Here is a 115,343-nt window from a genome sequence, read left to right as displayed (position 1 = left end):
TGGCTGAACTCCGGTTTCGGACCGCCTTCTTCCCGATCCCACTGCCAGAGTTCCGTGTAGGGGGACTGGGCCTGGAAACCGAAGATGACCGGTCCGTCCTCGCCTGCCCGTTCGAGCACGTCGGGCTTCACCACGCGGGCCATCTCGTATTCGCACTTCGTCCAGCGCCGGCGCCAGGGACTCAACACTGCGTAGCGCGGCTGGTCGGTCTGGTTCTTCGTCGTGCCGTGCCAGGTATTCACATCGAAGAGTACCAGCGATCCTTCCGGCGCGACGGCGGTCCGGGCGTTGTCGTAGGCCGATTCGGGCACGTTCAGGTACTCGTACCGGTGGCTGCCGGGGACGAACTCGGTGGCGCCGTTGGTCTCGGTGAAGGGACTCAGGCAGAAGATCACGTTCAGCGCGATCGAATGGCTGGTGATCCGCCGGCCTTCGTCGGCGTCGGGCATGGACGCCTCGCGGTTGTGTCCGGTTATGCCGCTGTCGGAATGCAGGCCGTGACCGCCTTCGCCGGGCACAACCACCGACCCGTACACGGCGCTCAGGAGCGCGTCGGAACCCAAGAAGTGGCGCACCAGTTGCAACAGGTCGGACAACTGGTAGAACCGTTCGAAGACCCGCGCCTTGTTGAACAGCCACTCGAAACTGCCCCGTTCCCGGTCGGGATAACGGGTTTCCAGTTCCTTTCGCGCCTCGGCGCACTCGGCCGGCGTCAGCTGGTCCGCCAGGATGGTATACCCCTCGACTTTGAGGTCCAGTACGTGGCTTTCGAATTCCGCCTCTGTCATGCCGTGGTCCCTCTTACCATGTAAATGTCAGCGTCTAACGTCCGGCCAGGTCGTCGCCCAGGTCGGTCGCGTCCACTCTGCCCTTTTCCAGGCTCACGCCGACGACGAATAGTTCGAGGTCCTCGTCCGAGTGGTTGAAGATGCCGTGGGCGCTCCCGATCAGGTTGGGAACGGCATCCCCACGAACCACCTCCTCGGTCTCGTCATTCACGGTGATCAGGCCGCGGCCGTTCATGATCATGTAGGCTTCTTCCACGAGATCGTGCCGGTGGTACCCTACCGAAGTACCGGGTGGCAGCAGGACGTGGCAGAGATACTCGAAATTTGTCTGGAAATCCCGGCTTCCCCAGATCTGGCGGTACAGCACTTCGCCCCGGCCCCCGTGGTGCTTCCGAGGCCTGAGCAAGGAACGGTCGAAACGGCCGATGGGCAGGCGGTCCGTAGACTCCAACTCGACCTCTCTGCGCGGGTCGTCGAAGTCCTCGTGCTTCGGTTCGCGGACCGTATCGACGCAATGGAAATTGAAGAACCAGGTATCCCGGTCCGTGTGGTTGTAGATGGCGTGGGACTCGCCCGACCGCAGGGGCACCGCGGCGCCGCCGACGACTTCGGCCGTGCGGCCGTTGTGGGTGAACTGCATGGCGTTGTCGATGGTGACGAAGATCTCTTCCGCGTAGGTGTGGCTGTGTTCGCCGATGCCGCTGCCGGGCGGGAAGATCACGGAGTGGATGAATCCCCAGGGAGACTCGAATGCCGTCCCATCGAACCCGGGGTTGAAATAGCTCGCCGCGGCACCGCCGTGGCTCACGCCGAGGTGCATCTCTTCCCGTCTGGTGTGGGTGATCAGCATGCGGATTGCTCCGGCCTGCCACATATTGGCGTCAGATGCCGCACATTGGCGTCATACAGCACGTGCCTCAGTACGTGTCCGTCAAATTACTGCAGGACCACTTCTTCTACGGGCTGCGTGCCGGTCTCGTAGGCGGGCCGCCACCGGTCGTGGGCCATGGACTCTTCCTCGCTCAGCCCACACAGCCAGTTCCAGGTGTGGATGCGGCGCCTCAGGTCCCGGTAGGATTCCACCCCGCTCGTGTAGGGCGCGGCAGGGCGATCCCGGTACGCGGGGATTTCTTCCGAATCGATCAGCCAGTCACGCCGTCGCGGATCCGCATTGCGGAAGTAGGAGAACTTGATCATGCTGCGGGGCTTGTGATTGAGCTTGGGGCCGGCCCGGTGCCAGATGCCGTACCGGGTAATGGCCACGGTGCCGGCCTTCACGACGAGCGAAAGCTGGCCGGCAAGATCGCCGTAGTGGGCCAGGGCGTCGCGGTTGACCGCCCGGCAGTGGGAACCGGGCAGGATCATGGTCGGACCGTCTTCGATGTTCACGTCCTGCGGATAGTAGTAGCACTGGAGTTCGTTGATCTCGTATCCAAGGCCGGATATGCCGTCCGAATGCCAGTCCTGTCCCGAGACCGGCTGGTCTATGAGATGGTGATGTCCCCCCGTCGGCATGAGGAAGTTGGGACCGAGGAGCGAACGAATTACGCCGGCCAACCGGGGATGGAGCAGCACTTCGCGGATGAAATCGGGTGAACCGACCGTTTCCTTCGCGGGGCCTTGTTGCAAGTTGCGGCACCGCTCGTTGAAATCGGCATCCACCATCTCGTCGAGCACGACGTATCCATTGGCCACGAAATCCATCACGTCGTCATCGGTCATCGTCGGTCTGATCTCCGCCATGGCAACGCCTCCTCAGTTTCACTTCTCGAGTATGAAATCGAAACCCACGTAGTCGTTTTCGAGGTCCTTGTATTCGTAGAGCTTATTGATGGGGTACTGCACCACGCGCCACCCGTCGGCAACCGCATCCAGTACGGATTCGTAAGGCGGCTCGTCACTCGGCAACTTGAGCTCCGGTCCCTCGCCCGGGACGAATACCGCCCAGCCGACGATCCCGGACCGCATGTTGATCGAACGGGCCGTCAGGTACATGATCCTGGGCGGCCGTGGGTTTTCTATAAGCGCTTCCAGTTGATCCAGGTCCCCGTTATCCAGCCCTTTCCCCTCCAGTTTCTGCCTGCTCTCGGCGAGCCATAGCCTGATTTCAGATTGCATTACGCAAGGTCCCTCTTGCCGCGTCGTCGGCGCGGATAATCCAGATGATTCCAGGTGAGAAGTATGGTGATTATTGACTGAAGCCGGATTGGCTCGACGGCCGGATTCCCCCTCGGCTCTCTGCAATGGTATACGGGTTGCGTGTTTCGTGTCAAGCAGGAACGAACCGTCCATTATCAAAGTGGCGCAAGCCTGAAGTCCGCGGGTCTTGACAGCGTCCGGCGCGCCGCTTAAGTTCACGCCTATGTCCAACGCACATCTCCTGAACGCCCAGCAGATCGCCTACTTCAAGCTGAACGGCTACCTGGTGCTGAAGAACGTGTTCGACGAGGCGACCCTGGAGGCCTGGCGGCGGCAGATCTGGCGGGCACTCGGTGGCTGCCTGGAGGATCCCGCGACCTGGCCCAGGGAGACGAGCGGTCTCGACGGTTACGAATACGATCCGCCCGAATCGGCCCTCGTACACCACCCCCGCATGATGTCGATCATCGACCAGCTCAGCGGGGGACACTTCGTCGCGGGCGACGGCATACCGATCATTCGCTGGCCCGAACCGGAGCGGACGTTCGAGATGCCCCAAACGGGACATATCGATGCCTACGGCGGACGCTGGCTGCCCTTCATGATCGGCGCGACGACTTATCTGTACGACGTGGAACCCGGCGGCGGCGCCCTCATCTACTGGCCGGGAAGCCATCACGCCGCCCACCGGTATTTCCAGGAACATCCTTCACATGTGGATGGCAGTTTCCTGGAGATCGAGGGATTCTCCTGGGATGTGTTCTGCGACAATCCGGCCACCGGCGGCCGGGAATTCACCGCGAAGGCCGGCGATGTGGTGCTGTGGCATTCCTACCTGACCCACAACGGGTCGGAGAACACCAGCCATTCGCCGCGTTTCGCCCTGTTCGCCCGATGGAACCATGAGAAACACCTGGAGCAGGCCTTCCGGTACGAGATTCCCGAAGACCTGTGGAAGTACTGGGCCGTGTGAGCCAGCGGTTCCCTGAGGGCAGTGGTTCCCTGAGGCCGATGGTTCCCTGAGGCCGATGGTTCCCTGGCGCAGGTTTATATCGCGGTCTAATCAACAGTGAAGGACTTGCCCCGTTCAGGATCTCCATGACCCCATCCCCCCGCTACCTCTCTGAAGAGCAACTGGCTCAGTTCTGGTCCGAAGGCTACCTCGTCCTGAAGGGCACGCTGGATGATGAGGTCGTCAATAACGCCCGTGGCTTTCTGCTGGACCTGATCCCGCGCGACCTGGTCATTCCGGACCACTATCACGCGAACCACGCCCGGTTCAAGCCCCATAATCCGGACGGAAACGGCAGTTTTTTCGAGCCTGCCATGCTGCCCCTGCTGCAGAACGAGGGGCTGTATGGCGCAGCCGTGGATATCCTGGAGACCGAATACATCCAGGTCTGGGACGGCTCGGCGGGGATCACCTTGAGGAACCGTGCCATGGAGGGGCGGCTCCAGAACCTCCACCTGGACGCCGTACCCAAGGGTCCGGAGGAGCTGAACGAGGGCTTCTTGCGTACGGGAATCGGCATCGGCGGATGCTATTACCTCAACAAGGTGGAAGACAACGGCGGCGGCATCCACGTAGTGCCCGGCGCGCCGAACCGCGTTCGGGAGATCATGTTGAGCGAGCCGGACGGGCTCAAGCGCAACGACGGCTGGGGTAAAATCGTCGATTTCAAGTCGTCCATGGAGGTCACGGGGGACGCCGGCGATTACGTGCTCATGCACCACCTGATGCCCCACTCGGCGAGCGCCAATCACAATGCCTCGCCGAGAATCGCCCAGTTCACCCGTCTTCAACCCCTGTCGGAAGAAGAGGCCCGGCAGGCACCCGGTCCTGATCGGCCGTTGAGTGCGGACGCCCTGGCCGCGCTGACTCCGCTGGGGCGCAAAATGTTCCGGCTGGATCCCTGGATTGGGTAACCTAAAGTGCCGCAACGGGATCGGATGAACGCCATGTCCTCTGAACCACCCCGGTCAAGGGGCACTGCGGCCATTACCCTGCGGGCCGGGGTCATCGGTCTCGCGCTCTCCGCCGTGGTCGCCTTCTGGGGACAGTTCTCCGCCGATCACGCCGGATACAACTTTTCCACCTACGCCCATCTCCCCGCGGCGCTGCTGATCCCCTTCCTGATCCTGATCCTGGGTCCCCACGTCCTGCTCAAGCGACTGGCACCCCGGTACGCCCTGACGACGTCCGAACTGATCGTGGTTTTTGTCATGGGCATGATCGGTTCGATGGTGCCCGATTGGGGCATGACGAGGTACCTGGTCTCCCTCATCACCGGGCCCTTCTACCATGCGAGCCCCGAGAACCGCTGGGCGGAAACGTTCTTCGACACGCTGCCCGCGTGGCTCGTGATCAGCGACAAGACCGACGCGGTCAGGGTTTTCTACGAAGGCGCCGCGCCGGGTTACCGGATCCCCTGGATGGCGTGGATCTCACCCCTGCTGTGGTGGATGTCCTGTTTCGGCGCCCTGATGTGGACGGGCGCGTGCATCGTGGTCATCCTGAGGAAGCAGTGGGTCAGTCACGAGCGGCTGCGCTTTCCCCTGGGGGAGGTGGCACTCAACCTGATGGGTGTGGGGAAAGACCGGGACGAACCGCCCATGGTCCGCACGACCGCCTTCCGGATCGGCGCCGGCCTGTCGTTTGCCGTCGTGTGCTGGAACATCGCCTCCTACTGGGACATCGTTTCCCCTGTCCCCATCATGGGACCGGACCTGCTGCAACTGCAGGTCCATCCGTCGATCCCGGAACTTCCCATCCGGCTGAATGTATTCGTATTCTGCTTCGCCTTCTTCATCAATGCCGAGATCCTCTTCAGTCTGTGTTTCTTCCTGCTGTTCACCACGCTGCAGCGGGGCGTGCTGAACATGCTCGGGGTCACGGCGGCCACGACCATGTCGCCGACCGGCCTCGTGGGCACCCAGTCCATCGGCGCCCTGATCGCCCTGGTGGTGTGGGGACTGTGGATGGCGCGCCGGCACCTGGCTTCGGTGGCCCGGCGGGCCTTCGGCAGGGATCCGTCGGTGGATGACAGCGGGGAATTCTTCTCGTACCGGGTGGCGGTCTTCGGTTTGATCTTCGGCGTGCTCTACCTGCTGGCCTGGCTGTACAGCATCGGCATGTCCCTGCCGGTCAGCCTGATCCTCCTGGCGGTCCTCTTCACCATCTACCTCGGCATGGCCCGGATCGTCGCGGAGGCCGGACTGGTCGCCATGGACCTGCCGGTGAACGCCAACAACTTCACCGCGGGCATCATCGGCGCCGACAACCTGGACTCCTCCACGATCACCGCCCTGGGCATGACGAACGCCTTCGCCCGGAACTGGCGGACCTTCACGATGATCGGGCTGTCCCATGCCGCCTACCTGCAGCGATGGATGGCGCCGGCCACCCGGCACCTCTTCCTCTGGATCTGCCTGGCCTTCGCCGTCAGCGTGGTGACTTCCCTCTACTATTACATCAGCGCGGGATACGCCGTCGGTGCCGACAACCTCTTGTCGAAGCCCGGCGACCTCGTGCCATTTTTCTACAACACAATCATGACGTGGAACAGCAGCGTGAGCAGCGTTTCCGACCTGGAACTGATCTTCTTCGGGAACGGCATCGTCCTGTACATGCTGATGATCCTCGGACGGTTCCTGTTCCTCTGGTGGCCGCTTCATCCTATCGGGCTGGTCGCCGTGGCTGCGGATACCGTGCGGTTCATGTTCCTGCCCTTCTTCCTGGCCTGGCTTATCCAGGTGATTCTGCTGCGTTTGGGTGGAGGAGCGCTTTACCGCAGGGCCCAGCCTCTCTTTCTCGGCATCCTGGTGGGGTATGTCCTCGGTATGGCCCTCTCATTCCTCGTGGACAGCCTGTGGTTTCCGGCGGCGCCGCACCAGTTCGAGTCGTTCATCAATTAGTTTGAATTCAAGGACACAGACATGGCCGAATCCAGACGCCCCAACCTGCTCTTCATCATGGACGACCAGCATCGCCACGACTACCTGTCGGCCGCGGGCGCGTCCTTCCTGAACACGCCGAACCTGGACCGCCTGGCGAGACGCGGGATCCGGTTCACGCAATGCATCACCAATGCCCCGGTCTGCGCCCCCGCGCGCATCGGCCTGGCCAGCGGATACCAGCCCGCGCGGCTGGGATGTTTCGACAACAACTGCTACCTGCCGCGGCATATCACGCCCTATTACGCCCGGCTGCGGGACGCGGGGTACCGGGTCGGTTGCGTAGGCAAGCTGGACCTGGCCAAGCCGGACCCCTACAACGGCCGCCGCGGCGACCGGCCCCGGGTCTTCGGCTGGGGATTCACCCATCCCGTGGAGTGCGAGGGAAAGATGCACGCGGGCATGGCGGATGAACCACGGGGACCCTACGGCTTCTGGCTGGAGGAGCAGGGGCTGTTCGACGCGTTCCGGGCGGATTACGCGGCCCGCCAGGCGCGGGGTTGGATCGGAGGCACATCCCACGACTCGGTGCTGCCTACCGAGGCCTTCGAGGACGTCTACATCGGCCGGCGCGCCGCCGAATGGATCGACGAAGTGCCCGACGATTACCCGTGGCACCTCTTCGTGAGCTTCGTGGGTCCCCACGACCCCTTCGATCCGCCTGCCGAATACGCCGAACGTTACCGGGACGCCGATGTGCCGCCCGCCGTGCAAAGCGGGCACGAGGGTAGCGGGCGCGAGGGTGGCGGATGCGATGGAAAACCGGACTGGGTCAACGCGCGGCGGCGCGATCTTTCAGATGAAGAAGTCGCCATCACCCGCCGACAGTACTGTGCGGCCATCGAACTGATCGACGACCAGGTGGGCCGGATCATCGAAGCGGTTGAACGGCGGGGCATGGGGGAGGACACCGTGGTCGTCTTCGCCAGTGACCACGGCGAGATGCTGGGCGATCACGGGCTGTACACCAAGTCCGTGCCCTACGAGGCGGCCCTGCGCGTGCCCCTGATCGCCGCCGGACCGGGCATACCGGGCGGACGGACGTCCGACGCCCTCGTGGAACTGATCGATGTCAATCCCACGTTGTGCGCGCTGGCGGACCTGCCCGCCCAGGAAAGGCTCGACGCGCAAGACCTGGGCCCCGTGCTCGCGGGGGAACGGACGACGCACCGGGAGGAGGCGGCCAGTGCGCTGCGGGAGTTCAGGCTGGTGCGGACCGCGGAACGCAAGCTGGTGGCGCACCACACCGGCGAGGTCGAACTGTATGACCTGGAAAGCGATCCGGATGAGTTGGAGAACGTGGCGGACGACCGGCCCGAAGAGGTCGCGGCGCTGCGGAGGCGGTTGCGCCGGCGGTTTCACTTCCCGCCCTGATCCGGGCCGCCTGCGCCGACCGGACCGCCTGGCGCATTGATCCAGCCGTCTGGTTCCGGCCGGACCGCCCGCGCCGACCGGACCGCCTGGCGCCGTGACCCTCCCGCCTAGTCCAGGCCGGGCCCGCCGTAGGGCGCGCCATCGGGCGAGGCCTTTTGCGGTGAGACGATTTGCCGCTGTTCCGTGGTAAGGCGTTCCAGCAGTTCGGGAGACGGCTGGTAACCGTGGCGGAAGTTGCCCCAAGACGGTCCGTACCGGTAGACCACGATACGACGGGTGTCCGCGTTCCGCCGCATGGCCGAACCATGGGAGATACCGTCCACGAAGAGCAACGCGTCGCCGGCTTCCATGAACAGTTCCACCGAAGCGGCGATGCCTTCTACGGAGGCGCCCTTCGGCTTCATGGCGTGGCGGGCGAAATCGGGGTGGGTGAAGTTGGACTTGTGGCTGCCGGGGATGACCATGGTGGCGCCGTCGCCGGGTCCTATATCGGTCAGCGCGATCAGCACGTTGATCTGGCCGCACATGAACCGGCCGCCGTGGTAGCGGAATCCGTTGCGCATGATGGGCGGGTATCCCCCGGAGTGCAGTCCGATCGCCTCGCCCGGTTCCCGGAAATTCGCGAAATTCTCGTCGATGAACAGGGGGCCGTGGGCGTAGTCGAAGGTACCCTCTCCGCCCACGAAGTGCTTGACCCTGTCGATCCAGGACGGATGGTCGATCAGCGCTTCGAACGGGGCGCCCGCCTCGTATATCTGCTGCAGGTTCAGGCCGTCCACGGTGCCGTAGGTGTGGGCGTGGACGTAGCCGTGCCACTCACCGGGAGACAGGGGCGGGATCGCGTCCAGGCAGGCGTTCAGTTCCGCCACCTCGGCCTTCGTCAGCGCCTGCTCCAGGTGGAGGAAGCCCTGCAGGTCGAACAGGTAGATGTCCAGGTCGTCCGGTCTGGTCATAGGGTGGCGACGCCTCCAGGGGAATCGGGTTGATTTACGCGTGTTTATTCGTTATTCTCTTGACCGGAAATATAGTGGCCCCTCCGTCACGGCACAACCTTATTGACCCGGTGAAACCGGCGCCGCCACCCGGGTTTTTCGTCGTTTTTTTATCTTCAGAAGACCGGACGAGGCAATTTGAATGAAGGCTTCATCACCGCCCAATGTGCTGATCGTCCTGAGTGATCAACTGCGGCGGCAGGCCCTGTCCACCTACGGGGACCCGAACATCGTCACACCCCACGTCGACGCCCTGGCCGGCCGGGGCGTGCGCTTCGAGCACGCCAGCTCGACCTGCCCCATCTGCGTCCCCTTCCGCTTTACTCTCATGACGGGCCTGTACGCCCACGACCGGAAGGTCCCCGCGATCGAATACAGGATGTCTCCGGCGGAACGGACCCTGGCCGACGAGTTCAACGAAGCGGGGTACGAAACGATCTATACGGGGAAATGGCATCTCGACGGCGGCCACGGACGCATGGGATCCGCTGTCCAGTGCGGCAGGACGGCCGTAAAGAAGGCATACCGGGGCCGGTGGCGGAAATGGATGGGCTTCGAGCTCAGGAACGGCCCCTTCGACACTTATTACTTCGAGGACGATGACCCGGTGCCCAGGCCGGTCGAAGGATACCAGACCGACGGACTCTTCGACCTCGCCATGGACTACCTCGAGCACCGGGACCCGTCCCGTCCTTTCTGCATGGTGATCTCCGTCGAACCGCCGCATGATCCCTTTGAGGCGCCGGAGGCCCTGATGCGCAGCTGGGAGGCAATGGACATCGTGCTGCCGCCCAACGTGGAGGCGACCGACGCCGAGGCCACGGAACGGTTCATGCTCAACCGGAAGCGGTACTACGCCATGGTCGAGAACCTGGACTGGAACATGGGCCGCCTGGGCGCCTTCCTTCTGCGTACCGGGCTGCACGGCGAGACCGTTGTGCTGTTTATGGCGGACCACGGAGAGCTCGGCGGCGCCCATGGTCTTCGGGGGAAGCAGTGGCCCTACGAAGAGTCCACGGGGATTCCCCTCATCGTGGCGGACCCCCGTCACCCGGACCGGGCCGGTGCCGTGGTCGAGGACCCGGTCTCCACCGAGGATCTGTTCCCCACCATCCTGGGCCTCGCCGGGCTGAAGCCTAGAGACACCCTGCCCGGCGAGAACCTGGCCCCGCTGATTAACGGCAGTGTCAGCGGCCTGGACCGGGAAGGCGTCCTGCTGGAATTCGTGGCGGAACAGCGGATGGGCGTCGCCTTCCACGACTGGGTGTGGCGCGGGTTCCGTACCGCCCGGTATAAATACACCGTACGCGGCGACAACCACGGAGGCAGGCCCTGGCAGTTCTTCGATCTTGCAGCGGACCCATGGGAGCAGCGGAATCTCGTGGAGGATCCGGCGTACCGGGCGGAGATCATGCGGCACCACGACCTGCTACGACAGCGGATGAAGGAAACCGATGATCACTTCGTTCTTCTTCCGGCATTCGGAAGAGAAGGACTGAACACCTGGGATTGAACCGCGCTGCCCCGGTGCCTCCGGGGTCCGGATCTGCCGGCGGCGACCGCGGTCGACCTGCCGGCGTTGACGGAACCGGCCCCGGCGGCAGTGCCTGAACAACAAGGGAATTCGAAGCTTCCATGTCTCAGACCAGCGAGACCACCCCGCGGACCGGCGAATCCGGAAGCAGGGGCCTGGCAGCCACATTGACGACCGGACTCACCCGCAGGGCGCTGCTGATCGGCGTCTTCCTGTCCATTCTGCTGAACATCTGGACGATCCACGCGGGCTATATCTCCCAGTCGTCTTTCATCAGTCTGACCCACCTGCCCGTTTCCGCGCTGTTCCCCTTCCTGCTGGTTGTGCTGGGACTCAATCCCCTGCTGAAACGCTTCTGGCCGTCCAGGGTGCTAAACCGGAACGAACTGATCATCGTCTTCTTCCTGGTTTTCACCGCTTCGACCATTCCTGCCTGGCCATTCAGTTCCTACTGGATCGGCGGTATTACGGGACCGTACTACAACGCCACCACGGAGAACCAGTGGGCGGAACTGTTCTTCCAGTACCTGCCCTCCTGGCTCATCGTCCAGGACGAACAGCAAGCCCTCACATGGTTTTTCGAGGGCATCCCGGACAGCCGCCCCCCGGTACTCGGTATGATCCGCGCTGCCTGGACGGTTCCGATGGTCTGGTGGATCACCTTCTTCCTCGCCATCTTCGTGGTCGGCGCATCGGCCATGGTCATGCTCCGCAAGCAGTGGGTGGAACACGAGCGGCTGACCTTCCCCCTCGCCCAGATCCCGCTGATCATGATCGAGGAGAAAAAGGGCCGGGCGCTGCCGGCCGTGATGCAGTCGAAGCTGTTCTGGTACGCCTTCGGCATTACGCTGTTCATCTTCCTCTGGAACATAGTCGGTTTCTTCAACTGGGTCAGTCCGATCCCCCTCGGCCCACTGCATTTTTTTAACCTTGTGCTGGCGCGGTCGTTTCCCGCCATTCCCGTGAAATTCAATTTCTTGGTCGCGGGTGTCGGGTACTTCACCAACCTGAACGTCCTGTTCAGCATCTGGGTGTTCTTCGTCATCATGACGATTCAGCAGGGCATCATGACGCGCCTCGGCGTTCCCGGGGCCTTCGCCGTCGTCAAATCGCAGCATTCCGGCGGTTTTCTCATGTTTACCCTTTTCGCGCTGTGGTCCGCAAGGCGCCACCTGAGGGACGTCGTGATGAAGGCGCTGGGCAAGGCGCCCCACGTGGACGACTCCAGGGAGTTCTTCTCATACCGAATGGCCGTGCTGGGCGTGCTGGGTGGCGTTACGTACATCGTCTGCTGGCTGTACGCGTCGGGCATGTCCCTCGGCATCATCGCCTTCATGATGGGCTCTCTCCTGATCATGTTCGTGGGCGTGACCCGCATCGTGGCGGAGACGGGTATCGTATTCCTGGACCTGCCCTTCGAGACCCACGACTTCACCGTGGCCGTCATCGGTTCCGGGAGTATCAGTACGCGAGACCTGACCAACCTGGCCATCGCCAATTCATACGCACGGAACTGGCGCACGCTCGGCATGTGCTCCATGGGGCATATCGCGAAGGTGGACGATGAGCTGGGCGGTACGGGAAAGGGGTCCTTCAGGACGATCACCGCCGTGCTCGCGATGAGCATCGTCGTGGCGCTGGTCTTCACGCTGTACCTGGGATACAACCACGGCGGGGCTTCGCAGTTTTTCGAGCCCGCTTTTACGAACGGCACGCAGCTGCCCTACAACAACCTGGTCAAATGGATCAACAACCGGGAGGCGATCACCGGCACCGAGTTCTGGTTCATGATGTTCGGCGGTCTGGTCACCGCCCTGTTGATCCAGGCCCATCACCGGTTCACGTGGTGGTCGCTGCATCCCATCGGGTTCACCGTGGTCCTGACGCCGGGCATGGCCAGCTCGGCCTTTTCCCTATTCGTGGTCTGGTGCGTGAAGGCCCTGCTGCTGAAGATCGGCGGCATCCAGCTCTACCGGAAGGCCATACCCGCGGTGATGGGCATGCTCGTGGCCTTCGTGCTGGGCGTGTTTCTGTCCTACGTGGCGGACGTCACGTGGTTTCCACGGGCTGGCCATCCCGTACAGAACTGGTAACCGGACGGTTGCCGGCCGGCGGACACAAGATGATGACCGGCGGACCGGAGATGCCGGCCGGCTTCGGTTGACGGAGGTGTGACGTGTCGGAAGAAAAGGATCCCCAGGAAGTACTCGACCTCATCCTGGAAAAGGATGGCCGATATCCCCGGCGGGCTTACCTCTTCGTCATGGAGGCGGTTTCCTTCACGGTGGAAAAACTGACCGTCCGCAGGCACATCACGGGGAAGGAGCTCTCCCTCGGCATACGGGACCTGGCCCTCGAGCGGTTCGGCATCGCGGCGAAGCTGGTCTTCGACGAGTGGAACATCTCCAAAACCCGTCACTTCGGCGATATCGTGTTCAATCTCGTCAACGAGGGACTACTGCGCAAGACCGAGGAAGACTCCATCGAAGACTTCGACGAGGTATTCGATTTCGGCACCGCTTTCGAGACAGAAATCCGGATCGACGTCGAATCGAAACGTAGCTGATCTTACGACCGGCGGACCGTACGACGCTGCCTCCTGCCGAACGTGGGCTTGGGGGGAGCGGTGTCCTGCGCGGTCTCGTCTGCGGCCTGCTGCGTCTCCGTGCGGGAATCCGAGGCTTTCGCGGCGTTTTCTGCCGGTTCCGTCACGGCATCCTTTCCGCCGCGGGCTGCCGGAGCGGCCTCCACCGGGACGGCCCCGGTGTCGGATTGCACCGGCGATGGGTCCTTTTGAGAGACCGGTTCGTCTTTCTTGGTGGATTCATCTTTCTTGGTGGATCTGCCCCGGGTCCGCCTGTGACCATTGCCTCGCGCGGCACCCCGGCCTGCCTGCCCGGAACGCTTTCCTCTGTTCGAATCCGACCGTTTATCTGTAGCCGCGTCCTGCTGGTCGTCCTTGGCCGCGACCTGCTGATCGTCCTTGGCCGCGTCCTGCTGGTCGTCCTTGGCCGCGACCTGCTGGTCGTCTTTCGCCGCGACCTGCTGGTCGTCCTTGTCGACGGACTTCCGGTCCTCCTGGACCACGACCTTCCCCTCGTCTTTGGCCGCGTCCTGCTGGTCGTCTTTGGCTGCGACCTGCTGGTCGTCTTTGGCTGCGACCTGCTGGTCGTTCTCGCCGCTGGCGGGAGCCGGCGCGCCGTTCGACTTCTGGCGCGTTCCGCGCCGGCCGCCGGATTGCCGGGACCTGCCAGATCCACGTTGCGAACGCCCCGAGCCGGATCTGCGGGATGAACGGGCTGCGGGTTGTTCCGTTTCGGCCGCCACGGTCTCGCCTCCGGCGTCGCCGTTGGCCGCGGGCGGCAGCACCCGGTAATTGAGCCGGCCGGATGCGGCGGGCACCGATTTGAGCTTGTTGATCAGGCGCTTGGGAAAGACCATGCGCGCGGTCGTCAATGGATTTCCCCACTGGCTGACGCGCAGGCTGCCGCCCAGGCTGACCAGCGCGTAGGCCGTATCGAAGTCGAGCCCCTTGTCCTGCGAGATCCATTTCACCATTTCCGTGATCGCCAGGCGCGCCGCCTGGTCTACCGTGGACGCGGACGTGATGGTGATCCATTCGCCCTTCGATTCGACCCGGGGCCAGGAGAACCGGCCGCCCGGCAGCGTGTCCACCCGCAGGGTGACTTCCGCTTCGACTTCCACGCCGGAACCGGCGATCTGTCCATCTCCCACACAGGCCTTCACATCGCCCAGCGACAACAGGGCGCCATTGACCTGCACGGGGAGGTAGACCCGGGACCCGGTCGTGATTTCCAGGGTGTCCATGTTCCCGCCGTGCCGGCCCGGGTAGACGGTATCGATCTCCCCGTGCTTGGCCGCCACGCCCATGCTACCGATCACCGGGTGAAGCGGCAGCTTGAGCCGGTCGTCCAGGTGAACCTGGTTTTCGTTGACTTCGAGGACGCGCACCTCCGATTTTTCGATATCCTGACCGGGAACGCCCGTTTCCGGCCGCACGGCGAACACGCCGGTACCGGCCGTCTCGATCTGCTTGACCTGGATCGACAGCACATCGCCGATGCTGGCTTCTTCCACGTAGATCGGACCGGTTACGGGTATACCCCCGGGCCGGTCGACGTCTCCATGGGTTTTGGGTTCTTTTGTAAGGAGACCCCTGTAGCAGTCCTGCGTTTCCACTACGACGGTTTCGCCGCGGCTCACCGTGATGGCCGGTGAGACATTCGGACCGAATACCTGGTGGACCCGGTCTCTGGTAACCCGTCTGGTCAGGACGGCCTGCTCCTTGCTGTCTGTCTTGGACGTTCGTGACGTCCTGGATGATCTGCGAAACAAAATAGATATAACCTCTCGTGAATGGGTTGGTGTATCCAACCGGAGCGGCTCAACCGAAGAGCTCGTCTCCGTAGGCGAATACGGCGGGCGTTCCTCCCGTGTGAAGGAATACGACGGAATCGTCCGTCTGGAACCGCCCCTCGCGGATGTGTATGGCCAGGCCGTCCATGGCCTTGGCCGTGTAAACCGGGTCGAGTACGATGCCCTCGGTCTGCGCCACAAGGCGCATGGTTTCGAGACTGGTTCGCGACGGTTCGCCGAAATCCGGTTTGGCGAACGCGCAGGAGACATCGAAATCGTCCGGTGTGAAAGTGTGTTTCAGTCCGATGACCGAGGCGCATTCGTTGGCCACGGGCGCGAGACGTTCCTGCATCTCCCGGTCGTCTCCCACCCAGTAGTTGAGCCCGACGGCCTTGAAGCTGGCGGAGACGGCGCGCAGTCCGACTACCAGCCCTACGATGGTATGGGTCATGGAACTCGTATAGATGGCCCTTGGCGTTATGCTCCGCTGCGCGAGTTGTTCGCACAGTTCGAGTACGGCATCGACGTAGGCCACGGCACGCAGGATCGCGCCGTCGCTGCTCGTGTCGTAAGCCTTCGATCCCTTGGATTCCAGCTCGTCGATCTGCTTTTTCAACTCGTCCTTCACGGTCAGGGGAAAGACGTACTTGATCTGGTCCGCCATGAGGTGGTTGAGCAGCAGGTTGCCGGAAACGGGATAGGATCGGTGGTCCCGCGGGATGACCACGATGGACTTCATGCCCAGCCGGGCGGCGGCCGCCGCGGTCTGCGCGGACTGGTTGGACTGGGAATCGGAGCCGTGGACCAGGTAGTCGCACCCGTTCTCGAGGGCGGGACCCAGCGAGTAGGTGAACTGGCGGGCCTTGTTTCCGCCCATGGCCAGTCCGGTCATGTCATCGCGTTTGATGAATATGCGGGGGCCCCCGAGGGCCTCCCCGAGGCGAGGACAGTCCTGTAGCGGAGTGGGCAGGTGGGCCACCGGCGCTCGGGTGAACCTGCCCAGAAGGTGACGCAGTTCCTGCGCGGCGTCACGGTCGTACAACTTCAATATGGCTGCTCCAGCAGGCGAGAGGCCGGGTTCCCCGCGGGAATCACCCCGGCGGGAATCATCCGGCGCGTTCGCCTAATGTCCGAATGCAGCGCCTTCGATCCTGGGGTCCGGGGCGCCCAGCCGATCGCCGGTTTCGGGGTCCACCATGATGCTGTGGCCGTCTCCCTGGCGGTATGAACCGCCCCCCCATCCGCGACTGCTGAGATTGTGCCCCTTCGTCTTCAGGGCGTCGACGACGTCGGTCCCCACTCCGCCTTCCACGCGTAGGAAGTCCGGGAACCACTGGTGGTGGATGCGCGGCGCGTCGACTGCTTCCTGGATGTTCATGCCGTGATCGACGACATTCAGGATCAGCTGCATGGTCGTATTGATGATCGTGCGTCCCCCGGGGCTGCCCACCACCAGGTACAGTTCGCCGTTGCGCGTAACGATGGTCGGCGACATCGAACTCAGCATCCGCTTGTTCGGTTCGATGAGGTTCGGCGGCGTGCCGATCTGTCCGGTGTTTCGGGTGACCCCCGGTTGGTAATTGAAATCGCCCATCTCGTTGTTCGTAATCATGCCCGTTCCCGCGATGACGATGTGGGAGCCGTACCCGCCTTCAAGCGTATAGGTGTTCGATACGCCGTTGCCCCACTGGTCGACGACGGAATAATGGGTTGTTTCCATGGGCTCCGTTGCCATGGTCAGTTCAGGTCCCAGTTCCTCGCTGGGCGTGGCGAAGAAGGGATCGATCGTGGTCCGAAGCTCCGCGGCGTACTCCTTCGTCGTGAGATGTCCCGGTATCTCGACGAAGTCCGCGTCTCCCAGGTGCCGGGCGCGTTCGGCGTAGGCCCGTCGCATGGCTTCGGTCATGATGTGAAGGGTGTTGGACGCGTTATGGCCCATCCGGCTCACGTCGTACCCTTCGAGTATATTGAGCATCAGCGACATGGTGATGCCGCCCGAACTAGGCGGGGGCATGGAGATGATCTCGTATTCCCCGCGGTAGGTGTTGCGTATGGGTTCCCTGACGATCGCCTGGTAGTTGGCCAGGTCGGTCCGGTCGATCATGCCGCCGCCGGCCTTCATGTCCTTCTCGATCAGCTCGGCGGTTCTTCCCTTGTAAAAGCCGTCGTGACCGTGTTGCGCGATGAGCTTCAGGGTTTCCGCCAGGTCTTTCTGGATCCAGCGGTCGCCTTCCTGCCAGGCCTCGCCGTCGCTGCGCAGCATGGCCGCCTTGCTCGCGGGGATCTGGTCGAAGATTACCTTGCGCCCGTTCAGTCCGCGGGCGATGCGTTCCGTCAGGATAAAACCGTTCTCGGCGAGATCGATGGCGGGCTGGATGACCTCCGCCATGGACATGGTGCCGTACTTCTCGAGGGCCAGGGCGAACCCCGCGACGGTGCCCGGCACGCCGATGGCCAGGTGGTGAATCCGGTTGGTGAAGGGATGATAGGAGGTGCCGTCGCCGCGGGTGAGGACGACGTTCTGGTTCACGGCCCGGTTACCGTCCGGGTCCAGGTACATCCGGTCATGGGCTTTACCGGGCGCCTTTTCCCGGTAGTCGACGGCCACGGCCGTACCGTCCGCCAGGCGAATGACCATGAAGCCCCCGCCGCCGATGTTGCCGGCGGAAGGATGGGTCACCGCCAGGGCCAGCCCCAGTCCCACGGCCGCGTCCACCGCGTTACCACCCTTCTTAAGGATGTCCGCGGCGATCTGCGTGGCCAGGGGTTCGACGGCCACCGCCATGCCCTTCTTGCCGACAACCGGCTTGCGCGAAGCCGCATTCGACTCCTGAACGGTGGTGGACAGAAGGATGAAGCCGCACAGAACGGCCAGGGTCTTGAATCGATGGTTCATTTACCGCAACCTCATGCTAATGGTGACGATTCTGCTATATTTACGGGTCGAATACAATTCGGGGACACCATCTTCCTTAGGTACAGTCAGAAGTTATAAACAGAAGTAATAAAGGCGGACATCCCGTCCGAGTCAAGGCCAATGTATATCCGGTAACCTGCGAAAATCCACGAAATACACTATTTTAAGATACGGCGGCCACCCCTTGCGCCTTCAGTTTTTCTCTGTTGATCCACCTGCCCCGTTGCCGTATATTCGAACGATATTTCGACCGCCAGGTAACGACACAGGAAACGACGACTGAACTCATTCGATTCTCCATTTCTACAGGTAACATCCATGCGCAAACACTACCGTCTTATGATCCCCGGTCCCATCGAAGTCAGCCCCGACGTGCTCGCCCACATGAGCGATCCCCTCACCGCCCATTACGGCGACCGCTGGGTGGAGATCTGGCGCAGGACCGTATCCAATCTCCAGCGCGTGATCGGGACGGAAGGAGACGTCTTCCCGCTCGTGGGATCGGGCCACACGGCCAATGACGTGGTCATGAACAGCCTGTTCAGTCCCGGAAACCGGATCCTGACGCTCGACAATGGCCTCTTCGGCAAGCGACTGGACGATCTCGCCAGGGCTTTCGGGCTGGATTCGGTGGTGGTGAAGAAACCCTGGGGCATCCCCTTCGAGGCTGCGGACATTCGCGAGGCGGCCGCGGCAAACCCAGGCCTGAAGGCGGTCTTCATGGTGCACGGGGAAACGTCGACGGGCGTGGCCAACCCGGTGCATGAACTGGCGGCCGCCGCCCGGGAACACGACATGCTCGTCCTGGTGGACACCATCGCTTCCGTGGGCGGCGAGCAGTACCTGATGGACGCCTGGGACATCGACGTCACGGTGTGCGCCTCCCAGAAAGCCCTGGGCGCGCCGCCGGGCCTGGCCCTCGTGGCCGTGAGCGACCGGGCCTGGGACGCCATGAAAGACCGGCGGGAGCCCCGCGGGTTCATGACCGACCTGCAGAACCTGCGCCACTTCGCCGAGACCCAGGCCGACGTCCATCCCCATCCCGGCACCATGCCCGTCAACAACTTCGTCGCTTTGATCAGAAGCACGGACGATATCCTGGAAGAGGGGCTCGAGGCCTGCTGGACCCGGCACCGCAAGGTCGCCCGCGTGGTGCGGGAAGGCGTACGCGCCATGGGCCTCAAGGTCATGGCCGAGGAACGGGCCGCCTGTGTCAACATGACGGTCATCCTGACGGAAGACCGGTTAAAGCCCGTCGCCTTTTCCGATTTCATGAAGGCCGAATACGGCATGCATGTCGGTCTGGGCCTGGGCGACTACGTGAACCGGACCATACGCGTGGGTCACATGGCGCACAACGCCAACCTGGAGGCCGTTACGCCCTTCCTCGTCGGACTGGAGCAGTACCTGCGCCGCCAGGGATTCGACGTGGAGCGCGGCGCGTGCCTCGCCGGCCTGGACTGAACCGCCAGCATGGACTGATCGGAGAAACCGAGATGATCTACGAAGAACGGATCTACAAAATCATGCCCGGCCGCGTGCCGGATATCCTGGACCGGTTCACGAACCACGCCGTACCCCTCTTCGAGAAACACGGCATGAAGCTCGTCGGTTTCTGGCAGACCGCGGTGGGCCCGAGCAACCACGAGCTTACCTACCTGCTGGCCTTTGATGACGCCAACCATCGCGACCGGGCCTGGGCGGCGTTCATGGCCGATCCCGCCTGGATCAAGGCCAAGGCCGACAGCGAAAAGAACGGCACGCTGGTCGCCGAGGTGGCCAACCGGATCCTGACGCCGGTTCCCTTCTCTCCTCTTCAGTAGAACACCCCTGCAGTAGAACGCCCCTGCAGTGGAACGCTCCTGCAGTAGATCGGCACCGAAATGGCGAAAACACAGCGCCTCAGGAAGGAACTGCGGTTCTTCGAAGTCTACGCCGTCGCGACGGGTACCACGTTGAGCGCGGGCTTCTTTCTCTTGCCGGGCCTTGCAGCGATGGAGGCCGGTCCTTCCCTCGTGCTGGCCTACCTGGTGGCGACCCTACCCCTCATCCCGGCCATGCTCTGCGTCGTGGAACTGGCCACCGCCATGCCCCGCGCGGGCGGCGTGTACTACTTCGTCGACCGGTCCCTGGGACCATACGCCGGACTGATCACGGGGATCGGGACCTGGCTGGCGCTCATTCTCAAGGTTACCTTCGCGCTGGTGGGCATGGGCGCATACATCGCCCTTTTCTTCCCGGGCCTGCCCCAGCTGCCCGTGGCCCTGGCGCTTGCAGCGGGCCTCGGCGCGGTGAACTACTTCGGCGCCGCGAAGAGCGGCCGCCTGCAGATCTACCTGGTGATGGCCCTGCTCCTGCTGCTGGCCGGTTTTGTCGGCGGCGGGGTCCCGGCGCTGGATGCCGTCGCGTTCGAGGGCCTCTTCGACGTCGAGATCACCACGCTCATGGGGACGGCGGGACTGGTCTACATCAGCTACGTAGGTGTGACCAAGGTCGCCAGTCTCGCGGAAGAAATCGAAAAACCGGAAAAGACCCTTCCCCGGGGCGTATTTCTGGCCCTGGCCACCGCCGTCGCAGTGTACGCCCTCGGCACGACGGTCATGGTGGGCGTCATTCCCATCGAACGCCTCGCGGGCGACCTTACGCCGGCGGCGACGGCGGCCGGCATACTGTACGGCTGGTGGGGTAGCCTGCTCCTCTCCGTGGCGGCCCTGCTCGCCTTCGTCTCCGTGGCGAACGCGGGCATACTGAGCGCTTCCCGCTATCCGCTGGCCATGAGCCGGGACCGCCTGCTGCCCGTCGGAATGAGCCAGGTAAATCCCCGGGGCGTGCCGGTCCGCTCGTTGATCGTAACGGTGGGAAGCATCCTCGTCATCCTGCTGATCCTCGACCCCGTGGGCATCGCCAAGCTGGCGAGCGCCTTTCAACTCGTCGTCTTCGCCGTCGTGTGCTTTGCGGTCGTCGTGATGCGGGAAAGCCGCATTGCCGAGTACGACCCGGGATACCGCTCGCCCTGGTACCCCTGGATGCACATCGCGGGCATGATTCTGCCCTTCCTGGTGATCTGGCAGATGGGTTGGCCGGCCATCCTTTTCATCGTCGGATTCATCGCCGCCGGGACCCTGTGGTATTTCTACTACGCGCGGTTCAGGGCGGACCGCAACGGCGCGATCTACCACATCTTCGAGCGGCTCGGCCGGTCGCGTTACCAGGGGCTGGACCGGGAACTGCGCGGGATCCTGAAGGAAAAGGGGCTCCGGGACGAAGACCCCTTCGAAGACATGATCACCCGGTGCCAGCCGGTCGATCTGGAAGAGAAAGTCGATTTCGATCGGGTTATCGCCGTCGCGGCGGAAAAGTTGTCGCCCAGGGTCGGGCTTTCAATCGATGAAATCAACGACCGATTCATGCAGGAGACCGGTGCGGGCGGAACGCCGGTCGCCGAAGGCGTGATGATGCGCCATTTTCGCATGCCGGATATCGCCCTGCCGGAACTGGTACTCGTCCGCGCATTCGAGGGCGTACGGATAGAATATGAAAACCCTGTGACCGGCACACTGAGTTCCGACGAAATCCACGCGTTTTTCTTCCTGGTCAGCCCCGCGGAGCACACCTCACTGCATCTGCGCATGCTTGCCCGGATCGCTGAACGGGCTGACGACGTAAACTTCGGCCTGGTGTGGATCGCCGCGGTCGACGAACACGCCCTTCGCGACATTTTCCTGCGGAGCGACCGTTACCTGACCGTCCCGGTCCTTCCCCAGTCGCCCGCGAGCGGCCTGATTGGCATGCCAATATCGGATATGGAAATCCCGGGAGGATGCCGGATCGTGTGGATACGCCAATTCGACGAGGTGATCGTCCCCGAGGGCGACACCGTGATCAAGTCCGGCGATCTGTTGACCGTTATCGGAGATCCCGGGGACTTGAACGCCTTCCGGCGGATGTACCACGACTAGGGCACGTCTAACCAACGACTAGGGCACGTAGGGCGTCCCCGTTCGCCGTAGTTCCTTCGTAACCGCCATCTGGCAGGTCACATAGGCCTGGGCGTCCGTGTTGCCGCGGCGGTTCAGCAGGCCGGCGGCGTAGCCCGGACGGGCGTCGGCGATGGTGCCGACGATGAGGTTGGCGTATTCCACGGTGGTGTCGTACCGGTCCGCGATCAGGGCGTTCATCTCGCTCCAGGCGATCTTGACGGCCTCTTCCCAGTTGTAGCCCTGCCCGCTGGTCAGGTATTCTTCCTGCGACTCCACGATCCGGGTCTTCTCCACCACCGGGGCGCTGCACGGAAACCCGGGCGAGCGGCCCACGCGCATCGTGATCGTCGAATCGATCTCCACGCCCGTGCCCGTCAGCTCGCCGTCCCCCATCCGGGCGTGCACGTCGCCCAGGGACAACAGTCCACCCGGCTTCTGCGCGCGGATGTGCACCGTGCTGCCCGGTTGAATCGCGTTGAAATCCATGTTGCCGCCCGTGTCGATCTGGTGTAGTGCCACCGATTCCAGCATGACGACGCCGATCATGGGCCGTACCGGCACCACGAAGTCGGGCGGGAAATGGACCAGGCCGTCCCGCACCGGCGCGATCAGGCGCACGCTGCCCCAGTGGGGGCCGCCGTTGCGGTAGAAGCCGTAGGGACCGACCTCCATGTCGAGGATCTCCACGGACACCCAGTCCCCGGCCTCGATCCCCTCGATGTGGAAGGGTCCACACGGCCGTGAGTACCGGTAGGGATCCACGTCCATGACCGCCCCGGCCCGCAGGTCCTTTTTGGCGAGATAGTCCTGATCGTGGCCGCCGTAGGTCTCGACCTGGACCGTCTCCCCGGGTTCGAGCACGCCGCGGATCTCCTTGAATGCCGGATCGTCCGGTCCGGATAGATAGGGGGTGCGGGTAAACCGGCGCATGGGACGCTCCTTTTCAAGTATTTTTAACACCTTGCGTAACGGGTACACTATATTCAGGATTGCATTCATCCCATTTGTGATTGTATTCGTTCCACCGGTGCCCTACAAGCCCTAATACCTGCCCATCCAGCGGACCGACCGATCCAGTGGCCCGGCGCGGAGAACAAACCATGCGACTGACGAAAGAGCGACTTGCGTTCATGGACACCTTCGGCTATCTCGGTTTTCCCGGGTTGTTGAAGGATCGGATCGACGAGATCGTCGAGGCCTTCGAGGCCGTATGGACCGAACGCGGCGGCGGTCATGACGGCAAGCCCCACGACGGGACGGCCAGATCCTGCATCGTGCCCTTCATCGATCAGCATACCGTACTTTCCTCGCTCATCGACGACCCCCGCGTCAACGGCATCTTCGGCAGCCTCCTGGGCGATGACTTCGTGTACCTGGGCAGCGATGGCAATTTCTACGTCAGCGATACTAACTGGCATTCCGACACGGACTGGTCGGGCAAGAAGCGTGGCGCCCCGCCCCGCGTTTATTACAAAATGGCCCTTTACCTCGACCCACTGACGCGGGAAACGGGCGCACTGCGGGTCATCCCCGGCAGTCACCGTTGGGGCGACGCATACGCCGATTCGCTCGAATCCCAGATCAGGAAATCGGATGAAAACTGGGGCATCGAAGGCTGGGAGGTGCCGGCCGTGGCGCTGGAGACGCAACCGGGGGACATCGTCGTGTTCAACCAGAACACCAAGCACAGCGCCTGGGGCGGGAGCGACCGGCGCAGAATGTTCACGATCAACTGCACGGCCCGGTTCGACGATAAGGATATACCGTTACTGAAGAACGAGATCGCCGCCGCCGCGCGTTTCTGGCTCGATAGCGTCTACGGCGATGCCATGCTGGAGACGGCCGGTCCGGCGCGCATGAAACACCTGGAACAGCCCCTGGCCCACCAGGACCACTTGGTGGAGGAGGTCCGCAAGGCAAGGCTGAGGATGGAGGAGCCGTTGCGGGGATAAGGCGCCGTCATCTGGCGATGACTGTCAGCGACCGCACGGGGGCAGACGCGCCGATTTACCGCCAGTCCTGCTGGCCGCGGACCTGCCGCAGGAACCGTCGGGCGTTACCGGAAAAATGGTCCTCGATTTCCTGCGAGGTCAGCCCCAGCATGTCCGCCACCTGTTTCTCCTGCCGCAACTGCTCGTAGATGACCAGCGTCGCCCGGGAATCGCAGTGGGGCGTCGTTTCCGTCGTGCCCTCGTAGTAGGTCCACGCCCGCCCGTAGGTCACGTACTTGCCACGGGCGCATCCCGCCACCACGTTGTCCGATCCGAACATGACGCGCGAGCGGTCCTCGTGCTTCATCAGCAGGTACTGGGAGTAGAGGTCGTTCACGGCCGACGTGTCGTACCAGATATTGGGCAGGTCCGTGAGAAAGTGGATGGCGCGCTCCATCATGAAGCAGTTGAAGGCCCGGGCGCAGTGGGCGAGGATCCACTGGGCGCGGGGATAGCGCTTCGTGTAGTCGGCCAGGTCCCGCTGGTTGTCCGCGTCCGCCGGCCCTTCGGGCTTGGACATGTGCATGGTGATGGCCAGTCCCAGGTCGTGGGCCACCTCGATGAAGGACTCGGGCAGGAAGTCCCGGATGCGGCAGTGGGTGGGGTCCGGCGCGAAGGTCCGGTAGGGTTTGAGGCCCAGGAAGCCGTGTCGCTTTACCTGCGCGGCCACGTATTCCGGTGTCATGTCGGGCGTGACCATCATGTTGATCGCCGATTCGGGGTCCTGCTTCATCTCCTCGGCCGTCCAGTCGTTGTGGCCTTCCGTGTCGATCCCGCCGGGGATCGGCGTGCCCAGAACCAGGTAATGTATTCTGCGGCCCGGATACAGCTTCTCCGCCCAGGCCAGGTGGTCCTGGTAGTCGATCTCCACCCGAAGCCCGGTGGGGTCCGGGGGCAGCTTTCCCCGGTGCCTTTCCGACCACATGTGCACGTGCATGTCATAGACGGTTTCCGGCACGAAATCGGCCAGTTCCTCGTCCCAGAAGCTTCGATCGAAATCCTGGTAGTCTGGTACGCTCATGAAGGTTCCTCGCGGTTGCGGGGGATAGCTGCGGTTCATTTCGTGTGAGACCGGTTCAGTGTACCCATATCGTTCAGCCTTTTCAAGATCAAAAGAAACTTTGACTTTCCACTATACCGGACGCACATTTTGCTCGAGATCACATCCCATGAATCGCTATTGAAGACGGAGGCTATTATGGCTGAAGCACAAGACATGAACCGGCGCAGTTTCCTGCGCAGCACCATGCTGGGCGGCGCGGGCGTCACGCTGATGGGCACGCCGGCCTGGGAAGCGGCCGCCCAGATGGTCAGCGGAACCACGATGCAGCAGGTGAACGGCGTGGGGCTCGACGACCCCCTGCTCGTCCAGCTCAGCATCAACGAGAATCCCCTCGGTGCCTCGCAACGGGCCATCGAGGCGGTGGCGGGCAAGATGTTCGGCATGAACCGGTATACGATGCACAACGACCTTGAAGAAGCCCTGGCGGCCCACCACGATGTCGACCCCGAGTCGGTCGTCCTGGGCGTGGGCTCGTCGGAAATCCTGCTGACCGCGACATTGGCGGCCTTCTGGAACAATCCGGGAAACGCAGTCACGGCCTTCCCGTCCTATAGGTCCATTCCGAGGACGGCGGCGGAACTCGGACAGGCCGTCAAGCAGGTTCCGCTGACCGGGGACTGGCAAATCGATCTCCCGGCCATAGCGGCGGCGGTGGACGGGGACACCCGGATCGTGAGCATCTGCAATCCCAACAACCCCACCGGCCAGCTCCTCGATCCCGCCGAGCTGGAACGAACGATCCGGGCGGTACCGAAGGACGTCATCGTCTGCGTGGACGAAGCCTATATCCAGTTTGTGGACGATCCCGATTATCCGTCCACGATTTCCCTGACGAAGGAAGTGGAGAACCTGCTGGTGTCCCGTACCTTCTCGAAGGCCTACGGATTGGGTGGCATGCGGGTCGGTTACGGTGTGGCCCATCCCGCCCTGCTGGAGCGCATGCAGCGGTTCAGCATCGGCCTGCTCAACAAGAACACCCTGTCGATCGTGGCCGCGATGGCCGCCCTGAACGACCAGCAGCATGTCCAGCGTACCGTGCAAATCGTCCGCGAGGGGAAGGCCTTCCTTTACGAAGAACTGGAGGCCATGGGATACAGCCCCATTCGCACGCAGACGATTTTCGTCACGGTGGAAATCGGTCCCAACGTGAACACGCTGATCGACCGCCTGTGGGAGAAGAAGGTCTATGTCCGCCAGGCCTTCGACATGGAAGGCTTCATGCGCATATCCGTCGGCCTTCCGCGGGAGAACGAGGCCTTCATCTCCGCCTTCAAGCGGGAACGCAGCGCGTTGTAGGCGCGCGGCCATGCTCGCAGGACAACCGGGCGCGCGTTTCGGCGTGTCAGAAAGGTACTGATTCCGGATGAAGTACCCCAATCCGCTGAAACAGCGCATCCGAGACGGCGAACTGCTGCTGGGCACGGTCCTGCCCGCCCACGATTCGTTCACTGCCTCGGTGGTATGCCGTTCCGACATTGATTTCCTGTGGATCGATACGGAGCATTCCGCAAGCACCGTGGAAGACCTGGACATGGTCCCGGTGATCGCGCGCCAGAGAGACGTGGCGCCCATGATCCGCGTCGCCTGGAACGATCCCGCGCTGATCAAGAAGGCCTATGACATCGGCGCCGTCGCGGTGATGATCCCCCAGGTCAATACGGCCGAGGAGGCGGCGCAGGCGATACAGTTCGCCCGCTATGCGCCGGAGGGCCAGCGCGGCGTATCCCCGTACTGGGCCATGCTGGCCGGGTTGGACTTCAGCCACGTGGCTAAAACGGCCAATGCGGAGACCGTTACCGTCCTGCAGATCGAGAGCGTCGAAGCCCTCGACAATCTGGACGAAATCAAGCAAGTGGAAGGGATCGACGTCCTCTTCATGGGACCCACGGACCTTTCCGCCACCATGGGGATGATCACGGAGACCGACTCGGCCGAAGTACAGGCGGCCATCCGGGAATTCCCCCGGCGGCTCGAGGGCTCGGGTATCATGGCGGGGACGACGCTGGACGATCTCCAGGACATCCGGCAGAAAATCGACTGGGGCTACCGGTACATCAATGTCGGCAGCCCGTTGGGTTACGGATTGCGCGTCCTGCAGGACAACCTGGACGCACTGCGGAGCGGATGAGTGGTATGATAAGCGACGAACTGGTTCAGTTGTTCCATGAGCGAGGATGGTTGGTCGTCGAGGGTGTCTACGGTCCAGAAGAGGCCGACGAGGTGGCCCGATTGGCCGTGGATACGGCGGACTCCATGGAAGTTGAGGAATCCATGGAGGGCTACCTGCTGGACCGATCCGAAACAGGTGAGTCCGCGCCGCGCAAGATCGACAGTCCCTACCTGCGGAATCCGATGTTCCGTGGTTTCGCCCTGGATGGCCGGCTTCGGGACATCCTCCGGCAACTCACTGGTGAAGAACCCCTGCTCAAGAGCGACCAGCTCTTCATGAAACCTCCGCGATTCGGTTCGGAGAAACCCTACCACCAGGACAACTTCTACTTCCGGTGCACGCCGGGCGGCCACGTCATCACGGCCTGGATCGCCCTCGACGACGTAGACGAGGAGAACGGCTGCCTAAGGTACATCTCCGGTTCGCACAAGAAGGGCATCATCGACCACGTTGAGGTCCCCGGCCAGCCCTACAACCTGGCCCCTCCAGACGACCTGATCGACTGGGAAAAGGAAGCCTCCGCACCGGTGCGCAAGGGCGGCGTGGTCTTCCACCACTCGGAAACGCTCCACTCGTCGCGCCGCAACACGTCGGACCGCTGGCGGCGCGGCTACGCGACCCATTGGGTCACCGCGTCGGTCACGACCGAAACGGATAACCTGGAAAGTGCCTACTTTCGGCGGGAAGAATACGCGGAGCACGTGCGTGCGGTTGATCGGAGGAAGGGCCGCGTGGCGCAGGTTGGGATTGCAGACCAGGCGGGAGTGTCCTGATGTCCGCCACTACGACGCAGGCCGCCATTACCGATCTCATGTGGTCGGAGACGGCCGCGATATATGACGCGATCCTCGCCCATCCCTTCATCAAGGGCCTCACCTCCGGCGACCTCGACCGTTCGGCCTTCGAATTCTACACCGTCCAGGATGCGCTGTATCTCAAGGACTACGCCCGAGCCCTGAGCCTCGCCGCGGTGAAGGCACCGGACGAGGACACCATTATCCTCTTTAACGAGCATGCCAAGGGGTGTCTCGTGGAAGAGCGGGCCATGCAGGAGAACTTCTTCGACGTATTCGGTCTGTCGTCGGAACAGATTTGGGCCACACTCAAGGCGCCGGTATGCCAGGCCTATACGAGCTATCTGCTTTCTGTGGCCTACGGCCGACCTTTCCACGAGGTCGTGGCCGTGGTGCTCCCCTGCTACTGGATCTACTGGGAAGTGGGCAAAGCGCTGGCCGAAAAGGGATCGCCCGATCCCATGTACCAGCAGTGGATCGACACCTACGCCGGCGAACAGTTCGCAGAATGTGTTGTTGCCGTCCTCGAAATCACCAACCGGGTCGCGCGCGGGCTTCCCGCTGAGGACCGCGAGGCTATGCTGGGGCACTACGTCACGACCAGCCGGTACGAGTGGATGTTCTGGGACATGGGGTACAGGAAGGAAGCGTGGCCGGTGTGACAACAGGTGTGGAGTTCAGCGAGTAAGTGTAGGAGTGGAGGGCAATGACAACTGAATAGCAAGAAGCATCCTGATAACTTGATGTGGAAATCTAGGTGAGTCTGGCTCGACATGTATTTAGGAGCGAAAGGTGATATCGCATTGACACGGGCACTTAAAGTAATTACTATAATTACGTGATAAGCCAAAGCGGGGGTGAAACGTATGGACAAATCGTCACGCATCAGGGAAATCAAATTGATTCCTATTGGGAACTCCAGAGGCATCCGCATTCCCAAGGCGCTGCTGGACAAGTATGGATGGAGCGACCGGCTTACGCTAGAAGAGATGGAGGAAAGCGTCGTCTTACGGGGCAAGGACGCTCATAACCTGTCCTGGGAGGAGACCTACCGTGCCATGGCCGCAGAATCAGAGGACTGGAGCGACTTCGACGTCACCATAGCCGATGGATTGGATTAATGGCCCCGTTTCCCCGGCGGTATGCCGTGTATATGGCCGATTTGAATCCCACCAAAGGCGCTGAAATTCACAAGGTCAGGCCGGTGGTTATTGTCAGCCGCGATGAGATGAACCGGCACCTCGAGACTGTAGTCGTCTGTCCACTTACCTCTAAACTGCATCCACGCTGGCGAGGCCGTCTGCAAGTGCGGTGCGCGGGTCGGGACGCCGAGATAGCGGTTGACCAGATACGCACCATCAGCAAGCAGCGTCTGGGCCAGCGCATAGATGGTCTCTCCACCGAGAACGCATTACAACTGCGTCGCGTCATTAGCGAGATGTACGCTGAGTAATGGCTGGATCGGGCGATGATTGACGCACAAGTGCCAGGTTCGACAGCAGTGGTGGACGTTGCGGTTACGGCAATGGGAGAACTTCAAGGTCGATCATCGAACTTGCTTCCCTTGACAGATGCAGTAGTTCTCAAATCAATGGTCCGGTACGAACTGAAAGGGTGGCACAGTGAATCAACACGAAGCTAAACCTCAACGAGTCTGGAAGGTATCCGAGGCCAAGGCGCGGTTGTCCGAGATACTGCGCCTGTCGGAAGAAGAAGGCCCGCAACGCATCGGAACGCGGAGACCGTTCGTCGTGATTCCGGAACGTGTTTGGCGAGAGTGTAAGGGAGGACCGCGGAAAGCACTCGGCCAGTGGCTGGTGGAAAATACACCGCGCGGGGCCAACCTGACCCTTCCCGAACGCAACACCAAACGCAAGACGCCATAACCATTCTCACCGAGCGCGATCCCCAACCCACCCGCACAGCCTTCATTTCCGACTACCTCATAGTCAGCAGCAACAGGAAATCGAACACCATCCCACCAATTGGGTTTTTCTTACAAGAACCCCACGTTTTTCCCTACTAATCAATTACACAACCCTGAGAATGCAGTCTGAACGGACAGCCAGCCTGACGCAGCCTGGCTGCAGCCGGGCTGCGTAAAAACCCGTCGCTTTCGGATCGCTGAAAACGCGAGCATGGTGCGTGCATGGCGTGTGCATCGCACGACTGTGGAAGCGACTCGGTGGAAAGGAATCGTCATGAGTATCGATGTCGTTCGAGGTACCAGCCGGAAGCCCGTGTCAAGCGAAGCCCTGGTGGAGGTGGTTTCACAGCAGTCCGCATGGTCGGGGCGCTTGTTCATCGGCTATCCGATTTTCAGCACGTCCGAAGGACTCCAGATGATTGACGCCCTGCTGGTTTCGGCTGATATGGGCGTGGTCGTTTTCGATCTCATTGAGGGACACGAAACGGGTGATTTCGGGGCGCGGCAGGACGATTCGGCCAACAAGCTCGAATCCCGGCTGAAGGTTCACCAGGAATTGATGCGGCGCCGGGATCTCATGGTTCCCATCCATACGATCTCATTCGCCCCCGCACTGAGGAATCTGGATTCATTTCGTGATTCATGCCGTTCAGGGGAATACCCTCTCACGAACGCTCCGTCACTCATACAGGCATTAACCCGGTTCACTTGGTCGTGTCCCCATGGCCAGGATATGCAGGATATGTGCGATAGGGTGCTGTCGGCGATCGAGCACATTTCCACGGTTCGAAAAAGCGGATTAAGTCGGAACGTAACGGAGGAGGATTCGCGAGGCGCAAAGCTGGTAAAACTCGAGAAATCGATCGCGACACTGGACAACATCCAAAGTCAAACCGTCATGGAAACGGTCGAAGGCGTACAGCGCATTCGCGGTCTGGCGGGTTCGGGCAAAACCATCGTACTGGCAAGGAAAGCGGCCAACCTCCATGCCCATCATCCTGATTGGCGCATCGCAGTCACATTCAACTCACGTTCCCTCAAGGATCATTTTCGTCGCCTGATCAACAACTTCTTCATAGACCAGACCGGCGAAGAGCCTGATTGGGATAAGCTGCGTATCGTAAACGCCTGGGGTTCCTGGCGGGGTAAAGAACGCGAGGGGATCTATCACGAGTTCTGTCGCTTGCACGGCATGGCGTTTCTCGATTTCGGAAGGGCGCGCAGCAGATTTGGACCAGGCAGGGAGTTCGAGGGCGCGTGCGAATACGCCCTTGCTTATGCGCGTGAACTCGAACCGGTCTACGACGCGATATTCGTCGACGAGGCGCAGGATTTACCATCCATGTTTCTGAGGCTTTGCTTCAAACTGCTCAGAGACCCCGGGAGATTGGTGTACGCCTATGACGAACTGCAGAGTCTTCGCGGCAGTTCCCTGCCATCTCCGGAAGAGATTTTCGGGAAGAACAAGGATGGATCGCCCAAAGTACGGTTCGACGACACCGGTGATCCCGCACCGCAGCGTGATATCATGCTGTCGAAGTGTTACCGCAACTCGAAGCTGGTGTTGGCCACGGCTTTTGCCCTTGGATTCGGGATATACCGGAAACCGGACCATGAGACGGAAACCGGTCTGGTCCAGATATTCGACCGGGCACATATCTGGGAGGACATTGGATACACGGTGCGGGCCGGTGCATTGCGCGACGGGTCGGCTGTAACGCTAGACAGAACAGAAGATACGAGCCCTGGATTTCTGGAGGACCATTCCGACCCCGATGACCTGATCCGTTTTGTCACTTTCAGAAACGGAGATGAACAGACGGACTGGCTGACAGAGGCTATCGCCAAAAACCTCGGTAAGGACGAACTGCGACACGACGACATCATGGTCATCAACCCCGATCCTGTTTCGACACGGTTGAACGTCGAGCCGGTACGCAGTCGTTTGAAGGAATTGGGCATCAGATCCCATCTCGCAGGAGTCGACACGGACCCGAATACCTTCTTTCGACCGGGCAAAGCATCGGTGACCCTGACCGGAATCCACCGCGCCAAGGGCAACGAAGCCGGAATGGTCTATATCATCAATGCCCAGGACTGCCATTCAGCAGTTCGAAATCTGGCGAGCATTCGTATTGGCCTGTTTACGGCGATAACACGTAGCAAAGCGTGGGTTCGCGTGCTTGGATTCGGCGAATCCATGGCCATGTTGAAAGCTGAGTATGAAAAACTGAAAGCGCGGCGATTCGAGTTGCGGTTTACCTATCCGACTTCCGAGCAGCGGGAGCAACTGCGACTCATCCACAGAGATATGACCACGGCGGATTTCAAACGCTTCAGGAACCGCGACAGGCATCTGGATGATCTACTACATGAGCTCGAATCCGGCAGAGTGCATATCGAAGACCTGGACGGGGAGACGATTGCCCGGTTCAGGAATGTTCTGACAAAGTAACACTATCCGACCGTTTTCTCACTGACAGACCAGCGTGTATAGGAGACGATAGCATGAACATCGAACAGATCGCACCCCTCACCGCCTCCGGCGAGTCCGAGACGCTGGAGTTCAAGGAGACGACCGGAACTCGCCGGGAGGCGGCCAGGACGGTGTGTGCATTTCTGAATCAGGAAGGTGGACGGGTGCTCTTCGGCGTGACGCGAGATGGTGGCGTCGTAGGACAGCAAGTTGGCGAGCGCACGATCGAGGAATTGAGCGCCGAGCTTCGGCAAATCGATCCTCCAGCGTTTCCAACCGTAGAGCGGGTTCCCGTGGATGGTGGCCGTGAAGTCATCGTGATCAGCACGGGCCGGGGATCAACTAGGCCGTATATCTACCGTGGCAACGCCTACCGCCGGGTAGGGAACACCACGCTGGCACTGTCTCCGGAGGAGTACAATCGGATGCTGTTCGAACGGATGCACAGCGAGCAGCGCTGGGAAAACCAGCCTGCCGCCGGATGGTCGATCAGCGAACTCGACGAAGCAGAGATTCGACGGGTCGTCGCGGAGGGCGTTCGGCGCGGTCGAATGGATGAGCCGCCGAGCAGGGAGCCGGCCGACCTGCTGCGAGGACTCGGGTTACTGCACGACGGTGTATTGCTTCGAGCCGCAGCCGTGCTGTTCGGCAACGGGGAACGGTTGGAAGTCGATATGCCGCAATGCCTGCTTCGCGTTGCCCGCTTCCAGGGAACCGACAAAATGAAGTTTCTGGATAATCGCCAGTTCAACGGCAACGCCTTCGCGCTCCTCGTGTACGCGGAACGTTTCTTGCGCGACAGCCTGCCGATCGCCGCTCGATTCGAAGCCGATCGTTTCGACCGAATCGACGAACCGCTTTATCCACCACTTGCGACGCGCGAGGCGCTGGCGAACGCGTTGTGCCATCGTGATTATTCCATTGGCGGAGGTTCCATTGGCGTGGCGATCTACGATGACCGTTTGGAGATCACGTCGGCCGGATCGCTGCACTTCGGGTTGACGCCGGAGAAGCTGTTCGTTCCGCACGAATCACGCCCTTGGAATCCACTAATCGCCCGTGCGTTCCATCGACGCGGGATCATCGAGGAGTGGGGGCACGGTACACTGAAGATGACGGACCTGACCAGCGAAGCGGGTCTACCCATGCTGGAAATCGAAGACGATGGCTGGTGTGTGACCGTGCGGTTCCAGCACGGGCAGTTCGTGCCTCAGCGGCGTGGTGGAAAAGCTAATTTCTCCGAACGACAGGAAATGATACTGTCCCTTCTGGACAGCACAGAAGCTGGTTTGACGCGCCGTGAGATTCTCGGCCGTCTGGGCCCCTATGTCAGCGAGCGTCAAGTGCGTAGGGCGCTGGAGGAGTTACTAAATCGCAGGTTGGTTGTGTCCCCTGGACGTGGAAAATCAGGGCGGTGGAGACGAGCGTAGTGGCGTAGATGAGTCTTAGGGGCGTTATAGGGGCGTTATAGGGGCGTTATAGGGGCGTTATGCGGTAGACTCCCAGTACAGAATACATGTAACAAGAGAAACCTTTACTCAACATTACAGTAGTAGGTTCAGTTTGCTTTGTGTCGCATTGGGAATAGTTTAGACTCAGCCTAAAACGGAATTACCGACAACACTGCAACGACCTTAGTCATCGTCCAACTGGTCTTCTCGATAGTTGATAAACATATTGTTCAGGCCATCTTTAACACCGTTTTCGAATCTACTCCACTGCCCTCCATCCTTTAACATCTCAGGGTATTTCTGTCGTAACCTACCAAGCATTTCATGACGATTCCACACGACAGGATAGTGTTCCTGATGGATTAATGACGCCAGGCACATTTCGATGGCGGCATTTCGACCTGCTTGATAGTAAATGTCGTCAATTAAACCAGGTTCTTTCACTATCGTTTCTCCCTTCTTTCTTTGAATTGTTATTACAAATTACTAGTCCTCGGACACCAGGTTCCCGAGAATGCGCACCAGCGCCCGTCCAGGCCCTTTTTCCGCATATCCCGCGAGTTCAAACCTCCGGCTTCCCCGTCTGCGCACCACGATCTCACTCCAGAAGATGAATCCTTCCTTCAATTGGACCTCCACCAGTTCGCCGATGTCATAGAGGGTCCCGGTGTTGTTGTTGACCAGGTGGTTCGACCGGGTGATGGCCATGCCCTCCTCGCCGGAACCGTCGATATCATAGAACACCAGCAGATCGTTCACCGTCGCGGCCAAGCCGCTGAAACGTATGCTGCGCTGCAGCGAAACGACGAAGTTCGCCGCTCGATCGGGGTTGATGTCTGGGTAGATGTACAGGCCGGCCCTGGTATCGGTTAAGATACTGCGAGCGGCCTGTCGGACACGTTGAACAGCCGGATCGGCCGACGATCCGGATCCCGTGCGGCTGGAGGCGCCGGGCCGGGAATACTCCGTTCGTGTATGGGAAGATTGCGAGGAAGAACGATAGCGGGGAGGAGACTGGCGCTGTGAAGTTGACCGGTAAGACGTCCCGGTAGTCGAAGACACCCGCAGGTTATCCGGATTGCGAACGAGCCACTGGTAGGCCTCGTTGATCTCCGTGAACTTGGCGGTGGCCCGGTCTTTCACCCGGTCGGGCACCTTATCCGGATGCCAGATCAGCACCAGTTCCCGGTACGACTTTTTGACGTCGTCAAGCGACGCGCCCGGAGCGAGGTCGAGCGAATGCAGCGCCCTGTTCGTGGTATCATCCATACATGGCTATTTAAGTCATTCAAAGGGTTGTCTCAAGCGATTTATGCCGGTATATTCAAAGTCGCCACCGGACCAGGCTCACCCACCAACGAATACTTAATAAAGGTCGCCCATGCCCATCACCGATGCCCTGCCCGAAATGAAGCGGGAACTGCGGTTTTTCCCGGCAACAAACGAGCACCCCAAAACGCTATCCCGCGAACAGGTCGACTTCTTCAACGCGAACGGGTATCTCTGCCCCCTCGACGTCTTTACCCCGCAGGAAGCCGAGGAGAACCGAGCGTATTTCGAAGACCTGATGGCCCGCGCGGAGAAGGAAGGGTACAACAGCTACTCGATCAACGGCTGGCAGCGGCACTGCGAGGGTATATACGACTTGACCATGAACCAGCGGATACTGGACTACGCGGAAGACCTGGTCGGGGAGACGCTGATCTGCGAGATGACCCACTATTTCTGCAAGATGCCGGGCGACGTGCAGCGGGTGAGTTGGCACCAGGACGCGTCCTACTGGCCCCTGACGCCGAGCAAGGTAGTGACGATCTGGCTGGCTATTGATGACGTGGACGAAGAGAACGGGCCCATGACGGTCATCCCCGGTTCCCACCTCCACGGGCAGATCCCCTTCGAAAACAGCACGGAAGCCGAACGCAACGTGCTGGGACAGACGGTAACGGACCCGCGAAAATGGGGCGGCGACCCGGTGCCTTTTACCATGAAGGCGGGCCAGATCTCCATGCATACCGACCTGCTGTTGCACGGGTCCGAGCCGAATGTATCCGACCGCCGGCGCTGCGGCCTGACGATACGGTACCTGCCGCCCGACGTGCGGGGCCGCTACCCGGAGTACCACCGGGCCGTAATCTGTCGGGGCGGCGATCCCTCGGGTTACTGGAGACCCGTACCCAAGCCCGTCGGCGACAGGATTCCTCCACGTAATCGGTAGTATCTACATTGTATCTACACCGACAGCGGCCTGCAGTGCTTGCACGGCCGGTATCCGCTTTCCGTCGCGTCTTCCGTACTACCGAATTCCAGCCGGTGCTGCGGCTGGACGCGCCGCGCATCACGGCAGGTCGGATAGCAGTAGATACCGGTCGTCCGGCTGCCGATGAAGCGCACGCCGCGCTGCTTCCAGTTTGCGAGTTCCTCCCGCGGGATCCCCTCCCGTTCCAGCAGGGTCCATTTCATTTCCGGTCCGTAGTAGTAGTTTCCCACGCCTCCGGTCGAGGGTACGAGCCGGTGGCAGGGCATCAGGAAGGGAACGGGATTGCGGGCCATGACCGTTCCGACGGCCCGGATCGCCTTCGGCCTGCCCACTTCCCGGGCGAGCCAGGCATAGGGTCGTACCTCGCCCGTAGGTATCCTGGCCAGATGCTGGAGCACGGTCTGTTCAAATTCGGTCAGTCCTTCCAGCGTGACCGGCGGCTGGGCGATCTTCTCTCCTCTTATGGCCCGCCTGACCGCTTCGGTATACGCTTCGGGCAGCGAACCTCGGACCGTGGTCCGCCCCAGCCTGTCTTTGTAGTAGGTTTCGAATGCGCCGTCCTCCTCCACGTCGAGTTTTACCGCCGATATGCCCTTGGGTGTAAATCCCACGTGCGCCGTCCCGAAATCTGTTTCGATCACATCGTATCGGTCTGCAATCCTGATCATCACTTCCTCCTGTATCCCTGTGGGAGCGGTCAGTTTCAGTTTGGTAGATTCCATGGCAAGGTTTTCCATAAATGCAGCCTCTTCGCGCAGATCGGCGCACTCTTCCAGGTGTTCCGTCACGGACCGGCTGGCCTCGGAATCCGCTTCGCCGGTCCTGATTTGATCCAGATACTGTCTCGCTTCGTTTTTATCCACCAGGACCCCCCTCCATGGTTTTGCGAAGCCTACGTAGCGCACGGTACACCTTGCCCCGCAGCGCCGATTCCGTTGAGCCGGTGACTGTCGCGATCTCCGCGTAGGTGTATTGCTCGACAAAGCGCAGGATGACCAATTCACGGCTTTCCCTTCCCAGTCGAGCGAGGGCCGCCCGGATCGCTCTTGTCCTTGACCGGTTGTTTCCGGTGTCGAAAACCTGTGCCGGCAGGTTGTCCTTCATGCTGACCAGCGCGTCGTCTCTTCGTTTGCGCGACCTCAACTTGTTCAGCGCCAGGTTCCGGACGATGCGATACAGCCAGGGTCGGACTTCGAGCGTCCGGCATCGCTCCGCGTCGTACTTTCCGGAGAGCGTGGTGTACGCCTTGACAAAGGCTTCCTGCGTAACGTCGAGGGCGTCGTCCGAACCGCCAAGCATATGGAAGGCGTAGGTGAAGAGTCTGTCCTGGTAGGTCGCCACCAGGTCCGTCACCGCGTCCCGGTTGCCACGATGGATTTCCAGTGCAATACATTTTGTCTCTTCCTGCGTCATTCAGAGTCCTTTGCTGGCCGGCGCTCAGTCGGTACCAATCTTACAACACCCATTATTGGGTTTTCGTTCGTAAAAAACGGAATTTAACATTCCTCCTGTTGGTTTAATTGCGGTATCTTTCCTTTCACATCGGCGACGACGCCAGAAACTACCAGGAACAGGCCATTCGTGTAGCGATAAAGGAATCACAGAAATGAAGATGAGTGCTCGATATGTGAAAATCGTGGAGTGGTCAGACGAAGATCAGTGTTACATTGGCAGTTGTCCCGGTCTGTTTTACGGAGGATGTCATGGGGAGAACGAACAGGAAGTGTTCTCCGAGTTATGTCGGATCGTAGAAGAAACCATTGATTTGTATCAACAGGACGGTGAGTCTCTTCCTTCACCGACTTCGGGAAAAGACTATGCCAACAAAATGCTGAATATCGTCTGATTTGCCTCCTGCGTCGCCTACCCGCCACCCCCCAGCACCCTTTCCCAGAAGCTCTTAGTTTCGGCATCCCGCCCGCCCTTCTCCGAGATGTAGATCGTAAAGGCCGTGTTCCCAATCTGCTCGCCCCGCCAGGACCGGAAGCCTCGCCGGTTCGGTTCGAGGGCGTCCCCCTTGATGTCCGATTTCCAGATCTGGTTCATCGTCGGGTACCACACGAAGAGGCCACCCACTTCCTCTACCAGGATGCGTTCGGCCTGGCGGTAGACGTCCATCCGAGCTTCGTAGTCGCCGACGACGCCTCCCGCCTGGACCACCAGCCGGTCGAAGCGGTCGTGTTTCCAGGCGTGCCGTCCCGAGGATAGCCAGAGGTTCATCAGGCTGCTGGGATCGATGAAGTCGGCCCCGAACCGGACGAGACCCAGGGGAAGCTGGTGGCTGTTGATCGCGTCCATGAAGATCTTGACCTCCATGTTGCGCACAACCAGGTCGATCCCCAGGTTCTGCTTGATCATGGCGTGGATCGCCTCTCCGGCTTCGTGCACTGGACGCACGTCGCGCCGGACCCACATCTCCACGCGCGGGAATCCCTTTCCGTCCGGATATCCCGCCTCGGCGAACAGTTTGCGTCCCAGGGCTGGGTCGTACCGCTGGACGGGTTTCAGGGCTTCCGTCGCTTCCGCCGGGAAGCCGGGCGGCAGCATGGAGTACGCGGGGATCGCGAAACCCTGGAGCGCGGATTCGCACACGGCCTCCCGGTCGATGGCGTGGCTGAAGGCCTGGCGCACCTTGAGGTTGTCGAAGGGCGGGTTATAGGTGTCCATCGTGAGGTAGTACGTGGCAAAATCCGTGTAGGAATGCAGCTCCCGGCTTAGCTTCGGATCGGTCTTGATCCGGGCGAGTTCGGCGTGGTTCGTTACAAGGCCGAAATCCACCTCGTCGGCCTCGTAGGACGCGAGCAGGGGCGGCGGCGTCGAGGCGTTGTGCAACTTGGCGATCAAGGTTTCCAGATAAGGCCGGGCGGCGCCGTGATATCGGGGGTTGGCTTTGAGCACGACTCGGTCCGCCTTGGTCCACTCCGCCAGGTAGAAGGGCCCGCTGGCGATAGAGGTCTCCGGGCTGGTGGACCAGGCGTCGCCGTACTTCTCCACCGCCTGGCGAGGCGAAACCCAGCTGTCCACCATCAGGTCCGGCATGTAGGCGCAAGGTTCGTCGGTTTCGATGAGCAGCGTGTAGTCGTCGACCGCGTGAACACCCAGCGAATCGAGGGGCAGCTCCCGGCCCACGATGCGGCCCCAGTTCTTGATCGGACGGTAATACCACTCCACGTCGTAGGCGTTTTCCGGATCGGCGCCGCGCCGGAGGGTGAACACGTAATCGTGGGCGGTCAGGGGCTTGCCGTCGGAAAACTCCAGGTCGTCCCTCAGGTAGAAATACCAGCCCAGCCCGTCGTCGGTGGGTTCCCAGCGGTTCGCCGCCGCCGGGATAAGGTCGAAGTTCTTGTCGAAGCGAATCAAGGGTTCCGCGATGATCCGGTGGCCGTAGGTCCCCTTGTAGATCGTGCGGAACCACTCCATGTAGGTGTTGTCCAGCTGAAACGTTCGTACGTACTGCTCCGAGGGCGGCGCCGCGTCGGGCGGCAATTCGACGCCCGCGGAGTTGACGTACCTGTTGGACGGTTGGGAGGGTTCGTCGCCGGCCGGACCGCCCAGGACGTGCATCATCCCGGCCGCTGTCACGCAGCATATCGTGATGAGAGCGATGGCGCGGGCGGTTTTGTGCATGGTGACACCAACGCGGGCATTGGTGATCATGGAGGGACCATCCGTTGGTCACGATGGCGACGTTTACGTTGGGTTGGACGGGTCGTAAAGTACGTTATTCCCTTTACGGTCCCGCGTCAAGTGAAGGACGGTGAATCGCCTTGACCCGTTTCGGGCGGTCTGTATTTTGCACGTGGACACCAACCCGCCGGGTGAATCACCACATGGATTCTTTCCTCGTATCTCAGGCACTCGCCGCCGTCGCTTTCACCTGCGGCGTCGTCTCCTTCCAGTGCAAGAAGCGCCGCAACGTGTTGCTCTGGCTGAGTGCTTCGGCGTTGACGAACGCCTTCCACTTTTTCGTGCTCGGCAGAAACAGCGCCGGCACCCTGTATGTCGTCATGAGCGTCAGGGTCTTCACGGCGGCCTTTACGACCGACCGGCGCTTGATGTACGTGTTCATGGCGTTGATCCTGGCCGGTTTCTTCTCTTCCTACGAGCGTCCCCTGGACATCCTGGCGCTATTCGGTTCGCTGCTGCCCACCTACGGCAATTTCCAGCAATCCGACCGGAAAGTACGGTTGATCTACATGGCCTGTGCGGTGACCTGGATGGTGCACAACTACATCGCCGGCAGCCCGGTCGCGGTGCTCATGGAGACCACGTTCCTGGTCAGCAACATGATCGGGTACTGGCGGATTTACCGATTTGCGATAAAGGCCTGAGCGGGCAGGTCTCGCCACCACCGCGTCAATCGGACGCTGAGAGCCTGGACGAAGCGACACTTCGGCTGGAAGGTCTTTCCGGCGGACCTATGCGGACCTATCCGTACATCCGGATCGGCGTCGGCTCGGTGGGCTTGTTCTTGCGGGGCGGACGCTGCGCCGTGACCTTCAGGGCCTCTTCCCAGCCCCGGTTCCAGGTGCCGTAGTCCGAGAGCACGAATTCGGGATGGCGCCGGCTGCGGACGATGAAATTGGGGTAGAACGAGCGGCCCGTGGGCAGCCCGGTCTGCTGATAGCGCAGGTCGAGACTCCACCGGATCGTTCCGGAACGATTGGGGATGGACCGGTGCGGGATCAGCTTGTGCATGAGCAGGACGTCGCCCTTCCTCATCGGCAGGGACAGGACCTCGCCCTCGGGCAATCCGCCGTCCTCGATGCCGAATCCTTCGCTCCAGTACACGGTCCGGCTGTGGTGCACCCGCGGAATGATCTGCAGGCAACCGTTCTCCTCGTCGGTGTCGCACAGAGGGAGCCAGACGGTGAGGATGAACACCGGGTCTGCGTCCTCATGATGCACCTGCGCGTCCTGGTGCCAGGGCGCCACGTTTTCCCTGATGCGGGAGGCCAGGGCGTCCTCTTCGCCGTTGTCGTCGTCGCCACCGCCGTTGCTGCTGCCACCATTGTCGCTGCCGCCACCACCGTTGCCGCCGCCATTCCCGTGACCCGACAGGCTGTTCAGGCCCTCAGGCAGCTTCGCCCGTAGATGCTGAATGGGGCTGCATGTGATTTCGGGTCCGACGAGGGATTCCACGAGGTCCAGCATACGGGCGTTGCCGAGAAAGCGGAACACCGCCTCGTCCCGCATGTTCATGATGTCGATGTCATCGTAGATCGTGGTGTTTTCCCGGGTGATCAGGGCCAGCCGCCGCTCGAAGGATTCGCTTTCGTACAGTTCGGTAATCCGTCCTTCGCGGTGGAGTGCTCGCGCCCGTTCGTCGACAAAGGCCTCGATCCCCGCAATGACGGGATCCAGGTCGTCACTGGTGAGCGCGCCTGCGACGATGACGTAGCCTTCATCCATGAAATGTCGTAACTGATTTTGTGTAAGAGACATGCTGGTGGGATTCCCTTCCGGTGACGTATCTTCAAGCCGCTTTCGGAATGTACGAAATCAGGTTCTGCAGGTGCCGCAGTCGTTCGGGCGTGGCCGTGGAAAGCAGGGGGCCTTCCTCCCCGCCGAATACCTCCCGCGTGGTATAGCCATGTTGTCGGATGATCTTCCTGAAGGCCTCGAGATCACGACCGTCCGTGTGGAGTCCGGTATACACGAGCGTGAACATGCGTCTTTTCTTTCCGCCGCCCCAGGCGCTGTGCTTGGTGGAATGGTTGAAAACCGCCAGGTCGCCGGGCCGGGTCTCGACGGCGATTGCCGGGACTTCGCTGCCGTGCAGTCCGCCCCAGCCGTCCCGCTTGCCGGAAAGGTGTTCATGGATGGTTTCCGCGTACTCTTCACCGAATCGGTGACTGCCCGGAATGACCCGCAACGCGCCCGTGTCCCGCGTCATGGGATCCAGGTAGATGGCCATCTTGTAGAAACGGATGGGCTCGGGCCACTGGGTGTCGGAATGCCATCGCGTGTCTCCCACGTAGAAGTTGCCGTCACTGTTCCAGTACTGGTAACGCTCGCCCAGCAGGCCGGCGGCGATGCCCTGGATGCGGGGATCGTCCAGCAGCGTGCACAGGTACGGGTCGTGGTTGATGAACGGCGCCACGGCCAGCCGCTCCAGGCCTTCGTGGTCGTCGCCCCCGTTTTTTTTCAGCAGCCCGTCGAAAGCCTCTGTGATCTCATCGATCCGGTCGTCGAGAAGGCCGGGGAAGTGCAGATACCCGAAGGTATCCATGAATTCCTTCTGGTGTGCATCCAGTTGAAACATGGAAACTCCCGATAGTCTTTTGTAGCCGGAATGGTTCAGTATTCCTCGAGCACCGATCCCTCTATGCCTCGTGTGCCGTCTCCATAGACAAAATAGTAAACGACCAGCACCCGTCCATCTTTCAATTCGACCGACCATGGATACCCGCAGTCCGGCTCAAGGGAATCGGCGCGCACAACGATATCCAGCGCGGTATCCAGGTCGCCGGCGTCAGGCTCGAGGACCCGCGCCAGGCAGCCCATCTGTCCCTCCCACCGGGTGCCCACCGTGGCCAGGATGCGGCCGTCCCGCAGACCCAGCAGGTGACCGGGACAACCCCGCATGGTTGTAGACCGCCAGGGGGACCAGGTCGCGCCGCCGTCGTCCGAGTGCACTTCCACCAGGTGCACGTCCTGTCCGGGCGGCTGGTTCGGATGACAGCGGAAGAGCACCAGGATCCTGCCGGCCGGCGTCCGGTAGATCGCCGGCTCGCTGAAGTGGGCGACATCTTCCTCGGCGATACGTCCTTCGTAGACCCAGGAACGTCCGCCATCCGTCGACGATTGCATCATGCCGAAGAACGGCGGCCGGCCTTCCGGATGGTCCGTCGCCTTGCCGGGAAGCAGCATTCGCCCGTCCGGCATCTCCAGCAGGCCGCTCCGGCAGATCCCCGTGTGCGAGGCGGGATGGCCGTTCACGGCATCGGGGAGCGGCGGAAACGGCTCGGGGTGCGTCCAGGTCCGCCCGTTGTCCAATGATCGCACGTGGAATCCCATGCCGGGACGGGAGATCCAGGTATGCTTGGAGACTTCCGGCGCCTGGGCAAGTACCAGGTCCACCGTGCTGGCGTGCAGGAAAATCTCACCGCCGGACAGCGTGTGGGTCCCGAAATCGATCACGCCGCCGTGGGGATAGACCGTCACCAGTTCGGCCGTTCCCCAGGTCTGCCCTTCGTCAGAGGAACGGCTGGCCCGCACGTCGAAGAGCGGGTGGCTGTGGTGGCTGAACCCTGTGGCGGGCGACCGGTGAAACAGGGCCAGCAGGTCGCCATCGGGGGTCCGGACGACGTTCGGATGGGCGCCGTACCAGCCTGCTTCGCGGTAGATCGTAACATGTCCCGCTACGCGCCAACCCATATGGATTCACCCTCCCGGTGCTCGATGCAGGTTTTACACACTGGTTTGAGTTCTATCGAGATCGACGATGGATTCAAGAATATACCCGCGCCTTCATCGTGGTAAATGGAAATATGGACAGGATGCGCTGCGACCCAGAGCTGGTCGATACGTTTCATACGGACATCGCGGCAAGCCGGCTGAACGCGTCTGGCTCGGGACCGGTTGCGATATGTTCCAGGATCTTGCCGGCACAGGCCTCGGCGCTCCATTTCGATGTATCGACTTCGAGGTCGTAGATACCGGATCTATGCACCTCCCGTTCCCAGATCCGCACCAGTTCGGGCACGGGTGCGTCATCCGGTATGTCTTCTTCCTTCAGCCAGGTATCTTTGCGGCGTTGCCATACGACCTCGGCGGGACAGCGCACGCCTACGAAATGCGCGTTCAACCCCTCCAGACGTCCCGCGCAGTTGTAGAGGATACCGCTCAGCGTGGCGTAATCGTCGTGATGCGCGACGTCGGCCACCACGTTCAGGCCCAGTCGCAGGTGGGCCGCGATGGATTCGTAGAGTGCTCCGTACAAACCGGGAATCAACGGCTCGAGATCGGGTCGTTCGCCCCCCGGGCAATTCGCGATACCGGCGGGCCGAAGCCCGATCCCGGGACGCAATCGCTCCGGCGTGATTTCAATGAATCGATCGGCGCCGAGGTTCATCCACGGTTCCTGCGACATCTGCTGGATGGCGAGCGCGATGCTGGACTTCCCTGACCTGGGGGCGCCATTGAGCATTAGGGCCGTTCCCGGCTGAGTCGCGGCATCCGGCATGGCGGTCATCTCCTCGAAACGCGTGGAAATACGTGAGATCGCGATCCTGGACGTCCTGTGGCGAACAGGGGCCGGCGGAATCCAGGTTTCGCTGTGGATTAACCGGAATATAGGGTGTATCTTTTGCGAGACAAATCGGTATTGTGCCTCTCCCTGTCCGAAAGTTTGTCGTCTCTGTAAAACCGTCCCCAAACCGGGATCCAGTCGATGATTATTCGACGCGTAACAGGCAACTACGAGCTAAACGCAAGCGTTGCCGATGCGGAATCGACACCCGCGGCGAGCATACCCGCGGCCAGCATACCTGCGGTGAGCGCGCCCGCGGCGCGCATCCGGTTTTCCGGGTCGGACGATTCCGTGAGCGTGTATCTGGAAATCGACGGACAGGGATTTCGCGTGGCAAGAAAGGCCGGTGAAGACCGTACGATCCTGAAGGACTATCCCGGCGGGGGACCGCTCCCGTGGGAAATCCGCGTGCTGAAGAAGGGCAACTTCTTCCGGTTTGGGGTGAACGGAAAAACGGGCTGGATCCGGGGCCCGTCGGGCGAGTGGGATGGGTGGTACGATCCGTGGGAAAACGAGCTGACCCTGGAGGGAACCGGGGGCTGCGGGTTCTTGTCCTGCACGGTCACGACGCTGCCCTGGCTGGACCAACGGACGGAACCGGTCATCGCGCGGGGCCCGGCCGGCAGCCATTACGAGAAACAGATCATTCCGGGCGCTATCCTTGAAATCGACCACCGATACTACATGTACTGCATGGCGGGCATGGAGGGCGACCAGGAAGGGTCCTCGCGGCGCACCGTCGCCGTGGCGGAAAGCGACGACCTGCGATCGTGGGAAGTGCATCCCGTTCCGGTTCTTTCCTACGCGGACGCGCCGGGGGACAATATCTACGTGAACGGCGCGGTCGTTACGCCCGATGGCCGGATCGTCCTCATGTACGCCGTCCAGCAGTATCCATCCTGGCTCGGATTCATGATGGCCTCGGCCGACGATCCGAAAGGGCCTTTCGCGCCGTATTCGCGCAATCCCGTCTACCGGCATTTCAACGACGCCGCCCACGAGTTCGACCTGTTGCGCGTAGACCATCCGGATTACCGGTACGTCATGTGCTATGCCGGCTACACGCCGCGGCCTTCGGAAGGCTGGCCGGGCGGGGACCGTGGTTATCTGCTCTTCAGCGACGATCTCGTAGACTGGCGCGAGGCCGAGCACAATCCGGTGTTCGGACCGGAAAGGGCGGACGACTGGGACGCCGTACATGTCCGGCCCCGGTCCCTGAGCCGGATCGGCGATACGTGGTATCTCTGGTACGAAGGCTGCAACGCGTGGACGCCGCCGGGTGCGGCCGGATCGGAGCGATGGTGCGATTCGGTGGGCCTTGCTCGTTCAACGGACCTGAAAAACTGGTCGTACTATCCCCGGAATCCCGCCCTTCCGGCCCTTGGAATCGGAGCGGAGCGTTTCGACCACACCTGGACGGGCTGGCCCCGCATGGTCGTAAAGGACGGCCTGGGATACGTGTTCTTTACAGGGAACGCCCAGGTCGGACTGAGAACGATTCCGATAGGGCGCCTTGTGGACTGGGACAGCGAAGGCGGCGAGACGTTTCGGATCGTCTAGGCGTGAGACTCTGGCTCGGACCGAGCGGACGGGCGTCTCCGGCTCGGACCGGGCGGATCGCTTAGGCGGGCTTTCCTGGTGCGGACCGGTCGGCAGGTCGTATTTGCCGTGCTTCACGCCGTCGTGACAGGTGCACCGGCAGGTACACCGCGAAGAACATGGCCAGCGCGACCACGTCGAGGATGGGGATGTACCAGGGCCACGGCGCGAAGAAGAAGGGCGATACCGTCCCCCAGGGCGGCCGGGAAAGGTACATGTAGTTCGATCCCAGGAGCAGGTTAACGATACCCACGACGACGGCGAACACATTCAGGGCGACGAAGGCGCGAAAAAGTCCGCGCAGCGTGGGCCGCATGCCCAGGCCCCAGGTGGCGTACAGGACGGCCACGACGATCCCGGAGTGGGCGATGAAGTACTGGAAGAAGCGCCACGAAGGAAAGCCGGCGTCCATGGCGCCCGGGGTGATCACGGCGTTCAAGGAACCGACGAGACCCCAGAAGTAGGCGATCTCGTAGGTGTACTTGTTCCGGAATATCAGGGTAGCGGCCGTGACCAGGTTCGCCACGCCGCAGATATGCAGCGGTAGGTGGTGGCGGACGATGTATTCCGGGCCGAACTGCACGAGGCGGTATCCCCAGGCCGAGAATTCGTTGACCAGGAGTACGGCGGCGAGCAGGTAGCCGATATTTCCCGCCGTCCGCTCATCGCCCGCTCTCTTTGCGAGACCCGAAAGCAGGATGGGAAGAACGAGGGTAAGCCCCATGACGATGAGATGGGACGTTCCGAAGGTCTGGAAACCGGTTGGCGTCATGATGTAACATGAGTACAGGAAACTGAAACGTAAGACAACCCGCATTACCTATGATTACACTTTTCAAGAACAGACAGGTTACGTCGAGGATCGTGCTCTCACCCACGGTGGGACCCTCCGGGCATCGGGCGGCCAGGGAATTTCAACGTATTGCTAAGCGCATGGGCGGGGTAGAGATCCCCATCCTTGAAGAACCAGACCGGCCAGCGGTAAACGGGACCGGTAGATCCCCTGGCGGCCACGAAACAGAAACCGGCCGGGTGTACATCGGTTGTGCGCCCGCCGAACTCGACGTCGACCTCTCCGAATCCGCCCTGGGATATGATGGCTATGTCATCCGGTGCGTTGGGAACAGCCTGGTGCTCGCGGGCCGCCGTCCCTACTCCGCGCTTTATGCCGTGTACCGGCTGTTCGAAGATCATCTCGGTTGTGGTTTCTTCGAAGAAGGCGAACAGATCCCGTATAGAGAGACCGTGTCGATCGGCGACCTGAACGGAACGGAGATATACCGCAGGCCCCGGTTCAATTGGCGGATGTACTTCGCGAACATGCAGGACGCCTACAGCGGCATGCGCTGGTGGACCTGGGAGGAGTTTAGGCCCTGGGTCGATTACCTCGTCAAGAAACGCTTCAACATCCTGGAAAGCGGCAACATCGCCGACTGCTGCGGCATCGGGGCGCTGGCCGCCAACCGGCTGGGCGTTCCGGTGCAGCTCACGGACTGGCAGAGGGCGCGCATCGCGTTGCTGAGGCGGGTCTTCGATTATGCCCGGGAGGCCGGCATCCGAATCCGGTACCGCATGCAGCTCCACGTGGGTACCCCGGCGGTGAATCCGGGGTTCTCACCCTACGCGGACGGACGCCAGCTCCAGGAATTCGTGGACGGGTACGAGGCCATGACTGGCGAGAAGATCCGGGTCGCGCCACTGGAGTGGTGCGGCGAGTCCGAGATCGTCCTCGACCCGCGGGACCCGGTGACGCGGCGGTTCACCACCGCCGTGGTGGAGTCCTACGCGGAAGCACTGGGCACGGATCATCTCTACAGCCTGTGGCTGCCCACGGAGGAGACCTGGGTCGAGGAGGACCCCGACCGGGCGGCGGAACTGACCCATGCGTCCGTCGACGGCATGATCCAGGCCATACGGGACGGCGATCCGGACGCGGTGCTGTTCAGCCCCCGGGTGTGCACGGACAACCCCACTGCGGCCGCCCAGGCGCAGGCGGTCCGGGACGCCGGCCTGCCCGTGATCGGCAACATGTTCCTCAACCACGCCGGGAGGATGTACGACTTCCTCCGGTGCGATTACTACTGGGGCCTGCCGTGGTCCACGGGCATGTGCGGCCAGTGCGGCCGGGAGACCAATCCCAACGGCGACATAAAGACGGCGATCGACAACGCCCGGTCCCTGGCGGATCATCCCCGGGCTACCAACCTGCAGGGGTTCATGGTGTCCTCGGAAACCAATCACCGGAACGTGATGACCATGGATCTCTACGCGGAACTGTCCTGGAACCCCGTGGACCTGGAACCGGACTGCTACGTCGAGCAGTGGAACCGCAGGCGGTACGGACCGGCGGCAGAAGAAACGCGACCAGCCGTGCGGATATTTGCCGAAACCATCATGGCCTACTTCGATCCGTGCACCCACAACGGCCCCCTGTACCGGAATTGGGACGGTACCTTGCTGCCTGGTCTCACCTCGGGCTCGGTCAAACGGCTCATCGGGTTTCTGCCGGCGCTGCACGACATGCTCGAGATTCTGCTGTCTCAATATGATGCGCTCGAAGATTCCCCCATGTATCGTTTCGACCTGGTGGACATCGGTCGGACCTACCTGGCGGGCATCTTCAACCACCGGCTGGCCGACGCGCGCAAGGCCTTCCGCACCGGGGACCGGGAACGGTTCGAGCAGATGGCCGGGGAAACGGAGCAGGTGATGCTCGCCATGGCCCGGTACTGCAGTGCCCATGAACAGTTCAGGCTGAAGACCCACGACGACTGGGCGGCCCGGTGGCCCGAGATCGTGCCGGGACATGCCAACAGTGAAAGCAACTGGATCACCTTCACCGCCCTGATCTCCCTCGAAAACTGGCAGGTGCTGCTCGACTACCTCCCGGAGGATTTCGCCGAGATGATCGTCCACTACTTTTTGCCACGTGTCCGGCAGTACCTGGACCGGATGCGGACGCTCATGGATCGGGGAGAGGATATCTCGGAGCGGCTGGTGGACCGGGATTCGGATGTCGATCTGCCCTCCCGCGTGGCGAACTGGTCGACGCCCCGGGGCAACACGCCCTGGTCGCCCTACGGGGACACCTGCGAACCCGAGTTGACCGGAGAGGACGAGGCCCTTGCGCTCCGGCTCATCAAGGCCGGTTCCGCGAGCGGCCGGTACGACTTCTACGAGGGGCCGCTGGATGCCCTCGTCCGCGAGATGCTGGCCGCCTTCCCGCCGCCCGGGGACATCGAGGAGATCCTCGCGGAGAAAGACTACGCGCCGCCGGGCAACCGGCTGGTACTGCACGGGATGCCCGGCGAGACGATCGAGGGATTCAACGTGCCCGGTTTCGTGGAACGGGTCGAGGTTCCGCGGGAACTCCGCGGGATCATCGCGGTGCGCGAGGTACGAAGGGAATACAACATCGCCCGGGGCGAGATCGCTATGTACCAGGTGACGGTGCCGCCGGAGATCGGCCTGATCCGCCACGAGGACGAACCTGCCGCCTCGGACGTCCACAACGTTGCGGTGTTTACCTTCAGCGCCGGAGGCACGGAATACAAGGTGTGGTTCGACAGCGGGACGGACCTGGACGTGGCGTCGTTCGTGGTGAAACGATCTCCGACATCACGTTAGTCCTTATATCGCTTCAGCCCTAGTAGATGGAAGGCTACTTCGCAGGATCCGCAATAAAGTTCAGATATTCCCTGCTGCGTCCGTTGCCTTTCCTCCAGGTCGTTTACCTTTGACACTGCGCTTTCCGCACCCGTAATATATCTCCCGCTCACACGCTCACGACATGCTGCCCGGGGCAACCACCCATGACGCCTGTGCCAACAGACTACGACCTCGACCTGAAGGTGGCTGAACTAAGGATCAGCGGGTTCACGCTCTTCGAGGACCTCGTCGCACCGGAAAAGATCGACCGCATACGGGCGGATTTCATGCCGCGGTTGGAACGGCTCAAGGCCCGCGAGTCGAATGAGGTCCACCCGGAGGAGCGGGGCGACGTGAGGACGGGCAAGGGACGGCAGCAGTTCGTCAACCGCTATACCATGCACGTACCCTGGGAACCGCCTTTCTCCGATCCGGAGATCTACGAGCACCCCGTGGTGCTGGCTTTCCTGGAACGATACTGGGGCGTCGACGATTTCCACATCACCTGCTACCACTCCAACAATCCCTATCCGGGCAGCGAGTACCAGCCCTGGCACCGGGACATTCACCTGATTACGCCCCATATCGGCCTGCCGGTCTGCCCTCATTTCGGCATCAAGTTCCCCCTGGTGGACACCAGTGAAGAGAACGGCTGCTTCGAAGTCATGCCGGGCACGCAATACCTGGCGGACCCCGACTTGGAGAAATCCTACGATGACGTGCTGCTGCGGGGGGATTTCCCGCCCGCCCACCGGCTGAACCTGAAAAAGGGCACGTTCTGGGTGCAGGACCCGAGGGCCCTTCACCGGGGCACGCCGAACCGTTCGAACCATGCCCGGGCGGAGCTGGTCATCTGCTATTCGAGACCGTGGTTCCGCACGTCCACGATCGAGATGACGGAAGCGGAATACGGGAAACTTTCGGACCGCGGCAGGGCATTGCTGTCACGCAGCAGGATCGTGGCGGCGTGATCCGGACCGGTCATCCCGCTGAAAAACCGGAGCGCTCCATGCTGTCCAGCGGCCAGATCGAACATTTCCATACCTTCGGTTTCCTGGTCATTCGCCGGGCCTTCACGGAGGAGGAAGTTGAAGCGCTGATCCGGGAGGCCGCCGCGGCGTGCGCGCAGAAGCTCGGCCGCGAAATCGCTGAAGAGGAATGGCTGTGGGACAGAGAGTTCGTGGAGTCGCGCCCCGCTTTGACACGGCTGGTGGAAGACGACCGGATTTACCAGCCCGTGACGGAACTGCTGGGTGACGACCTCATCTGGATCGGTTCGGAGGGGATGTGGGGAATCGACCCTGAGCTGGCCGACCACACATGGCATTTCGACGGCCACAAGACGTCACGGTTACTCGACTATACCCGGACCAAGGTCATGCTGTACCTCGATCCGCAGACGCAGGATACCGGCGCGCTGCGGGTCATCCCCGGTTCCCACCGGGACCCCTTGCATCAGGCCCTCCTGCCCCTCCAGGACGCTCACCTGGGCGGCGATCCCTACCCCTTCGGGGTCGACGGCCTCCGGATCCCCGGTTGCGCCGTCGAGACCGAACCCGGCGATATCGTCCTGTTCAACCAGTGGCTCTACCACGCGGTTTTCGGCAAGGCGGGGAAACGGCGGGTCATCGTCTTCAAGTTCGGCCCCCGTCCACGCATCGGCGCCCACCGGGACATGCTGCGTAAAGCCGCGCCGAAGGGATTTCAGCCCCATCCGTCGTTCATGGATAGCGAGCGTCCCCGCTTACGGCGACTGGCCGAGGGCATGAGAACTTTTGGCAGGGAAGCCGAGTAGGCGGACCGAAACCCCAGCGGCAAGTAAGACGCCCGGCAACAAGTAAGACACCCGGCGGCAAGTCAGACGGCCCGTCACCGTCAAACCGGGCGCTTGATCCTCGCCACGATGCCGCCCCACCAGTTTCGCAGGTCTTCGAAGGCGCTGTAGACCAGGGGCAGCGCGATCATGGCGCCGATGGTGGAGAAGATCAACCCGCCCATGACCGACCGGCCCATGGGGTAGTAGGGCTGGTCGCCGAGGGTGGCGGTTCCGATCGCCATGGGCAGCAGGCCGAGCATGGTGGTGAACGCCGTCATCAGGATCGGCCGCAGGCGGTCGCGACCGGCCTGGATGATCAGTTCCCGACCCTTCAGGCGGCCTTCCCGCTCCAGGTGCTTGATGTGGTCGATGAAGACGATGGCGTTGTTGACCACGACCCCGATCAAAATCACGATGCCAATCATGGCGAGAACCGACATGTTGGTACCGGTAGCCCATAGCATCCAGTAGCACCCGAAGTAGGCGAAGGGGATGGATACGAGGATGATGATCAGGGGATCGATATAGGACTCGAACAGGGACCCCAATAGCAACAGCACGGCAACGAGCGCGAGAAGGATCGCGGTCACCATGGCGGCCGTATCTTCTTCCAACCGCTCCCACCGGTCCCCGAGGCGCCAGGAGTAGCCCCTGGGCAGGGAGAGGTCCGCCAGGCTGGTGCTGATTTTGCCGCCGATGGTCTCGATGCCCTCTTTGGTGGTGTTCGCGCGGACCATCAGGATGGTCTCGCTGTCCCTGCGGAAGACGGTCCTGAAGGCCGGCGTCTGGGTGAAACTGGCCATGGTGGCCAGCGGGAGTTGGGTCCCGTCGTCCAGGTAGACCGCCTGGTCCCGGAGCTGGTGAACGGTCTCGCGGTCTTCCTCCTTGGACTGTACCCACACCCGGATCTCCCGGTCTTCGGTCTTCAGGCGTCTCAGTTCGTTGCCTCGGATGCCAGAAAGGGTCATTTCGGCGACGCGCCGGGGCGTAAGGCCGAACTTGCCCGACATCTCCCGGTCCACGGTAACCTGGACCTCATCCTGCGTTTCCTCGTTGTCCAGGTCGGTGGTGATGGCCGTGATCTCGGGCAACTGGCCCAGCCGCGCGTTCACGTCCTCCGCGATCTGTTCGAGCCGCCTCGGGTTTTCTCCGTGCAGGGCGATGCTCACCCTTGGATCTTCCTCGCCGCCCTCGCCCCATCGCCATCTCACGACGAGTCCCGGTACCTCCGGGATGGTGTCCCTGATGATCCGGGCGACCTCTTCCGAAGACCGGTACGACTGCACGCCGCCCTGGGTGCCGAGGATCAACAGGATCGCGATGTACAGTGCCGTCAGCACGGCGGTAATCTGCAGCGCGTTGGTCTTCCTGCGCACCAGGACGAGTACGACCGCGCACAGGGCGAGCGATCCCCAGACCCACGGCGCTTTTGCGTTGTGCCGAAGGCTGTCCCAGACCGAGTCGTCCGAACCGCTGTGAAGGAACACTTCAAAAGTGATGCGCCCGGGCCGGAAATCGGAACGAATGGCCCGGATGTTCAGCGAATCGGCCGAAGCCATCCACTGGTTCTCCAGGTCGGTCACGAATCGATCGGTGTATTCCAGGCTGGCGAACTCGCCGGGTTCGATATACATCCAGACCCTTCGCGGGTCCGAAGACGAATTGTCCAGGGTCACGCTGCGCATGGGCACCAGGAAGGTCAGGATTACGAACCCTCCCAGGATGAGCGCCACGTCGAGCCGGTGGTTCAGTACCCATCCGATCACCTGGGCGTACCGTTGTTCGAGCGCCTCGAGCAGGCTGACCGTGGGCAGTCGTCCTTCCTTCAACAACCGGGAAGCCAGGAGCGGTATGAAACTGAGCGACATCACCAGGGACGAGATCAGGGAGATGGTGATGACGAGGCCGAACTCCCGCATCTCCGTCTGCGCGTTTCCGCCTCCGATGAAAAGCAGGGGCAGGAACACGATGGCCGTCGTCAACGTGGCGGCGCTGACGGCCACAGATACTTCGCGGGCGCCCTGGATCGCCGCCTGCACGGGCTCCAGACCCATCCGCCGCAGCCGGACGATGTTCTCCAGTACCACCACGGCGTTGTCCACCAGCATGCCGATGCCGAGCATCAGTCCCATGAGCGAAATGAGGTTGAGCGACAGGATGCCGTACCCGGTATTCACGAAATACATGACCGTGAAGGTCACGAGGATGGACGCCGGGATGGATGCGGCGATGATGAAGGTCGTCCGGTACCTCCGCAGGAAGAAAAACAGCACGCCCAGGGCGAACAGGCCGCCCCACATGCCGGCGGTTCCGAGCGCTTTGAGCGAATTCAGGATCCAGGAAGACTGCTCGAAGAAGATGAAGTAGGTCAGGCCGGGCCAGCGCGGATCGCGGGTCAGGTCGCTCAGGGTCTCCTTCACGGCCGCCGTGACTTCCACCGTGTTTGCGTTCGACTCCTTGCTGATCACCATGCCCACGGCGTCCTGGCCGTTCAGGCGGAACCGGCGAAATGACGTGGGTTTCCGGTATTCCACCCGGGCCACGTCGCTGAGCTTGAGGCCTCTTTCATTGATGGGGTAGGACTGGATGTCCTCCACGGTTTCTAAGGCGCCCGAGAGCCGTACGATATAGCGAAACCCGCCGTCTTCCACGTAGCCTCCGGGCGAGTCCATGTTGGCCTGGTCCATGGCGCGTATGAACTGTTCCACGTTCACCCTGTACGCTTTCAGCAGGTCCTCGTCCAGGTCGATGATTACCTGCCTGGACCGGGACCCCCACGCGTCGATGCCGGCGATGCCGTCGATCCGCTCGATGCGGGGGATCAGCTGCTCGTCGACGACCTGGAACAGGGCATCGCGGTCGCCGTGCCAGGACAGGGAGAGATACATGATGGGGATGTCCGTGCTGGAGAACTTCCGTACCCAGATCCGGTTGATCTCGTCCGGCAGCGCCGGCCGCACCCGTTCCACGCGGTCCCTGACCTCCACGTAGGCCAGTTTCATGTCCGTACCCGGTTCGAAGACGAGGTTGACGTTCACGCCGTTGGTACTCGAATTGGATTCCACGCGCTGCAGTCCGCGCAGGGTCTTCAGTTCTCCTTCCAGCGGACGGGCGATCAGGTGGACGTTGTCCTCCGGGGTGGAATTGGGATAGGGTACCCAGACGTTCATCCAGATCCCGTCTCTCGCCGGAACGAGCTCCATCGGCAGCAGCCGGAAAGAGACCGCCCCGAAGAGGATCGCGCTGACCAGGACCATGAACACGGTGACGGGCCTGCGGAAGGCGAAGGCGGTCCAGTTGTGGGGGGATAGGAATTTGAACATATCAGGCTCGTTGGTTCCTGGTCATGGCTGGACGGGACCCTCCGCCGGCGCGGCCTCTGCGGGAGCGCTGTGCTGATCCCGGTCCACCAGCGAGTAGATCACCGGGATCACGATGAGGGTCAGAAAGGTCGAAGCGATCAGTCCCGCGATCACGGTAACGGCGAGGGGCGTGCGGATCTCGGCGCCTTCGCCCAGGCCCAGCGCGAGTGGCAGCAGTCCCAGAATCGTCGTGGCCGAAGTCATGAGGATCGGGCGAAGCCTGACCCGGCCCGCGGTGATGACCGCCTCGATCCGCTCGATGCCGCGGCGCCGCAACTGGTTGATATAGTCCACCAGCACGATGGCGTTGTTCACCACGATCCCGGCCAGCATGATGATGCCGATCAGGACGATCACGCTGATCGCGATATCCAGTAGATAAAGGGTAAGCAGAACACCCGAAAGGGCAAGCAGAAAGGAGATCATGATGATGAACGGATGGAGCAGCGACTCGAACTGCGAAGCCATGACCAGGTAGACCAGGAACACGGCCATGGCGATGGCCAGCAGCATGCTGCGCGAAGCGATGGTCATCTCCCGGTACTGGCCGCCGATGTCGATGGTGAAGTCGTCGGGAAGACTCATTCCGGCCAGCCTCTCCTGCATGTCGCCGGCCACGCTTCCCAGGTCGATCCCGGTCAGATTCGCCGTCACCAGGGCCACGCGCTGCTGATCGATGCGCCGGATCTCGCTCGGGCCTTCGTCCAGCTGGACCCGGGCCACGGCGCCGAGCTGGATCGGACCGCTTTCCTGAGCGCGGGAAGCAGAAGCCTGGGTGCCCGACCGGAATGCCGACTCCTCCCCTTCTTCGTTCCCGCCTGTCCGCTCGCTCTGCCCGGCGTTCCCCCGTTCGCCCGCGTTTACGGCCATGGCCTTCAACTGGGCGATCTGCCTCCGGTCTTCTTCCCTTGCCCGCACCAGGATGTCGATTTTGCGTTCTCCCGCCGAGAACCGGGTGGCCACGCTGCCGCGGACCTTGTTCCGGATCGCGTCCGCGGCCTGCCCGATGTCCACGCCAAGGGCCGCCATTCGGTCACGGTCGAAAACGATCACGGCTTCGGGGTAGCCTGCCTCCATCAGGGACCGCACGTCCCTCAGGCCTTCCAGGCCGTCGAGTACGTCGACTACCTCGCCACTGACGCCGCGGAGGTCCTTGAGGTTGTACCCCCGGATCTCGACCTCCAGCGGAGCCTTGAAGCTGAACAGCGCCGGCCGGACGAATTCGACCCGGGCGTCCGGTATATCGGACAGGCGTTGCCGCAGACGGTCCATGACGGGATCGCTGCCTCGTGTCCGAATGGCTTCCGCGTCGAGCATGACCCCGACGCGGGCCACGTTCTCGCGCTCTTCATCCATGAGCGATCCACTGGACTCTGTCGCGCCCACCACGACGTAGACCTGCCTGATATCCGCATCCTCCCGGATCAGGGATTCGATCATCGTCGCGGTTTCGTCCGTTTCCTCCAGCGGCGTGCCGGTAGGCAGGATGAGGTCCACCGCGAACTCGCCCTGCTCCATTTCCGGGATCAGCTCGGTGCCGAGGCGGGGAATGAGTACCATGGTCGTCCCGACGATCGCCGCGACCGCGAGCAACGTGACAAAACGCTGGTTGAGCGCCCTGGTGAGAAAGGACACGTAAGCCGACTGAAGGCCTTCAAGCCCCTTGGTGAAAACGTAAAGGATCGGTTGAGCCACCTTGCCCAGCACCCAGAAGACCCCGCGCAGGAGAAACCACACGGGCAAGAGGGCCACGAGAAGCAGGTTGGGGACGATCGCAAACAGGATCTTGAACAGACTGCCGACCAGGAACCGGACGAGCCGGTAGACGGGCAGGATCAGCCGGGTGAGGAAGACGAGGATCCAGCGCGGAGCCCACGCGACCGCACGCAGCCACCGGTTCTTGGGAGGCCGAACATCCGGACTGCGGTACTGCCTGACGCTGCCCCATAGCCAGTGGCCTGCCAGCAGGAGGATCCTGCCGACAAGGTATAAGGGAAAGAACAGGATCCAGCGGGCCGCACCTGGGGCCCGATCGCCACCCTTCTGCCGGAAATGCTGAGCGATCTCACCGAACCAGCGCAGGCCCGGAAAGGTGTTCACGAACCAGTTCGCCGAATCGCTGCCCAGCCTGCCGGCAAACCATCGGATCGCCCCACCGCGCTCCTCTGCGGCCGTCCGCCTGAAATCTCCGAAGGCCGACTGTACCCAGAGGCCCCGCCCCGCCCTTTCGCCCAGGCTGCCTTCCCGCGAAGCCATCATGGGAATGAAGGTCAGGGCCACGGCCAGGGACGCCAGGAGGGCGAAGGTGACGGTCAGGGCCTGGTCGGTGAAGATCTGGCCGGCGATGCCTTCGATGAATACGATGGGAAAGAACACGGCGATCGTGGTCAGGGTCGAAGCGGTCACCGCCATCCCCACTTCCGACGCGCCGCGGCGGGCGGCTTCCACCATGCTGTCGCCTTCCTCCCGGCAGCGGAAGATACTCTCCAGCACGACGATGGCGTTGTCCACCAGCATGCCGATGCCCAGGGCCAGGCCGCCGAGGGACATGATGTTGAGCGTGGTCTGGCTGAAGAACATCAGGATGAAGGTGATCAGCACGGACACCGGGATGGCCACGCCGACGATGAGCGTGCTGCGGAGGTTGCGCAGGAAGAGGAAGAGGACGAGGATCGCCAGCACGCCGCCCCACTGGGCCGTCTTGATCACCTCGTCGATGGCGTTTTCGATGAAGCGGGACTGGTCCGACACGAGGTGAAGGGTCACGCCTTCGGGCAGCGTTGAAACGATGGTATTCTCCTCGATGCCCATCACGGCGGCACCGGGTCCGGCGCCCGTTGATTCCGCACCGGCCGCGGCCGTCTCTTCCGACTCCTCGGTGGTTTCGTCTTCCGCTCCTTCGGCGACTACCGGTTCCACATCCCCCGTTGGTTCCCCATCTCCCGTCTCCACATCGCCCAGCCGTTCCCTGATCGCCCGAGCGACCGTCACCGTGTTGGCGTCCGCTTCCTTGAACAGGGCGATCTCCACGCTTTCGCGGCCATTGATCCGCGTAAGCGTCTTCCGTTCCTTGAAATGCCGCCGGACCGTGGCCACGTCGTGGAGGCGCACGGGTACCTCGCCCCGGCTGGAGATGATGATATCGCCGATCTCCTCGACGGTCTGGAATTCGTTGACCGCCCGTACGATCAGCGCTTCGTCGCCTTCCTGGAGCTGCCCTCCGGCCTGGTTGATGTTCTCCGCGGCGAGACGCTGGTTGATCTGGCCGAAGGTAAGTCCCAGCCGGGTCAATTGCGCTTCGTTGATCTCCACCTGGATTTCTTCGACCAGCCCGCCCTTGATGCGGACCGACGCGACGCCCGGCACCGTTTCGAGCTGCCGCCTGATCTCCCAGTCCGCCAGGTTCCGCAGCATGATCAGGTCGTCTCCGGACAACCCCAGGCGCATGATGGGATCGAGCTCCGGGTTGTACCGCAGGAGGATGGGACGCTCGGCGTCCTGGGGCAGGAATACGCGGTCCACCCGTTCCCGCACGTCCATGATGGCCAGGTTCATGTCCGTGTCCCAGTCGAACTCGAGCACCACGTCGGAGACGCCCGCCCGGGAGATGGAACTGACTTCCACCAGGCCGGTGACGACCCCCACGTCCTCTTCGATCCTGCGGGATATGAGGTTTTCGATTTCCTGGGGGGCGGCGCCTTCGTACTCCGTGCGCACCGTGAGGGAAGGGTAGGAGATGTCCGGAAGGAGATTGACCGCCAGACGCTGGAAGGACACGTATCCGAAGATCAGCGCAGCCAGTACCAGCATCGTGATGGTGACGGGCTTGCGAATGGCGAAATCAACGATGTTCATGGAGGTTATTCCGGCGCTTCGGGAGCGACGATCTTAACCCGGGTGCTGTCTTTCATGCTGCGATGGCCGGCGATCACGACCAGGTCGCCCGGGCTCAGCCCTTCCTGGATCTCGGTGAAGTCCGCGTCCTGCAGGCCGAGGGTGAGGGCGACGCGGGTTGCGACGCTGTCCTTCACGGTGAAGACTTCATCGTCTTCCAGCAGGGCGATCTTGGGGATCAGCAGTACGCCTTCGTGCTGGTCTGCGAGGATGGTCACCTTGACGAACATGCCCGGCTTGAGCCGCCAGCCTGGATCGTCGATCCTGATGGTGACCTTGAAGGTGCCGTTCTGCGGATTGATGATGGAGCTCACACGGTGTATCGTGCCGTTGAACGTGCCGTCCGGCAGGGTCTCCGTTTCGAGGATGACCTGTTGGCCCGAGGCTACGTGCGACCACTCCATTTCGGGCAGGTGGGTGTAGATCAGCAACGTGTTCAGGTCGACCAGCGTGAAAAGCGCATCCCCCGGCCTGGCCATGTTGCCCACGTTCTGGTGGCGTTCCGTGATGGTGCCGCCGAAAGGCGCACGTATGGTGGTCTTGTCGAAGGCGACCCTGGCGGACTCCCAGTCCGCCCGGGCCATGATCAGCTCCCGCTCCTTCGCCTCGTGATCCACCTCGCTGATGAGCTGTCCCTCCAGCATGGCCTCCGAACGATCGAATTCCTGCTTGCGGGCATCCCGGATGGCCGCCGCGCGCGCCAGGGTTACTTCCTCTTCGTCGTTTTCCAGTACGGCAAGGACATCGCCTCGCTTCACGTAGTCGCCTTCTTCGACGCGCATCTCTTCGATCATGGCGGTCGTCCGCGGGAAAATCTGGGCATCGCGGTCGGCTTCCACCGACGCGGTCGTCAGCACGACATCGGAAATGGTGCCGAGGGAAGCCTCGTACACGTTTACCGGGACCGGCAACACCTCCGTGGTGTCGGCTTCGGCTTCGCCGTCCTTGCCGACGACCTTCTCTTCGCCGGTCTCCCCTTCCGCGGCCTCGGAACTGGCGTCGCCGCACCCCGCGGCAACGAATGCCGCCAGGAAAGCGATGCATGCCGCGGTGGCGGCTGTCCGGGAAAGACGCATTATGAGGGGTAGAACGCCTGGACGACGCATGCCTGCTCCTTCAGATCAATACTAAATCAATACTGACTATGTTTATACAACCGCAAACGCTTGTCATTCATGTGAAGTTCCCGCCTGTCTGCACCATTAGACAGCAGGTGCGGGGCGATAGTTTCCGTAAATTTCACGGTTTTACCCTGCCGCCGCCAGCAAACGCGCCATATTCCCGCCCAGGACGAGGTCCATGTCCGCCCTCGCGATGAAGGTGCAGTGGGTCCTGACGGCTTCGAGCGAGTGCTGGTACGTACTCGCCCGGGCGACGGGCGGATAGTTGGACGCCCAGCAGAGGCGGTCGGCCCCGTAGTACTCGTAGAGCTTGCGGACGATCCACATGCAGTCCGAGTAAGGGTATTCCCAGGCGGTCTCCGAGACGTATTGGAAACCGGACAGCTTGATGTGGATGTTGGGTACGTCCGCCGACGCCAGGACCTCTTCGAGCATGGGCCGGGGCGCCGGTTCGCCCACCTTCACGCCGGCCATGTGATGGCAGAGGAAGGGGGTGTCCGGAAACCGACGCGCGAGCTTGCGCAGCGCGGGCATCCAGGCGGAACCCAGGGCCAGGGAAGCGATCTGGTTGAGTTCGGCCGCCTTCTCGAAGAACGCGAGGCCTTCCCGCGACTCGAACCAGTCCGTATCGCCCTTCAGATAGTGGGTGAACCCATTCAGCCGGTACTTCTCTACCGAATCGGCCAGCCGGTCGGCGCCGCCCGGGATGTGGTAGGTGTCGGACCAGGAACAGTCCACGTCGGCGAACTGGATGAACCGGTCGGGGTATCGGCGGACGCACTCGGCTCCGTAGTCGTTGTTGTTGGGGTTGTGTTCGATCCGGGCGCAGACCAGCACCGCCTTGTCCACCCCGACCAGGTCCATTTCGTGCAGCAGCATCTCGGCCCGGCCCCGGTTCTCCGGATCCGGGACTTCCGGTTCGTAGGGCCAGTAATCCCACGCGTGGGCATGGCAGTCGATGATCATCGTTGGATTCCTTTCTGAAGTTGAGGGTCGCCGGCCTTCGGTCGTCCCTGGCCGGGCGGTGCGGCCCGAGTGGTTTATGCGGCCCGAACGGTCTACGCGGCCCGAGCGGCCTTCAATACCGGTTGACCACCCACAATCCGGCCGCCAGCAGCACCAGGCCGCCCGTGAGGTAAGTGGTCACCTGGTCGCCCAGGATGAGCCAGCTCAGGAGGACGCCGAAGAGAGGCGTCGTGAAGAAGAAGGCGCTGATCTGGGTGGCGCTGTGCCGCTGCAGCAGCCGGATCCATACGAGAAAGCAGAATCCGGCCACGATGGCGCCCTGGTACAGGACCGCCGCCACGATGGCCGGGTCGATCGTGACGGGCAGATGCCATTCGGTAGACACCCAGAGGACAGTGAAGATGGGCAGCACGACCACCTGCTGCCAGAAGATCACCGCCACGGGGGAGATGCGCCTGACCAGGACCTTGTTGATCATGATCTGTATGGCCAGGCTGATGGAGCTGAACAGAACCAGCACGTCGCCCAGCGGGGTCGACGGTCCACCGGCTTCGTCGTATATGGTCAGCACCATGCCCGCGCCGGCGAGAACCAGCCCGAGGTTCTTCATCAGCGTTAGCCGGTCGCCTGGTATGATGTAGTGGGAGATCGCGGCGACGACGAAGGGGTAGGTCTGCATGAATAGCACGGCGTGGCTACCGGAGGTCTGCTCCGCGCCGATGTTCAGGAAGAGGATCTGCGCGGCCATGACGAGGGCGGGTACGGCGATGATCAGACGGTCGCCCCGCGCCACGTAGAGCGAGACGCCGGCCAGTCGCGTCCAGGCGAAGACGCACACGAGGGCGACCCCGAAGCGCAGCACAGCCAGGAGGATCGGCGGGATGCCCTGCAGGCCCACCTTGACCGATACGACCAGGCCGCCCCAGAGCGTGCAGAGCATCAGCACGAGGAGGACGGACCTCGTCGTCAACGGCTGGTTTTCGTCGATGTGGGTCACCCTGGCCAGCCTTTTCGTGGGAGGAAGGAAGCGAGAGGAAACGGCAGGGCGAGATTATACGAATCGGGAGCGACTTGAAGCAATGTTAAAGTTCAGGCATGGCGTTCAGGTCCGGCGTTCAGGCCCGGCATTCAGGCCCGGCGTTCAGGCCCGGCCGCGGGACGCCGCGACGGTTTACCGGTCATACACGCGCCGGAAACGCAGGGCCACGTTGACCAGCGCGATCATGACCGGCACCTCGACGAGGGGGCCGATGACCGCCGCGAAGGCCACGCCCGATTCGATGCCGAAGACCGCCACGGCCACGGCGATGGCCAGTTCGAAGTTGTTGCTCGCGGCGGTGAAGGAAAGCGTGGCGTTTTTTGAATAGTCCGCGCCGATTTTCCGTCCCATCCAGAAGGTGATCAGGAACATGAGCACGAAATACACGAGGAGCGGAACGGCGATCCTGACTACATCCAGGGGGATGGCCACGATCGTGTCGCCTTTCAGGCTGAACATGACCACGATGGTGAACAGCAGCGCAACCAGGGTGATGGGACTGATGCGGGGGATGAAGGTCGACTCGTACCACGGCCTTCCCTTGAGCCGCAGCAGGACCAGGCGGGTCGCCATGCCGCCGAAGAAGGGAATGCCCAGGTAGACAAGCACGCTTTCCGCAATCTGGGCGATGGTCACCGGCACGACGCTGCCCTCCAACCCGAACCAGGGCGGAAGTACCGTGATGAAGACGTAGGCGTACACGCTGTAGAAGAAGACCTGGAACAGGCTGTTGAAGGCCACGAGACCGGCGGCGTACTCCGTGTTTCCCTTCGCCAGTTCGTTCCACACGATGACCATGGCGATGCACCGTGCCAGGCCGATGAGGATCAGGCCGGTCATGTACTCGGGATGCGCCGGCAGGAAGATCGCCGCGAGTCCGAACATCAGGATCGGTCCGACGACCCAGTTCAGGAAGAGGGACGCGCCGAGGATCCGCACGTTGCGGAACACGTCCCACAGTTCCTCGTACTTCACCTTGGCCAGCGGGGGATACATCATCAGAATGAGCCCGATGGCGATCGGCAGGTTGGTCGTGCCTATCTGGCCGAGCTGGATCAGGGCGGGCACCTCCGGCGCCCACACGCCGAGCGCGACGCCGAGGCCCATGGCCAGGAAGATCCAGAGGGTCAGGTACCGATCTCGCGCCGACAGTTTACTCTTCGTCGTATCCATGGTCTCGATCAGGTTGATTTCGTGATGGATTTGCGTTTGGCCGCTTTGTCCGCCCCGGCCGCTTTTACCGTCACGGCCACGTCGTCCCCTCCCGCCGCCCTCGCGAACAGCCATACCATCTCCCGGCAGATCTCCCGGCATCTTTCGTCGTAGACCTCCGCCTCCCGGTCCGTGCCAGCGGAGGACTTCGGATCCTCGTAGGGGACGAGCACACGCCGGTCCGCGCGGGGTATCACCGGACATTCGCGGTCGGCGCTCGAACAGGTCAGGACCGCGCAGAATCCGTGCTGTGGATTCGATGGATCGTGGTAAGCCTTGGAAAACGCGCTTACCGGGGGAATCTCGCTCCCCGCATGAACGAGATACTCCGGGTTGACCTCCTTCGAATGCCTTTCGACCCGGAATCCCGCCCGGACCATCGCCGATACGGCCCTCGGATCGAAGGCGGTAGCCTCTGTTCCGCCCGAGTAGGCGGCAACTCCCCGCAAGCTGAAGAATCGCGCGGCGGCGTGAGCCCAGATCTGGGCCATCTGGCTCCGGCGGGCATTGTGCGTGCAGATAAAGGTCAGTAGGGCCGGCTCACCGCTTCTTACCCGCGCGGCGACGTACGTCGAAACGCGGTCCAGCGTCTGTCTGCGGTCGTCAGGAATCTGGCTGGATTCTTCCAGTCGCGCCTGCAGATAGCGAATGAGGTCCGGGTAGATGGCGGTATCCTTTTGGGACGGTTTCACTGCAACTCCCGTTAGATCATCGACTGACCGTGCAGGGCCGGATCTTCACGTTCGTCGACCTGGAGCAGGGCCATGGAGGGCTGGGGCACGCAGATCTTGCCCTCGCTGGCCAATCCGCGCAACCGATCCAGGTCCGCCTGGACCCGCTCGTGGACCTGTCGGGCCGAGACGAGATAGACCGACACGTACTTCAGGGCGATCGAGGAGTCCGTGGCCAGCGCGTAGTAGATCCAGACTCCATCGCGGCGGTCCGTGAGCAGGCCGTACTGCTTCAGCACGGCCAGGTGCCGGGAGATCTTGCCCTGGGGCATATCCAGGACCGCCATGATTTCGCACACGCATAGTTCCCGCTCGGTCAGCAGGAACAGGATGCGGAGGCGCGTCGGGTCCGAACAGGCTTTGAATACGGCGACATCCTTATCCATAAGATTACCCCTGCGCACCAGTAATAAGGTTCGAACCCGGCAGCACCTGCGCGTCGACCCATGTCCGGCGGCTCTTTCTCGGTAGCATCACGACGGTTCGCGTCCGATAGCATCGACTATAACCTAAAAACCGTATATACAGATATAATATAACCTGTCAACACGATTCGTCAACGAAAATGCATAGTTTGTAATCGCCGGTACTGGTGGACACTGGGCAGCGCGTGTGGTATATTGTGGTATTCGTTCGACACGCTTGCACTCGAAGTATGTTTTGTACGGGAGCACCATGCCGTCATCTCCCCACGTACTGCTCGTTTGTACCGATCACTGGCCGGGCAGGCTGTTCGGTCACGCGGGACATCCGGTGATCCAGACTCCCACCCTGGACACCCTCGCCCGCAGCGGCGTGAGGTATACGCGGGCCTACAGCGAATGCCCGGTGTGCATTCCCGCCCGCAGGACGATCATGACCGGCACGACCACGGCAACGCACGGCGACCGTGTCTTCAAGGTCGACAACCCCATGCCGCCGGTACCCACCGTGGCCCAGACCTTCCGGGACAACGGATACCAGGCCTACGCCGTGGGCAAGCTGCACGTATACCCGCAGCGGGACCGGATCGGGTTCGATGACGTGATCCTGGCCGAAGAGGGCCGTCCGAACATCGGCGCCCTGGACGACTACGAGGCTTTTCTCGGTGAGAACGGTTACGCCGGGGAAGGATTCACCCACGGCATGAGCAACAACGATTACGGCCAGCGGCCCTGGCATCTGCCCGAGGCCATGCACGTGACTAACTGGACCACACGCCAGATGGCCCGGATGATACGGCGCCGCGATCCGACAAGGCCGGGATTCTGGTACCTGTCCTACTGCCATCCCCACCCTCCGCTGACCCCGTTGCAGTGCTACCTGGACCTATATCGCGACGAGGATCCGGGCGAGCCGTACCACGGCGACTGGGCGGAGAACCGCGACGACCTGCCCTATGCGCTGAAGGCGGTCCGGGGTAATAACTGCGGGATGAGCGATGCCCAGGTCGCATGGGCGAGAAGGGCGTTCTACGCGCTTTGTACCCACATCGACCACCAGTTGCGCGTGGTGATCGGCACGTTGCGGGAGGAAGGCCTGATCGACAACACGATCGTGCTCTTCACGGCCGACCACGGGGACATGCTGGGCGATCACGGCCTGTGGGCGAAGCGCCTGTATTACGAGCAATCGGCCAACGTACCCATGATACTTGTGGGTCCGCCTGGCGACGACCGGGTCGGACACAACCGCACCGACGACCGGCTCGTGGGCTGGCAGGACGTGATGCCCACACTGCTGGACCTCGCGGGAATCGATGTCCCGGACTCGGTCGAAGGCCTTTCCATGGCGGGCGACGAGAAACGCGAATACCTTTACGGCGAGTGCGGCGAAAACGCCCAGGCCACGCGCATGATGCACGACGGCCGGCACAAGCTGATCTACTATCCCGTGGGCAACCGAACGCAGTTATTCGACCTCGAGCAAGACCCGGAAGAACGCCGCGATCTGGCGCGCTCGTCGGAACACACGCGGATCGTGGCCCGTCTGAAGGCACGGCTGGTGGACCAACTGGCCGACCTGGACCCGGCATGGGTCCATAACGGAGAACTGACCGGCCTGCCGGACCGCGAGTACACGCTGCCGCCCAACCGGGGCCTGTCCGGCCAGCGGGGGCTGCACTGGCCGCCGCCTCCCACGGATCCGGGATCTTCCTACGTACCCTGAACGCACACGGGAGAACCGCTCATGCGCACTGCACGAATCGCCATCGCTTCGATCCTCCTGTTGTGCGGGTCCCTGCCGGCCGCGGCCTGGGGGCCGAACGGCCACCGCATCGTGGGCCGGATCGCCGAGAATCACCTCACGGACGCTGCGCGGGAGGGCATCTCCGAACTCATCGGCCGCGCATCGCTGGCGCAGGTCAGCACCTGGGCCGACGAGATCAAGTCCGACCCCGCCTGGCGCCATGCTTCGCCCTGGCACTATGTCAATGCACCGCCGGGCCAGTCCATAGAAAAGGCGCATAAGAGCCCGAGCGGCGATGTAATCGAGGCCATTCTGCGGTTCGAGCGGGTGTTGAGGGACCGCGGAGCGGGCAAGAAGGAACGAGTGGACGCGTTGAGATTCCTGGTGCACTTCGTGGGCGACATTCATCAACCCCTGCACGCGGGCTATGCGAGCGACCGGGGAGGCAACGACGTCCGGGTCCGGTGGTTCGGTGAAAACACCAACCTCCACACGGTCTGGGACGAGCACCTCGTCGAATACCAGCGGTTGAGCTTCACGGAATGGGTCCGGTTCTTCGGACACGCGGAACCCGGCGAGATCGAGGCATGGCGCCGTTCCACCGTATGGGACTGGGCACGGGAGTCGCGAAGCATGCTCCCGGCCGTATACGACCACGGCGATTCCCGTTCCACCAGTACACCCTACCTGGGTTACGACTACATCTTCAGGCACAACGACGGCGTGAAAAAACGGCTGCTGCAGGCCGGTATTCGCCTGAGTGGGATGTTGAACGATGTATTCTCTTCGCCCTGATTCCCCGTCATCCCCCTGTCAGCATAATCAATCCCGCAACCAGCACCAGGCCGGTGATGGTGATCTGCAAGTATCGCTCCGGGACCCTGCGGGACATCCGCACGCCCAGGGGCACACCCACCAGCGATCCCGCCGCCATGGTCACGGCGATGGCGAGATCCAGCTGGCTGCTGCCGGCGTAGATGATCGAACCCATGAGCGTCAGCACCAGCGCGATGAAGATCGACGAGCCCACCGTGTCCACCGCGGTGAGGCGGTAGACGATGATCATCAGCGGTACGATCAGGATGCCGCTCCCCACCGAGGTGGAGGCGATCAACCCGCCGATGACAGCACCTAGCGCCACTGCGAGGACGATCTTTGCACCCGTGACCCGTGCGGAAATCCGATGGACAGCCTGGCCCTCCTCCTGGGCCGCCCGGTCCTTTACCGCGCGGGAAACCGGCCGCACGAACGTGTGCCACAGGATCAGCAGGCCTGACAGGATGACCACCGCCGCGATGAACTGGCGTAGATTCGTCTGGAGTTCGTGCCAGGCCGGGTCGGTCGGATCCATGTCGCCGGCGTATCCCGTGATCCAGAGGGCGACGGTCACGGAGACGGGCACCGCGCCCACCAGGAAATACGCCGAAGTGCGGAACCGGATGGTCCCCTGCCTGAAATGGAAGAACACGGCCGGGAGCTTGCAGAGGCAGGAATAAAGATGGGCGGTGCCCACCGCCACCGTGGACGGAAGGCCGAATCCCAGCGTGAGAACGGGTAGCAGGAGGACTCCGCCACCGATGCCGGTCATGCCGATGCAGGCGCCGATCAGCGCACCGGACACGAGTTGCACGACGGTTTTCAGGACATCCAGGTCCATAGAAGGTGTAACGGCTCCCTTCGCGCAGGCGCAAACCGCTCCTGACTACCTGCGCTCCCGACTACCTGCGCTTCCACCCATTTTTCTCTTGCCACACCCTTCCAAACGATGCAAACATGACCATGCGATGATTCCGACCAAACCATACGCGGCTACGGACCTGGGCATTTTTCGATTTCTCGACGGCAAGTTGCTCGTCTACCTGGTCGAGTTGAAAATCGAACCCTTCGTGGGCCGCTATTCGCTGCCCGGGACCCTGGTGCTCGAAACGGAAGACCTGGAGGCGGCGGTACGGCGCGCCTATCGCGAGGCAACGGGCCGGTCAAGCGCCTACTTCGAGCAGGTCTACACTTTCTCCGCCATAGACCGGGATCCCAAGAGACGAACGATCTCGACAGCCTACATGGGGTTTCCCGACCGCCCGGGCGAGCCCTTTGAACCGGTGGACAAGTACCGCACGGGGGAATGGTTCTACGTCAATGACACCCCGCCGCTGGCGTACGATCACAATGAGATTCTGAAGGTTTGCACGGACAGGATCGCGGCCAAACTGAATTACACGAATATCGCGCTGCTACTGCTTCCCGGTGAATTCACTATGGCGGAACTGCAGTGCGTATATGAACAGGGGCTGGGTGAAAAGCTGGAATCGGGGAGTTTCAGCGACAAGGTCCTGTCACTGGACATGATCGAAGTCACCGGCGGGGAACGCCCGTCAGAGCACGCCCCGACGGTTCCCCTCTACCGCGCCGCGCACCGGGAACTGCAGGAGATCCCCTTCATCTGAATCGCGGCATCAACCGGTTACCGCGGCTTCAACCCGGTGCGTCAACGTCTTATCCCGCTACATCATGCGCTTGATGATCCGGTCGGACTGCTCCTGGCTGATCCCCAGGTCGCGCCGCGCGATCGCGCCGCCTTCGTCCAGCACCGGCTCCTGGTCACCCAGCGTAGGCGCGCCCTTCTTCTGAAAGAACAGCCCGGTGTAGATCTCGTCTCCCCAGATCATCGCCTTCTCGCAGGCCGTCTTCCAGTCTCCGGGATCGTGTCCTTCGTCCTCCAGCTTCTTGACGCGCTGCTTGAAGAAGGGGTAGTCGTTGTCCTTGTTGAACGTGACGCAAGGGCTGAATACGTCGATCAGCGCAAAGCCGCGGTGCTGGATGGCCTGTTCGATGAGCCCGGTCAGGTGGCGGGCGTCGCCGCTGAAAGCCCGGGCCACGAAGGTCGCGCCGTTCATGATCGCCGCCGTGATGGGGTTCACCGGCGCTTCCACGCTGCCGAAGGGTGTGCTCTTGGTCCGCATGTCGATGCTGCTGGTAGGGGATACCTGTCCCGTGGTCAAACCATAGATCTGGTTGTCCATGACGATATAGGTCAGGTCGACGTTCCGCCTCGCCGTGTGGGTGAAATGGTTCCCACCGATCCCGTAGCCGTCGCCGTCTCCCCCCGTGACGAACACGGTGAGTTCGTGGTTCGCCATCTGCGCGCCCGTGGCCACGGCCAGGGCACGTCCGTGCAGCGTATGCATGCCGTAGGAGTTGAAGAACCCCGGGAAATTCGAGGAACAGCCGATCCCGCTGATCGTGAGGATCTCATGGGGCCGCAAACCCAGGTTCACGCAGGCCCGCTGCAGGCTGCTCAGCACGCCGAAATCGCCGCATCCGGGACACCAGTCCGGATCCACCTTGCCCTTGAAGTCCTTCGCTTTCAACGGCGCTACCGGTTTCGCTTCCACTTCCTCGCGTGGTAAAGTTTCCACTGACATGTTGAAGACTCCTTAGACGATGACTTCTTGATAGGGCACGAAGATGTCCGTCGTTCCGGCCAGCAGCTCCCGGACGCCGTCCACGATATGATGGGGCATGAACGGCTCGCCGTCGTACTTCCGGATGTGGCCGTCGGCCGAAAGCCCGGTCTCGCTGCGCAGGTACCGATGGAACTGGCCGGAATGATTGTTTTCCACGATCACGGTCTTTTTCGCCTTGTCGAAAACCTCCTGGATGGCGTCCACGTGCAGGGGGACGATCCACTTGATCGGCAGGTGGTTCACGGCGACGCCCTCGCGGTTCAGTATCTCCACCGCCTCCCTGATCACGCCGAGGGTCGATCCCCAGCCAATGAGCGTGATCTCGGCATCTTCGGCGCTCGAACCCGAGAGCGCCGGCGGGTCGATGCGCTCCGCGACGTTCTTGAACTTGCGGGCCCGCTTTTCCACCATCTTGCGCCGCTTGTGGGGATTGGTGAACTCGTCGCTGACCAGGACGCCGTCTTCATCGTGTTCGTCGGTGGCCACCACGTGGGCGTATCCCTCCACCCCCGGCAGCGCGCGGGGAGATATCCCGCTTTCCGTGTTCTCGTACCGCAGGTAACCGTTGCTCGGTGCACCGATGAGGCCGTGCCCGTTGGAGAGCTGCGAACCCGTCGGGATGTCGCTCGCGCCGTTTCCGGACTCCGTAATCAGGTCGCCCCGGTCTATTCCGGGTTGCATGTCGATGGCGTCCGGGTCGACGCTGAAGGTGCCTTCGGAGATCAGCAGATCGGATATCACGATGCCCGGGCACTGGAACTGATCCACCAGGTTGAACAGTTCGGGTACGGTATTGAAGGCGTCCAGCGCATCGGTCGGCGCCACGATGAACCGCTCGAAATCGCCCTGGCTCGCGCCGAGGATCTGCCAGAGATCGCCCTGCTCCGTCTTGGTCGGCACGCCCGTGGATGGGCCGGCGCGCTGCACGTCGATAAAGACGACCGGGATTTCCATCATGGCCGCGCTGCCCACGGCTTCGGTCATCAGGGCGAAACCGCCGCCCGATGTGGCGCACATGGACCTGCAGCCCACGTGGGCCGCGCCAATGGCCATGTTGGCCACGCCGATCTCGTCTTCGACCTGGCGCACCATGATGCCCAGTTCCCGCGCGTTCTGCGCCATCCAGTGGAGGACGCCCGTGGAGGGACTCATGGGATAGGCGCAGTAGAACTTGACCCCGGCGGACGCGCCGCCCATGGCCAGCGCGTCGTTGCCCGTCCATACGGCAAGCGGCTTGCCGCCGGAGGGCAGGGACTGCGTGAAGGGTTCGAAGTGCGCAGCTGCGTAGTCGTATCCCGCGCGAGCCACGCCCACGTTCTCGTCGACCACTTCCTGCCCCTTGCGCTGAAACTGCATGGTGATGATGTCTTCCAGGATCTGGAAGTCCACGTCGAGCAGGTAGAGGATCGTCCCGAGCGCAACGGTGTTCTGCACGAGCTTGTTGCGGTTGTTGTCGGTCAGTTCGTTGATGGGCAGCGGGCAGAGGTGCACGCCGTCCTCCGGGGTACCGGGCGTGATCGTGTCGCTGTTGTAGAGGACCCGCGTGCCGGGTCCCATGAGGCCCAGGTGCCGGTCCATCGTATCCTGGTTCAGGCAGACCAGCAGGTCGAGCTTATCGCCGTGGTTGTGGACCGGATGATCGCTGATCCTCATCGTGAGGAAAATATGACCGCCCCGGATGATCGACTGGTAGGCATTGTAGGCGTTGAGATGCAGTCCGCGGCGAATGAAAATCCGGGCGAGCACGTTGCCCGGTGTGGCGATACCCTGGCCCGCGGCGCCGCCTATGGCAATGGCAAAGTCGAATTGGTCAGAACTCATCGGATTCTCCTGTCTGTACATCACGGACAAGCTGATCTGCCGACGTGCGTACGCGTTTCTGTCAAGGTAGTACACAGCATAGTGGGAACCAACAAAATACACAGTCCCCGGAGGGGTGTCAACCATTCTGTTCTTTTGTGGACGAAGACGGCCCGCTCGGTTTTCGCGGGAGATTAAAGTCCGGCTTTCCGGCCTGGTATTTGCGCTTGACGCCGCGCCGGCGAAGATGTATATATTCAGTGAGGGACCGGGAGACGACTCGCGGTTGACATCGTGCTTCGAGTCGGCATTTGTTGGCCGGTTTCCCGTTCTCCGCCTTTTTTATTTTATATACAGGCCCCCGGTTTCGGCTGGGGGCTTGTGTTTTGATCCCTTCAGATCGGCGACGGAAACCTTAAAACCGGTGCCCGGGGGAAGACCGGTTGACGCTGTCCTAATTACTGGATAATTATAGTAGGACAGATATCAGATCGAACACGAACAGCGGGAAGGTGTGGGTTGAACGGTGCCGATATCGTAAGCCGGTATGAAGAAGACGGTTACGTCGTCCTGCCCAGGGTCATCGACGGCGGCCTGACCGCCGAGGCCCAGGGCCATGTCGAGTGGATGGGAGAGAAGTACCCCGACGTCCGGCCGGAGCAGTACCATCACCACCTCATCGTGGACGATCCGTTCTGGATTCGCCTCTGCACCGATTCCCGGCTCATCGACGTCATCGAACCCTTTCTGGGACCCGACATCGCGCTCTTCGCGGCCCATTACATCAGCAAGCCGCCCGGGGACGGGCAGCCGGTGCTGTGGCACCAGGACGGGAATTACTGGCCGCTGGAGCCCATGGAAGTCATTACCATCTGGCTGGCCGTGGACGACTCGACCCCGGAGAACGGCTGCATGCGGGTCATACCCGGCAGCCACAGGGGCCAGAATCTGTACCGGCACCGTAGAACCGAAGGGGATAACGTATTGAGTTCGGAACTGGATGTGAACGTGGATGAATCCGAGGCGGTCGATGTCGTCGTGCCGGCGGGCGGCGTATCCCTGCACGATCCCTACCTGATACACGGTTCGAAGGCCAACCTGTCCGACCGGCGCCGGTGCGGACTGACCCTCCGGTATATACCCACGACCACGCGCATCAAGCGCGAGAACTTCCCCGCTTACCTGTGCCGGGGTAAGGCCGTGGACGGAATCAATAACTATCCTCCGCTCCCCCAGTTCAGGTCCGGCGATCACTACCCGTTCAAAGGGTGCGACCGGCCGCCCTGGAACTGACGGTCGCGCTCGCGCTTGCGGCCGACCCAGCACTTGCGGTCGCGCTCAGATGATCCCCATGTCCCTCAGTTCCCGTCTGACCGCGTACATGGCGCCTTCGGTCGCGAGGACCCACAGGCGGTCGCCCGGGGTGAGCCGCCGCATGATGTCGTGAAACACGTCGCTGACGTCCACGGCCGAAGCCATGTCCTCCGCGTCTATCTGCTCGTCCATCAGGGCCAGGTGTGCGCCGCCCGCGCCGGCCACGTGCACGGACCTCGAGAAGTTCACCATGCCTTCCAGGTCTTCGTCCACGATCCACGGAGCGTTGCGTCCGCCCCGAACGGCCTCGTCCAGCAGGAACAGGAAGTGGCCCCGATGTCGGTCCAGCTGGCAGGTCCTGAGCGCTTCAAGGAACGAGGTCCTGTTCTTGATCGTCATCAGGCGGGCTTCCCGGTCATGAATCACCACCCGTTCGTCCCGTCCTCCGGTGGACCTCACGGATTCGAGGCCTTTGCGTATCGTCACGGGACTCAGGCCGAGAGATAACGCGGCCGCCGCGGCCGCCGCGGCGTTGTATACGTTGTGCAGCCCGGACAGGCGGAGGCGCACGTCCAGGGGGCCCCGCGGCGTGATGAGCCGGAAGTTCGTTTCATCCGGTCCCAGATCCACATCGATCGCGTATACGGTGGGCAGCGGCCTTTCCCAACCGCAACCTTCGCAGGCATAGTCACCCAGGTGGGCCAGGCTGGTGATCCGGTAGGCCAGGGGAACGCCGCACCGGGGGCACGGCACCTCGGGGCTGGCGGCATCCGCAAGGTGCAGGCGTTCATCCTCCACACCGTAATAGGTCAACCGGGGCGGCACGCCCTGCGTGAATCCGCCGCAGAGGACCGGATCGTCGGCATTGACGAGGATGTGCTGTCGGGCGGTCATGGTGCCGAACCAGTCGCACCATTTCCCGATCAGGGCAGCGCGGTCAACCCCCTGCGCCGATTCGTCGTCGTACAGGTTGTTCAGTACGAGCGTGCCGGGATTGCATACCCTGATCGCCCGATCGAGCGTGCCGGTCTCGAATCCGAACACGCCGTAGTCCGCATGGATCCTGCCGCGGTGATCGGTCGCCCGGACCAGGGTGGAGACCACTTCGTCGAGGGATGGGGCGATGTCTTCGGGGTAGAGCGTCCGGGCATCGGCCTGCTGCAGAATCGCGGCCAGGATCCGGCAGGTCGTATGCTTGCCGTTCGTTCCGGTAACCCCGGCCACGCCTTGACTGAACTGGCGCACCAGGGACCGGACCAGGCCCGGCCAGAGGGCGGCTGTGAGGGTGCCGGGAGGGATGCGTCCACGGGAGAAATCAAACAAATCGGCCGCCCTCGCGACGGACTTGTCAATGGAAAGGGCGGCCGATCTGAACATACGCATAGGAGGTTGATCGAATCCGGGGAATCAACCCTTGATCATATCTTCACGCCCCGCCACTCGTCCCGGTCACCGGAGATGTCGACAATGTTGCCGTCGGGATCGATGGCCTTGAAAGCGATCTCCGGCGGGGTATCGGAGGAGATGGCGTCCCGGCCCTTCACTGTTTTCGGCGCTTCGGCACCCCAGTTCCGGACCCTGTGCCAGGCGGCGTGGAGATCGTCTACCAGCACGCCGAAGTGGATATACTCCTCTCCTTCCTCGAGCGTGGGCCGCGATGGATCGTCATGGGGCAGCAGCGTGATGTTGGCGGTGCCGTCGCTGAGATCGACGGCTTCGCCGTTGCCCCGCCGGCCGACAAAAGTAAAGCCGATCACATCCTCGTAGAAACGCTGCGAGATCGACACGTCCCGGCACCGCAGTGCGAGATGACGCAGATAGGCCATTACGCCTCCCTGTGGAGCTGATCGTTCAAAATTACAGGCGCTTCTCCTTCGCGATCTCCTCGATGGCGCCGATGAACTGGTCGGTCTGCGCGTCGGTCACCATGACATGCATCGACGTCCGGTTGGCGTCCCAGTTGATCTCATCGTGCGTGACGTTCCGGATATAGATACGGTGGCGGTCCCAAAGCATGTCGTTGAGATCGCGCGTACCCACGCCGCTGACCTTGAACGAGACGAGCGCCGCGCTCATGCGGGGATCGGGCGAACTGTATACGTCCACGCCGTCCATATTGCGCAGGGCGTTGGCCACGCGCACGGCCTGGTAGCGGTTACGGCTTTCGATGGCGGCCGGTCCGATCATGTTGTGGAAATCCAGCGCGGCGTCGATGGCGACGCGGGCCGGGGCGTTGGAGGAACCTCGCAGCTCGAACTTGGAGGCGCCCGCCAGGTACTCGTCGTAGTAAATCTTGGCGAAGCCCGTGGGTTCCTGCCCATACATGGTCAGGCCGTTCACCGGACCGGCGTACAGGGTCGGCCATACCTGGTCCAGGATGTCCTCTTTGACGTAGAAGAAGCCCGTGTACATGGACGCCATCATCCACTTGTGGCACGGTCCCGCGTACATGTCGCAACCCAGGTCGTACATATTGAGGTCGAGCATGCCTGGCGGCTGCGCCCCGTCGACCAGCGTGATGATGCCCTTCGACCGGGCCATTTCGCAGATTTCCTTTACGGGGAGGACGAGCCCGTCGCCGTAGTTGATGTGGCAGAAGCTGAGCATCTTCGTGCGCGGCGTGATGGCGGCTTCGAAGGCCTTGAGCAGCGCGTCGGGACTGTCCGGCGGGTGGTACTCGGGGGACGACAGGTCGATCATGACGGTCTTCGTCCCCTGGCGGACCGCCCGGAGGTTGATGGGCTGCACGCCGCTGGAATGATCGTGATTGGTCGTCACGATCTCGTCGCCCGGTTCCATGTCGATGCCGAAGGTGCCGAAGACCATGCCTTCGGTCGTGTTGTTGGTGAAGGCGACCTCGTTCGACTTGCAGCCGAGGTACTTCGCCATCTTCTCCCGCATCTGTGCCCGGAAGTCGCTGTTGTATACGTAGCTTGTGTAGCTCTTGTAATCCGTGTTGGCGCCTTCCAGCGCGGCGATCTGCGCCCGGTGCACAGGTCCCGGGGACGGTCCACGCGTCCCGGTGTTCATGAAGGAAACGCCATCGCGGATGATGTACTGGTCGGCCACCCAGTTCCAGTAGGCCACGTCGTCGGGTTCCGGGAGGTGGTCTTCGGGCATCGGCGGCTTCGCCCCGGCCTTTCCGGCCATGGACAGGAGGGCTGTCCCGGCGGCGAGACCGCCCGCGATCCGGCCCATAAACCCGCGTCGGGACAACGCTTTAAGCTTTTCGGGATCCTCGAACTTCGGATCGAAGTTTAAACCGGACTCTTCCGTAATCATGGTGAATCTCCTGATTGATACCTCTGGCACGCTCCGACGGTAAGGAATATACGGCGGACACCGCCGCGCCGGACCGGGCCAGGGGCCTGGAAAAACAGCGAATTGTGAAGAATCTGTAATCAGAGTATACAGAGGACGCAAGGGGGTCTTCAAGTAAAAACTGTATTTTGAGGGTTCACAGACCGCGACGCCGATTTCTGGTTGCGGGGTGGATGGAACACCGCTTACTTGGTAGGGGTCTATCCGAAAGCTACTGGCAGCTACCGGCAGCTACTGATCCGAAGGGCAACCGCATGCTGATCCGGGGTCACTGCCAGGCGCCGGGATCATACCCGCATCGGCGTAATGAGAGGTTTCCGACGTGAAAATAGAAGACATCACCTCGTACTTCATCGGCGGCGGATACGTCATCCGCGTCCGGACCGACAGCGGGCTCACCGGGGTCGGACAGACGGCCTGCTGGGGATATCCCGAAGCCGTGCACCAGATCGTGGAACGGTTCAAGGATTACCTGGTCGGGCAGGATCCGTTCCGCATCGAGCATCACTGGCAGTATCTCTACCGCATGTCGCCCTTCCGGGGAAGCGCCCTGTCCGGGGCCGTCAGCGCCGTCGACATCGCCCTGTGGGACATCAAGGGCAAGCACTTCGGCGTACCGATATGGGAACTGCTCGGCGGAAACTGCCGGGACCGGGTCAGGCTGCACCTGCTGGGCGGCGGCGGCACCCCGGAGGCCATGCTCGAATCCGCCAGGAACGCGGCGTCGGAGGGCTTCACGGCGCTCAAGTTCGATCCCCTGCCGGGCGGCTACCAGGACATGGCCCTCGACCGGATGATCCGCACCGCACGGGATCTCGTCGCGGCAGCCCGCGAAGGCGGCGGTCCCGACATGGATCTCATCGTGGAGGTCCACCGCAAGCTGACGCCGCTGACCGCCATGCCCCTGGCCAACGCGTTGACCGAATTCAACCTCTATTTCATCGAGGACCCCATCCAGATCGACAGTATCATGGCCCAGGGCGAAATCGCCCGGAGAATCGGGATCCCCGTCGGGAACGGAGAACGCCTGAATACCATCTGGGAATTCCAGGAACTCCTGGCCCACGGGGGACCGCAATACGTGCGGCCTGACGTGGCCCTCGCCGGCGGCCTGACCCACTGCAAGAAGATCGCGGCCATCGCCGAGGCCCACCACTGCGCCGTCGTGACGCACAATTTCCTGACGCCCCTCATCACCGCCGCTTCCGTACACCTGGATACCAGCATCCCCAATTTCGTGACCCAGGAGTACAGCATGGGCGATGAATCGGAAGCCAGCAAATTGTACCGGACCAATATACGCCGGGAAGGCGGTTACATCCCGATTCCCCGGGACCCGGGCCTAGGTGTGGAACTGGACGACGAACGGCTGGAGGGAGCGGTTTTTACCCCGATGAATACCGCGAACACGTTGCTCAGGTCGGACGGCTCGGTAGCCAGTTCGGTTTAGGATTTTGCCATGCGTCGATTCAGTATTCTGCATCCACTCTGGATGGCCTTCTACGACGGGGCGATTTACGAGGATGCAGCCCGTCACTGGCGCAACCGTACCTTTCTGTACCTCCTCCTGCTGCTGGCGCTGACCTGGATTCCCTTCACCCTCCAGACGCAGAGCCAGGTGGATGAATGGGTCAGTCGGGAAGCCCCATTTTATATCGACCAGGTCCCCGATCTCAGTCTGTCCGGCGGCGAACTGTCCTCGTCCTCGTCCCGGCCGACGCTCCTGCGTGACCGGGACGGGACGGTGCTGGCCGTCATCGACCCCACCGGACAGTACACCAGCCTGGACGACACCGAGGCGCCGGTGCTGGTAACGCGCACCCAGATATTCATCCGGGGAGAGGGCGACCAGGTCGACGTTACGTCCCTGCCGGACGGACCACCGGAGACGCTGACCCGGGAAGACCTGTACGTGATCGCCGACTGGACCCGCTCCCTGGTCAATACACTGCTATTCCCCATACTGCTCGTGCTGTCCTACGCGTACCGGACCGTGCAGACGCTGCTGTACGCCTACGTGGCATCCTTTTTCACGGCGTCAACCGGAGGAGCGCTGCCGTACCGTACGCTCCTGAACCTGGCCATCATCGCCGTCACGCCGGCCGTCGTGCTGGACACCGTGCACATGCTCATGGAATCTCCGCTGCCGGACTGGTTCTGGTGGCCGGCATGCGTACTGCTTTCCCTGGGCTATCTGCGGTTCGGCATCCGGGTCACGCTGGACGCCGAACGGCAGGCGGCAGCCTGAAGCCTACTACTCTTCCACCCGCCTGAGAAGGGACCGCCGTGAAACGCATACTGCTCTTGATCAACGCGCACAGTCCACCGTTCAGCCAGTTCGCCGCCATGTTCGAGCGGCTCGTGAACGGCGCTTCGCAGTTCACCCTGGACGTCACCGACGACCGGAATGCGCTCTGCGACCCGTCGGTTTATGATGCCGTGGCGCTCTACATCGCGTCCGGAGAACTGACCCGGGACCAGGAAAAGGGGATCACCGGATACGTGCGGAACGGCGGCGGACTGCTGGCCGTGCACACCGCGAACGCGGGACTGGCGCAGTACGCCGATTACATCGAGATGATCGGCACCGAGTTCATCGGCCACGATCCGCTGGGCGACTTCGACGTGGAAATCGATCCGGCCTTCGACGACATCCTGCCGCGCATGAGCCGGAGTTTCCGTGTGCAGGACGAATGCTACAACATGGACATCAAGACGGAGGCGCCGCTCAGGTGGTTCCAGCACGGAATCTGGAAACTCGAACGCCAGCCTTTGGGCTACCTGCGGGATTACGGAAAGGGACGGGTGTTCTACACCGCCCTCGGCCACGACAACCGCACCTTCGTCCATGCCGACTTCCAGGACCAGTTGATCAAGGGGCTACGTTACGTGTGCGGGATGACCGACGGATCGCCCGTCCGGATCGGGCTGGTGGGATACGGACCGTTGTTCGGCATGGGGAGGCACCACAGCGAGCAGATCGCCGCGACGCAGGGGTTCGAACTGGGGGCGGTTTGCGACCGGGACCCCGCCCGGCTGGAAGCGGCGCGTGAAGAGCAGGGCGAGGACATGCCCATGTTCGAGGATGCCGGGGAGATGGCCGGAAGCGGGCTCGTCGACCTCGCCATCGTCATCGTGCCCCACGCCTACCACGCGTCCGTGGCGAAGCCGCTGCTTGAAGCGGGCCTGCATGTCATCACGGAGAAGCCCTTCACGGTCAAGGTTTCCGAGGCGGACGAACTGATCGGCCTGGCCAGGGACCAGGGCGTCATGATCTCGGTGTACCATAACCGGCACTGGGATCCGGACATCCTTTCGATGAGGGAGATCGTCGACCGGGGCGATATCGGCGAGGTCTATTCGATTGAAAGCGCTCTGGTGGGGTACGGCCTGCCGGGCCAGGCGTGGCGGTCCCACAAGCCGGTTTCCGGCGGGGCGATGTACGATTGGGGCGCCCACAATTTCGAGAAGATCCTGCAACTGGTGCCGCGGTTCGACGGACAGGGCAACCGGATCAACAAGCGGGCGACGCTCTACGGGAACTACATGAAGCGGGTCTGGCACAGCAACACCAACGAGGACTACTGCCGGGCCTACGCCCGTTTCGATTCCGGCGTCGAGGCGCAGTTCATAACCTCATCTATCCATGCGTCCCGCAGGCCCATGTGGACCGTCCAGGGAACCGCCGGATCGATCGTCATGGAAGGCGGGGACGGCGCGGGTACGGTGACCATGGCCTCGGCCGACGGCCGCCACCGCGTCGTCGAAGTGAAACCCTATGACCGGGGACATAACTGGCAAGGTTATTACAAGAACGTGGCCGATCACCTGCTCGCCGGCCTGCCCCTGGAGATCACGGGGGAATGGGCGAAGGGTCCGATACAACTCATCGAGGGGTGTGAGACGGCCTCGAGAGAGAACCGGTTGGTGGAAGTGGAATTCGATTTCTGATTGGCCGTGGACCCGGAAGAGAGACGTCGGATTCCGGAAGAGAGACGTCGGTTATGACAACAAAAGAAAAACTCGAAGCGGGCTTCACCATCCTCGCCATCCTCGCGCTCTGGCCGGTTATACTGGGCTGGGAAAACCCGCTTTACCAGGTCGTACTGGGCGTGATCCTGGTGGTTTTCATCGCGCTCGTCGCGCAGAAGTTCCGCCGCATTCGAGCCATCTACAACGCCACCAGGGTGGAAGCGAAGAAGCGCAAGCCGCCTGCCGGGAACCGGGACGAACCCTTCGGCTGACGGGCCGGCGTCCATAACAGGCAAGGCGTCCATAACGGGCGAGCCGTCTGGCCGGATCGGGATTCCGACGCGGGCAGGCCGGCGCCATCCTTACGTCGAACTCAGGCGTATTTCCCCGGAAGGTCCGGAGCGGAGACCTCGTCCAGCAAGGTGCGGTCCTCCGGATCGAGCGTCCATCCCATGGCCCCAAAGGACTCCTCGACCTGCTCGGGAAAATCCGGACCGATGATGGGCGCCGTCACCTCTTCGTGGTCCAGGATCCAGGCCAGCGCCACCTGGGCCGGCGACTTCCCGTACTTTTCCCCCACGTCAATCAGCGTCTGCACGATGCCGTCCAGCTTGTCGGTCATGGCCTCGTCGAAAGGATACTGTGAGCGGCTCAGTCCCGGACGGGGGTTCTTCCCCCAGGGACTGTTCTCGGGCGGTACGGCCCCGCGGCGGAACTGGCCGGTCAGCAGGCCGATGGCGAGCGGGCTGTAGCACATGAGCCCGAGCCCGTGGTCTCTGGCCATGGGCATGAGCTCGAGCTCCGTCTCCCACCGGGCCAGCAGGCTGTAGTTGTACTGCAGGCAGACGAAGGGTTCCAGGTTGCGCCGGTCGCTGGTCCAGAGGGCATCCACCACCTTGTACACCGGCCAGTTGCTGCAGCCGATGTACCGGACCTTGCCCTGGCGCACGAGGTCGTCGAAGGTCGAAAGGGTTTCCTCGAGCGGCGTGACCGGGTCGAAACTGTGGGCCAGGTAGAGGTCGATATAGTCGGTCTGCAGCCGTTTCAGGCTTTTCTCCACGCCCTGCATCAGGTTGAACCGTGAAAGCCCCGTGTAGTTGGGCCCCTTGCCCGCGGTGCCGAAGATCTTGGTGCACAGCACGACCTGTTCGCGCCGGCCCTTGAGCGCTTTCCCGATGATCTTCTCGGACCTCCCCTCCCCGTAGAACGCCGAGTCGATGAAGTTGCACCCCAGGTCGAGGGCCGTCTCGATCACCCGGATGCCGGCGTGCTCGTCGATCGCGCCCCGGAAGGCCGTGCCGAGGCAGATCGGCGACACCTGCAGGCCGGTCTTGCCCAGATAGCGGTATTCCATGTTCTTCCTTTCATTCGCGGGTTTTCAAATGACGCGCCGCATATTCACGGCCGGGGCACGCCGGCTTCGGCGAAGGCTTTCTCCAGGGTCCGGAAACACAGGGCGGCCGCTTCGAAGGGGTCGTATCCCGGTTTCCTCTGCACCATGTTGCTGACCTCCGCGGTGATGGAACCCTCGTATCCGGCAGCATGCATGGCGCGCAGGTAGGCCAGAAAATCGAAATCGCCCTCTCCTGGCACGAGAAACTCGAAATCGGGTACGCGGCCCCGCTGGTCCTTGACGTGGGTATGGACCGCGTGGGGCGCCATGAGCCGGACCGCATCCTCGATGGGCATGCCCAGGACGTCGAAGTGACTGATGTCGAAATTGAGCCCCAGGTGGGGCGAGTCCATGCTTTCCACGAGCTGGATGGATTTCTCCGCGGTGTCCAGGGCGCATCCTACGTGGGCTTCCATGCCGATCACCACGCCGCTGGCCGCCGCGTAATCCACCAGATCCCGGACCCGTTCGAAAATGAAGTCCTGCCTGGTTTCCCAGTCTTCCGGGGCGCCGCCCATTACCGTGTCCAGGACCGGTGCGCCGCGGCCGTCGCTCCATTCCGCGCACAGGTCGACGGCCCGTTTCAGCAGGCGCATGTTCTCGCGATGGGCATCGGGGTCCTCTTCGAGGAGCGAGCGGTGGGCAGCGACGGCGGGCATGGCCAGGCCGTATCCGGCACAGAGCGCCTTGATGCGCCGCCGTTCACCGGCGTCGAGCCCGTCCACGGCCGTCGTATAGTTCGGCAGTACTGTCAATTCCACTGCGTCGAAACCCACGTCGTGCAGGAACGACAGGGCCTGGTCCACGGGGATGTTGGGCATGCCCCAGGTCGTATAGCCTATTTGCATGGGCGAGTATCCATTAAAGCATATCGCCGTCCATCAGGAATCCCTTCAGTCGCTCCATCTCCGCGTCCGAGAGATCGGGCAGGGGACTTCTCCGCCAGCGGCCGCAGATGTCGGCCAGTTCCAGGACGGCGTGCTGCGCCGCGTCGCCGCCCGCCGGGAAGGTGTTGTACAGATAGTCGAAAAAGGGCATGTCGTAGCGCGCGATGACGTCCGTGGCCGCATCGAGGTCTCCGCGCTCTATGGCGGCCCAGTAGGCGTGGGCTACGTCCGGCTTGAACTTGATGAAGGTCGACATGTACCCGTCGCAGCCGTACGGCAGCATGTCCATGTGGGTCTGCTTCTGGCCGCCGGCGAAGATCACCCACTTGTCGTGGGCCCTGGCGCAGGCGCCCCGGGCAAAATCGGGACCGAAGTCTTCCTTGAATCCCACGACGCCCGGTACCTCGTCCAGGAGCCGTTCGACCGTTTCCAGCGCGCCCCGGACCCCTACGCTCACCAGCCCGGCGCTCAGGATGAAGGCCGGCAGGGCCCGTGAAACCGCATCGTAGTAGGCCACGAGCCCGTCCACCGTCATCCCGCGGTCGGGCGGCGCCACGATCACCGCGTCCGCGCCGCGGTCCCGGGCGTAATGAGCAAAGGCGGCGGTCTGCGGCGTGGACCAGAACCCCGCGCTTGCGATGAACAGTGCCCGCTTGTTCACGACGCCGGCGGTAAAGGCCGTCAACTCCGCGACTTCCGCCTCGGTAAGCACCGAATAGAGACTGTCCCCGGGCGTGAACAGGACGGTACCGGCCCCGGCTTCGATGCAGAAATCCACGAACCGGCGCAACCCGTCGTAATCGATGGCGTCATTTTTAAGAAAAGGGGTGTTGATCGAGGCGACGGGCCCGGCCAGGTGGTGCCGGAAGCGGTCCATGTCCATCTACGACCGCCCTTCTTCCGTCCAGGTGTCGAAGGGGTTGCCCGTTTCGGCAAAGGGAAAGGCCACCCGTGCGCCCGTGATGTGGGAACGGTGCGCCGCCATGGCCATTTCGATATGGCGGCGGGCCGTGCGCGCGTGACAGAGCTCGTATTCGGGCTTTCTGCCTTCGATGAGGTCCATCATGGAACGGGCCATGCGATGGTGGGCGTTGATCCATTTCTCCCCGCCCGATACCCGCTCGTGGGCGAGTACTTCCCAGCGGTCGTCGTCGAAGGGCCGCGGGTTGGAATGGGGGTGAAAGTAGATGTCCGGCCCGTCCTGCGTGGGACCGGGCAGGATAAGCGTGCCCTCTGTCCCGTGGATGTCGATGCGATAGGGGTTCTCGATGCCGTCGCCCGCGAAGGACTCGAACTCCGCGTTGAAACCGTCGAACTGGTAATGGGCCCACAGGCCGTTTCCCGCGGAGGTGCCCATGCCGAACAGCCCTTCCTTCCGGTCCGACGGGCGGGCCGGAAGGCCGTCCTGGGTAATGATCGCCTGGCACCACGACGGTTCGCCGAAGAGCTGCCACAGGAAATCGAAGAAGTGGGGATAGAGATCGATGAGCCACTGGTCTCCCCCGTGTTCTCCGCCGAAACCGTACATGCGGGCCCAGCGCGGTTCCCCGATCCCTCCGTCCCGGATCATGGGGATGGCCTGGCGCTGGATTTCCGGCCGTCCCCGCCAGGGATGGGCCATGATCAACAGGACGCCTGCGCGGTCGCAGGCCTCCACCATGGCGTCCACTTCGGCCGGGGTGCGCGCCAGGGGCTTCTCCGCATACACGTGGGCCCCCTGTTCGGCGGCGGCCACCACCATGGCGAGATGGTTGCTCATCTCGTGGGTGGCCAGGACGACGATGTCCAGCTTCTCCCGCTCCAGCATATCCGTGTACCGGGCGTATCCTTGCTGCGCGCCGGTACGTTCCAGCGCCGCCGTCCTGCCCTCCTCGACCGGATCGGCCAGGGCGGCGATCTCGGCGCCATCCACGCCCACGAAGGCCTGGTCCAGGGAATGTCCGAAGTCTCCGCAGCCGGTGTGGCCGATGATGCCGATTCTCAACGCTGTGCTCCTGTTCCGTCAGTCCGGACAGCCCGGACATGTGTAGGGGTTCGCAGTCAGACCACGACCATGCGTTCGGCCTGGATGATAAAAACCTGCGCGCCGCCCACCGTGGTCGTTACGGCCTCCCCCAGCCCCAGGGCGTCGAGATGAGTGCCGATCTGCGCGACGTCGATGGCTTCCTCCCGAGCGTGGCAGTGATTCTGAATGAGTTCGAGCACGGGAGGCACGCGCTCGTCGTCCACCCCGATCAACAGGGTGACATTGCCCGCGCGCAGGAATCCGCCCGTGCTGCCGATTTCGGTGAACCGGAAATCGTTGTCGATCAGTGCATCGGTAAGATGCTGGATGTCCCTTTTGTTGACGATCGCGATGAGGAGTTTCATGGCGCGCCTCCTGGTCCCTGTGTCTTCTTCAGGCCGTAACCGATTCAATGGCCTCTCCGGCTACATTAACCATCCGGTCCAGCTCTTCGGTAGTTACGACGAATGGGGGAGCTAAGTTGACGCTGTCTCCCCGGCAACGGGTGTAGACACCGTTCTCGAGCATTTTCTTCACGATGCGTCCGCCTATCTTCGACGCGGGATCGTAGGGTTTGCGGGATGCGGGGTCTTCCACAACCTCCACGGCGGCCATCAGCCCGATGCCGCGGATGTCGCCCACGTGCGGCAGCGTCCGTAGCGTTTGCAGGCCGTCCATCAGCATTTCGCCCATGATCCTGCTACGCTCGATAAGGCCATCGTGCTCCAGGAGATCGAGATTCGCCAGCCCGACGGCGCAGCAGGTCGGGTGACCGGAGTAGGTGAAGGAGTGGTTCCATTTCCGGTCCCCGGGGGCGTTCTGGATGCAGTCGTGTATTTCGTCCGAGACGATAATGCCCCCGAGCGGAACGTACCCGCTGGTGATGCCCTTGGCGAAGGTGATGATGTCCGGTTCGATATTCCAGTAAGACACGCCGAACCAGTGGCCGATGCGGCCGAACCCGGTGATCACTTCGTCGGCGATCAGGAGCACGTCGTACTTCGTGCAGATTTCCCGCACCCTCGGCCAGTAGTCATCCGGCGGCACGATGACGCCCGCCGCGCCCTGCACGGGCTCTCCGATGAAGGCGGCCACCGAGTCGGGGCCTTCCCGCAGGATCGCTTCCTCGAGCGCTCGGGCGCTCGCCTCGCCGCATCCCACCCCGGGATCCTCGGGCCGGTAGTGATAGGGATAGGGCGCGTCGATATGGACGAATCCGGGCAGGCTGGATCCGAAGTCCTCCCAGTAGGCTTCCAGGCCGGTGGCGTTCATGGCGCCTATGGTCACGCCGTGGTAGGCATGTCTCCTGGATATGATCCCGGTCTTGTCCGGCCGGCCGGCCCGTTGCCAGAAATACCGCGCCGTCTTGATCGCGCTGTCGTTGGATACGGCGCCGCCGGACGTGAAAAAAGTATGGTTCAGCGCGCCCGGCGCCCGTTCCTTCAGGCGGCTGGCCAGGCGTATGGCCGGGATATTCGTCGCCCCCGCGTAGCAGGAAAAGAACCCCAGTTCCTCGATCTGGTCCGCGGCGGCGGCCGCCAGCTCGCGCCGGCCGTGGCCGACATTTACGTTCCAGAGGCTCGAAAGCCCGTCGAGGTAGCGGTTGCCCTCGATGTCGAAGAGTGTGGAGCCCTCGGCGCGCACGCAGATCAGGGGCTCGTCATGATCGTCGCGGTGCTGAAGGGGATGGATCAGGTATGCGTCGTCCCTCAGCAGTTGGTCACGGTCGCCGTAGGTCATCGCGTGGTACTTTCTATGGTATGTGTAACAGGAAGTCGGTTAATGGGAAATTGACAGGGTGCCGGGCACCGGTTATGGTATATTATACGGAGCGCAAGGCATACAATCAAGATGAATGAAAGGCGGATTCTCCATGACCGAAGGGCACCCCCAGCCCTGGTGGGAAGGATGCGAAGGCGCCGTCTCCCTGACCTTCGACGACGGGATGCCGTCCCAGCTCGACCGGGCCCTCCCGATACTGGCCGAAAACGGTCTTCACGGCACGTTTTACGTCAATCCCCGCGGACCCGACTGGCACGGCCTGCTCGCGCCGTGGAAGACCGTGGCGGACGCCGGACACGAGGTCGGCAACCATACGGTCAACCACCCCTGTTCCTGCGCGTTCAAAGAGACCCGCACGGACTGCCTGGAGACGATGACCCTCGACGACATGGAGTGGGAGATCGGCGAGGGCAGGCGGCGCATCGCCGAAGCCATCCCGGGACAGGTGGATTTCACCTTCTGCTATCCCTGTTACCATGCCCACGTGGGCGAGGGACCGGGCCGCCGGAGTTACGTTCCGGTCGTAGCCCGTCATCATATCGCCGGCCGAGGCAAGGGGGACTTCGCCAATCACCCCCTGACCGCCGATCTGCACCACCTCTACTCCTTCCCCGTGGAGCGCCAGGCCCGCTCCGGGATGATCGGTCTGGTCGAGGAGGCGATGAATAAGGGACAGTGGGCCGTTTTGACTTTTCACGGGATATCGGAAGGGCATCTGTCCGTGACGGAAGACGATTTCAGCGGGCTGTGCGGCTATCTCCGGGAACACCGTGACCGCATCTGGACCGCCCCCGTCGTCGCCGTCGCCCGGGCGATTCGCGACTGGCGTTCCACCGCGGAACGCGCCGGGAACGACTCGTGACCTTCCGTCCGATGGCATCCGGTGCCGCCGATAGCCGCCCCATACCGGTTCTCGTGGGTCCCACCGGCGTAGGCAAGACCGCCGTGGGTATTGAGCTGGCCCGGCGCTTCGGTGCGGAAATCATCTCGGCCGATTCCCGCCAGGTCTACCGGTACATGGATATCGGTACAGCCAAGCCCACCGCGGAAGAGCAGGCCGCGGCCCCCCATCACCTCATCGACGTGGTCGATCCGGACGTGCGGTTCAGCGCCGGCGAATACGGCCGCCTTGCCCGGGAAGCGATCCAGGACCTTGCGGCCAGGGAGGTGCCGGCCCTCGTGGTCGGCGGTGCGGGGCTGTACATCAAGGCGCTTGCCGGCGGACTGTTCGACGCGCCGGAGATCCCGCGGGCACTCAGACAACGTCTTGCGGAAGGATACCAATCGGCGTCCACCGACGCGCTCCATGAACGGCTGAGCGCTGTCGATCCGGCGTCCGCCGTGCGTATCCATGTGAACGACCGGCAACGTATCGAAAGGGCGCTGGAGGTCCACGATGCGACGGGTGCGACCCTGACGTCCTGGTTCGAAAGATCCGTTCAGTCTCGATCCCGCGGAACGCGTCTGGTCGGGTTGCGCCGCGACCGCGCCGCACTCTATGCGCGCATCGACGCCAGGGTCGAGAAAATGATCGAATCGGGTCTCGAAGCGGAGGTCCGCGCCCTGATGGATCGGGGGTATGGTCCCGGGACCCATACCATGTCGACGTTTGGTTACGCGGAAATGCTGCGGTACACCGGGAGCGAGCTGGACTTGGAAGATGCGGTTTCGACCATTCAGCAGCGGTCCCGGCAGTACGCGAAGCGCCAACTGACCTGGTTCAGGCAGACCGGGAACATCGAATGGGTCACCGTGGAGGAAGGGGAAGATCCGGCCGCTACCTGCGAGAAGATCATCCGGTCCTTCCCGGATCTTCTATTTTAGGAACAGCAGCTTGCGCGTTACCTCGATACGCTCCGCCGTCCCTCCGGTCGTCATCCGGCACAGATAGACCCCGCTGGCCACCCTTCTTCCCCCATCGTCCTTCCCGTCCCACGTGGTGGTGAACGTGCCTTCTTCATGGTTGCCGTCCACCAGCGTGCGGACCTTCCGGCCCATAACGTTGTACAGGGTGAGCTGAACCTCCCCCGGCCGGCCGACTTCGTATCGGACGGTGGCGGGCCCGCTGCTCAGGTAGTAGGGATTCGGATAGGTGGTGAGGGACGCGGCGATCGGCCGGCCAGACTGGTCGTCGCCCGTAAGACCGGGATCGAAGGCCGCCGTGTAAGCGTACTCGAAACCGTCTCCGGTACGATCGAGGGACGCCACTACGAGCATGACGGTCTCGAACCGCGTCCAGTCAGGTACCTCGATGGTTACGCCTCCCCGGGTCGCGGGGACCGTCATCACCGTGTCGACATCGCCGCTGGCCGCCACGGAAACGCCCCACTCCCCGGATATGCCCGTGAAATCGATGCGCAGCCCGCCGGAAAGCGAGGGATCCGGTACGAAGCGTATGTAGTTCGCGGCGAGGTGGTCCGGATACTCGTGTGCGGGGATCCGGGGACCGTCGAAAAGGTACGTGCCCGATGCGCCCGGGAGATCGGGTTCATGCAAACCACCCAGCTCGACCTGGGGCCAGGCGGCGCCTTCTTCATGGAACAGGTCCGCATTGGCACGGTCTCCGGTGAAGACGTTCCACGTGGTGAACTCCTGGAAGGCGGATTTCAGATCGCTGCCGACGCTGCGCAGTTCCCCGTCGATGGCATCCAGCGCCCGGCTCGTCCTGGTCCGTTCCCAGATTTTGCGGATCAGGTCCCGGTCGTGCCGCTTTTGCAGGTACAGCGGCCAGAGCACGCCCGCGTACTCGTGCTCCCCGTTCGAGGTATCAAGCGAGATCCATGGCTCCGTCAGGAAGCCGCTGAACGTAGGCAGGTAGGTCAGGTAGTCGTCGACCTCGTCGTAGACCTGCTCCTCCATCCACACGGCACTCTGTTCCAGCCAGAAAGCCTCCTCCCCCGCGTCGTAGCCGAACTGCACGGCGTGGAAGTACTCGTGGGCGACGGTGATCCGCAGCAGGTCCAGGGCCTTCTCCACCGTCCTCCGGGACTCGGCGTAGTCGTTGTCCACGACGATGTATGAAGGAAGGGCCGCCCCGGTCGTGACTGCCTCCGGACGGGTATAACCACTGAACTGACTCGGGAGATCGGTTATATAGACGTCGTATAGCCCGTCCCCGCCATCGTCCGCATCCATCGCCGCGTATCGATCGTGATGATCGTAGTCCACGGGCGGCGGACGGTAACCCAGTTCTTCCACGATGACGCGGCGGGATTCGTCCAGGAATACCGCGCAGTGCCGGACATACTCGGGAACGGCGCCGTCAGCGCCGTCTTCCAGTTCCGGCCAGCCCGCACCAGGCCGGTCTTCCGTCGTGGTGACGTACCAGATCTTGAAGTGGCCGCCGGGACTGACGTAGAATTCGGGCTCGGCCGTATAGGTATGTCCGAGGTTGTTCGTGCGGTCCTCTTCGCCGGGTACGGTTGGCCGGCCCGGGCCGAACTGTTCGGGCCGGTGGGCCCGGGCGGCGAGCCCGCCCTCCGGCGGTTGGACGAAGGGATGGAGATGCAGCGTACCGCAAAGCGGTCTGGGAGGTTCCTGGGCGAAGGCGTAGTTACCCGAAAACAGAATGGCGAGACTGACAAGTATTCGGAAGAAAGTCGGAATGGTTGTCCGTCCGGTTGTATTGCCGAGGTCACGTTGCCAGGTCGAAAGGCAAATCGCTGATGTCGCGCAGACGTCTGCCCGCAACTAACGTGTTCAGCAAATCTGTATCTGATTCGCTTTCCGTCGCCGAATCGATCAATTCGCGTAGTGCGAAATGATATACGCAATCGATATCACCGGTGCCAAAAGCCAAAGAGGCGATCCGAGCGGGTAAAGGTTCACCAGTAACGACTACGATGTGGGGTGTCTTCCCTTTGCGGTTGCGGATCAGATTCAGTCCTTCGGTTCGAGCGTTCTGTGAACGATCGCTGCGAATGGTCCATTTACAGGAAACACTCGCGTGAAGAATCTCGACTTGGGAGTTTAAATAGCGCAACGGAGTATAGAGCGCGATTTCATCATCGCTCAGCACGTCCCCGAATCTGTTGATTTCTTCGTCACTGACAGGTTTGCGGCACACGGTGATATCCGGAGTAACGATGTAGTCTCCGAACACAATTCGTAACTCCTTGTTTTGCCTGACTGCATTTCTGATCTCGGATAAATGGCTATATTGCTCGTAATCACGGATGTTTCCACCCAAGGCAAATACCCAGTCACCGGGACGAATATGTTGGAGTAACTTGAAGGCTTCACGTAAGAAATCCCGGGTTAATGACTCAAAACGACTTCCAGCTGTTTGACCGGCAAGGCCCTCGCTACTCACATCAAATCCTATCCGATCGATTATCCCATTACTGATTCTGACACTTGTTGCGCTTGCGCTGTCCGCATTATTGGGAGCGCCGGATTCTCCTTTTCGCAAAACCTCTTCGAATATCGACCTGTGATACGAGTGCCTCAGCCTTTCAATGTCGCCTTGAGTCATGATTTTACCAAGCCGATAACGTGTTCTTCGTGCATCCGCGACTCGATTTGCGAATGCTTGTCTTTGTTCCATCGGGCAGGCATCATACGTCTGTCACGATCGAGTCTGCGAACCCCGATTCCCGCAAGTTTGAATCCAGCGCTTTCACCGATCGCAGCCAATCCTTTCTGTGTTTCGACGTCTATGCCCCGAAGTTGAGACGTTCCGACCACTACGATGGCGGGTTTTCCCGATTTCAATACTCGGTGCATTTCCTCGATTACCGCCGACATATCGTTGAAATACCTGCGTAACACCGTGGCTTTCCTAGCGTCGAGTTCAGCCAGTTTACCAAGAACCCTTTCACATTGATTCGGCAAACGACTATCCTCTGCTCCACGGGTAGTATCGTGGCCAAGGTATTGAGCACGAATAGAGGTAAGCTCATCCAGTTTCCAGCCAAACCAGACGAGCGCGAACTTATGCGCCCTCATGTAGTCGATCGCGTTATTCGCATACGGGGGTGAAGTTACGATCAGATCGACGCTTGAAGTCGGCAAACCTGTTTTGTTGGCGCTCGCAGACCGGATTTCGGCGATGTTTCTCATTTGCGAAGTGCCTGTAAATGCGACCACGTTGTTTTTTAATCTTTTGGTAAATTCGACAAATGCGGAATTGGGGCTTTTCTCGTTGTCCCTGTGAGGTCTTGTATGAGCCAGATCACGCGCCAGTGAGACACCGCCGGACTTGGCGATAATAGTAGAGGAGAACACGACCTGGAAAAACAACTTCATGTCTTGCGGGGAGGTTGACTCGATACTTCTCTGTATTGCGACTAACTCAAGTTGTTGTTGTGGTAGAAACCAGTAATCTATAAAAGATCGTGTTTTTTCGTCAAAACGCTGATTCAGCGCTCGTTGCAGTTCGCCTTTCCGTTCCCAGTAAAAGCGCTTTGCTCCTTCAACGATCCGGTGTCCTGTCGATAACGCATCGACCGCGTTGTGATGGCTGAGCTTGGCGGACATAATCAACTGCGACAACGGATCGATATCACAGCCGATGGCACGACGGCCTAGCTGCAAGGCTTCCACTAGCGTAGTCCCGGAGCCAAACATAGGATCCAGCACGACAGCGTTTTCGTCTGTGAAGTTTCTGATGAAGAACTGTGGAAGCTGAGGCGGGAATTTAGCCGGAAACGGATGCCAACCATGTATTGCGTTTTGGCTGACCTTTCCGTGGAAGTCCAGATCTGCGCACAAGGCTTTCTTCAACGAATTGTAGCAACTATCGTCAGAGGCTTTCCTTTTTTTGAGTGTAACGTTTGTCAGTTGTCCATCGCCTCCTCGCGCAGGTGTTTAGGTGGTATGGGGAAGCGCTCCGCGTAGTGGGACAGGTCCTTGCCCGCGATCAGGTCTTCCAGGATGTCGTCGTGCTTGTCCCAGTGCTGATCGTTGGGATGGACATCCAGCTTAATGCGTCCCTCGCTGTCGATCAGGTAGGTGACGGGAATGCCGTAGCGCTGGTTGGTCTTGGCCCGGAACTGGCGTTCCCAGTAGCCGCGGAAATCGAAAAGGGAGGATGGGCTGTCCATATAGTACGCGATGACGTCCTTGTTCCGCGCCGCGATCCCGGCCAATTTATCCGGATCGTTCTTCTCCGATTCGTCGGAAGGACGAACCAGCCTGGACGCCTGAAGTCCTTGCTTGAAGGTTTCCAGTCCGGGGCCGAATCCTTCCTCGAATTCAGTGGGATCGAGTGGTTGCTCATCCTTGTAGAATTTGTTCACACCGACGAAGAGAAAGTCGATCTGTCCCTCGTACTTTTTCGCGATGTTCATCAGGGGTTCCGCATCCCTGATGCAGGGTGGGCACCACCAGGCCCAGAAGTTCACGAACAGGGGCCGGCCCCGGAAGTCCTCCAGGGTGACCTTCGTTCCATCCATGGTATACACTTCGAAATTCGGCGCCGTATGGCCGATCTCGGTGCCGATCGTCTCGGTGCTGACGACCGTGGCTTCCTCCTCGACGGACGTCCCGCTGCATGCGATTCCGATCATACCTGCAAGCAGTCCCGCCATCAGGAGCGTTCGATTCATTTCTTTCCATAAGCGCCGCATACATCGCCTCACTCTGGGATAAAGTAAGCGGAAGGTAGTTTAAACATCCGAAATGTCAGTGGTTCCTCACTAACTTCGGTATGTTTACTGGAATTGTCAACAACTATTTTAAAAGCCGCGAACGGTGATGCAAACGGTCACAGGCCGCCGAGGGCCTTTTCGAACTTTCTGACGGCCGCGGGTATGTCGGGTTGCGACAGCACCGCCGAGATCGCGGCGACGCCGGAAGCCCCCGTTTCCAGGCACGCCCTCGTGCGGTCAGGGGTCACGCCACCCAGGGCAAAAACCGGGATCGTGACCGAGCCGGCCGCTTCCGCGAGCGCCCGAAGCCCCATGGGCGGACCGTATCCGGCCTTGGACGGCGTATCGTAAACCGGTCCGAACGTGACGAAGTCGGCCCCATCCGCTTCCGCGGCGCGTGCGCTTTCCTTGCCGTGGGTCGATCTGCCGATCAGGGTACCAGGGGGGAGTGCTTCGCGGGCCTCGCGGACCGGCACGCCGGATTCCGGCAGGTGTACGCCCTGTGCCCCGCAGGCCGCGGCGACCTCCAGGTTGCCGTTGACCATCAGCACGGGCGGAAGCGGTCCGAGTTCCGCCTGCACCTCCCTGGTCAACGCCAGCAGGTCCGAAGTATTCAGGTCTTTCTCCCTGATCTGGACCGCGCGGACGCCCGCGCGGCAGGCCTGGCCCAACGCCGAGGCGAGCGATCGTCCGGCGCAGCGGGTCCGATCGCCGATCAGATAGAACCTGAAGTCTACCATGGAGGCTGTTACGAGGATGAGTGGATCACACCGCTCAGCGGACTGGAAGCGGACGCGTAGGCCTTCATGGGAATCCGTCCCGCTTCGTAGGCAAGCCGGCCGGCCTCGACCGCCTTGCGCATGGCGACGGCCATCTTTACCGGGTCCTTCGCGCCGGCCACGCCGGTATTCATCAGTATGCCGTCGCAACCCAGTTCCATGGCGACGGACGCGTCGGAGGCGGTCCCGACCCCCGCGTCGACGATGACCGGTACCTGGCTGTTCTCCACGATGATGGCGATGTTGTGCGGGTTGCGGATGCCCAGGCCGGAGCCGATGGGCGCAGCGAGGGGCATGACCGCGACGCAGCCCGCCTCCTCGAGTTTCTTGCAGACAATGGGATCGTCGATGGTATAGGGCATGACGTTGAATCCCCGGTCGACCAGGGTGCGTGCGGCTTCCAACGTAGCCTCGTTATCGGGAAACAGGGTCTTCTCGTCCCCTATGACCTCAAGTTTTACCGTATCGGTCCCCAGCGCCTCCCGCGCCAACTCGCAGGTCAGCACGGCGTCGCTCGCGGTGTAGCATCCGGCCGTGTTGGGCAGCAGTTCGTAACGGTCGCGGTCGATGTAGTCGAGCAGTGACTGCCCGGAGGTATCGTCGAGGTCGATCCGGCGGATGGCCAACGTAACCATGCCTGTACCACTTTCCTCGAAAGATTCCCGCATCAGTTCGAAACTCGCGTATTTTCCCGTGCCGAGTATCAGCCGGGAATCCAACGTCAAACCGCCTATTTTCAGGGCGCACATGTTGGTCTGCTCCTTTGCCTGTACAGTCCAGGGCCTCCAAGCTTGACAGATTCAGGGTTCGTTTTCAATCGTCCATGGTCTCTTAGCGACGGGATTCCGCGCTGTGCGGAAACGATGGTCATCCACCCGCTACCGCCCGGATCACCTCGACCACGTCATCGCCTGCGAGCATGGTCGTCCCGTGTTCCTTCCTCGGGACAACCGCGCCGTTGAGGGCCACGGCGGTTCCCTCGGAAGACACGCCGAGTTCCTTCAGCAGGTCGGCGATGCTCGTTGCTCCGGACAGTTTCCTGGTCGTTCCGTTAACGGTCACGTTCATCGTTCGTCTCTCCGGAACCGGCCGGGTAGAAGCGGTCGGGCAGAAAGGGCTGCATGATGCGAGGTACCCGGTCGTGCAGAATGGCCTCGGCGAGCAGGTCTCCGGTCAGCGGTGCCAGCAGTATGCCGTTCCGGCCATGCCCCGAAGCCGCGAACAGACCCGGCGTCCCCGTGGCCCCGAGCACGGGCCATCCGTCCCGCGCCACCGGCCGCAGCCCCGACCAGGTGGAATCCAACGCCCAGGTCTTCAGGCCGGGTGCGAGTTCGAGGGCGTCCCGGAACAACTGCATGACGCCGCCCAGCGTGACCTCGTCCCTAAATCCGGCTTCCTCCACGGTAGCGCCGATGATCAACCGTCCATCCGAACGGGGAACCAGGTACACGCCGCTGGTATAGATCGTGTGACGGAACGGCGGCGCGTTGCCTGCCCGCAACGCGAGGATCTGCCCGCGCACCGGCCGGACGGGGATTCTCCAGGCGGACGCAATGCCGTCCAGGTAGCGCGCCCGGCAACCCATGGCGTTCACCACCGTCTGTGCTTTCCAGGTGCCTTCCGTCGTATCCACTCCGGCGACACGGTGGCCGTCCAGCAGGATTTTACGCGCGGTAACGCCTTCTTGGATCACGCCGCCGCCCTTCAGAACCGATTGCGCGAGGGCCGTGATCACGTCCCGGTTTTCGACCTGGTGGTCGTCCGGGTAGCGCAGCGCCATGCGGATTCCGTTCGTCAGATTCGGCTCGAGGCGCCGCGCCTCTCGTACGGTCAGCCGTTCTACGGGAACGCCGTCCCGGAGATGCCGTTCATACCGCGTCTCCAACCGCGCCTGTCCCCGGTCGCTCAATGCCGGAAAAACCACCCCGGTCGAGTTGTAATCGATCGGGCATCCGGTTTCCTCCCTGAGCGTTTCGATGAAACCGGCGTAGCGTTCCAATCCGGTCTTGCACAGGGCGAAAAAGGGATCGGGTTCATCGAATTCGCAGTGGGGCGCCAGCATGCCCGCGGCGGCCCAGGATGCTCCACGGCCGGTCCGGTGCCGTTCCAGTACCGTGACCGCACAGCCGGAGAGACACAGCCGCCTGGCCACGGCCAATCCGACGATCCCGCCGCCGATGACCACGATGTCCGATCGCTGCGCCACGGAACTCCGCCACTTCCTCACCGGCAAAGAAAAAGCCGCTTCTGTGCGAAACGGCTTCGTTCAGCCGTTTCCCTACGCTGGAATAACCCAGGTCAGGTTCGAAGGGTCGTGATTCTCAGGCTCGCGAGGAGCCGCCCCTAACGGTAAAAGGAAGTGTACGGAAAGCGGACGGCCGTGTCAACGGATACTTGCGGACCGCCCGCTGGCGCGATTCCGTCCCGGCGCCGCCCGGCCCGATCGGTCAGACCATCCCGAGGTACCTCCGGTAAAACCACTCCGCCGCGAGCAGGCAGACCAGCAATGCCAGCACGCCGGGATGGTTCCACAGCGAGACGGTGCGGGACTCCTGTACGGTGATCTCGTCCAGCTCGATATTGTCGGCCATGCGATCGATGTCCGATGGCAGGTAGAAACCGCCGCCCGTCATATCGGCCAGCTGGACCAGCAGTTCCCGGTTCATGCGGGTTCGCTCGAACTCGGCGCCGGCTTCACCCACGACGAATCCTCCCCGGTCCGTCCCGATCGATCCGCCGCTCAGCGCGGCGGACGCTTCGAAGGAGTATGCGCCCGCGGGCAGAAACTGAAGGCGTCCCGCGTATCGACCGAACCCCTGCCCCGTCGAAGTAAGGTTTATTTGAAGCGCACCTGTTTCGTCCTGCGCCGGGCGAACGGCCACGGTCAGTTCGGCCCCTTCGACCGGCCGGTAGTTTTCATCGTAGACCTGACCGTCGAAGCGGATCGTTTCACCGCCGTGGTACTGAAGCTTGTCCGAAACGACGCGTATCCTGCGGCTGCCCTCGCGCACGGTAATCCACCTTACGGCGTTGTTCCAGAACCTTTCGTACGCCGCGTTGGTCCCGCCGCTGCCCCACATCATCAGGTCCCAGCGCCACAGGTCCTGGGCGGCGATGCCGAGTACCCGGCCCTGCCCGTAACGATGCTCGGCGATGACCGGCGTGCGTTCGTCTTCGGTCCGCCAGGTCGGGTGCCTCGCGAGTACCGTCGCACCGGGTTTCGCGCGTCCGACCTGGTTCATGCCGGGCAACGGCGGCAGTTCCAGCCAGCGCCGCTCCGATTCGGCCGGGTCATCAACCAGACGGGTAATCGGATGCGTGCGGCCGGCTGCCGTCAGGTCCGGTACGAAGCTCTCTTCGGACAGGCCCCTGGCCGACGCGGCAATGACGAAGGGCATCAGATCACCGACGGGCGTTCCGGCGTATCCACCCATTTCAAAGCTGTGCGGACCGCCGAAGGCGATCAATCCGCCGCCCCTTTCCTCGACGAAGGCTACCAGGAATGGCGCCCATGGCCGGATGCGTTCATAGTCCACGCTGCCAAGGATGACGAGGTCATAGGAGAACCAGTCCGACCGCGAAGCAGGCATGGGTTCGGGAAAAGTCCGATCGTCCGGCCGAAGCAGGATGCCGGTCACTTCCAGATTGGCGTCCTTCTCCATCGAGCGCCTCAGGAAGCCCATGTCGGCACGGGGAGCGCCTTCGATATACAGCACACGCAGTCCGGACTTCAGCACTTTGATCGCGAATTCACGGCGGTTATTCCCCGCGGTGATCTCGCCATCCAGTTCGGGCACTTCCACCTGGTACCGGTGAATGCCTTCAGTCTCGGGGACGACGTGGAAAACGACGGTCCGTTCCTCTTCCCGGCCATCCAGCGTGACTTCCTCGCTTCGGAGGATGCGGCCTTCTTCCCGCAGGGTGACGGGTACGCGCACGTTGCCGAACCCGCGGCCGCGCACGCCGATTTCGACGGGGACGTTGCTCCCGGTGTAAACCACTTCGTTCACCGTCAAATGGGAAACGCTTATGTCCCGGACGCCCAGCGTGTCGCCGATGCCCACCGTGTACACGGGCATATCGAGATTCTCGGCGACCCTGAGCGGATCGCGTCCGGCGGTGAAATTGCCGTCGGTGACCAGGACTGCGGCGGCGAAACGACCGGCGCCTGAACCGCCTTCGAGAAAGGACATGGCGCCGCCGATGTCAGTACCCGTGCCTTCTGTGGACAGGGAATCGATCACGCCTTCGGGCAGGGGCGAAAGGTCTTCCGCGAACTGGTAGCGATGGATACGGTGACGGGTCTCAAGGGCATGCAACTCGTCGCCTGAAAGGACCGAGGCCAGGACTTCGTCCCGCCTGCCCAGCCGGTCCGTCAGACCCATGCTCGCCGAGGTGTCGACGAGTATGGCCAGGCGAGGCGACTCGGACCTTTCCAGCACCATTCTCGAGACGGGATCGCTCAGAACCGCCAGCGCTACGGCGGCCGCCGCGATCCGCAGGCCGATGAGACCCCAGGCGGCGGCCGGTGACAACAGGCTGAACAGCCGCCGGGAAAGCCCGTAGATCAGGATTCCTGCAATGATGAAGGCGATGAGGATCCAGATTAGGGAATCCGTTTGGATATCCACGGGCATACGAGCGTTCCGGTGTTAATGATCGGGTACGGTTACTTTCCCAGGGCGCCGTCCAGCGTCGCCTGGGCGATCAGGTAATCATACTGCGCGCCGGCCAGGTTGGATTTTGCCCGGACCAGGGCCTCCTGTGCCGTAAACACCTCCAGCAGCGTGCCGGAACCCACCCTGTAACGTTCCTCCGCCAGCCGGAGACTCTCCTCCGAGGCCACGATGTTGTCGTTGCTGAGTGTAATGACTTCCCGGGCCGTTTCCAGGTCGAGCAACGCGTTCCGGATAGTCAGCGAGGTAGTCCTCCGCGTCTGGCGCAGCGTTTCCTCCGCGATCAACTGCTGCGCTTGTGCCCGCGAGATATCAGCGTAGGTCTGCGTGCCGTTCAGGATCGGCAGGCTCAGATTCACGCCGAAAGACAGGTTCCAGTTCTTGTCATAGGTGCCGTACACGTCCTGGAACCGAATACCGGACCGGCTGTAGCCTATGCTGCCGGATACCGTGGGCCAGAGCAATCCCCTGGCTACCTTCGTCCCGAGCATCGCGGAACGGATGCCGCCCTCGTCCCGCTGGATGGCGGGATTGGTGAGGTCGGCCATCCGAAGGGCGTCCTGCAGGGACATGAGCGCCGTCGTGTCGAGCGATCCGCCTTCCAAAGGATCTACGATTTCGAAGGTTTCTTTTGACCCGATGCCCATGACGTTGGCCAGTTCGGCTCGGGCCTGCAATACCGCGTTTTCCTGGTTACGCAGGTCGATCCGTGCTGCGCCGAGTTGAGCCGTGGTCTGGAGCACTTCCACGCGGGCCACGGATCCGATCTCGTACATACTCTGGGTCCGGCGCAGTTGTTCCTCGTTAAGCCGGACGCTTTCTTCCGTCACTTCCTTGAGCCGCAGGGCCCGCAGCAGGCTGTAATATCCGGTCTTCACATTCACGATGACCTGGTTCTCTGTATTGGTCTGAGCGAACTCCTCGCTTTCGGATTCCTGCCTGGCCTGCCGGATCGTGTTCCAGTTCCGGCCGCCGTTGTACAGGTCCATATTCAGGAACACGTTATTACGGTAGTCCGTACGGGTAGTGCCCGGCGCTTCCCTGAGCACAACGCCTTCTACGATAACGGGCCTATCGCCCGACGTCGTGCGGTTGGCGCCAATGATGTTTGCGTTTACCCGTGGCATGACGCCGGTATACGAACTGAAGAGAGCAGCCTGCTGGACTTCAACCTGTTTCCGGGCGATCTCGATCTGGGGATTGTTCTGCATTGCGATCTGAATACACTGCTCCAGCGTGTACGGACCGCCCGCGGTCGCGGCGGATCCGGAGACCTGCCCGCGTGCCGCTTCTCCCTGGGTGAACAGGCCGGCCGTGATCAGGACGGCCCAGCCAATGGCATGTCGCGTCTTCATGAAATAGCTCCTTGTTACGGTGATCGACGAAGTACCATATGAGGTTCCCTATATTCGATTAGACGGAATTCCACGCGAAATCCCGCGCAACAGATCGGTTTATCTGTTAGACCGCAGAAAGCGTGGAAGGTTTCCGGGTAACTGAGAAGGAGAGGTAGGGCCAACACCCGTCACATGCGGCGACGCCAGAGGATCCACAGGCCGACCACGAGGAGGCCTGCGCCCGCACCGATCCAAGAGGTGTATCCTGTGGGAACTGGAGATGCGGTGACCGCGGGATTGATCGTGCAGAGCGAAGTGAGCAGTTCGACGGATTCGCTTACAGCCACGTCGCCGATCAGGGTGAAGAGCTTTCCGTCGTAGTGGCGCCGAAGTATGGAATAGGGGCCTCGTTCCCAGACACGCACGTCGCCATGCAATTCGGGCGCGCCCCTGGGAGACCGGTGCGACGCTTCAGAGGATGCGATCCGCTGGAAGAGCGAGATGCGCGAGAGGCCGTCGCTGTACATGAAATGCACGAGCGGCTGGCCGTGGTGCTGCATGACGCGGCGTTGCTGCAGGATGAAGCCCGGTGGAACGTAGACCGGGGCGTTCAACTTGAAATCCGCTTCTTTCTGCACTTCGCTGATGGATCCGCAGGCAATGACCTGGTTGATTTCGACGGACTTGCCCTTCCATTCTTCCGTATCGAAGAGGTCAGTTGAAATCCGCGGGTCCTGCTCGAATTCCGTCAGGAAGACTTCCTCGACCAGCACGCCCGCCTCGTTCCTTTCTTCCGTACGCATCACCAGGCCCGTCTCCTCGTCGATCCAGGCCGTCATGGTCATCCTGCCGGGATGACGGGGCTTGAAGGCCAGGACGGCCACCGGACGGTCGAGAAGCCGATCGGCGCCGGTGATCACGAGTTCGTAGTTGGTCTGGAGCAGGTCGAGACTGCTGAACTCCAGGTTCATGTCGAGTACGTTCGAGTTCGATTGGCGGCGATGCGAGTAGACTAGCGAATCCCCCGAGGCGGTACGCCGGTATATGTCATGGTCGACGCGGATGATGATCTCGCGGATCCGGCCTTCGGCATCGGGGATGTCGATGCGGTCCCGGTCAGGACGCTGATGGGTAATGATCTGGACGTAACGGGCGGTATCCCCGTCCGCGCTGAACCGCTGTTTCGTCAGGGTGGCGCGGTAGCTCACCCGGTCCGGGGCTTCCATGATCTTTTGAAAGGTGATGTCCGGATCGACGCCGCGGGCCGGCGCGATCATCGCGATACACGCCGTCGTGACGAAACAAAGGAATACAGGCCGTAACCGCATCTCGTACCACCTATTCCTTGTAGTTGACCATGACAGAACCCAGGGTACCGCTGGTAAACACGCTCTGGTCCTCGATCAGGGCGTGTTCCTGCAGGATGAAGAACATATCGTCATCCGAAAGCGTGCGCTGGACGGACGGAGGCTCGACCGGCTGGATCGACTGCCAGATAAGTCCTCCCGCAACCAGCAACAGCACGGCCGCCGCTGCGACGAACCGGCCGGGCTGCTCGCGAACAGGCGCGTCCCTTCCCTTCATGCCCGGCACCATATGGGCATGCGTCGTGCGCTCGAGCACCGCGGTCTGGACTTCCGCAACCGCAACACGCGCGGGTTTCTCCGCGCGGCAGCAGCGCAACATGCCGCGGACGGACTGCAATCCGCGCAATTCCCGGGCGCAATCGGGGCAAGATTCGATATGGCGCGCAATCTCGGCAACTTCCTCGTTGCTGCACATGCGCTCCAGGTATCGGGTAAGCCGCTTCTTTATCTGGTTGCAGTTCATGGAGCGTTCCTATAGATCAAGGTGTCCGGCCAGGCGCTTGGACAACACGCGCTTCAACTTGAGCCGTCCGTGATGCAGCCGGGACATCACCGTACCCTCGGGACACTGGAGGATTTCCGCGATCTGCCTGTGGGAAAGGCCTTCCAGGTCGAACAGCACGACAACGGTCCTGTGCCGCTCCGACAGGGTATCCAGCGCGGCCATGATCGACCGCTTCAATTCATCGCTTTCCAGGACCTCATGCGGGTTCTTCTCGGAAGAGGCCAGATTGGAGACCAGAAACTGTTGACCGGCGCCGCCGTTCCGCGAGCCGTAATCCGTAAAGGAGAACATGCGGCGGCGGGCTTCCCGCTTGCGGAAGTTGATGCACTTATTGATCAATATGCGGTACAGCCAGGTCGAAAACCTGTACTGCGTGTTGAACCGCTCCCGCGTCCTGAATACTTCGAGGAACGCGTCCTGGACGAGGTCGCGCGCGTCATCGTGACTCGCGAGCATCTGGTATGCCACGGAATAGGCCTTCTCGCTGTAACGCTTCGTCATTTCGTCGAAGGCCGAGCCATCACCCGCTTTGGCCCGTTCCATCAACCCGCGTTCTTCCTCGCGCCGGTCTTCGCCTGCGCCGCGCGCAGCCGGTTTTGTCCGTCCCTCGACCGAATGCACTTTCTTGACGGTGTTCATCCGGTTACAGACCCTCCTGATCCTTCCCTTTCCTGCCCATTAATTAAACCCGTATACATATTTTGGTTTGTAATCTTCAACAATTCAGCCTGACCAAAGCCCTTTCGCGGTATCGAAAATCAGACCAGGCCAATTTCGTTGGATTTTCGGTACATCTCGAGCGCCTTGTCGGCCTGCTTGCTTTTGTCGTAGATCGTGCCGAGATACCGATACGCCTGCCCGTTGCGCGGGTCATGGCGAAGCAGGGCTTCAAAGTGCTCGATCGCTTCCGTGTGCTTCTCCACGTGACAGTACGCCTTGCCCAACTGGAGATGTACCTCGGCCTTCGTCCGGTCCACGTCCAGGGCACGGGAGAGCACCCTGATCGCGTCGTCGTAGGTACCGATCGTGATGTAGAGCACGCCGAGCAGGTAGCAGGCCCGGTAGGCATATGGGTCGTACTCCAGGACGCGAAGCAGGTCGGTCCTGGCATCCTCGTATTGTCCCATCTCCACGAACAACTCCGCCCGGTCCAACAGCGTGTCCAGGTGGCCGGGATCGTTTCCGAGCGCGCGGTTATAGTGCTGGAGGGCGGTTTCCTGAGCGCCGAGGCGAAAGAACATCCTGCCCAGGCTGCCCGTCGCGGTGGCGTGTCCAGGTTTCCGTTCGAGTATACGCCTGTACTGCTGGATCGCCTGTTCGATTTTGCCTTTGTTCGCGAGGACTTCAGCCCTGGTCATCATGGCCGAGATATCGTCGGACCGTTCTCTGGGCGTCTCTTCGACCTGTTGTTTTGCCGGCCCGGCGGCCACCGGCCCGGTTTGCTCCTCGGAAACGGGAGACTGCTGCGCGACGATGTCCTTTAACGTATCGAAGGGCAAGAAGTGGGGGATTTGACGGTCGCTCAGGCGCAATTCCACGTTGGTATTCAGGTCACGGGCCGTGCGTGCTTTCCTGACCTTCACGCTGAAGGCGCCGAATCGGTGCAGATTCACCCGTTCGTCCTGGTGCATCGCCTCGGTAACCTCCGACAGGAATCCGTTCAGCACGACTCTTACCTTGTGCCTGGATACCTGCAAATCGGATGCCACTTCTTTTACAAGCGAATCTCTGTTCATGATGCTCCGAACATGCGGCCGGTACCGGCCGCATGTCAAGCAAGAATGAACGGCACGCGCACATTTGGCCGCCGGTCCGACGCCGGACGACAGGCGCGCACGGACGTTACGTCGGGGATCGCTCGTCGGATGCGGACACGTAGTACCGGTACAGGTCTTCGATTTCTCCTTCGCCGGCTACCTCGTCAAGCACCAGGAATCCGTAACGGAGATGGAGGCTGTCCGATGCGGGGATCGTAAGGTCTTCTTCCATGAGCGGCCCGGTGCCCAGGAGATTGCGCCGGGTAAACCACTGCACCGGGTGGCGAAGGTTCCGCGGATGGTCCATCATGACCACCATGCCGCCCTGGGCGCCCGCGGCGGCGACCCATCTGTCCCGCGTTCTCATGATGGCTTCGTGACCGCTGAGGCCGCTGCCGCTGGTATGGTGCGCATCGGCGAAGGGCGGTCCCATGCGCAGGACCAGCCCGCTGTAACGGGCGGCGCGCGACGCGCCCAGGGTGACTTCTTCCTCGACGGGGGTAATCACCGAGTCGATGAGCCAGAGGCAGCGGTCAGCCTGGCCAGCCTGGTCAGCCTTGCTGACCGCCGCGGTCTCCAGGAAATCGAACCGCCGCGCCTCCCGGATTACCGGGCGATCGTTGCGGTCCAGCCAGGTGAGGCGCTCGCCGACGGCGACGCCGGATTCGAGGTCGGAAACCTCAGTGAACTCATCGTGACGCTGCACGCCGTGGCTGCCGGGAATGGGAACGTACTCGCCGTGCTCCGGAAGGTACCATGAACCGCCCCAGAAATTCGTATCGTTTACGTGTACCCAGCCGAAATACAACCCCAGATGCCAGGTGTGGTCCTCGGGGCGGTATTCACTGATCAAACCGCCGGAAGGGGTGTAAACCGGATGAAAACAGGGTTTGGGCGACTCGTCCCGGGGCAGATGGCCGGTCGCAGCGTTGTACCGGCACAGCAACTGGCCGCCGCTCCGGGCCGCGTAGACCTCGAAGCCCTTCCCCTCGTTGACTTCGAGACGAAGATGGCTTAGGTTTCTTTTGAATGCGTCCCGGGGCATGGCTGGTCCGGTTACGTGGTGAATTCGAATCGACGAACCTGGTGCAGGTCCGATCGGCATCTATGAAGTGCTACGCAGTACTGTTTTCCCTGCTGTTGATCCCCGCCTCGGCGCAAGCCGCCACGATAAGCGGATTCATCACAGACCGCGACAGTGGCGAGTACCTGCTTGCCGCCAACGTGTTCCTGAGTGGCACGTCCCTCGGCGCCCTGAGCAACGATAACGGCTTCTACGCGATTACCGGGATTCCCGGGGGTTCCTACGAACTCGTCGTGTCCTACATCGGATACGAGACGTACCGGGACACGGTGAGTCTCGGTCCCGAAGCCTTTCTCCAGCGGGACGTGGAACTCGAACCGACCGTTCTGATCGGCGAAGAAGCCGTCGTAGAGGCGGAAAGATACCGGGACGAGCGGCTTGCCCAGCCCGGTTTCGTCGCCCTCCAGGCCGCGGTGCTAAAGGAGTTGCCCGCCATCGGGGAAACCGATCTGTTGCGCAGCCTTCAGCTCCTCCCGGGCATCCAGGCCTCCTCGGACATCAGCAGCGGCCTGTACATACGGGGAGGCGGCCCCGACCAGACCCAGATACTGCTCGACCAGATCCCCCTCTACAACCCTTCGCACGCATTCGGTTTCTTTTCCATCTTCAACCCGGAAGCCATCAAGGACATGCGCCTGCACAAGAGCGCTTATCCCGCCAGTTACGGCGGCAACCTCGGCGCGGTCCTCGACGTGACCAACCGCGACGGCAACCGAAACAAACTCGGCGGATCGGGCGGGATCAGCCTCATCTCGATGCGCACTATGATCGAAGGCCCCATTGCGAGCGGCTCGTTCATGGTCTCGGGACGGCGTACGTACCTGGAACCGATCCTGGCCTATATCCGGTCGCGCGTGGAGGATATCCCGGGATACTATTTCTATGATGTAAACGCGAAAATCAACCAGAATCTGTCCTACTCCGACAATCTGGTCCTGAGCGGATACTTCGGCCGGGACGATCTCAACCTCGAAACCAGCGAGGACGACCTCTTCAACGTTCGCTGGGGCAACTCGGCGGTCACGGGCAAATGGACGCACCTGTTCTCGCCGACGCTCTTCGGCAATTTCATGGTAGCCGGCAGTGACTACACGAGCCGGCTTTCGGCGAATTTCGACGGCACGGAGATCCTGTTCAGGAACAGCATTCGAGACATCAGCGTCAAGGGCGACCTGGACTACGTCGCCGATGGGGCGCACGCGCTGAAGGGAGGTTTCCGCGCTTCGGCATATCGGTTCAGTTTCATCAGAAGCTTCAACCAGGATGACCAGCTCGACCTCAGGCTGAAACCCTATGTGATCTCGGCATATGCCCAGGATCAGTGGCAGGTCCGGGCTTCCACCTCGGTACGCCTCGGGTTGCGCGCGAACTATTACAGTGAACGCGAAACGATAGACCTGGAACCTCGCCTGTCCATCAGCCACCGGCTGTCCGAAGGACTGCGCCTGAAGGCCGGCGGCGGGAGGTACCACCAGTATCTGCAGCTCATCACGACGGAAGGCTTCAGCGGCGGTGATTTCTGGGTGCCGCTCGACGGTAGCGTGTCCCCCGGACAGGCGTGGCACTACGTTATCGGGGCAAGCTGGGATCCGGCGCCGAGTTACCGGCTCTCGCTCGAGTCCTACTATCAGCGGCTGGGCAACCTGGTGGTCGTGGACAACACGCGGGCGGTGGGCGGCGACGAAACCCGGTCGGAGGATGTGTTCATCACCGGTGGAAAAGGCTATGCCACGGGCGTGGAGGCGTTCGTGGAGCGCATGTCGGGCAGGTTGACCGGATGGATCGGCTACACGCTCGGGTGGACGCGAAGGCAGTTCCCGGAAGTGAACCAGGGCAAATGGTATCCTCCGAAATACGACCGCCGCCACGATCTTGTGGTCTCGGCCAACTACCGGGCCGGCCGCTGGTCATTCGGCGGCAATGTGATCTTCGCTACCGGCCAGGCCTTCACACCCGCCTCCGCCCGATACGAATTGCGGGAAACGGCCCGGACCGGCATACGGGAGGACTACTTCCTGCCCGCGGACCGCAACACCTCGCGGCTGCTGCCGTACCACAGAATGGACCTGAGCGTCAAGCAGGACTTCCGCCTGTTCGACCGGGACTTTCAGTGGTATCTGCAGGTGTTCAACGCGTACAACCATCGCAACGAGTGGTTTGTCCAGTATGATACGGAAGACGAAGAGGTGACTACCGCTGAAGTCGTGAAGATGCTGCCCATCGTGCCCACCGTCGGGCTGAACTACAACTTCTGACCATGAGTAAAACGACCACGCTGTCCCGCTGCATCACGGCCGTCCTGACGGCCGTCCTGCTCGCCGGAATCGCCGCCCATCCGGGTTGTTCGGGGGAGCGGGATCCGGCAACGCTCTTCGGTCCGGACGAGCGCGAAACGATCGTCGTGGACGCCGTGCTGTATGTCGATCACGTGCTGCCTGAGATCATCGTCACCCGGACCCGCACGGCCAATGCGGTGTCGACCCGGGAAGCCACCTCGGTGAATGATGCCGAAGTCACCGTCATACAAGGACTTGCGGAGTACAGGTACGCGAGTGTCGGTCACCTGGGCCGTTACCTCCCGCCGCCCGGCGCGCCGAGGGTACGCCCCAACACCGAATACCGGCTTCGCGTGCGGGCGCTTGGAGAGGAAGTCCGCGGGGTCACGAGCACACCGGATCCCCTGGTCATCAATGAGATCGCGGTCCTCGAAGAGCCGTCCATGGAGGTTATCCGCCGTCTGGATCCCGATTCCGCCGAAGGGAACAGGATCCCCTATCAGGAGGGCCTGATCGAGGTCCGTTTCGATCCGCTCGACGTGGAAGCCTACCAGGTGATCGTCCTGGAACCCGGTTCCGAAGACGGTGGTTCTCCTCCCCTGGAAGCACGGGACGGCCGGTTGCTGCTGCCCTGGTTCGCCATCGGCTCGTCCGGAGAACACAAAGTCGAAGTGTACGCGCTGGACCGGAACCTGTTCGATTTCCTCAGAAGCGTGGAGGCCTCCGGACAGAACGCCTTCGGCTTCGGCAGCCTGGCGGGCGATACCTTCGAAAGACCGGTTTTCAATCTCGACGGCGGGATCGGCGTATTCGGTTCGGCCTCCCTGGATTCCTTCGGCTTCTTCGTCATTCCGGAAAGTTGAAGCGACCCAGCTTCCTGGCGGCCCGTTGCTTTGACAAATCCCTCCCAGCCGCCTATCTTCCATTGCCCGTTCCTTTCGTTGAACATGACCTTCCACCGAACTGCGCGGATTCATGTCTGCACCAACGCCCAACAACATCCCTGCCAGCGAGTTCTCCCTCCCGTTTACCATTCTGGCGATCCAACCGGATGACCTGTCCTCGCCACCGGACGAGACCTATACGGTAGCGCTCCTCGGGCACGATGAAAAACCGGAGGTACGCACCGGTCTGGATATAGAAGTGATCGGGAGCCTGGTCGCTGCGCACGCCTCCGGATCCCTGCTCGCCGCCTATGGACCGGAATACTACCTGACCGAGCGTCTCTGGCGGATCGCGGCCGGCACCGACGCCGTTGTGCTGGACGTTCGTCTGCTCGCCCGGATCCTGCTGCCCGGACTGAGGGACTACGAACGCGCAACGGTCGAACGATACGTCGACCCGGAACCGGTGGAGACGGGGACCGAAGCCGATGGCGCGCTTAAGACGGCGGTGCTGTGCCGGGTACTGGTGGAATTGCTGGCGTCCCAGGATCCCGACACCATGGAGACGCTAATCCTTTTTGCGGAGGGCACCGGAACCGGGCTGGAGCGCCTCCTTGCCCGGATGACGGCCCGGATTGCCGGTCGCGGTGATGCTGCGTCCCGCGTAGACCGTTCGGCCCGCTCGAGGGAAAGACCGCCGATCGCCCATACCGTGCTCGGTCCGCCCACGATCGGCGACGGCTCGTGCGACACGGCCGAAGCGGACGGTGATCTCGATCCGATGGACACGGAGGAGCTGGCCCGCATGTTTGAGACCGGCGGGCTGTTCGAAAGCAGCATGGAAGGTTACGAGCAACGGCCGCAGCAGGTATCCATGGTCCGCAGCGTCGCCGGCGCGTTCAACGATGGCGAGGTATTGCTGGTGGAAGCGGGTACGGGCACGGGGAAATCACTTTCCTACCTGACGCCGGCCCTGATGTGGGCGGTGCGAAACGATCAGCGGGTCATCGTATCCACCAACACGAGGAACCTGCAGGAACAACTGTTCTACAAGGACCTGCCCTTCCTGCTGGAGAATCTGGGGCTGCCCTTCCGTGCCACGCTGCTCAAGGGCCGGTCCAACTACCTGTGCCTGGACCGGTGGCGGCAGGTCACGCGGCAGCCCGCGGACCATCTGACCGCGGAGGAACGGGAAGCCGCGATCCCCCTGGCCGTGTGGGCGCGGGAAACGCAGACGGGGGACATCTCGGAGCACGCGGGATTCAACCGGGGCGCCGGAGCCGGCCTGTGGGAGAAAATCAACGGCGAGGGGACCGCCTGCCCCCGGTGCGTGTTCAAGGAAGCGTGTTTCGTCAACCGTGTCCGAAGGGCGGCCATGGCTTCCCACGTGGTGATCATCAACCACGCTTTGCTTTTTGCCGATCTCCAGTCCGACCATGCCGTGCTGTCCCGGTACGACCATCTCATCATCGACGAGGCCCACAACCTGGAGCGCGCCGCCGTGCAGCACCTGACCCTGGAAGTGGGAGGCTGGCGCATGCGCCGCGTACTGGGCAGAATGCATGCGCCCGAATGGGGCGGGACCGGTGTGCTTGCAGGGCTGGATAGACTGGCCAAAAAAGCGGCGGACAACCTGGATTGGAAGTCTCCGCTGGAGGCGGGCACCCGCATGGCCATCGACCGGATCACGGAGGTGAACCGCCGGATCGAGGACTTCTTCCGCATCGCCAGCGACGAAGCGTTCGGCCAGTCGGACGATGGATCGGTCCGTCGGACCAAACTGAGGTACCGGGCCGAAGACGAGTATGCCCGTATCCTGAGGTCATCGGCGCGGGTGCTCATCGAGGGTCTCGCCGGCCTGCGCGAGTCCCTCGGCATGCTCCACGCGACGCTGGACCAGGTCCACGATTCGTGGCTGGACGACCGGGAATCACGGGGGAACGCCATCGTGGCCGCCATGGACTTCTGCACGGCAATGGAAGAGGCACTTTTCGTACTGACGGAGGCGAACGAGGGAGAGCGCGTCTACTGGGTTGAAGCCGCCAGGTCCCAACCCCTGTCGTGCGTCCTGACCGCCGCGCCGCTCCGGGTGGCGGACCGGCTGCACGACGACCTTTTCCGCCCTTTGCGTACGGCCGTGCTCACATCGGCCACGCTGACGGTCGGAGACCGTTTCGACTATCAGCTCGAACGGCTGGGGCTCGACCGGATCGATCCCCGGCGGCTCCAGGTGCGGGGCATCGGTTCGCCCTTCGATTACGCGGACCAGGTGCTGGTCTGCGTGCCTGCCGCCTTTCCGACGCCCAGATCCGATGCTTTTCAAGACTCGGTCAGCCGGCTCATCCTGGACCTGGTCGTTTCCACTATGCGGAGCACCCTGGTCCTGTTCACTTCGTACACCCAGTTGAACCGGACCTTCCAGGACATCGAACCGGACCTGGCGGAACACGGAGTGGCCGTGCTGGCGCAGGGCACGTCCGGACCGCGCTCGGCGCTGCTGGATCGTTTCCGCAGGTCCGATACCGCCGTTCTGCTGGGCACCGACAGCTTCTGGGAAGGGGTCGATGTGCCGGGAAAGTCGCTGGAGATGGTCATTCTGGTCAAGCTGCCCTTCGCGGTGCCGACCGAACCGCTGGTCCAGGCGCAGGTGGAACGCCTGGAAGACGCGGGGCGCAACAGTTTTTTCGAATACCAGGTACCGGAGGCGGTCATCAAGTTCAGGCAGGGCTTCGGCCGGCTCATCCGTTCCACCCGGGACTACGGCGTCGTCACCATACTGGACCAGCGCGTCGTCGGTACGGCGTACGGACGCCTGTTCCTGGATTCCCTGCCGGCTGGATCGGAGATCTATCCCGACGCGGACGGCCTGGTGGAGGGGGTGACCTACTGGTTCCGCGCGAGAGATAAACGCCGGGTCGAACGCGGTTCATTCATCACGTAGCTTGCACGTCATACGCAGGTTGCACGCTATACCCAGGTTGCACGTTATGAATCAGAAGTCGCCATCGCCCCTGTCCGCGATCGGATCCGTGGTCGTATTCGGCAGGATGATCAAGCTTTCCCACAGCGTTTTTGCGCTGCCCTTCGCCATGGCCGGCGTGGTCCTGGCCACCCGGAGTCATGGGATCGAAGGGCTGCAACTGGTGTGGATCGTCATCGCCATGGTGTCCGCCCGGAGCGCGGCCATGGGATTCAACCGGCTCGCCGATCGCGTGATGGACGGGAAGAACCCCCGCACGTGGGACCGGGCGTTGCCGAAGGGACGGATCGCGCCCCGCGCCGTCGCCCTTATCGTGGGCGCGTGCTGCGCTCTGTTCGTCTTTTCCGCCTACCAGCTCAACGAACTGTGCCTCAAGCTGTCGCCGATCGCCCTGCTGGTGATCCTGTCGTACTCCTATTTCAAGCGCTTCACCTGGGCCACTCACCTGGTCCTGGGCCTTGCCCTCGCCATCGCTCCGGTAGGCGCGTGGATTGCCGTGACCGGCGCCTTCGATCCCGCGCCGCTCTGGCTGGCGGCGGCCGTGTTGACCTGGGTGGCGGGCTTTGATATAATATACGCCTGCCAGGACTACGAATTCGACGTCGCGCAGGGCGTCCACTCGATACCCCGCCGCTTCGGGATCCGGCCGGCTTTGATGGCGGCCCGCCTGCTCCACGCGGTCACGGTCGTGTTCCTGCTGGCCGTCCATCAGGTTTTCGATCTGCACGCGCTTTATCTGTGCGGCACCGTACTGGCAACCGGGATGCTGGTTTACGAACACACGCTCGTCAAGCCGGACGACCTTTCGAAGATCGATGTCGCCTTCTTCAACACGAATGGCCTGGTCAGTGTCGTCTATTTCGTTTTCCTGCTGGGCGATATCCTGTGGCCGATATGAGTACCGCAGACGAAAAGTCCCGGCACATCCGGTGCATGTTCGATCGCATCGGGCACCGGTACGACCTGCTCAACCGCCTGCTGAGCGGATATGGCGATGTCCGGTGGCGCAGGGCCGCGGTCCGCGCGCTGAACGCGTCCGCGGAAGACCTGCTGCTCGACGTGGGCATCGGCACGGGCGACCTGGCGCTGGAAGCGATGAAGGGCCGGCGGAAACCGCGGTTGATCGTGGGGGTGGACGCGGCGATGGGGATGATGCGTATCGGCCGGAAGAAGTCGGCGCATCCCGAGCGGCGGGCCATCCGATTCATCGGGGGAAGCGCCGAAGCCCTACCCCTGCGGTCCGGGATCTTCGACGGCGCGATGGTGGCGTTCGGCGTGCGCAACTTCACCGACCGCGCCGCAGGTCTGCGTTGCATCCGGCGCGTGTTGAAGCCCGGGGGCAGGCTGGTGGTGCTGGAGCTTTCCGTTCCCCGTTATCCGGTGATTCGCCAGCTGTACCGGCTCTACGCCGCGCATGCCATTCCCTGGATCGGCGGCCTGATCTCGGGAGACGCGGACGCTTACCGGTACCTTCAGGTTTCGGTGGAAGCGTTTCCTGAACGGGAGCGTTTCCGAACGCTTATGGAGGACGCGGGTTTCGTGGACACCGGCTGGCGTGACCTTACGCTGGGGGTAGCCACGGTCTACTGGGGGGACAAGCGGTCATGAAACATGTCATCGTCGCCGTCACCGGCGCCAGCGGCGGCCTGTACGCGCTCCGGCTCCTGCGCGCTTTGTTGTCCGACGGCCATCGGGTCAGCGTCGTGCTGTCCGGCTTCGGCCGGTACGTACTCCGGGAGGAAACTGGCCTGGGAACCGGCGGCGACCTGCAGGACGGACTGGCCGGCCTCTACGGCGACCAGGTGAGGGAGGGCACGCTCACGGAATTCAAGATCGGGGACCTGGCGGCGTCGATCGCAAGCGGATCGGTGCGCACCGACGGTATGGTCGTCATACCGTGCTCGATGAAGACGCTGTCCGCCATCGCCCATGGCACCTCTTCCTCCCTGATCGAAAGGGCCGCGGACGTCACGCTCAAGGAGGCCAGACCCCTCGTGCTGGTACCCCGGGAAACTCCGCTGAACGTCATCCACCTGCGCAACCTGCTCGCCGCCGCAGAGGCGGGCGCCCGCATCGTGCCGGCCATGCCGGCGTTCTACCAGAAGCCTTCCAGTTTCGACGACCTGGCCGACTTCATAGCAGGACGTGTGCTGAACCTGCTCGGCATCGAACAAAACCTCTTTACCCCCTGGGACGCGCCATCCGGCGAAGGGGAGTCCGCGGAATGAAAGACCGGGATATTCACCAGGTGATCTCCATCCTTGAAGACGAGACTTCCGGGTGGACCGAAACGGCGTTGACGTTGGTGGCGGAGCAGACCCGGCGCGATCCGTTCCGCATACTGATCGGCACCGTGCTCAGCCTCCGGACGAAGGACGAGACGACCGCGGCGGCCTGCGAGCGGCTCTTCGGGTTGGCCGACACACCCGCGGCCATGCGGTCCCTGCCCGAGGAGACCGTGGACCGCGCCATCTATCCCGTGGGGTTCCATGCCACGAAGGCGCGCAACATCCTGCAGATCTGCCGGATCCTCGTGGAGGAGTATCGGGGTATCGTGCCGGACGAGATCGACACGCTGGTCACGCTCCCCGGCGTGGGCAGGAAGACCGCGAACCTCGTGGTCACGATCGGTTACGGAAAGCCGGGCATTTGCGTCGACACCCACGTGCACCGCATCTCCAACCGCTGGGGGTATATCGCCACCCGGAATCCGGACCAGTCGGAATGGGCCTTGAGAGAGAAGTTGCCTTCCGAATACTGGATCCGGTATAATGACCTGCTCGTCATGTATGGCCAGAACCTGTGCAAACCCGTATCGCCCTTCTGCAGCCGCTGCCGCCTGTCGCCCTACTGTGAACGGGTCGGCGTGGAGAAACACAGATGACGGCGGAATCCGCGTATCCGGTTTCGCGTATCCGGTTTAATGGAGGAGAAGCATCAATGGAAGCATCACTGAATACGCCCAGGGGGCTCGGCCGCGCGCCTCATATCATCGCGGCGTTGTCCGTACCCGTGAGCGAAGCGGGTGAAATCGACTTCGAAGTCTTCGCCCGGGACCTGGAAAGAACCGCGGGATACGGGATAGAACCCGCGGTGCTCATGGATACCTACCAGATCAACCACTGCACGCTGGAGGATCAGGTCAGGGGGTTGGAAACGACGCGGGAAGTCATGAACGGGCGGGCTTTTACGGCGGGTGTCTACGTAGAGGACGAGATCCGGGGAGACGGGATCGAGGACATCATCCGTGCGTACCAGGCCAAGATAGAGCAGCTGGAGAACCGTTACGGCGCGAGTCCGATCGTATTCCAGACCGAGCGTTTGAAAGACGCGGACGCCGCCACGGTGGTCCGCGTCTACGAGGGGCTGGCCGAAGCCTCCCGCGGCGTCCTGAAGGCATTCGAACTAAGCCCGGTCTTCGCGCCGAACGGCTGGATGTTCCCGGATGACGCACTGATCGAGATCCTGGCCGGGGACAAGTGGGCGGGCGCAAAACACTCGTCCCTGGATCCGTCCATGGAATGGGTGCTGCTGCGGAAGGTCCATCGAATCGGAAAGAAGCTGTACACGGGGAACGACTACGATTTTGCCTCCATGATCTTCAACGGAAGCGACGCGCTGCTGGGTATCGCGACCTTCATGCCCGACAAGTTCAGAGCGCTTGGGGATGCCTTGCGGGACGGCGAACTTGCGCGGTACCACGACCTGGGGAACCGGATGGAGTTCCTGGGACGGGTCGCGTTCCAGCCGCCCGTGCCGGCCTATAAGCACAGCGCGGCCATGGTGAAGAAGATGCGCGGCTGGTACCCCACGGACTACGTGCTGCCCGACAATCCCCTCAGGCGGGACGAGGCGCACCGGGAAGCGCTGCGGGAAGCCCTCGAAAACCTGGACATTCCCTGCGGCTAAAGCGGCCGCTACCTCCGGGTGTACCGCGCCAGGAGACTCGAGATCTCCCGGGTCAGTTCGCTCGTCTTGTCGCCGTCGTGCGAAAGCGTGCTTTCAAGGGCATCCGCCAGGGCTGCGATCTCATCGCAAAAGGCCTTGTGTTCCCGGGCATGTCTGGTGAGCGCGGCGCGCAGGTCGGCGAGTATCGCCGCCGCCCTCATATCAGGTTCGCCGGGATCCTCCCCGGCTTCCGCGGGCTGCGCATCTTCCGCCGTTTCTACCAGGTCTTCCGCCGTTTCCGCCAGATCTTCGACCGTTTCCTCGTGATTCGTGACCAACGGGTCGTCCGCGGGCTGGGCGTCTTCCGCCGCTTCCGCCAGATCTTCGACCGTTTCCTCGTGGTCCGTGTACGCCAGGTCTTCTGCAGGCTGCGCGACCTCCGCTTCCGCAAGCTCTTCCGTGTCCGCCGGCTTGTCCGTCGGCTGCGAATATACTGTTGGATCCTCGCCTTCCGCCGTTTCCACGATTTCGTCGCCCCGTCCGGACGTTTCTTCCATGTCGTCTTCAGGCGCTGGTCCGTCAGCGGCGTTCACCTCGTCCGGACCGATTCCGGCTTGCAATTCGGAGGAAGACTCCGGTGATGGCTCGTTATCTTGGGGCGCCCGGCCGTACTGACGGCGCGGTGTACCGTTCGAATCAGGATTCACCGTCGCCGGTTGGTCGATCGGCGGATGCATGAACAGGTCGATGGATTCCCTGGACACGAAGTACCTGCCGTCTTCCATGTAGTATTCCAGCTTGCCGTCTTCGCACATCTGCGTCACCTGGTCGGGCAACCTCTTCATCATGTCCGCAGTTTCCCTCACAGTCATCCACTGCGTCTCCGGCATCTTCTCCTCCCGCGCTTGTAAATATCCTGCCCGCAAGCCCTTGTTCCCGCTTGTTTTCGAGCTCGGATCGTCCGTCGTTACCTAGAAAACCTCACCGGCTACCTGCCTGCCGTCAATTCGCAACTGCAATCTAACGCTCAACAGCGCTTTGGCAAACACTTCCACGCGGTGTTCGTCGGTGCCGATCCGCAGATTCGTGCTTAAAATGCGTGTTTTCCGCAGTGACACGCGGCGGATGCTGCGGTCCCTGCAGACTCCGTCGACGTACAGCCGGGCGTCCTGGGTCCAGGTGCTGAACGCCCTGATTTCATGGCCTTTGAATTCCGTCCTGCATTCGACGCCTTCCGGGTTCGCCATGTTACTTCAACTCCGTGTGAAGTGCGTCGATCCGCTCATC

The 115,343-nt window shown here is 62.2% G+C and carries 102 protein-coding genes and 1 riboswitch (2 of these 103 only partly in view); of the genes, 44 read left to right on the top strand and 58 right to left on the bottom strand.

Annotated elements, in window-relative coordinates:
• The 4 genes from F4X08_11705 to F4X08_11690 form a co-directional block, all read right to left on the bottom strand.
• Positions 1 to 788, bottom strand: the 5' portion of a protein-coding gene (locus tag F4X08_11705; GenBank protein MYD26467.1) for a phytanoyl-CoA dioxygenase family protein. The gene continues 16 nt to the left of window position 1, outside the view; 788 of the gene's 804 nt are visible here — the first part of the coding sequence; the start codon lies at positions 786 to 788; its stop codon lies off the left edge, out of view.
• Positions 789 to 822: 34 nt separating this feature from the next.
• Positions 823 to 1,638: a cupin domain-containing protein gene (locus F4X08_11700; protein ID MYD26466.1), complete on the bottom strand. Its 816-nt coding sequence runs from the start codon at positions 1,636 to 1,638 to the stop codon at positions 823 to 825.
• 86 nt (positions 1,639 to 1,724) lie between these two features.
• Positions 1,725 to 2,531: a phytanoyl-CoA dioxygenase family protein gene (locus tag F4X08_11695; protein ID MYD26465.1), complete on the bottom strand. Its 807-nt coding sequence runs from the start codon at positions 2,529 to 2,531 to the stop codon at positions 1,725 to 1,727.
• A gap of 18 nt (positions 2,532 to 2,549) precedes the next feature.
• Positions 2,550 to 2,906, bottom strand: coding sequence for a hypothetical protein (locus F4X08_11690; GenBank protein MYD26464.1), 357 nt, complete (start codon positions 2,904 to 2,906; stop codon positions 2,550 to 2,552).
• Positions 2,907 to 3,150: 244 nt separating this feature from the next.
• Here F4X08_11690 and F4X08_11685 point away from each other — a divergent pair, with 244 nt between their 5' ends.
• The 4 genes from F4X08_11685 (at position 3,151) to F4X08_11670 (ending at position 8,255) form a co-directional block, all read left to right on the top strand.
• Complete coding sequence (locus F4X08_11685; GenBank protein ID MYD26463.1) at positions 3,151 to 3,900, top strand: phytanoyl-CoA dioxygenase family protein; 750 nt, start codon at positions 3,151 to 3,153, stop codon at positions 3,898 to 3,900.
• Positions 3,901 to 4,025: 125 nt separating this feature from the next.
• Complete coding sequence (locus F4X08_11680) at positions 4,026 to 4,853, top strand: hypothetical protein (GenBank protein MYD26462.1); 828 nt, start codon at positions 4,026 to 4,028, stop codon at positions 4,851 to 4,853.
• Between the two features lie 33 nt (positions 4,854 to 4,886).
• On the top strand, positions 4,887 to 6,842 hold the full coding sequence (locus tag F4X08_11675) for a hypothetical protein (protein ID MYD26461.1): 1,956 nt from the start codon (positions 4,887 to 4,889) through the stop codon (positions 6,840 to 6,842).
• Between the two features lie 21 nt (positions 6,843 to 6,863).
• Positions 6,864 to 8,255, top strand: a complete 1,392-nt coding sequence (locus F4X08_11670; GenBank protein MYD26460.1) for a sulfatase-like hydrolase/transferase — start codon at positions 6,864 to 6,866, stop codon at positions 8,253 to 8,255.
• A 107-nt stretch (positions 8,256 to 8,362) separates the two neighbouring features.
• Here the strand turns inward: F4X08_11670 and F4X08_11665 are convergent, their stop codons facing one another.
• Entirely contained in the window at positions 8,363 to 9,208 is an 846-nt protein-coding gene (locus F4X08_11665) for a phytanoyl-CoA dioxygenase family protein (protein MYD26459.1), read from the bottom strand.
• 181 nt (positions 9,209 to 9,389) lie between these two features.
• Between F4X08_11665 and F4X08_11660 the strand changes: the two genes are divergently transcribed.
• The 3 genes from F4X08_11660 (at position 9,390) to F4X08_11650 (ending at position 13,347) form a co-directional block, all read left to right on the top strand.
• Positions 9,390 to 10,760, top strand: coding sequence for a sulfatase (locus F4X08_11660; GenBank protein MYD26458.1), 1,371 nt, complete (start codon positions 9,390 to 9,392; stop codon positions 10,758 to 10,760).
• 122 nt (positions 10,761 to 10,882) lie between these two features.
• A complete protein-coding gene (locus F4X08_11655; protein ID MYD26457.1) occupies positions 10,883 to 12,874 on the top strand; it encodes a hypothetical protein in 1,992 nt (663 codons plus the stop codon).
• A gap of 83 nt (positions 12,875 to 12,957) precedes the next feature.
• Entirely contained in the window at positions 12,958 to 13,347 is a 390-nt protein-coding gene (locus tag F4X08_11650; protein MYD26456.1) for a hypothetical protein, read from the top strand.
• A 2-nt stretch (positions 13,348 to 13,349) separates the two neighbouring features.
• Here F4X08_11650 and F4X08_11645 read toward each other — a convergent pair whose 3' ends face one another.
• The 3 genes from F4X08_11645 to ggt form a co-directional block, all read right to left on the bottom strand.
• Positions 13,350 to 15,359 (bottom strand): hypothetical protein, encoded by a 2,010-nt coding sequence (locus tag F4X08_11645; protein MYD26455.1) that lies wholly within the window; start codon positions 15,357 to 15,359, stop codon positions 13,350 to 13,352.
• The gene (locus F4X08_11640; GenBank protein MYD26454.1) at positions 15,187 to 16,209 is read right to left on the bottom strand and encodes a pyridoxal-phosphate dependent enzyme; all 1,023 of its coding nucleotides are present in this window, start codon (positions 16,207 to 16,209) and stop codon (positions 15,187 to 15,189) included. The genes F4X08_11645 and F4X08_11640 overlap by 173 nt, the downstream gene beginning before the upstream one ends.
• 72 nt (positions 16,210 to 16,281) lie before the next feature.
• A complete protein-coding gene (gene ggt / locus F4X08_11635; protein ID MYD26453.1) occupies positions 16,282 to 18,054 on the bottom strand; it encodes a gamma-glutamyltransferase in 1,773 nt (590 codons plus the stop codon).
• A 339-nt stretch (positions 18,055 to 18,393) separates the two neighbouring features.
• Between ggt and F4X08_11630 the strand changes: the two genes are divergently transcribed.
• The 3 genes from F4X08_11630 to F4X08_11620 are packed head-to-tail and all read left to right on the top strand — an operon-like array spanning position 18,394 to position 22,034.
• A complete protein-coding gene (locus F4X08_11630; GenBank protein ID MYD26452.1) occupies positions 18,394 to 19,539 on the top strand; it encodes an alanine--glyoxylate aminotransferase family protein in 1,146 nt (381 codons plus the stop codon).
• Positions 19,540 to 19,571: 32 nt separating this feature from the next.
• Positions 19,572 to 19,898, top strand: coding sequence for an NIPSNAP family protein (locus tag F4X08_11625; GenBank protein ID MYD26451.1), 327 nt, complete (start codon positions 19,572 to 19,574; stop codon positions 19,896 to 19,898).
• 60 nt (positions 19,899 to 19,958) lie between these two features.
• Positions 19,959 to 22,034: an amino acid permease gene (locus F4X08_11620; protein ID MYD26450.1), complete on the top strand. Its 2,076-nt coding sequence runs from the start codon at positions 19,959 to 19,961 to the stop codon at positions 22,032 to 22,034.
• 18 nt (positions 22,035 to 22,052) lie between these two features.
• Here the strand turns inward: F4X08_11620 and F4X08_11615 are convergent, their stop codons facing one another.
• Positions 22,053 to 23,054 carry a hypothetical protein gene (locus tag F4X08_11615; GenBank protein MYD26449.1) on the bottom strand — a complete coding sequence of 334 codons (1,002 nt, stop codon included), beginning with the start codon at positions 23,052 to 23,054 and terminating at the stop codon, positions 22,053 to 22,055.
• A 101-nt stretch (positions 23,055 to 23,155) separates the two neighbouring features.
• On the opposite strand from F4X08_11615, the gene F4X08_11610 reads away from it, so the two are divergent.
• A complete protein-coding gene (locus F4X08_11610; protein MYD26448.1) occupies positions 23,156 to 24,007 on the top strand; it encodes a hypothetical protein in 852 nt (283 codons plus the stop codon).
• Between the two features lie 55 nt (positions 24,008 to 24,062).
• On the opposite strand, the gene F4X08_11605 is transcribed toward F4X08_11610, so the two are convergent.
• Positions 24,063 to 25,106, bottom strand: a complete 1,044-nt coding sequence (locus F4X08_11605; GenBank protein ID MYD26447.1) for an amidohydrolase family protein — start codon at positions 25,104 to 25,106, stop codon at positions 24,063 to 24,065.
• 138 nt (positions 25,107 to 25,244) lie between these two features.
• Between F4X08_11605 and F4X08_11600 the strand changes: the two genes are divergently transcribed.
• From F4X08_11600 to F4X08_11565, 8 genes are all read left to right on the top strand, one after another.
• Entirely contained in the window at positions 25,245 to 26,405 is a 1,161-nt protein-coding gene (locus tag F4X08_11600; GenBank protein MYD26446.1) for an aminotransferase class I/II-fold pyridoxal phosphate-dependent enzyme, read from the top strand.
• A 67-nt stretch (positions 26,406 to 26,472) separates the two neighbouring features.
• Positions 26,473 to 27,237 (top strand): hypothetical protein, encoded by a 765-nt coding sequence (locus tag F4X08_11595; GenBank protein MYD26445.1) that lies wholly within the window; start codon positions 26,473 to 26,475, stop codon positions 27,235 to 27,237.
• A complete protein-coding gene (locus tag F4X08_11590) occupies positions 27,234 to 28,052 on the top strand; it encodes a phytanoyl-CoA dioxygenase family protein (protein ID MYD26444.1) in 819 nt (272 codons plus the stop codon). The genes F4X08_11595 and F4X08_11590 overlap by 4 nt, the downstream gene beginning before the upstream one ends.
• A gap of 38 nt (positions 28,053 to 28,090) precedes the next feature.
• Entirely contained in the window at positions 28,091 to 28,735 is a 645-nt protein-coding gene (tenA, locus tag F4X08_11585) for a thiaminase II (GenBank protein MYD26443.1), read from the top strand.
• A 204-nt stretch (positions 28,736 to 28,939) separates the two neighbouring features.
• Positions 28,940 to 29,194, top strand: a complete 255-nt coding sequence (locus F4X08_11580) for an AbrB/MazE/SpoVT family DNA-binding domain-containing protein (protein MYD26442.1) — start codon at positions 28,940 to 28,942, stop codon at positions 29,192 to 29,194.
• Positions 29,194 to 29,526 (top strand): type II toxin-antitoxin system PemK/MazF family toxin, encoded by a 333-nt coding sequence (locus tag F4X08_11575; protein MYD26441.1) that lies wholly within the window; start codon positions 29,194 to 29,196, stop codon positions 29,524 to 29,526. The genes F4X08_11580 and F4X08_11575 overlap by 1 nt, the downstream gene beginning before the upstream one ends.
• 742 nt (positions 29,527 to 30,268) lie before the next feature.
• Positions 30,269 to 32,455 carry a helicase gene (locus F4X08_11570; GenBank protein MYD26440.1) on the top strand — a complete coding sequence of 729 codons (2,187 nt, stop codon included), beginning with the start codon at positions 30,269 to 30,271 and terminating at the stop codon, positions 32,453 to 32,455.
• Positions 32,456 to 32,508: 53 nt separating this feature from the next.
• On the top strand, positions 32,509 to 33,906 hold the full coding sequence (locus F4X08_11565; GenBank protein ID MYD26439.1) for an AAA family ATPase: 1,398 nt from the start codon (positions 32,509 to 32,511) through the stop codon (positions 33,904 to 33,906).
• Positions 33,907 to 34,110: 204 nt separating this feature from the next.
• Here the strand turns inward: F4X08_11565 and F4X08_11560 are convergent, their stop codons facing one another.
• Both F4X08_11560 and F4X08_11555 read right to left on the bottom strand, forming a co-directional pair.
• Positions 34,111 to 34,371: a hypothetical protein gene (locus F4X08_11560; protein MYD26438.1), complete on the bottom strand. Its 261-nt coding sequence runs from the start codon at positions 34,369 to 34,371 to the stop codon at positions 34,111 to 34,113.
• Between the two features lie 42 nt (positions 34,372 to 34,413).
• A complete protein-coding gene (locus F4X08_11555) occupies positions 34,414 to 35,196 on the bottom strand; it encodes a J domain-containing protein (protein ID MYD26437.1) in 783 nt (260 codons plus the stop codon).
• 112 nt (positions 35,197 to 35,308) lie between these two features.
• Here F4X08_11555 and F4X08_11550 point away from each other — a divergent pair, with 112 nt between their 5' ends.
• Positions 35,309 to 36,142: a phytanoyl-CoA dioxygenase family protein gene (locus tag F4X08_11550; protein ID MYD26436.1), complete on the top strand. Its 834-nt coding sequence runs from the start codon at positions 35,309 to 35,311 to the stop codon at positions 36,140 to 36,142.
• Positions 36,143 to 36,156: 14 nt separating this feature from the next.
• Here F4X08_11550 and F4X08_11545 read toward each other — a convergent pair whose 3' ends face one another.
• The gene (locus F4X08_11545; GenBank protein ID MYD26435.1) at positions 36,157 to 37,047 is read right to left on the bottom strand and encodes a methylated-DNA--[protein]-cysteine S-methyltransferase; all 891 of its coding nucleotides are present in this window, start codon (positions 37,045 to 37,047) and stop codon (positions 36,157 to 36,159) included.
• Positions 37,040 to 37,597, bottom strand: a complete 558-nt coding sequence (locus tag F4X08_11540; GenBank protein ID MYD26434.1) for an RNA polymerase sigma factor — start codon at positions 37,595 to 37,597, stop codon at positions 37,040 to 37,042. The genes F4X08_11545 and F4X08_11540 overlap by 8 nt, the downstream gene beginning before the upstream one ends.
• 193 nt (positions 37,598 to 37,790) lie before the next feature.
• On the opposite strand from F4X08_11540, the gene F4X08_11535 reads away from it, so the two are divergent.
• Positions 37,791 to 38,030 (top strand): hypothetical protein, encoded by a 240-nt coding sequence (locus F4X08_11535; protein ID MYD26433.1) that lies wholly within the window; start codon positions 37,791 to 37,793, stop codon positions 38,028 to 38,030.
• A 17-nt stretch (positions 38,031 to 38,047) separates the two neighbouring features.
• On the opposite strand, the gene F4X08_11530 is transcribed toward F4X08_11535, so the two are convergent.
• Positions 38,048 to 39,841 (bottom strand): peptide ABC transporter substrate-binding protein, encoded by a 1,794-nt coding sequence (locus F4X08_11530; protein MYD26432.1) that lies wholly within the window; start codon positions 39,839 to 39,841, stop codon positions 38,048 to 38,050.
• 173 nt (positions 39,842 to 40,014) lie between these two features.
• Here F4X08_11530 and F4X08_11525 point away from each other — a divergent pair, with 173 nt between their 5' ends.
• On the top strand, positions 40,015 to 40,515 hold the full coding sequence (locus F4X08_11525; GenBank protein ID MYD26431.1) for a YgjV family protein: 501 nt from the start codon (positions 40,015 to 40,017) through the stop codon (positions 40,513 to 40,515).
• A gap of 97 nt (positions 40,516 to 40,612) precedes the next feature.
• Here the strand turns inward: F4X08_11525 and F4X08_11520 are convergent, their stop codons facing one another.
• The 4 genes from F4X08_11520 to F4X08_11505 all read right to left on the bottom strand — a co-directional run bounded on the left by F4X08_11520 (position 40,613) and on the right by F4X08_11505 (position 44,372).
• A complete protein-coding gene (locus F4X08_11520; GenBank protein MYD26430.1) occupies positions 40,613 to 41,629 on the bottom strand; it encodes a phytanoyl-CoA dioxygenase family protein in 1,017 nt (338 codons plus the stop codon).
• A gap of 31 nt (positions 41,630 to 41,660) precedes the next feature.
• Positions 41,661 to 42,587: a hypothetical protein gene (locus F4X08_11515; protein ID MYD26429.1), complete on the bottom strand. Its 927-nt coding sequence runs from the start codon at positions 42,585 to 42,587 to the stop codon at positions 41,661 to 41,663.
• Positions 42,485 to 43,564, bottom strand: a complete 1,080-nt coding sequence (locus F4X08_11510) for an exo-alpha-sialidase (GenBank protein MYD26428.1) — start codon at positions 43,562 to 43,564, stop codon at positions 42,485 to 42,487. The genes F4X08_11515 and F4X08_11510 overlap by 103 nt, the downstream gene beginning before the upstream one ends.
• A gap of 154 nt (positions 43,565 to 43,718) precedes the next feature.
• Complete coding sequence (locus tag F4X08_11505; protein ID MYD26427.1) at positions 43,719 to 44,372, bottom strand: chloramphenicol phosphotransferase; 654 nt, start codon at positions 44,370 to 44,372, stop codon at positions 43,719 to 43,721.
• A 207-nt stretch (positions 44,373 to 44,579) separates the two neighbouring features.
• Between F4X08_11505 and F4X08_11500 the strand changes: the two genes are divergently transcribed.
• Positions 44,580 to 45,998 (top strand): hypothetical protein, encoded by a 1,419-nt coding sequence (locus tag F4X08_11500; protein MYD26426.1) that lies wholly within the window; start codon positions 44,580 to 44,582, stop codon positions 45,996 to 45,998.
• A 61-nt stretch (positions 45,999 to 46,059) separates the two neighbouring features.
• Here the strand turns inward: F4X08_11500 and F4X08_11495 are convergent, their stop codons facing one another.
• Positions 46,060 to 46,854: a TIGR02206 family membrane protein gene (locus F4X08_11495; protein ID MYD26425.1), complete on the bottom strand. Its 795-nt coding sequence runs from the start codon at positions 46,852 to 46,854 to the stop codon at positions 46,060 to 46,062.
• 5 nt (positions 46,855 to 46,859) lie between these two features.
• Between F4X08_11495 and F4X08_11490 the strand changes: the two genes are divergently transcribed.
• The 3 genes from F4X08_11490 to F4X08_11480 all read left to right on the top strand — a co-directional run bounded on the left by F4X08_11490 (position 46,860) and on the right by F4X08_11480 (position 51,480).
• The gene (locus F4X08_11490; GenBank protein ID MYD26424.1) at positions 46,860 to 49,664 is read left to right on the top strand and encodes an alpha-N-acetylglucosaminidase; all 2,805 of its coding nucleotides are present in this window, start codon (positions 46,860 to 46,862) and stop codon (positions 49,662 to 49,664) included.
• Positions 49,665 to 49,849: 185 nt separating this feature from the next.
• Positions 49,850 to 50,656 (top strand): phytanoyl-CoA dioxygenase family protein, encoded by an 807-nt coding sequence (locus tag F4X08_11485; protein MYD26423.1) that lies wholly within the window; start codon positions 49,850 to 49,852, stop codon positions 50,654 to 50,656.
• A 38-nt stretch (positions 50,657 to 50,694) separates the two neighbouring features.
• Positions 50,695 to 51,480 (top strand): phytanoyl-CoA dioxygenase family protein, encoded by a 786-nt coding sequence (locus tag F4X08_11480; protein ID MYD26422.1) that lies wholly within the window; start codon positions 50,695 to 50,697, stop codon positions 51,478 to 51,480.
• 80 nt (positions 51,481 to 51,560) lie between these two features.
• Here F4X08_11480 and F4X08_11475 read toward each other — a convergent pair whose 3' ends face one another.
• From F4X08_11475 to F4X08_11440, 8 genes are all read right to left on the bottom strand, one after another.
• Positions 51,561 to 54,824, bottom strand: a complete 3,264-nt coding sequence (locus F4X08_11475) for an efflux RND transporter permease subunit (protein ID MYD26421.1) — start codon at positions 54,822 to 54,824, stop codon at positions 51,561 to 51,563.
• Positions 54,825 to 54,845: 21 nt separating this feature from the next.
• Positions 54,846 to 58,718 carry an efflux RND transporter permease subunit gene (locus F4X08_11470; GenBank protein MYD26420.1) on the bottom strand — a complete coding sequence of 1,291 codons (3,873 nt, stop codon included), beginning with the start codon at positions 58,716 to 58,718 and terminating at the stop codon, positions 54,846 to 54,848.
• A gap of 5 nt (positions 58,719 to 58,723) precedes the next feature.
• Positions 58,724 to 59,863: an efflux RND transporter periplasmic adaptor subunit gene (locus F4X08_11465; GenBank protein ID MYD26419.1), complete on the bottom strand. Its 1,140-nt coding sequence runs from the start codon at positions 59,861 to 59,863 to the stop codon at positions 58,724 to 58,726.
• A 141-nt stretch (positions 59,864 to 60,004) separates the two neighbouring features.
• On the bottom strand, positions 60,005 to 60,844 hold the full coding sequence (locus tag F4X08_11460; protein ID MYD26418.1) for an amidohydrolase: 840 nt from the start codon (positions 60,842 to 60,844) through the stop codon (positions 60,005 to 60,007).
• A 112-nt stretch (positions 60,845 to 60,956) separates the two neighbouring features.
• The gene (locus tag F4X08_11455) at positions 60,957 to 61,841 is read right to left on the bottom strand and encodes a DMT family transporter (GenBank protein ID MYD26417.1); all 885 of its coding nucleotides are present in this window, start codon (positions 61,839 to 61,841) and stop codon (positions 60,957 to 60,959) included.
• Positions 61,842 to 62,015: 174 nt separating this feature from the next.
• Entirely contained in the window at positions 62,016 to 63,056 is a 1,041-nt protein-coding gene (gene arsB, locus F4X08_11450; GenBank protein MYD26416.1) for an ACR3 family arsenite efflux transporter, read from the bottom strand.
• Between the two features lie 8 nt (positions 63,057 to 63,064).
• A complete protein-coding gene (locus F4X08_11445; protein ID MYD26415.1) occupies positions 63,065 to 63,787 on the bottom strand; it encodes a protein-tyrosine-phosphatase in 723 nt (240 codons plus the stop codon).
• Between the two features lie 11 nt (positions 63,788 to 63,798).
• Positions 63,799 to 64,212: a winged helix-turn-helix transcriptional regulator gene (locus F4X08_11440; GenBank protein MYD26414.1), complete on the bottom strand. Its 414-nt coding sequence runs from the start codon at positions 64,210 to 64,212 to the stop codon at positions 63,799 to 63,801.
• A 289-nt stretch (positions 64,213 to 64,501) separates the two neighbouring features.
• Between F4X08_11440 and F4X08_11435 the strand changes: the two genes are divergently transcribed.
• Entirely contained in the window at positions 64,502 to 65,974 is a 1,473-nt protein-coding gene (locus F4X08_11435; protein MYD26413.1) for a sulfatase-like hydrolase/transferase, read from the top strand.
• Positions 65,975 to 65,995: 21 nt separating this feature from the next.
• Positions 65,996 to 66,790 (top strand): S1/P1 nuclease, encoded by a 795-nt coding sequence (locus tag F4X08_11430; protein ID MYD26412.1) that lies wholly within the window; start codon positions 65,996 to 65,998, stop codon positions 66,788 to 66,790.
• Positions 66,791 to 66,797: 7 nt separating this feature from the next.
• Here the strand turns inward: F4X08_11430 and F4X08_11425 are convergent, their stop codons facing one another.
• On the bottom strand, positions 66,798 to 67,652 hold the full coding sequence (locus F4X08_11425) for a sulfite exporter TauE/SafE family protein (GenBank protein ID MYD26411.1): 855 nt from the start codon (positions 67,650 to 67,652) through the stop codon (positions 66,798 to 66,800).
• Positions 67,653 to 67,779: 127 nt separating this feature from the next.
• Here F4X08_11425 and F4X08_11420 point away from each other — a divergent pair, with 127 nt between their 5' ends.
• Positions 67,780 to 68,439, top strand: a complete 660-nt coding sequence (locus F4X08_11420; protein ID MYD26410.1) for an NUDIX hydrolase — start codon at positions 67,780 to 67,782, stop codon at positions 68,437 to 68,439.
• 57 nt (positions 68,440 to 68,496) lie between these two features.
• Here the strand turns inward: F4X08_11420 and F4X08_11415 are convergent, their stop codons facing one another.
• Both F4X08_11415 and F4X08_11410 read right to left on the bottom strand, forming a co-directional pair.
• On the bottom strand, positions 68,497 to 69,417 hold the full coding sequence (locus F4X08_11415; GenBank protein ID MYD26409.1) for a 2-oxoacid:ferredoxin oxidoreductase subunit beta: 921 nt from the start codon (positions 69,415 to 69,417) through the stop codon (positions 68,497 to 68,499).
• Between the two features lie 12 nt (positions 69,418 to 69,429).
• Entirely contained in the window at positions 69,430 to 71,280 is a 1,851-nt protein-coding gene (locus tag F4X08_11410; protein MYD26408.1) for a 2-oxoacid:acceptor oxidoreductase subunit alpha, read from the bottom strand.
• Between the two features lie 606 nt (positions 71,281 to 71,886).
• Here F4X08_11410 and F4X08_11405 point away from each other — a divergent pair.
• On the top strand, positions 71,887 to 72,552 hold the full coding sequence (locus F4X08_11405) for a phytanoyl-CoA dioxygenase family protein (protein ID MYD26407.1): 666 nt from the start codon (positions 71,887 to 71,889) through the stop codon (positions 72,550 to 72,552).
• Positions 72,553 to 72,597: 45 nt separating this feature from the next.
• On the opposite strand, the gene F4X08_11400 is transcribed toward F4X08_11405, so the two are convergent.
• Genes F4X08_11400 through F4X08_11390 form a run of 3 tightly spaced genes read right to left on the bottom strand, consistent with a single transcriptional unit; the run spans position 72,598 to position 75,855 of the window.
• The gene (locus F4X08_11400; GenBank protein MYD26406.1) at positions 72,598 to 73,956 is read right to left on the bottom strand and encodes a DUF1727 domain-containing protein; all 1,359 of its coding nucleotides are present in this window, start codon (positions 73,954 to 73,956) and stop codon (positions 72,598 to 72,600) included.
• Between the two features lie 35 nt (positions 73,957 to 73,991).
• Positions 73,992 to 74,399, bottom strand: coding sequence for a VOC family protein (locus tag F4X08_11395; GenBank protein ID MYD26405.1), 408 nt, complete (start codon positions 74,397 to 74,399; stop codon positions 73,992 to 73,994).
• A gap of 31 nt (positions 74,400 to 74,430) precedes the next feature.
• Positions 74,431 to 75,855, bottom strand: coding sequence for an aminotransferase class V-fold PLP-dependent enzyme (locus tag F4X08_11390; protein MYD26404.1), 1,425 nt, complete (start codon positions 75,853 to 75,855; stop codon positions 74,431 to 74,433).
• A 361-nt stretch (positions 75,856 to 76,216) separates the two neighbouring features.
• Between F4X08_11390 and F4X08_11385 the strand changes: the two genes are divergently transcribed.
• The 4 genes from F4X08_11385 to F4X08_11370 are packed head-to-tail and all read left to right on the top strand — an operon-like array spanning position 76,217 to position 80,138.
• Positions 76,217 to 77,344, top strand: a complete 1,128-nt coding sequence (locus F4X08_11385) for a mandelate racemase/muconate lactonizing enzyme family protein (protein ID MYD26403.1) — start codon at positions 76,217 to 76,219, stop codon at positions 77,342 to 77,344.
• Between the two features lie 9 nt (positions 77,345 to 77,353).
• Positions 77,354 to 78,142, top strand: coding sequence for a DUF1189 domain-containing protein (locus tag F4X08_11380; GenBank protein MYD26402.1), 789 nt, complete (start codon positions 77,354 to 77,356; stop codon positions 78,140 to 78,142).
• A 38-nt stretch (positions 78,143 to 78,180) separates the two neighbouring features.
• Entirely contained in the window at positions 78,181 to 79,845 is a 1,665-nt protein-coding gene (locus F4X08_11375; protein MYD26401.1) for a hypothetical protein, read from the top strand.
• Between the two features lie 53 nt (positions 79,846 to 79,898).
• Positions 79,899 to 80,138: a hypothetical protein gene (locus tag F4X08_11370; protein MYD26400.1), complete on the top strand. Its 240-nt coding sequence runs from the start codon at positions 79,899 to 79,901 to the stop codon at positions 80,136 to 80,138.
• A gap of 101 nt (positions 80,139 to 80,239) precedes the next feature.
• Here F4X08_11370 and F4X08_11365 read toward each other — a convergent pair whose 3' ends face one another.
• Genes F4X08_11365 through F4X08_11340 form a run of 6 tightly spaced genes read right to left on the bottom strand, consistent with a single transcriptional unit; the run spans position 80,240 to position 85,891 of the window.
• Positions 80,240 to 81,220, bottom strand: coding sequence for an aldo/keto reductase (locus tag F4X08_11365; protein MYD26399.1), 981 nt, complete (start codon positions 81,218 to 81,220; stop codon positions 80,240 to 80,242).
• 44 nt (positions 81,221 to 81,264) lie between these two features.
• Entirely contained in the window at positions 81,265 to 82,107 is an 843-nt protein-coding gene (locus F4X08_11360; GenBank protein MYD26398.1) for a sugar phosphate isomerase/epimerase, read from the bottom strand.
• A 13-nt stretch (positions 82,108 to 82,120) separates the two neighbouring features.
• Positions 82,121 to 83,029: a dihydrodipicolinate synthase family protein gene (locus F4X08_11355; protein MYD26397.1), complete on the bottom strand. Its 909-nt coding sequence runs from the start codon at positions 83,027 to 83,029 to the stop codon at positions 82,121 to 82,123.
• Entirely contained in the window at positions 83,030 to 84,130 is a 1,101-nt protein-coding gene (locus F4X08_11350; protein ID MYD26396.1) for a Gfo/Idh/MocA family oxidoreductase, read from the bottom strand.
• Positions 84,131 to 84,186: 56 nt separating this feature from the next.
• Entirely contained in the window at positions 84,187 to 84,516 is a 330-nt protein-coding gene (locus tag F4X08_11345; GenBank protein ID MYD26395.1) for a hypothetical protein, read from the bottom strand.
• A gap of 28 nt (positions 84,517 to 84,544) precedes the next feature.
• Positions 84,545 to 85,891: an aspartate aminotransferase family protein gene (locus F4X08_11340; protein MYD26394.1), complete on the bottom strand. Its 1,347-nt coding sequence runs from the start codon at positions 85,889 to 85,891 to the stop codon at positions 84,545 to 84,547.
• A 115-nt stretch (positions 85,892 to 86,006) separates the two neighbouring features.
• On the opposite strand from F4X08_11340, the gene F4X08_11335 reads away from it, so the two are divergent.
• Together F4X08_11335 and miaA are read left to right on the top strand one after the other, a co-directional pair.
• Positions 86,007 to 86,795, top strand: coding sequence for a polysaccharide deacetylase family protein (locus tag F4X08_11335; GenBank protein ID MYD26393.1), 789 nt, complete (start codon positions 86,007 to 86,009; stop codon positions 86,793 to 86,795).
• Positions 86,792 to 87,757 (top strand): tRNA (adenosine(37)-N6)-dimethylallyltransferase MiaA, encoded by a 966-nt coding sequence (miaA, locus tag F4X08_11330; protein ID MYD26392.1) that lies wholly within the window; start codon positions 86,792 to 86,794, stop codon positions 87,755 to 87,757. Before F4X08_11335 ends, miaA begins: the two co-directional genes overlap by 4 nt.
• Here miaA and F4X08_11325 read toward each other — a convergent pair.
• From F4X08_11325 to F4X08_11255, 15 genes are all read right to left on the bottom strand, one after another.
• Positions 87,749 to 89,623 carry a T9SS type A sorting domain-containing protein gene (locus F4X08_11325; GenBank protein MYD26391.1) on the bottom strand — a complete coding sequence of 625 codons (1,875 nt, stop codon included), beginning with the start codon at positions 89,621 to 89,623 and terminating at the stop codon, positions 87,749 to 87,751. The two genes, miaA and F4X08_11325, sit on opposite strands and share 9 nt — an antisense overlap.
• Positions 89,568 to 90,407, bottom strand: a complete 840-nt coding sequence (locus F4X08_11320; protein ID MYD26390.1) for a restriction endonuclease — start codon at positions 90,405 to 90,407, stop codon at positions 89,568 to 89,570. Before F4X08_11320 ends, F4X08_11325 begins: the two co-directional genes overlap by 56 nt.
• Positions 90,404 to 91,714: a hypothetical protein gene (locus F4X08_11315; protein MYD26389.1), complete on the bottom strand. Its 1,311-nt coding sequence runs from the start codon at positions 91,712 to 91,714 to the stop codon at positions 90,404 to 90,406. The genes F4X08_11320 and F4X08_11315 overlap by 4 nt, the downstream gene beginning before the upstream one ends.
• The gene (locus F4X08_11310) at positions 91,711 to 92,502 is read right to left on the bottom strand and encodes a TlpA family protein disulfide reductase (protein ID MYD26388.1); all 792 of its coding nucleotides are present in this window, start codon (positions 92,500 to 92,502) and stop codon (positions 91,711 to 91,713) included. Before F4X08_11310 ends, F4X08_11315 begins: the two co-directional genes overlap by 4 nt.
• Positions 92,503 to 92,639: 137 nt before the next feature.
• The gene (thiE, locus tag F4X08_11305) at positions 92,640 to 93,263 is read right to left on the bottom strand and encodes a thiamine phosphate synthase (protein ID MYD26387.1); all 624 of its coding nucleotides are present in this window, start codon (positions 93,261 to 93,263) and stop codon (positions 92,640 to 92,642) included.
• 8 nt (positions 93,264 to 93,271) lie between these two features.
• Positions 93,272 to 94,051 (bottom strand): thiazole synthase, encoded by a 780-nt coding sequence (locus F4X08_11300; GenBank protein MYD26386.1) that lies wholly within the window; start codon positions 94,049 to 94,051, stop codon positions 93,272 to 93,274.
• A gap of 118 nt (positions 94,052 to 94,169) precedes the next feature.
• Positions 94,170 to 94,370 carry a sulfur carrier protein ThiS gene (thiS, locus tag F4X08_11295; GenBank protein ID MYD26385.1) on the bottom strand — a complete coding sequence of 67 codons (201 nt, stop codon included), beginning with the start codon at positions 94,368 to 94,370 and terminating at the stop codon, positions 94,170 to 94,172.
• Positions 94,354 to 95,535: a glycine oxidase ThiO gene (gene thiO / locus F4X08_11290; GenBank protein ID MYD26384.1), complete on the bottom strand. Its 1,182-nt coding sequence runs from the start codon at positions 95,533 to 95,535 to the stop codon at positions 94,354 to 94,356. Before thiO ends, thiS begins: the two co-directional genes overlap by 17 nt.
• A 25-nt stretch (positions 95,536 to 95,560) precedes the next feature.
• A riboswitch (TPP riboswitch) is annotated at positions 95,561 to 95,657 on the bottom strand.
• Positions 95,658 to 95,749: 92 nt separating this feature from the next.
• A complete protein-coding gene (locus F4X08_11285; GenBank protein ID MYD26383.1) occupies positions 95,750 to 97,939 on the bottom strand; it encodes a hypothetical protein in 2,190 nt (729 codons plus the stop codon).
• Between the two features lie 32 nt (positions 97,940 to 97,971).
• Positions 97,972 to 99,333, bottom strand: coding sequence for a TolC family protein (locus tag F4X08_11280; protein MYD26382.1), 1,362 nt, complete (start codon positions 99,331 to 99,333; stop codon positions 97,972 to 97,974).
• Between the two features lie 170 nt (positions 99,334 to 99,503).
• Positions 99,504 to 100,643 carry a hypothetical protein gene (locus tag F4X08_11275; protein ID MYD26381.1) on the bottom strand — a complete coding sequence of 380 codons (1,140 nt, stop codon included), beginning with the start codon at positions 100,641 to 100,643 and terminating at the stop codon, positions 99,504 to 99,506.
• 10 nt (positions 100,644 to 100,653) lie between these two features.
• Complete coding sequence (locus F4X08_11270) at positions 100,654 to 101,145, bottom strand: zf-HC2 domain-containing protein (GenBank protein ID MYD26380.1); 492 nt, start codon at positions 101,143 to 101,145, stop codon at positions 100,654 to 100,656.
• Positions 101,146 to 101,154: 9 nt separating this feature from the next.
• Entirely contained in the window at positions 101,155 to 101,826 is a 672-nt protein-coding gene (locus tag F4X08_11265) for a sigma-70 family RNA polymerase sigma factor (GenBank protein MYD26379.1), read from the bottom strand.
• 119 nt (positions 101,827 to 101,945) lie between these two features.
• On the bottom strand, positions 101,946 to 102,923 hold the full coding sequence (locus F4X08_11260) for a tetratricopeptide repeat protein (protein MYD26378.1): 978 nt from the start codon (positions 102,921 to 102,923) through the stop codon (positions 101,946 to 101,948).
• A 106-nt stretch (positions 102,924 to 103,029) separates the two neighbouring features.
• Positions 103,030 to 104,049, bottom strand: coding sequence for a hypothetical protein (locus F4X08_11255; protein MYD26377.1), 1,020 nt, complete (start codon positions 104,047 to 104,049; stop codon positions 103,030 to 103,032).
• Between F4X08_11255 and F4X08_11250 the strand changes: the two genes are divergently transcribed.
• From F4X08_11250 to F4X08_11215, 8 genes are all read left to right on the top strand, one after another.
• Positions 103,974 to 106,283: a TonB-dependent receptor gene (locus F4X08_11250; protein MYD26376.1), complete on the top strand. Its 2,310-nt coding sequence runs from the start codon at positions 103,974 to 103,976 to the stop codon at positions 106,281 to 106,283. The genes F4X08_11255 and F4X08_11250 overlap by 76 nt on opposite strands.
• A 2-nt stretch (positions 106,284 to 106,285) precedes the next feature.
• Positions 106,286 to 107,167, top strand: a complete 882-nt coding sequence (locus F4X08_11245) for a DUF4249 family protein (GenBank protein ID MYD26375.1) — start codon at positions 106,286 to 106,288, stop codon at positions 107,165 to 107,167.
• Positions 107,168 to 107,279: 112 nt separating this feature from the next.
• Positions 107,280 to 110,129 (top strand): hypothetical protein, encoded by a 2,850-nt coding sequence (locus tag F4X08_11240; protein MYD26374.1) that lies wholly within the window; start codon positions 107,280 to 107,282, stop codon positions 110,127 to 110,129.
• Between the two features lie 46 nt (positions 110,130 to 110,175).
• Entirely contained in the window at positions 110,176 to 111,066 is an 891-nt protein-coding gene (locus F4X08_11235; GenBank protein ID MYD26373.1) for a 4-hydroxybenzoate octaprenyltransferase, read from the top strand.
• Positions 111,063 to 111,776: a ubiquinone/menaquinone biosynthesis methyltransferase gene (locus F4X08_11230; GenBank protein ID MYD26372.1), complete on the top strand. Its 714-nt coding sequence runs from the start codon at positions 111,063 to 111,065 to the stop codon at positions 111,774 to 111,776. The genes F4X08_11235 and F4X08_11230 overlap by 4 nt, the downstream gene beginning before the upstream one ends.
• On the top strand, positions 111,773 to 112,396 hold the full coding sequence (locus tag F4X08_11225) for a UbiX family flavin prenyltransferase (protein ID MYD26371.1): 624 nt from the start codon (positions 111,773 to 111,775) through the stop codon (positions 112,394 to 112,396). Before F4X08_11230 ends, F4X08_11225 begins: the two co-directional genes overlap by 4 nt.
• On the top strand, positions 112,393 to 113,052 hold the full coding sequence (locus tag F4X08_11220) for an endonuclease III (GenBank protein MYD26370.1): 660 nt from the start codon (positions 112,393 to 112,395) through the stop codon (positions 113,050 to 113,052). Before F4X08_11225 ends, F4X08_11220 begins: the two co-directional genes overlap by 4 nt.
• The gene (locus F4X08_11215; protein MYD26369.1) at positions 113,049 to 114,077 is read left to right on the top strand and encodes a DUF993 family protein; all 1,029 of its coding nucleotides are present in this window, start codon (positions 113,049 to 113,051) and stop codon (positions 114,075 to 114,077) included. The genes F4X08_11220 and F4X08_11215 overlap by 4 nt, the downstream gene beginning before the upstream one ends.
• Positions 114,078 to 114,085: 8 nt before the next feature.
• Here the strand turns inward: F4X08_11215 and F4X08_11210 are convergent, their stop codons facing one another.
• From F4X08_11210 to F4X08_11200, 3 genes are all read right to left on the bottom strand, one after another.
• A complete protein-coding gene (locus F4X08_11210; protein ID MYD26368.1) occupies positions 114,086 to 114,904 on the bottom strand; it encodes a hypothetical protein in 819 nt (272 codons plus the stop codon).
• A 123-nt stretch (positions 114,905 to 115,027) separates the two neighbouring features.
• Positions 115,028 to 115,303: a hypothetical protein gene (locus F4X08_11205; GenBank protein ID MYD26367.1), complete on the bottom strand. Its 276-nt coding sequence runs from the start codon at positions 115,301 to 115,303 to the stop codon at positions 115,028 to 115,030.
• A gap of 6 nt (positions 115,304 to 115,309) precedes the next feature.
• Positions 115,310 to 115,343 carry the 3' end of a DUF2851 family protein gene (locus F4X08_11200; GenBank protein MYD26366.1) on the bottom strand. The gene runs 1,469 nt beyond the window's last position, so only the last 34 of its 1,503 coding nucleotides appear in the window; its start codon lies beyond the right edge, outside the window; the stop codon is at positions 115,310 to 115,312.

The organism is Gemmatimonadota bacterium, assembly GCA_009841265.1.
In the GTDB taxonomy this organism is placed as follows: domain Bacteria; phylum JAAXHH01; class JAAXHH01; order JAAXHH01; family JAAXHH01; genus JAAXHH01.
The sequence above is the reverse complement of the archived record's forward strand: the minus strand, read 5'-3'. Positions and strand labels throughout refer to the sequence as shown.

Coding starts and splice junctions, on each gene's coding strand:
- F4X08_11700 (MYD26466.1), bottom strand. CDS start 1,638: ATGCTGATCACCCACACCAGACGGGAAGAGATGCACCTCGGCGTGAGC.
- F4X08_11695 (MYD26465.1), bottom strand. CDS start 2,531: ATGGCGGAGATCAGACCGACGATGACCGATGACGACGTGATGGATTTC.
- F4X08_11690 (MYD26464.1), bottom strand. CDS start 2,906: ATGCAATCTGAAATCAGGCTATGGCTCGCCGAGAGCAGGCAGAAACTG.
- F4X08_11685 (MYD26463.1), top strand. CDS start 3,151: ATGTCCAACGCACATCTCCTGAACGCCCAGCAGATCGCCTACTTCAAG.
- F4X08_11680 (MYD26462.1), top strand. CDS start 4,026: ATGACCCCATCCCCCCGCTACCTCTCTGAAGAGCAACTGGCTCAGTTC.
- F4X08_11675 (MYD26461.1), top strand. CDS start 4,887: ATGTCCTCTGAACCACCCCGGTCAAGGGGCACTGCGGCCATTACCCTG.
- F4X08_11670 (MYD26460.1), top strand. CDS start 6,864: ATGGCCGAATCCAGACGCCCCAACCTGCTCTTCATCATGGACGACCAG.
- F4X08_11665 (MYD26459.1), bottom strand. CDS start 9,208: ATGACCAGACCGGACGACCTGGACATCTACCTGTTCGACCTGCAGGGC.
- F4X08_11660 (MYD26458.1), top strand. CDS start 9,390: ATGAAGGCTTCATCACCGCCCAATGTGCTGATCGTCCTGAGTGATCAA.
- F4X08_11655 (MYD26457.1), top strand. CDS start 10,883: ATGTCTCAGACCAGCGAGACCACCCCGCGGACCGGCGAATCCGGAAGC.
- ggt (MYD26453.1), bottom strand. CDS start 18,054: ATGAACCATCGATTCAAGACCCTGGCCGTTCTGTGCGGCTTCATCCTT.
- F4X08_11630 (MYD26452.1), top strand. CDS start 18,394: ATGCGCAAACACTACCGTCTTATGATCCCCGGTCCCATCGAAGTCAGC.
- F4X08_11625 (MYD26451.1), top strand. CDS start 19,572: ATGATCTACGAAGAACGGATCTACAAAATCATGCCCGGCCGCGTGCCG.
- F4X08_11620 (MYD26450.1), top strand. CDS start 19,959: ATGGCGAAAACACAGCGCCTCAGGAAGGAACTGCGGTTCTTCGAAGTC.
- F4X08_11615 (MYD26449.1), bottom strand. CDS start 23,054: ATGAATGCAATCCTGAATATAGTGTACCCGTTACGCAAGGTGTTAAAA.
- F4X08_11610 (MYD26448.1), top strand. CDS start 23,156: ATGCGACTGACGAAAGAGCGACTTGCGTTCATGGACACCTTCGGCTAT.
- F4X08_11605 (MYD26447.1), bottom strand. CDS start 25,106: ATGAACCGCAGCTATCCCCCGCAACCGCGAGGAACCTTCATGAGCGTA.
- F4X08_11600 (MYD26446.1), top strand. CDS start 25,245: ATGGCTGAAGCACAAGACATGAACCGGCGCAGTTTCCTGCGCAGCACC.
- F4X08_11595 (MYD26445.1), top strand. CDS start 26,473: ATGAAGTACCCCAATCCGCTGAAACAGCGCATCCGAGACGGCGAACTG.
- F4X08_11590 (MYD26444.1), top strand. CDS start 27,234: ATGAGTGGTATGATAAGCGACGAACTGGTTCAGTTGTTCCATGAGCGA.
- tenA (MYD26443.1), top strand. CDS start 28,091: ATGTGGTCGGAGACGGCCGCGATATATGACGCGATCCTCGCCCATCCC.
- F4X08_11580 (MYD26442.1), top strand. CDS start 28,940: ATGGACAAATCGTCACGCATCAGGGAAATCAAATTGATTCCTATTGGG.
- F4X08_11575 (MYD26441.1), top strand. CDS start 29,194: ATGGCCCCGTTTCCCCGGCGGTATGCCGTGTATATGGCCGATTTGAAT.
- F4X08_11565 (MYD26439.1), top strand. CDS start 32,509: ATGAACATCGAACAGATCGCACCCCTCACCGCCTCCGGCGAGTCCGAG.
- F4X08_11555 (MYD26437.1), bottom strand. CDS start 35,196: ATGGATGATACCACGAACAGGGCGCTGCATTCGCTCGACCTCGCTCCG.
- F4X08_11550 (MYD26436.1), top strand. CDS start 35,309: ATGCCCATCACCGATGCCCTGCCCGAAATGAAGCGGGAACTGCGGTTT.
- F4X08_11540 (MYD26434.1), bottom strand. CDS start 37,597: ATGACGCAGGAAGAGACAAAATGTATTGCACTGGAAATCCATCGTGGC.
- F4X08_11535 (MYD26433.1), top strand. CDS start 37,791: ATGAAGATGAGTGCTCGATATGTGAAAATCGTGGAGTGGTCAGACGAA.
- F4X08_11530 (MYD26432.1), bottom strand. CDS start 39,841: ATGATCACCAATGCCCGCGTTGGTGTCACCATGCACAAAACCGCCCGC.
- F4X08_11525 (MYD26431.1), top strand. CDS start 40,015: ATGGATTCTTTCCTCGTATCTCAGGCACTCGCCGCCGTCGCTTTCACC.
- F4X08_11520 (MYD26430.1), bottom strand. CDS start 41,629: ATGTCTCTTACACAAAATCAGTTACGACATTTCATGGATGAAGGCTAC.
- F4X08_11515 (MYD26429.1), bottom strand. CDS start 42,587: ATGGTCGGTCGAATTGAAAGATGGACGGGTGCTGGTCGTTTACTATTT.
- F4X08_11510 (MYD26428.1), bottom strand. CDS start 43,564: ATGGGTTGGCGCGTAGCGGGACATGTTACGATCTACCGCGAAGCAGGC.
- F4X08_11505 (MYD26427.1), bottom strand. CDS start 44,372: ATGCCGGATGCCGCGACTCAGCCGGGAACGGCCCTAATGCTCAATGGC.
- F4X08_11500 (MYD26426.1), top strand. CDS start 44,580: ATGATTATTCGACGCGTAACAGGCAACTACGAGCTAAACGCAAGCGTT.
- F4X08_11495 (MYD26425.1), bottom strand. CDS start 46,854: ATGCGGGTTGTCTTACGTTTCAGTTTCCTGTACTCATGTTACATCATG.
- F4X08_11490 (MYD26424.1), top strand. CDS start 46,860: ATGATTACACTTTTCAAGAACAGACAGGTTACGTCGAGGATCGTGCTC.
- F4X08_11485 (MYD26423.1), top strand. CDS start 49,850: ATGACGCCTGTGCCAACAGACTACGACCTCGACCTGAAGGTGGCTGAA.
- F4X08_11480 (MYD26422.1), top strand. CDS start 50,695: ATGCTGTCCAGCGGCCAGATCGAACATTTCCATACCTTCGGTTTCCTG.
- F4X08_11475 (MYD26421.1), bottom strand. CDS start 54,824: ATGTTCAAATTCCTATCCCCCCACAACTGGACCGCCTTCGCCTTCCGC.
- F4X08_11470 (MYD26420.1), bottom strand. CDS start 58,718: ATGAACATCGTTGATTTCGCCATTCGCAAGCCCGTCACCATCACGATG.
- F4X08_11465 (MYD26419.1), bottom strand. CDS start 59,863: ATGCGTCGTCCAGGCGTTCTACCCCTCATAATGCGTCTTTCCCGGACA.
- F4X08_11460 (MYD26418.1), bottom strand. CDS start 60,844: ATGATCATCGACTGCCATGCCCACGCGTGGGATTACTGGCCCTACGAA.
- arsB (MYD26416.1), bottom strand. CDS start 63,056: ATGGATACGACGAAGAGTAAACTGTCGGCGCGAGATCGGTACCTGACC.
- F4X08_11440 (MYD26414.1), bottom strand. CDS start 64,212: ATGGATAAGGATGTCGCCGTATTCAAAGCCTGTTCGGACCCGACGCGC.
- F4X08_11435 (MYD26413.1), top strand. CDS start 64,502: ATGCCGTCATCTCCCCACGTACTGCTCGTTTGTACCGATCACTGGCCG.
- F4X08_11430 (MYD26412.1), top strand. CDS start 65,996: ATGCGCACTGCACGAATCGCCATCGCTTCGATCCTCCTGTTGTGCGGG.
- F4X08_11425 (MYD26411.1), bottom strand. CDS start 67,652: ATGGACCTGGATGTCCTGAAAACCGTCGTGCAACTCGTGTCCGGTGCG.
- F4X08_11420 (MYD26410.1), top strand. CDS start 67,780: ATGATTCCGACCAAACCATACGCGGCTACGGACCTGGGCATTTTTCGA.
- F4X08_11415 (MYD26409.1), bottom strand. CDS start 69,417: ATGTCAGTGGAAACTTTACCACGCGAGGAAGTGGAAGCGAAACCGGTA.
- F4X08_11410 (MYD26408.1), bottom strand. CDS start 71,280: ATGAGTTCTGACCAATTCGACTTTGCCATTGCCATAGGCGGCGCCGCG.
- F4X08_11405 (MYD26407.1), top strand. CDS start 71,887: ATGGGAGAGAAGTACCCCGACGTCCGGCCGGAGCAGTACCATCACCAC.
- F4X08_11400 (MYD26406.1), bottom strand. CDS start 73,956: ATGCGTATGTTCAGATCGGCCGCCCTTTCCATTGACAAGTCCGTCGCG.
- F4X08_11395 (MYD26405.1), bottom strand. CDS start 74,399: ATGGCCTATCTGCGTCATCTCGCACTGCGGTGCCGGGACGTGTCGATC.
- F4X08_11390 (MYD26404.1), bottom strand. CDS start 75,855: ATGATTACGGAAGAGTCCGGTTTAAACTTCGATCCGAAGTTCGAGGAT.
- F4X08_11380 (MYD26402.1), top strand. CDS start 77,354: ATGCGTCGATTCAGTATTCTGCATCCACTCTGGATGGCCTTCTACGAC.
- F4X08_11370 (MYD26400.1), top strand. CDS start 79,899: ATGACAACAAAAGAAAAACTCGAAGCGGGCTTCACCATCCTCGCCATC.
- F4X08_11365 (MYD26399.1), bottom strand. CDS start 81,220: ATGGAATACCGCTATCTGGGCAAGACCGGCCTGCAGGTGTCGCCGATC.
- F4X08_11360 (MYD26398.1), bottom strand. CDS start 82,107: ATGCAAATAGGCTATACGACCTGGGGCATGCCCAACATCCCCGTGGAC.
- F4X08_11355 (MYD26397.1), bottom strand. CDS start 83,029: ATGGACATGGACCGCTTCCGGCACCACCTGGCCGGGCCCGTCGCCTCG.
- F4X08_11345 (MYD26395.1), bottom strand. CDS start 84,516: ATGAAACTCCTCATCGCGATCGTCAACAAAAGGGACATCCAGCATCTT.
- F4X08_11340 (MYD26394.1), bottom strand. CDS start 85,891: ATGACCTACGGCGACCGTGACCAACTGCTGAGGGACGACGCATACCTG.
- F4X08_11335 (MYD26393.1), top strand. CDS start 86,007: ATGAAAGGCGGATTCTCCATGACCGAAGGGCACCCCCAGCCCTGGTGG.
- F4X08_11320 (MYD26390.1), bottom strand. CDS start 90,407: ATGACTCAAGGCGACATTGAAAGGCTGAGGCACTCGTATCACAGGTCG.
- F4X08_11310 (MYD26388.1), bottom strand. CDS start 92,502: ATGCGGCGCTTATGGAAAGAAATGAATCGAACGCTCCTGATGGCGGGA.
- thiE (MYD26387.1), bottom strand. CDS start 93,263: ATGGTAGACTTCAGGTTCTATCTGATCGGCGATCGGACCCGCTGCGCC.
- F4X08_11300 (MYD26386.1), bottom strand. CDS start 94,051: ATGTGCGCCCTGAAAATAGGCGGTTTGACGTTGGATTCCCGGCTGATA.
- thiS (MYD26385.1), bottom strand. CDS start 94,370: ATGAACGTGACCGTTAACGGAACGACCAGGAAACTGTCCGGAGCAACG.
- F4X08_11285 (MYD26383.1), bottom strand. CDS start 97,939: ATGCCCGTGGATATCCAAACGGATTCCCTAATCTGGATCCTCATCGCC.
- F4X08_11280 (MYD26382.1), bottom strand. CDS start 99,333: ATGAAGACGCGACATGCCATTGGCTGGGCCGTCCTGATCACGGCCGGC.
- F4X08_11275 (MYD26381.1), bottom strand. CDS start 100,643: ATGCGGTTACGGCCTGTATTCCTTTGTTTCGTCACGACGGCGTGTATC.
- F4X08_11270 (MYD26380.1), bottom strand. CDS start 101,145: ATGAACTGCAACCAGATAAAGAAGCGGCTTACCCGATACCTGGAGCGC.
- F4X08_11265 (MYD26379.1), bottom strand. CDS start 101,826: ATGAACACCGTCAAGAAAGTGCATTCGGTCGAGGGACGGACAAAACCG.
- F4X08_11260 (MYD26378.1), bottom strand. CDS start 102,923: ATGAACAGAGATTCGCTTGTAAAAGAAGTGGCATCCGATTTGCAGGTA.
- F4X08_11250 (MYD26376.1), top strand. CDS start 103,974: ATGCGTCCCGGGGCATGGCTGGTCCGGTTACGTGGTGAATTCGAATCG.
- F4X08_11255 (MYD26377.1), bottom strand. CDS start 104,049: ATGCCGATCGGACCTGCACCAGGTTCGTCGATTCGAATTCACCACGTA.
- F4X08_11245 (MYD26375.1), top strand. CDS start 106,286: ATGAGTAAAACGACCACGCTGTCCCGCTGCATCACGGCCGTCCTGACG.
- F4X08_11240 (MYD26374.1), top strand. CDS start 107,280: ATGTCTGCACCAACGCCCAACAACATCCCTGCCAGCGAGTTCTCCCTC.
- F4X08_11235 (MYD26373.1), top strand. CDS start 110,176: ATGAATCAGAAGTCGCCATCGCCCCTGTCCGCGATCGGATCCGTGGTC.
- F4X08_11230 (MYD26372.1), top strand. CDS start 111,063: ATGAGTACCGCAGACGAAAAGTCCCGGCACATCCGGTGCATGTTCGAT.
- F4X08_11225 (MYD26371.1), top strand. CDS start 111,773: ATGAAACATGTCATCGTCGCCGTCACCGGCGCCAGCGGCGGCCTGTAC.
- F4X08_11220 (MYD26370.1), top strand. CDS start 112,393: ATGAAAGACCGGGATATTCACCAGGTGATCTCCATCCTTGAAGACGAG.
- F4X08_11215 (MYD26369.1), top strand. CDS start 113,049: ATGACGGCGGAATCCGCGTATCCGGTTTCGCGTATCCGGTTTAATGGA.
- F4X08_11210 (MYD26368.1), bottom strand. CDS start 114,904: ATGATGAAGAGGTTGCCCGACCAGGTGACGCAGATGTGCGAAGACGGC.
- F4X08_11205 (MYD26367.1), bottom strand. CDS start 115,303: ATGGCGAACCCGGAAGGCGTCGAATGCAGGACGGAATTCAAAGGCCAT.